Source organism: Clostridium folliculivorans, from assembly GCF_024341905.1.
GTDB lineage: Bacteria > Bacillota > Clostridia > Clostridiales > Clostridiaceae > Clostridium_AR > Clostridium_AR folliculivorans.
In genome coordinates this window covers 692,056-806,705 of record NZ_BQXY01000002.1, presented here as the reverse complement: position 1 = coordinate 806,705, position 114,650 = coordinate 692,056, and the positions used below count along the sequence as shown (strand labels likewise).

The window sequence follows — 114,650 nt, the reverse complement described above, 5'->3', positions numbered from 1 at the left end:
AGCGTAAGCTAGTAAGACCCCTCGAAGAACACGAGGTTGATAGGTCGGAGGTGTAAGCATGGTAACATGTTCAGCTGACCGATACTAATAGGTCGAGGGCTTGACCAATAAATATTATTACAAAGTTAACTTAAGTGCAATTTTGAAAGAATAATCTTTCAAAGATCTAGTAATGATGCGTCTAAGGGTTACACCCGTACCCATACCGAACACGAAGGTTAAGACTTAGACGGCTGATGGTACTGCATGGGCGACTGTGTGGGAGAGTAGGTGGTTGCTAGGTAATTAGTATCTGATGATACGGAAAAGACTTCACGATAAGTGAAGTCTTTTTTTATTGTTCTTTATAAAAGTTAAACATTAAGTATAGCTTAATACTATATATTTTATATCCATAGTATTGGTATCAATTTAGTAAATTTTTAATATTATAGTACTGAACAATTGATGGAGGTATCCAAATTGATGGAAGGAAAGTGGAAGACTCTAGTAGTAATATTGGTTGGTTCCTTTATGACTACTTTGGATATTAATATAGTTAATGTAGCATTACCAAAGATGGCATCCTCACTATCTGTAGATTTAGGAACAATACAATGGGTAGTAACCAGCTATCTTTTAGTTATTTCGACTCTTGTACTTATGTTTGGAAGACTTGCTGATATGAAAGGCAAGAAAAATATATATCAAAATGGATTTCTTATATTTTCACTAGGATCACTGCTGTGTGTGTTTTCGAAGACGATGATTTTTCTAATTTTTGCTAGAATGATACAAGGCCTTGGAGCTGCTATGATGATGGCCTGTAACTTTGGCATTATTACAATGGTATTTCCACTGAAGGAAAGAGGAAGGGCAACAGGAATTTTAGGAACTGTAGTTGCCATAGGAACAATGACTGGACCTCCTTTAGGTGGATTTCTTGTTGGAACCTTTAACTGGCAGTCAATATTCTTAATCAACATCCCAATTGGTATAATTGCATATCTAGCTGGTGTAAGATATGTACCAAAAGAAGAATTTAAGAATAATGAACAAATCTTTGACTTTAAAGGTATGATAACTTTTGTAGTTACTGTAGCAGCACTATTCCTATCACTTTTAAATGGTGAATCATTTGGGTGGAGTAGTTTTCCAATAGTTTTAGGATTTATAGTATGTGTATTAAGTTTTGTAGCTTTTTGCTATATAGAAATAAATACAAAGGTTCCTATGCTAGATTTTACTCTTTTTAAAAATAATCTTTTTAGTGCAGGGATATTTTGTGCCTTTATTTCCTACTGTGTAATATATTTTACAAATATAATACAACCATTTTATTTGCAGCATATATTAAGTTTTTCTCCTCAAAAAGCAGGGATTATAATGATGGTTTACCCTGTGACTGCAGCTGTAATGGCACCACTAAGCGGAATCTTATGTGATAAAATAGGTTATAAAATTCCTACCTTTATAGGACTTGCGTTTACTTGTGTTGGAATATTTACAATGTCTTTTTTACGATTAGATTCGTCTTATTTTGCTATAATGGTAAGCATGACTATACTAGGTTGTGGTTATGGGCTATTTCAGTCTCCAAATAATGCAGGAGTCATGTCTTCAGTTCCTAAAGATAAACTTGGTATATCAGGAAGTATGAATTCCCTTATAAGAAATTTAGGAATGACCAGTGGAATTTCTATTTCAGTAGCTATATTCTATAGTCATATGAGCTCAAAGCTTGGAAGTCATGTATCAGCTCTTTCTTCTGGTAATCCTGAGCTTTTCATAGGTTCAATGAGTTTCACCTATAAGATTGGAGCAGTAATTGCAATAGCAGGTATTGTGGTTGCACTTTTGAGGCTTGTGAAGGCACCTGATATAAGTGAATAGAAAAGAAAACTTGTAGATAAAAGTAAATTATGAAAGACTTCAAAAACTTGGAGTCTTTTTTGCTTTCAACAAAAGAGTGAAAATTATATGCTAACTAAAGCTAAAGTTTTTAATTGATTAACTAACATGTTTTTATCTTAGTAGAGTTCAATGCGGACTGATGTATATTTGAAAGTGATTTAAGCAATAAATTTAGTATTATTATAAAAAATGTATATTCTTAAAATAAAAAAATCTTACTATTGAGGACTTGTGAGTTAATATGTCATATGAAAATAGTTGAAAAATGTAAAAAACATGTAATACAATAGTTTGTATAAAAGGTTACATTTACAAGCAACAAAATAAAAGGGGTAACTAATTTAATAAAAGGGGGAAAAATATGAAACAGAAAATTAGCAGAAACATAAGAAAAGTTGTTAAAAACACATTGGTATTACTTTTATTGTTCACATTCGTACTTAGCAATTGTGCTACTTCTATAGCATACGCTGATACTAATAGTGAGGATAGCGCAAACCAACAATATTCATCTTACAATACTAATGAAGCACCAAAAGATATTAATTTAAATGATTCAAAAGTTAGAGTAAGAAGTTTTATGCAGAGTAATGCTGCGGCAGCTGCAGATGTACTCCTAATACAATCAACTAGACCTTGGAATACTGACACAAATGAAGTAGTACTTAACAAACTTCAGATGGCATACACAAAGGTTGACATTGATACAGCTAAAAATCTAGATTTTAAGAATTATAAATTAATAATAGTTGCAAACGATCAAAATGATCAATTTTATAGAGGTCTATCTGATATAAGAACTAAATTAGAGCAATATGTAATTGCAGGTGGATCCTTGCTATATGGAGTATGTGATGGAGGATGGGCAATTGGGTATAGTGACTTGCTGATTCCTGGTGATGTAAAGTTATTGCCAACTGCCTATAGAAATAATAATTATATAGGTGATCCTACTCATCCAGTTGTAACTGGAGCTCTCACTAAGAGCCAACCGCTAAAAGATTCAGATTTGTATTCTAACTACGCAAGCCACAGAATTTTTGATAAAAATTCACTACCATATGACACAAAAATAATATTAAATGCTAGCAATAATAGTGAGCCGACATTAATAGAGTACCCAATAGGAGATGGTAAGGTTATTGCATCAACTCTAACTTGGGAGCACAACTATGTCTATCACACTGGTAATGATGGATATGGAACTTTTTCATTAAAGGCTTATGATGATTTAATTTCATACGTATATTTACAATCAATATTTAAAAATATCACAAGTGTAGAATCCTTAGGAACCAATGATATAGATTCCGGTACTTCTCAAGCAGTAGGGGATCCAGTAAATGTAGTTACAGGAAACTATATATATAAGTACGAGGATTTAAAGATTGAGGGTCTAAATGCATTAAACTTTACAAGAGTATACAACTCATTTGGTAATGATAAAGGTGTTTTAGGAAATAAGTGGGTAAGTAATTATTCTGTAAAATTGAAAAAGGTGAGTAGTAGAAGATATAGAATCACATTTGAAGATGGTCATACAGAAGATTTTATTTATGGCGATGATAAGAAGTGGTTTTCATCTAAGGATTATAAAGTTATTGATGTGAAAGATGAAAATAAGTTTTTCATAGAAAACAAATTTGGAGTTTCTTATTTATTCGATGAAAATGGAAACTTAATATCTAAAACAGATGATCATGGAAAAACTTTAAGTTTTAAGTATGAAAACGGTAAGCTAGTAACTGTAACTAATGGCGTAAACACATTAAGTTTTGCATACAAGGATGATAATTTAAGTGAAATAACAGATAATGCAGATAGAAAAGTGTTGTTTACTTATGAAAATAACAATTTGGTTAAGTCGACGGATGTTAATGGACAAGCTTATCAGTATAAATATGATGACAAAAATAGGATCGTTAGTATAACTAATCCTTTAGGAATTACAACAATAACCAATACTTATGATGATAATAATAGAATAATTAAGCAAGTATATGCAGATGGAAGTACTAATGAATATGTATATGATGATAATCAAACTCAATTTAAAGAGAAGAATGGTCAAATAGTTTTATACAAGAAGGATTCACAAGGAAGAATCAATGAAAGAGTGTACAAAAGAGGCAGTGAGTACACAACCTTTAATGATAAGAACCAAGTGATTTCTTTTAAGGACAAGAAAGGAAACACTTATAAATATGAGTATGACGACAAGGGAAATATCTCAAAAGAGATCGATCCTTTAGGGCAAGTCAATGAATTTGTTTATAATGAAAACAATAGGATCGACCAAATGAAAAGGCCTGATGGAAGTGTTTATAAGTATAGTTATGATGAAAAAGGAAATGTAATTTCTGCTGAAGATCCATTAAGTAGAGTTATAAAGATGGAGTATAACGATAAAGGACAGGTTATTAAAAATGTTCTGCCTAATGGAGCTACTTATTCCTATGAATATGATGATAATGGCAATAAGATAGCTGAAGTAGATGGTGATGGCAACAAGACAACCTACACTTATGACAATTTAAATAGAGTAAGTTCTGTAGTGGATGCCAAAGGCAATAAGACAGAATATGAGTATAACAATAGTGGAAAGGTTACAAAGATAAGCTATACTGACGGCTCTGTCAAAGAGTATTTGTACGATGGCAATGGTAATTTAATAAGTGAAGTAAATGAAAATGGTGACAAAACATCATATTCATATAATGCTATGGGGAAATTGCAAGAGCAAGTTGACCCTGAAGGAGCAGCCACTAAGTATAACTACGATCCAATGGGTAATATAAATAACATTATAAAAGCAGATGGTAGTTCAAAATCATTTGTATATAATGATCTAAATAAATTACAAGAGGCTATTGATGAGGAAAATAACAAATTAACTTATGAATATGATAGTAATGGAAATGTAGTTTCTGTTACTGATAAGAATTCTAATGTGACTAAATACTCTTATGATGCCCTTAATAGAGTCACTAGTGTGATAGATGCAAAGGGTAACGAAACTAAATATGAATACAGATATGATGGAAAAATCTCTAAGGTTACAGATGCTAAAAATGGAGAGGTTTCATATTCATACGATTCAGTTGGACAGCTTATATCCATTAAAAATCAAGTTGGTGCTGAGAAAAAGATTGAATATAATCTGAATGGGTTACCTGTAAAGATAACTGATTTCAATGGGACTGAGACAAAATATGAGTACAATAACATTGATAAAGTATCCAAGGTAATAAATGCAGATGGTTCAACAGAAGAATTACAATATGATGCTAATGGAAATCTATTAACAGATAAAAATGCAAAGGGCGATACTATAAAATATATCTATGACAGCAGAAATAGATTGATAGAAGTAGATAATGCTCTTGGATCAAAAAAGAAGTTTGAGTACTATAACGATGGAAAAGTAAAGACCTTGATTGATGAGAAGGGCAACCGTACTTCCTATAAATATGATGGTAACGGTAAGATAAGAGAAGTTATTGATGCAAACGGAAATTCTACAAAGTATCAATATGATAATGTAGGAAACTTGATTCAAACAAATCAAAATAAAGGACTTTCTTCTAAAGATACTGACAATCTCAAGGAAATAATTACTAAATATAAATATGATAAGAGAGGGCTATTAATTGAAGAACTAAATCCATTAAATCAAGTTACTTCTTATAGCTATGATAAAAACGGTAAATTAATATTAAAGACTAATAATGATGGTACAAATGTAAAATATGAATTTGATGCTTTGAATAATCTTACCTCAGAAATTTATTCAGATGGTAAGACTGTCAGCTACGAATATAATAACCTAGGCCAATTAGTTAAGATGAAGGATTGGAATGGGGAAACTAATTATACTTTAGATCCTTTAGGTAGAATAATTAAGACAATTGATCCAAAAGGTAAGGAAGTTTCATATGATTGGAACAATGCAGATAAGTTAAATTCATTAAAATACTCTGATGGAACAAGTGTAAACTACCAATATGACTTAATGAATAGACTTACAAAGGTTACTGATTCACAAAACAAAGAAACACAATATAAATATGACGCAGTAGGAAATGTAATCGAAGAGGCATTACCAAATGGAATAACTACAACTAATGTATATGATCCTTTAAATAGAGTTACTAAATCAAAATCATTAGATCCTAAGAGCAAGTTAGTTGAACAGTTTTCTTACACATATGATGAAGTAGGAAATAAACTGTCAGAAATAAAAGAAGGAAAGAATATATTAGGCTTCAATGGCTATAACGAAGGTGAAACTAAGTACAAGTACGATAATTTAAACCAATTGATTGAAGCAGATAATCCAGATAAAACTTCTGAAAAATATATTTATGATACATTAGGAAATAGAGTAAAGAAAGAAAACTATATTGTTGGAAAATATGTTAGTTCTATAGACTACAAATATGATGAAGCAAATAAGGTTACAGAACTAAGTGGTAGTGTAAAAGGAATATTGGAGAATCAATCAAATAATCCAATTCAATTTTCCTATGATGGAAGAGGTAACTTAGTTGATATTAAGGCTTCTAATTTGAGCTTACAATCAAACAAGTTTGATGTTAGTAATAAGTTGCAAAGTACAAAAAATGTTTTAGGTGTAACTACAAGCTATACTTACGATGGTGCCGGAAGAAAATTAGGAAGTAAGGAAGAAGCACCTAACTTATTAGGAAAATTGAAAAATATGCTTGGGGATGACTTTAAGGTAAATAGCAATAACCAAAGCTGCGTGACTAACGAAGAAAGTTATACCATAGACTACTCTTCACCAGTAAATAGGGTTTTAGAAACTTATAATACTAATAATTCAAGCAAATTTACCTATGGTATTGATCTAATAAGTGAAAGCAATAAGAATAACTATAACTTGGATATTACAAATAGCTTTTTCCTACAAGATTCCATGGGCAGTACAACTAGAGTTCTAGATGATAAAGGAAAAACTAAGGCCGCATATGATTATGATGCATTTGGTAACATCCAGCTTAATTCAAATTCATTAATCAATCTATTTACAGGAAAAGACTTCTATGGATATGCAGGATATGAAAATGATGCTAATGGACTTTTGTTTGCTCAAGCAAGATATTACATGCCAATCATAGGAAGATTTATTAGTGAGGATACGTACAAAGGCACTATCTCCAAAACAGCTACTTTAAATCGATATATTTATGGACTGAATAATCCTTTAAAGTACATTGATCCAACTGGACATATTCCAGAGTCTACAAATCCTCTTGATAATTTATATGATAATCCATGTCTAAGCGGAGTAGGTGGTTTAGGTGGATATAATGGTATAGATCCTTCTAATTTTGAGATGGGAAGAGAGGTTCACAGAATAGTTGAAAGCTACTTCTTAACACAGAGTCCTATGAATAGATCTGTAGAAGTAACTATTCCAAGTGGTGTATATATCAATGCCAGTGGTACAGGAAGAGCAGATATGGTTCAGTATAATGGTTATAGCACTGAAGTATTTGAGCTAAAGCATATCTCATCTTTCACAAGTCCAGAATATAATCTAATGGCCAATAATCAAATAAATGCATATATAAATGGTCTTATGGATAACGGTACTGTTAATCCAATGAGGGGGACTAGCTGGAATCCAAGTGGCGTTACTTTGCCGTATACACTAGACCCTAGTAAGGAAATAGTACTCTTTACTAACTATTTTACGGAACCAGGCTTAGTATATTATTATTTAAGAAATAAAACTCCTGAGCCAGTACCAAGCACCCAAACAGAAGAAGAGCCTGCAACAGAAGATAACAAGGATTATGGAGCACTTGCAAGAACAGGACTTGTTATTGCTGGTGGAGCATTAATTGTTGGTACATTAGTAGAAGATGTGCTAACTGGAGGTGCCGGTGCAGCAGATGACGTACCTTCCCTAGGCTTTGGATGGGGCTTGATAACAAAAGCTTTTGCATGGTAATATTAAGTAAAAAAACAGTAATGAGGTAAATTTGATATGTTATTAAAAAATATTAAGAATATAATGTCTCCATTTTTAAAACAGTATGGGTACTGCTATAAGGCAAGCAATTTACAAGGCGTATACCAATATGAAAAAGAAGAAGAGGGTGTGACTAAATATATAGTTGTAGATAAGGTCAGAATAGGAAATACCATAAGGCTTCTTTTTAGAACATCTTTAATGGCTCCAATGAGAGATTATCAGCTTTACCTTATAGATGAAAAATTTAATAATAAATATTTCTGGAACTATAATAGCGAAAGTGAACTTCAAGATATTCTTAAAGAATTTTGTGAACACATAAAAAAATATGGTTTAGAAACCCTAGAAATTTTATCAAAGAAATATTTAAAGCCAGATAAATCAATGTTTGATGCTTTATCAGAAGAAACAAAATCTAAATCAGAAAGCTTTGCAAGAAGATTTGATTTAGTTTTTGAAAATCCAAAAGAACAATTAGGCAAACTTATTAAAATAATAGAAGCTGAAAAAGCTAAGTCCTCTGAACCTAGCAGTAATTTTATAATTGATGCAGCAGCTTATTATGGTGAGTTAATCATTAATAATCTAGGTGGAAGTTGGCAGCTTGATAACTATAAGGGTGAAGACTATATAGTTTCACGAGTTGGAGGAAAGAATATTGATGTATCACCAATTGATGATATAAATGCTTATTGGTTCAAAGGAACACTGTATTGTCATGAATTGAAGGTGGTTTATGAATCTATAGAGAGTACAGTTAGAAATCCTGAAATGCAGTAGGATTAACTGATAAGTAGATAAAGTTTAATTGTAGATTGGCATTGCTGTAAAAAGGTATTAATATCAGTCAGTAGCATCTTATTTCTATTAGAAATGGTGTTACTGACTGTTTTTTTATTCTTTAGAAAATTATATGTTCAAGACTATTGTTGAAATTAAGTAGCTATTTAGGAGATGGGATGAGAAACCACTTAATTCCAACCTAATGCTTTAACTTTATAGAATAAGCTGGTTGAATAATATATCAGCTATGATGAAAGTAAAATACCATTAGCTAAAATGGTATTTTATTTTTTGTCATACTCACTGCCTAAATCCATGAGACCTTTAACAAAAATACGATTATGTTCCTTATCATCCTTAAATTCACTTACCCAAAATGGCCAGATATAGTCAGTTAAAGTCCTCTTTTTATATATAGCAATACCTATTGCTTTTCCAACATTTTTCTCATCAAAAGAAGAGATTGAATCATTGCGGACATAAACATTTTCCTTATAAGTTATTGTATTATCATTCATTTTATATTGTGGCAAACAGAACCTAGTATAGATGAAACTTGCTGGAATATATAAGATTATTAGAATAATGATAATTAAAAAGATCTTTTTAAATTTCATTGTAATCCTCCAGATATCTAAAATTTAAGTAAAAATACTCCATTTTCAAAATTGATCTTTTAAATTTATTCTTACGAAAATCAATAGTGATATCACTTGTTTTGTTCCTTACTGGATTATAACCGAGGCTTATGGCATATTCAGCCAATTGTAAAAACACTCCACTATATTTTAAATCTATAGTAGATAACAATTCGTTTAAAATAGATCTATGCTTTTCGTTCATATTGTTTAAACTACCTCCGTTTAATTGTATTTTAAATGATTATGAATTAAATTAAGTACAGTTACATCAAGTGTTATATATTTATTCAATTAATTTACTAGTTATTTACAATTATACCGTTATTTTAATGATTTTTAAATACAACATAACAATTTGTTTAAGGAGTTCCTATATAGAAACTTAATTTATAATTATACGAGAGTACCGGATTCTGGGGATTTCTGGGCATGTTTAAATTATTGGTTGAGTTAGGAACTATATATCAATGAGCTTTAGCACAAAAACGTTACATCTTTAAAGGTAAAAAGAAAATAATTTATAATTATACGGTTAAATGACTTAAAATTTTAAATATACAACTATATAACTATATAAAAATTTAACTATATAACTATATAACAATTTATAGGAAATATGCGGGTTTAAGCATGATAATATAAAAAATGCATTCTTATTTAGCTGGAATATTCTTGTTTAATTCAGTACAATATTTATAAACAGGCGATAAAGGGGGATTTTATTATGAGAAGAAAATGGACAAAGGAAGAGATTAAAGATTATAGAGAGCTACATGGTTCTTTATTTTATTTCAATACAGAAGATTCAAATTTTTTTATACCCAAAGCATATGGATATGGTTGGACGATGAACTGGGCTAACCCAATCTCATGGCTTATAGTTGCATTGATAATTATAATGATTGTAGTGCGTAAAGTTTTGTAGAAAAATAAAAATAAAGAAATAGTTATAATACTTTAGTAATCAATTTGATAGATCAAAGTTTTATGAAGAGGGGGACCTAGGAAGGTTCCCCTTAAAGCGTTAACAATAAAAATGTAACTTCTACTCATCAAACTACTTTTTAATTTCTAAGAAGATGAAAAAATATTTTTAAGCATGTGACCATATTGTATTTTCATTCGTGTTATAGGCGAAAGGAGTGAGGATTGTGCAGAATCCATCTAAACAGTTAACTGATAATTTCTCACAAAAGTATAAAATTTATAGCGATATGCTATTTAAAATTTGCATGATTTATCTTGGAAATAAAGAGGATGCAGAAGAAGCTGTTCAGGAGTCCTTCTTAAAGTTAATATACAAAAGTCCACAGTTTAATAGTAACGAACATGAAAAAGCATGGCTGATTAGAGTGACTATCAATGTATGCAAAGATATTTTGAGAAGTATATGGCGTAAACGAGTTATAAATACTGAGGATATTGAAAGATATTATGATAGTTCAAAAGAATTAGAAATAATGGAGGAAATTATAAGATTGCCTTCTAAATATAAAGACGTTATTTATCTCTATTACTTTGAAGATTACTCAATTAAAGATATATCGAAGATACTTAAGGTTACTGAATCGGCAGTTAAAATGCGATTAAAACGGGGACGTGACACCTTAAAAATAAAGTTGGAAGGAGAAGAGTTATGAATAGACATGACATTAAAAGTGCTATTGGAAAGCTAGTGTCAGACAACGAAATTGAACAAAAAGTTTTAGATAAAATATCAAAGAAACAAAATAATAAATTCTCAATTAAAAGAATGGCTGTAATAGCGGCAAGTGTTATAATGGTTGTCTCAATTGGGATAGTTGCTAAAAATCTTGTAGCTATAAAAGTTACCAAAAACCCTAATACTATAAGCTCTGGAGATGGCATATCTATACCGAAAATGAAATTAGAAAAAAATGCAGGAAAAAACGCTAAAATGGTAGCTCTCATTGTTTATCAGGGAAAAATATATACTCATTCAAGCACCAAGATAACTCCTGAAAATGCTGAAAAATTAATTGATAAAAAAATTGGAACAACTAAGGAAAGCTTAGATGAGTGGAGTAATCAGAAGGATTATGCAGTAGAGCTTGCATCAACCATTGGAATCGCAGATGTTTACACTGTTAAAAATTACGATAAAAACTTTAGAATAATGACATATGGTAAACAAGAAGGAACCATATATGCAGAGTTTTATGAATGCTTTAATGGGATTACTGTAAAAAACGGAGAAGATGTATTTGGTAAGTTAAAAATAGAGAATAATATCAGCTCTGCCAGAATGCAAAGGTTCGAAAGCTGGAATAACAACAAGCAGGAATATAAGGAACTAAAGAATCTAGACACGTTAAATAGCTTTGTGAAGGAATTGAAAAATTCTACTCCATATGAGCAAGAAAGTTTAACAGATCTTTTTACTAAAGGAGGAGAAGAAAATCAGAAGTTTATATATTTAACTTTAAAGGATGGTAGTGAGGTTGAACTGAGACTTTTCAAAGATGGGTATGTATTTTATAATAGTTCTTATATTTTCTTCAAAATGGAGGATAAAGTCTTTCAAAAACTTTGGAATGAATTAGAGTAGGATGATAGATAACTTTTTATTGTTATAAAGATGAGGTTTTTAGGGAGCTCCTTTTGGGGCTTCTTTTTTAAGTCTATATTATACTAATTAATGGTTTTAATAATATATAAAAATATTTCAAGGAAGAAGGAGGGATACAAATTTACAAAGGTTCTTAAAGTATAGAATTGATGATGAAGCTCATACCTATCATATTGATACAAAACTAAAAAAAAATTAGATCAAGAGAAGCAATCTATGCACAAGCCATGTAAAATATTTGTAAAATTACAATTATATAATGTATAATTACATAAATAAAGAATTGCATTTTACGGCGAAATAGTTGGGATTCAATTTTAGAGAGGAAAATGTAAATATGGATAGACACTTTACTGTTTCGGTATTTATTGTTCATAAAGATAAAGTATTATTGCACTTACACAAAAAGGCTAAAAAGATACTTCCTTTGGGCGGGCATATAGAAGTTAATGAATTACCCGAAGAAGCATGTATCCGTGAAGCACAGGAAGAATCAGGCTTGGAAATAAGTCTATACAATCCAGTAAATGAAGAACTAAAGAAATCATGTGAATTAGCAGGAGAAAAATTATTAATAAATCCTATGTACACAATTTTTGGTGAAATAACTCAAGAGCACTGTCATATAGACTTTGTTTATTATGCAACCTCTAAATCTTATGAAACAAGCCCAGCCGATGGAGAATCTAATTTGCTCAACTGGTACACTAAAGAAGAGCTGAAAAGTGCTGATAATATTCAAAAAAATATTTTAACAATGGCTAATGAAGCGTTAGAATTAGTAGGTGAAAGATAATACTCCTTGAATGATATAGATAAACTGCTTCATAATTAAATCTATCAAAATAAAGATTCGTAGAACCATCGAAATCTTTATTTTGAGTTTAACGACTGAAGCAGTTTATCTGTTCAGCGGAATAGATACTCCAGTTCTAGTCTACAAAACTTAGTTACTGATTCTACTAACTATTAATGAAAATTAAATTGCTTAGTTAGATTTTATTTGGAACTGATCTATCTATAATTAAGGGAACTTATTAAAAAGTTCCCTTAACTTAAATTTAAAGAATGTTGTACATTTTAAAAATTTAATCTTAAACTTTGAATTATCTTAAAATAAATTTAATGTAAATAATATAGTTGATATTGTATTTCTTATGCAGTGGATCCAGAAAACCACCCAAAATGCGGAATAGCTCTTTTCTTTATAAGTTAAATATGAATATGCCAGTATCAAACCTATTATGAAGGTATAAAAAACATATAAAAAGCTATAAGTATGTCCAATTGCAAACAGAAATGCTGAAATAATAGCGATAATGATCTTTTTTTCTTTAAAAATCTCAATGCAATTTAAGATTTCAATAACTGCACACTGAGAGATGAGTGTTTCGAATAAAGGAGCTATGATTGAAGCAAATATAATTTGTGTCACCAAAGATGACGCTTTTAAGCTAGATGATCCCCCCATCGGTCCTATATACTTTTCATAAAGATTATATAATGGAATAAATGGCAATTGAACTAAATATGTAGCTAATACCATAGCAACAGTAAACTTAAAGGTAGATAGCCGCTTTAAATAATTATTAATTCTTTTACAGATTGTCCTCATTATTAGTACCCCCAAAAATCTTTATCATTTAGTTCATATATTAAGATACAACTCTGCAAGTAGACTTATAGAATTGTACCTGAACATCCATAGTAAAAATCATATTTAAACAAAAATAAAAGAATCTACGCATAAAATGGTCAGTATAAATATCAAAAAGTTTATCCATGACATATTTATACGATTGAATAATTTTATAGGATTTTGTTTTTCATAAGCTATTAATGTATATACTATCGCCCAGAAGCCCATAACAAATAAAGCTTCATAAATCACACCATATTGGAATGGGGATAGAACATGCTGTACTGCACATAGTATAAAGCCTAAAGTAATACTAATAATTATATTTTGTAATATTTTAAGCACAAAATCTACTGTATCCATAAGTAGTCCTCCTAAATATTATTTGCAAATTAACAGTGTTTTTACCTGACAGTAAGTAATTGTCTATTAAATTATATACTATATAACTACATATATTCAAATATATTACATAAGCCAATATAATTTGTTTTTGATTAAATCTAGAGCTTTTTACTTAATGTTAAAATCAATGAAAGTATAAGATAATTTAAATAGAAAACTTTAATCATAGAGAATTGAAGTTTGATTGAACGAAGAATTTATAAATAGGGTAGATGAGGACTCCATATAATGTGATTTCAATAGTGATCTTAAGTATAATTACTGAAATGCTGGTATCTCAAGCATTGTAACCAGTGTGTATATATTTTTATACTATTAGCTTCTGTATTAAATAAATGTTGGTAGTTTATGGCTTGTCCTCTTATATTTCAGTAACAACATTTATTTAATACATAATATAAGGCTTTTTAAATAGTAATATCTAGTGCATACCTTCGATCTAATTTTATGCAAACCTTGAAGTAGATTAAGGATCTAGATAAGCTTTTTATCTTACTTTGAAACTAATCACAATTAGCTTCTTAATTTAATGATAATATTTAAGTAGTTTTTAAGCGCTATTTATACACACTTTATTGAATCTTGAAGTAATCATTAAGTACAGTCATTTTACTAGAATACTGTTCCTCAGATAAATATCCAATCTCTTTCAATTCTTTTAAAGCACTTGAATAATTTTCATATTGCTCATAATTTTTATTTTTTAGGTCATTCTTTTGATAAAGCTCTAGTATTTCTTGTAGCTCAGAATCACTAAGTACGTCCATATCACGTAACTTAACTAAATCATCACTTTCTTTATAAGGTTCATATTGTTTATCAATCAAGGGACTAATTGCTAATCTAACAGCTCCCCAAATTATAAAAAAGAGCATAACAGCCCAAGTAATCATATTAATATCCATCTAAAGACCTCCTGGCAAATTTATTTCATGTTGTTAGTAAAATCATAATTAGGTTCCTTTTTTAAAAGAAAGTGTAGGAATATAGCGGCTACAGCTAACTTATACTTTTTCTCAAAAGAGATTGAAGAAGTATCCTTCATAAAGTTTTCAACATCACTTAAGCTAATACTTGAATATAAAGCAATACTCTCATAGCTCATATCATAATCCATAGTTAATAAATCTATAATTGCTTTAACTCTACTATCTTCACTTATGGTATCTATGCCATCGTATAACATAGAGATAACATGTGAAAATCATAGGGGGTTAGGGGTATGCAGACTATTATCAGTATCTTTATAATTCTCACTTAAATGCATTTTATTGAAAAAGTGAATATTTAAGTGAACTTTTCTATCCATAAAATCTTTTAGCCAGGTATAATCCACTCCTAGCATTTTGCTTAAAGTGTTAAGCTCAATTTTATAGTTCTTAGCTAAACCTTGTATGTTCTCTCTTAATATATCATCTGCATAATGTAAATTGCTAAATACCATCGAATCACCTCAAATTAGTCGTAGTTTATAAGTTAAAAAGTCTAGTTCAATAAAATTTATTATACCATTTTTTGTATAATGTGTTAACTAAACATCAATTGATTTGTGCTGTTAATGTTACAAAAACAACATATTCTTAAAAGTTTTTTACATTTTGCAAGATATCAACATAGATGTAAAATAATTGGATATAATGAAGGAAGTTTAACAAATAAAACGTTTTATTTAAAATTAGATGATATTTCAGCAATATTTTTTAAGATAGTCTAAGCTTAATAATTATTAATAAAATTTTTGGAGGATAAAGATGAAGTATGTAGTTATGGGTTTTGATCAAGCTAATCTAATTGATTTTGGGCTTGATATGAAAGATGCAGTTATACTAAGATATTTTATTGATTTTAAAGGTACGAATAGAATGAGGAAGGAAATCATAGATGACGAAATCTACTATTGGGTTAAGTATGAAGGAATCTGTGAAGAGTATCCTATCTTAAATCTTAATAATGAAGATAGTATTTATAGAAGATTAAGAAAGCTTGTGAAAGCTAATATATTGAAGCATAAGACAATAAAAAATTGTGGGACTTATTCATATTATACCTTGGGAGAAAATTATATTAATCTTATATCAGGCTATGAAAAAGAAGCTGATAATGCAGTGAAAAATAACGAAAACAATTCTAATATTGAAGCAAACAGCCTAGATAATTCTAATAACCTATCGGATGAAAACCAGTCTATTGTCGGATACAAATCCTTAGAGGGTACGGATAATTATCCTGAGGCTACAGGATGTAAATCCGTACCAAATAATCCTTCTACTATAAATCCTTCTATTAAAAATAATCAAGATACAAAGAAAAATGAGGAAAATATGAGAAAAGAGAATCTTACGAAGGAGATTATAGATTACCTTAACTCAAAGGCAAATACTAGCTTTCGGCATACTACTGCTTTGACTATTAAAAATATTAAGGCGAGGATTAAAGAAGGTTTTGAATTAAAAGATTTTTATAAAGTTATAGACAATAAGGTTTTGCATTGGAAAGATACCGATATGGAAAGATTTTTAAGACCTGAAACTTTGTTTGGAAATAAGTTTGAAGGGTACCTAAATGAAAATATACGCACTAATAAAGAAAAGCTTATTAATTCGAGGGTTGAGCAGATAAGCACAGGCAACGCTGGAATGTATAGATTGCTTGATTAGGAGGAGTAAAGATGGATATTTTAAAAGCTATGCCAAGCTCTAAAGAAGCTGAACAAGCAGTGCTTGGCTGTATATTAGAAAGTGGTAATATGGACGAGTTGATAGGACTGTTAGATAAAAATGATTTCTATATCCCATGTCACAAAGCCATATTTTCTTGTCTAACTTCAATGTACAAAAGGGATAAGAGTATAGATATCATAACTGCTATAGAAAACCTGAAAGCAATGGATATGCTAGCTTCAGCTGGAGGAGCAAGCTACTTGGTTGAACTTAAAGGTGGGATATTAAACACTAGAAATTTAATTCATTATGCTGAAATAGTAAAAGATAAATCTTCAAAGAGAAAGTTTATATTATCTGCTCAGGAAATGTTAAAAGAGGCTTATGAGGATAAGGTAGACGTTAAAGACATTATTAATAAAGCAGAGGAGTCTATGTTTAATATAGCTAGTAATAAATCTAAAGACTTTGTATCTATAGGAGAATGTATTGAAGTTGCTTTGAAAAATATTGAGAAAAACTACCTGAAAGGTGGTGGAATTGTGGGGATTTCAACAGGTTTTAAGAATCTAGATAGATGCACCGACGGGCTTAAAAGATCGGATTTTATTGTAATAGCAGCAAGACCATCTATGGGCAAAACTGCTTTTGCAATAAACCTAGCTAACAATATTGGGAATGATGCAAAGGTAGCCATATTCAGCTTAGAGATGAGTGAACAACAATTGTCTTATAGGCTTCAGGCATCAGAAGCTCTACTTGAGTTTTCTAAAGTAAATAAGGGAGCAATGAATGACGACGAATGGGTAGAACTAACAAAGGCCTCGGCTAGACTTGCTGGGAAGAATATAAAAATAAACGATTCTGGAGAATTAGACGTAAGCGAAATAAAGGCAAAATGTAAAAGGCTGAAGCTAAAGCAGGGGTTAGATGTAGTAATAATCGATTATCTTCAATGCATTAAGCTAAGTGAAAAAGTATATCTTAGAGAGCAGGAGGTTAGTAAGATTTCTGCAGCCCTTAAAAATATGGCAAAGGAACTGGATATAACAGTAATTGCCTTATCCCAGCTTTCTAGAGCACCAGAAAAAAGGGCAGATCATAGACCACAATTAGGGGATTTAAGAGATTCGGGATCAATAGAACAGGATGCAGATATAATCATGCTTTTATACAGAGATGAATACTATTACCCAGATACAGAAGACAGACAAAAACATAACGGAAGTAATTATAGGCAAAAACAGAAATGGACAAGTAGGTACCACAAAACTAGTATGGTTAGGACAATATCAGAAGTTCGCGGAATTGAATGTGGGAGAGAAGAATATAAGGAGTAGAGGAAATAATAATAGTGGTAAATGGGTAAATTGAGGTTTGAGATTGGGTATATGGATGTACCACTTGTAATTAAAATTAAGTATTTAATGGTAGTTTTGGTTTATATTTATCAGTATATAATAATAGGATAGGATGTATGAAATCTATAAATAATGGGGGAGAAAAATTATGGCAGATTACGTTATCGAAGAAAGTACAAGGGAACAGTGTGGATTAGTTGATGATGGCATAGTTGAATACAATAATTCCAAAGTTGTTTTTACTCAAGAACCATCGTTTATTCCAATTAATAGAGTAATAAAAGCATCAAATGGAGAGGTAATGGCAGGAATAAATAGTGTGTTATATTGCTGGAATTGTCTTTATGTAGATGTTTTATGGGTTAAAGCAGAGTATAGAAAAGAAGGGTATGGTTCTGTACTTTTGAAGGAAGTTGAAAACATAGCAAAAGAAAAGGGGTGTAAATTGAGCCACTTAGATACCTTTGATTTTCAAGCAAAAGATTTTTACCTAAAGCATGGATATGAAGTTTTTGGTGTACTAGATGATTGCCCAGTTGAACATAAACGTTATTATCTGAAAAAGAATTTATAATATAACATTTCTTAATATTAAGCATAGATGAACCACTTCATACTCAAACTTGTATTAAAAAAAATTCCTCTAAAACCTAGAGGCGTTTTTTAAAATAGATTTTAGAGTGAAGTGGTTCATCTTTATTAACTGGTAGTCTAATTAGATTAGATGGTTCACTTTAGTGATTAATTTGTGAACTATTTTTAGTATATAATATGGTGGAGCAAAGTTTGATTATTAATTTCTAAACGACATAGGGTTAGTTCTTTAAGAAAAATATGAAGTAAAACAACATCCGATTATACTTTTTTACAGGAGTTAGAGGAACTTATTCATTGATGTATAATTTGATACCCGAAATCCAAGATTTTTATATAATGGTTTTCCTTTTTCAGTGGCCATTAAATCAACTGCGGCAACTCCTAATAGCTTTGCTTCTGATAAAAGTTCAGTCATAACTTTCGTCGCAATTCCTTTTCCTCTATGTTGAGGGTATGTAAAAACATTGTATACCGTACCGACAAGATATGATGAAAACGCTATTAAGGGAGGTCTTTCCACGATTGACATAAATGCAGTTGCTAATACTTCATTTTCATTTTCGGCAATGATAGCAATAAATCCCTTGTTAAGATGCTTAGTAAAATATTCTTCTAACTTCGTTCTAATATCTTGCACCTCTTCCGAAGAAGATACACCTTTTTCTGCAAACAGGTATTCCATACGAATCTTTATGAGTAGGTCTATATCCTCTTTAACAGTTTTTCTTACTTTCATGTTTTACACCACCTTATATTTGTAGTCCTCAATTCGCACTTTTTTACAATTGCAAACTATTATGTGTTATGACATATGTTGCTTTATTAGCATTTATGTTGAAGCAAATTAGCCTTAAAGAATATCATTATCATCTTTAAGTTTCTTATTTTCTTCCTATAAATAAGCCATGCTCGCTTGTTCCAAGTATAGTTCTGTTTTCACATATACTTAAATGCATTCTCACATATCTGGCAAAAGTATCTTCTGGCATTTTATTAAGAGTATCTCGCATGCAAAACAATGGCCCATCAGAAGCAACATTATATAATTGCTTAAGTTTAAAATTTCTCATTTCATTTTCAACCATTTCTGGTGATGAAGCATAAAAAAGATTAGAGTTTTCTAAATGCCCGTTATGCATATAATACTCAAACATATCAAAGTTTAACAACATTTCTTCGGCATGTCCGTAAAAATTAGCATACCTATTGATATATGCTAATGCATAAATTCCACCCTTCTTCAGCACTCTCAAACTTTCGGATATACTTTCCTTACGTTTCATATCATCACATATATGATAATAAGACCCAAAATTCAGTACAACATCGAAGCTTTCATCTTTAAAACGTGATAAGTCTAAAATATTGCCTTCATAAATATCATTAAGCAATGGCGTGTCCTTCTGTTGTTCACGGATCATATTAACATTAACATCAACTAAATCTCCTGCCACAATACTGTGTCCTTCTTTAGCAAGTGCAAATGCATATTTGCCAGACCCAGCACATGCATCCAAAACGCTGCTATTTTTGGGGATAACTTTATTCAAATAAGTCATTGTAGTAATGTATTCCACTCTACCAGAATTTGATTTTAAACGTTCACTTTCATTATTAAACTCATGATAAAACCTTAGGATTTCATTTTCCATTTTTATTCCCCCAATTATTTAATCTCCTTTTTAATAAGCTTCACAAGACCATTGTATCTTTTAATTAATAACATATAGTGTATGTTACCTTGATAATCTACTGTGCAAAGTAAAAATCAAAAGAAGCATTATCAGCATTCATACCATTAAACAGTATTTTACAACTATGTCGTTATTTGATTATATATTATATAATTATGGATATTCAAATATTTAATGTGATTTGCACATAAATTGCTTGTCTTATTCTAAAATCCTTCAGTTTAGTGTCGGTATAAGATTGTACTATTAGATTTGTGCGCTTTATTGCACCTAATATTTTATGGCTCCAATAGGATGATGTAGCCAAGATTATTTTAAACTTCTTCGGCATATTTTCTTATGAAATATCCATTTGCTCAGCTATGTTTCCAATTACAATGTTTTGTAATATTATGGTACAATTATTATGTGTTTAACAAATAATGTTGGAAAATAACTTATTTAATTTTAATGATAAATCACGGATTTTACTCAGGTAGGTTATTTTTCTGAAGAAGAACTCAAAACTAAAGAGTAAAACAAACTTTTTTGAAATATTAAAGGAGATACAACATAGATGATCACTTATAGAGAAATTGATGAATCTTATTTTGAAGAATATGATAAAATCCCCATGCTTGTTCACGTAGAAAGTATATTGAGATTAGAAAAGGTTGATAACGGATTAGGCGGAATTTTGCTAAAAGAAGTTCCAGTTAAAGAACATATCAAAGATTTAGGAAAATATGAAAAGGCTACAGAATATACTAAGGATTTTGATATCACAAACTGGGCATTTTTCATGGCTTTTGATTATGAATTACCTATAGGTGCAGCTACCATTGCTTCAAAAACAGAGAATGTTAATATGCTTGATGGCAGAGCTGATATGACTGTGTTATGGGATATAAGAGTTGATGATAGATATAAAAAGCAGGGGATAGGAACAGAGCTATTTACAAAAGCTGTTAGCTGGTCTAAATCAAAGGGTTTCAAACAAATGAAGATAGAATGCCAAAATAACAATGTACCAGCTTGTAGATTTTATCATAAACATGGAGCGGTATTAGGAAAGTTAGACGAATATGCCTACTATAAAGCTATGGATATTAGAGATGAAGTTCAGCTTATATGGTATTTGGATTTGTAGGATGGAAGAAGATATATGTTTCGAATGTACATAACTATTTGAAATTAATAAAGTAGTTCTTAAAACCAAAAAATAGATATGGTTAACATTGGTTAACTGTGAGGGGCTGATTTTATGCAGAAAAAGTATCCATTTATATTACCGTTATTCAGAAGCATCTTATTTATTATAGTTGGAGTGTTATTTGCAATAGTAACCAATAAATCATTAGAACAAGCAAGTAAGTGGTGGTCAGTAATATGTACAGTTTGCAATATTATTACTATTGTTGTATTAGTTGCAATTTGCAAAAGTGAAGGATATTCATATAGAAAATTAATTGGGTATCAAAAGGGTCAAAACGATCTAAAGTATACATTGTTGATTGTAATGATAATGCTTATATTAGGAATGGGTGGAATGTATGGATTCGGATTTATGATTTATGGTTATGTTCCAGTAACAATGGTACAACCTGTTCCTGTTTGGATTGCTATAATAAACGTTATACTTTTGCCGTTAACAGTAGTGTTTGCTGAACTACCTTTATATTTTGGGTATGCATTAAATGGGATTGAAAAAGTTACAGGTAATAAAATATTAGCAATTGTGTATCCAATGTTTTTCTATGCACTTCAGCATAGTTTTATACCTTTACTATTTGATTGGAAACATATCATGTTTAGATTTTTGTCATTTTTGCCTTTAATGTCCGTATTGGGAATCATTTATTATAAAAAGAGAAAACTCCAACCGTTGATGATAGGTCACGCAGTTTTAGATTTAGCAACAGGTATTCAGATTTTAATGACTTCTATATCTCCTGCATTATTTGAAATGATGAAGGTGATGAGTATTCATTGATTATGTTTTGTGGAGAAAATATTTATGTAATAAATAAAGGAGAGGGATTTAATTATGTTTTGGAAAACTAAGAAAAATAAAAAGGATGAAGACACTTTACCAGATTGTTTTGCACGTACATATGGTGTTGAAATTTTTACGGAAAAGGAACCACAAATACCAGTTGACGAAATACTGCGCAAGTTAAGGTGGCGCTGTGGTAACGTTGAATTAGTAGCAAATGAAGATAAATTAATATTATTTACTTTTAAAGATCATGTAGTTCAATACTCAGATGGACAAGGGCCAGCACAGATAGCAGTAATGATAACTGACAAAAAGATAGATATGGAAAACCTAGAAATGTCATTTTATCAGTCTTGGGGCTGGAAGGATGCTAGATCTGCTGTACAAAAGACTGCTTATACAATTCTTGTTACAGATATGATGGCATCAGGCTTAGACTATACTATTAGATTAGAATTATTTCAGAAGACTCTATATTCATTATTGGAGGTTGTACCTTGTTTAGCTATTAACTGGCACTTAACACAACAAATCATAGATCCTGAGAATTATAAAGAAAATGCTCCAGAAAATGAAGATTATAATTTGATGTTTGGAGCCCTTAATGTGAGATTATTTAACATTGAAGGTACTGAGAATGAAACTTTAATGGATACTATTGGGTTAGGTGCACTGGGGTTACCTGATTTACAATGTCATTTTAAAAATATTGATGTAAATAAAATTGCTAACATACTATATACATATGGTGATTATATTTTCAAAAATGGTGATGTTATAAATGATGGTGAGACTATTGAGGGACTTACAGTTAACGATAAATGGAGATGTCAACACGAAATTTCTTTGCTTGAGCCCAAAAGAGTAGTTATAGATATAAATCCTGGAGAAGAGTTCTCAGCAGGAAATAGATAGTTATATAGCTATAAAGTTGTGTTGTTATAGGAGGATTATTTTTGTTTTATAAATATATATCGTTAAATGCTTTTGAACATATTGCACTTCATGATTGTGTAATAGATGAAGGCATACTACTAAACGATAAAGTGAAATTAAAGTTCGATAATATTAATGTTCTTTTTTCTCATCCACTAAACTATTTTAATAGGTCAAAGCGTACAGGTAAAGCAGCAATAATTTTCGAAAAGTGTACTGTACAAAAGTCTTTTGCATCTGATGGTTCTAATGTTAATGAAAAGAAAGTGACTAATGTTTCAGATGATGGGATTATAATGGAATCTGAATTCAATACGCTAACTAAAGATATGGAAATTCTTCAAGTAAAAATAGATACATCGATTGAAAATATGCTTCAATATAAATTTATTGGGTTGAATTATGATGGTAGTGGTGTACAGTTTGTATTAAAGTTTGAGAAACTTATTATATGTTGGAATAGATTTGAAGAAGATGCATGGCCCGCAAGTTGGGGGAGATAACTTGATAAAAAACTATAGGGCAAGTTATTTTATACCAGAAATTTAAGTTAAAAGCAAAAGATGAGGATTGCAAAAAAAGAACCAGGGGATTATTTATGGACATACTATAGTTTATTTGAAAAAGATTTATATAAGGAAGTGAATTAATGCGTAGATTTTTATTAAGCAGCACTCTTAATACCCGTGACTTAGGTGGGTATCCAATAGATTACGGAAGAGCAACAGCATACAAGACTTTTATTCGTAGTGATGTGCCACATAAGTTGTCAGATGAAGATATACAGATGTTATTATCAAATAATATAACAACAATTGTTGATCTAAGAAGTGATGAGGAGACTGAAAATAAACCTTGTGCTTTGAGAGATCATAATGATTTTGAGTACTATCATTCAAAAATCTATGGTGATGGATATTTACCTAAATGTGTAGAAGAAGTTCCTCTTTCTTACTTTGAAATTGTGGACGAGCAAAACACTATATTAAATACCATGAGATTATTTTCAAAAGCTAAAGGTGGCATTCTTTATCATTGTACCGCTGGCAAAGATAGAACAGGAGTGGTTTCAGCTTTATTACTGCTCTTAGCAGGAGTTTCTAAAACGGATATTTTGGCTGATTATCAGATTTCACAAGTATACTTAAATTCTATGTTACAGCAGTACTGTAAAAGCAATAAGAATGTAGATATAAATATTATTACTCCTAAAATGGAGCATATGGAAAAGTTTTTGGACATGTTCCTTGAAAAATATAATTCAGTGGAGGAGTACTTTTCTAAGATTGGGTTAAAGGATTGTGAAGTAATGAAGTTAAAGAAGAAGTTGGTGGGGGCCTAATATAGTCTGGTTGCACTATTATAAAGAAATTGAAGAATAGACAACCAATATTTGTCTAAACTTTATTACGAAGTGGTTCATCCATACAAATACAAACTATTGAATGATAGCAGTTTATGACGAGTTAGTGGCTATTGACCAGAGTAATATTATCTAACATTAATGATAGCTTAAGTATCGAATAGACAAAATGGGGGGGGGGTAAATGGGGTTGTTATCGGATTTTCGACTTTCTGTAATTGAAAAAAATTTGGGGGTATATGGCATTCATATTTATCAAAGCGGAAAAACGCTGGATGAATATCGATTCCGAAGTAATGATAGAGAAAATCTTTATTCCGCATCAAAAACCTTCGCTTCTGTCGGAATTGGCATAGCAGAAAACGAAGGTCGTTTACGATTGTCAGATTATGTGCTGGATTTTTTTCCAGAATACAAGGATATCGCCTATTCAGGTTCTGAAAAAATTACTATTAGACATTTGTTGCAGATGAGCTCTGGACATATGATTGAGGATTTTAGTCAATATAATTCTAAAGATAGAGCTGAGCTTTTCTTTATCGCTGAGATGAAAAAAGAAGCTGGCTCTGATTTCTATTATGAGGATTTATGTTCTTACATGCTTGGTCGGCTTGTAGAAAAAGTGAGCGGTAAAATAATGCTGGAGTATTTAAAGCCTCGCATGTTTGATATGTTGGAAATTGTAAATCCTCAATGGAATACCTGCCAACATGGACATACATCTTGCTCAGGAGGTTTGTATCTGACAACTGAAGAGTTTTCTCGCATTGGAATAACGTTACTACAAAATGGCATATATAAGGATAAACAAATCGTTCCTGCTCATTATGTAAACCTCATGCATTCTGATTGGGTGGATACTACATCCAAAAATGATGCTGAAACAAGAGGCGGTTATGGATATCAGGTTTGGAAATGTACACCACCGAACACTTATCGAGCAGACGGCATGTATGGTCAATTGTGTGTGGTTTTAACTGATTACAATGCAGTTATTACTGTTACATCCCATAATGAAATCAACCATAAGGATATCCTGCGTGCAATGTGGAGTGATATTCTTCCAAAGCTTTAAGATAAAAGGAATAAAGCATCATATTAAGTTGTGTCATATGAGCAAAAAGATGCTAACTACAAGCTATTTTATACCTGTACAATAGGAGGGATATATTTGTTGAATGAGTTAATTACTGAATTAAATAAACGTGGTATTAATTTTATAAAGACTGTTGATATATCAATGCTCTCATCAAAAGAAAATATGGGATACGGGGTTGCTATTTTGATAGGAATAAATCTAAGTCCAGGTTATATTTTTCGGCTATCAAAAGAGAATATATCGGATCACTCTGAGTTTGGAGTGAAGGAACACCTTGCTGATGAACTTGCAGAATGGACTGCTGATTTTATTATTGCAAAAGGATACAAAGCCTTTGCACAATCGGAAAGAAATCTTATACATGGATTTTTTGATGAAACTACGAAAACTACTTCACTTCCACATAAAAAAATTGCCATGTTAGCTGGATTAGGATGGATTGGGAAAAGCAATTTATTAGTTACCAAAGAATACGGAAGTGCATTGTGCATGTGTACCGTATTAACAAATGCGCCCATACCTATTGAAAATCAGTCAATAATAATGCCTAAATGTGGTGAATGTACTGTATGCAAGGATATATGTCCTACAGGTGTTATCCATGGCTCTACTTGGAAACCAGGTATGAATAGGGATTTGATAGTTGATGTTTACCATTGTGATGGCTGTTTAAAATGTTTGATAAATTGTCCTTGGACTCAGAAATATATGCAAAATAATATTACTAAATAAAATGAGGAGGATGTAGGGTTGTGGAGATTTAGATGTTAAGAAGAATTATTAGAAACTTAAGCTTAAAAGATTGAACATATGGGATGAATGGTTAGCACATTTAGTTTTACAAAAAAAGTTAATACAAGGTGAATGTGATCATAAGGGGGAAATGTATATGGATATTAAAAAAAGAGTATTGAGTTTTTGGGAAGCTGTTATTGAACAGAATGATATAAAACTTCAAACATATTTCGAGTCAAATGCAATAATCAATTGGCATAATACAAACGAAAGTTTTACTCCTGAAGAATATATAATTACAAACTGTGAATACCCTAGTAAGTGGTTTGGAGAGGTTGAGAGAATTGAAATAATAAATGATTTGGCTATTTCAGTTACAAAATTGTGGCTTTCAGATAAAAGTATATCGGTTCATGCTACTTCTTTTATTAGGTTTTGTGGAGAAAAGATAGTGAGTTTAGATGAATATTGGGGTGATGATGGAACTGCTCCTCAGTGGAGACAAGATAAGAAAATTGGAAAATCAATAAAGTAATAATATTATTTCCACCAAAAAACTTTAAATTGACTTCTATATGTGTAGGAATATATTTTATAATAATTTTAACTTCTACATTTATTGGTAACTTTCCAGTCCCCTTAATGGGCTATGGAATTTCACCAATAATAGGGTATTTTATACCAATAACTTGGTATGCAAAATCTAAAGCTAATTCGTAATTCTCTTGTATTGCGACGTAAAAACACTGCAAAACACGATTATGAATAATGCAGTGTTTTAATTTATCATTTGTTTTTATTTATGTGACGTAAAATTAGAAAATTACGAATTAATAATATATTATTTTAACTTTATACTTAATTCTTTTTATAAAAGCGAATAGACTTCAAATTCCTTATCAAAATGGTAACCCAATTTTTCCGACAAATTTACTGAATCCATATTTGCGGCCTCCCATTCAGGGTAAATACCTCTCTCAAGACAAGTCAAAATTAAGCTAGCAGCACAGGCTGCAGCAAGTCCCATTCTTCTATGTTCTTCCAAGGTTCCTATCGTTATTCCAATGGTACTTTTGTATGTAATATACGAGGATGCAATGCAAACAAGTTGTCTATCCTTGTATATAACATACCCCAGACCATTTTTCTTGAAATCCTCATATGACCTAAAAAAACAGCATCCATCAGCAGCCCAACCTATACTTAGAACTTCCTTGTATATAACATCATCAATTTGCTTAATTTCATATACTGGATTAACTTTCTTAATTAATTGTTTTAAATTATTCTTATCAAAAACATTGGGCTCATGCTTTATTGCATACCTCTTGTAGCAGCGAACTTTATCGGGTAGGTGTTCATTCAAATATTTAACCCACTGCAGTCCACATGGAATAATAATCTTATATAGAGCATTCTCCTTTAATGTCTGTTCAATTTCATCAAGGTGTTTTACCTCACCCAGAAGGTAGCAAAAATCTGCTGCAATAATAACAGCTTCTTCTGGATGTACTACATCGTCCACCCATGCATCACAGTAGGGATTGCCTTCAAGAAACCATAACAACATAATATCATCTTTCCTGCAGGAACAAAGTTTCTTTAAATAATGTCTGTTGGAATCATCAATTTTTATCATAACGCACCTCTTCTCTATTAATTATTTTATGAATTGAATAGTATCTTTCATTACTTCTCAATTTTTTACAAATCTGTCTTAATTATCATTTATTATACCATATTACACCAATTAACTCTAAGAAAACTGTAGACCTTAGAGTATTAGAGTATTTTAAAATATTTTTTTCAAAGCATTATTCAATTCTCAAAGAACATTATTCATATTTTAAATTTCACAAGTTACGTCGTCTTATTTTCACATTCTAACTTAATTATTTAAAATTACATAATTAACTATATAGAACTCTAGGTGAATATAGATACCAAGATATAGTTGTATCATTTTAATTTTTGGCTATGTTTAAGAATATTGTTGAAATTGATTGGTTATACAGGAGACGCTATATGAGCGAGCAACTAGAATTAAGTGTTTTTTTCAGATGGAATGGCGTTAAAAAACTGTACTGTTCGAACGTAGTGAGTTTACAGTTTTAGCCATGGAATATGACAAAATCATATTAATTCTCTGCGTAAGCTCATTAAAGCGTCGGATGATTAACCAATCAATTTCAACACGGTGCTTTAACAGCGCCTAATTTTTAAATCCAGTATGCTCCAATTAGAGTAAATGAAATAAATCTAATTACTCAAATGATGATATCTTAGAGGTTGTAACCTGTGTGTATATTTTTATCATATTAGCTTATGTATTAAATAAATGTTGGCATTTTATAGATTGTCCTTTTATGTGGCAGTAACAACATTTATTTAATACATAATATAAGGCTTTTTTTATAGTAATATCTAGTGCGCACCTTCAGCTTAATTTTCTGCAAGCTTCCACATTGGAACCATTTAAATCAAATAAAATACAATTAGTGATAAAAATGTTTTTAACACGTTTACATTCATGGAACTGGAATATCTATATAAACATTAAATTGATATGATTATCAATGAAATTAATATTTGAATTAATATAATTAATGTTTAAATTGATATAATTAATATAAAAATAAAAATATATAAAATAAATTAATAAATATATTGAAATTATCAATAATGGTAGTATAATGAAACTATGGAGAGTGATTTGTATGGCTTATAAAGTATTAACTCGATGCCCTGTATGCAGTTCAAAGCTTACGGTTACAAAGTTAAAGTGTAAAAAATGCAATACTGTTATTGAAAATGATTTTGAACTTTCTAAGTTTTCTTACCTTACTACGGAACAGTTAACATTTGCAGAAGTTTTTATAAAATGTAGAGGTAATATTAAAGATGTTGAAAAGGAACTTGGAATATCTTATCCTACAGTTCGAAGTAAAATTGAAGATTTAATTGTTTCACTAGGTTATGCACCTATTAAAGAGAAGGAAGATAATAGTTCTGAAGTGATTGATAAACTTGAAAAAGGAGAAATTACAGCAGAACAAGCGATAAATTTATTGAAAAAATAATTTTAAAGGGGATTGTACAAAATGAATGATGAGATTATGAAAGTTTTAAAGATGCTTGAAGAAGGAAAAATTGATGCACAGAAAGCAGGAGAGTTAATAGATGTTTTATATGCTTCCAAAAGTACTGTTCCTGCAATAATTAACGCTGATAAAATGCTGAAGATAAGAGTTAATTCACAACATGGAGATAACGTAAATATAAATGTACCAGTTAAGTTTATAAGAACTATAGGTGGCGCTATTAAGAGAATACCTAAAATAGAAGGTGTAGAAGGTATGGAGGATATAGATATTCAGGCTATTCTTCAGGCTGTAAGTGATGGACTAGATGGTAAAATTGTAGATGTAAAAAGCGAAAAAGGGGACAGCGTTGAGATAAGTGTTGAATAGAAGCATTAAATGCACAGGTATTAGTAGTTTTTCTGTGCAGAAAAAAGAATGCAGAAGGGAATCGATGTGATGAGAATTTATATTAGAGAAAAACATGGTAGAAAATTTTTTATTCCCGTACCCTTAAGTATCGCAAGTTTCGGTTGTAGGATAGCGTCTTATGCTATAGAAAAGTCTGGAAAGCATCTTAATCAGCAGCAAAGGGACATAATTGATTGTATAGATTTTGATGAGCTTGCAAAGAGCATAAAATATCTAAGAGGTTATAGAGGGTTAAAACTGGTTGAAGTTACATCAGCAGATGGAGATGAAGTAACCATAACTCTGTAAACAAAAAATTATAATATAAAAATCTAGAAGGTAGCTTTATGTAGAACTTAATATATAAAGCTGCCTTTTGTTATTTGTTTTGACGTAACTGATTATAAATCTAGTATAGATTTCATTATCTGATGAAGAATTGTGATGAATGATCAACTATGGCGCCTTAATATTTACTTTCAAAAATATAAACAACATAGAGATTGGTAAGCTTTTACCTTGCGATAGCTATAATAGAGGTGATTTTGTGAGATATAAGGTTGAAGGCAATATGCATCTTTGGGGATGGACTGATTTTAAAGAAGAGATTAATGGCAAGATCATTGATTATAAAACTGATAGAAATGTAATCTGTTGGATGGAGTTTGAAAGCAATGAAGATTTTAAGTATATAGATAGCGTGCTAGAGGATTATGGTTTGAGTGTAGTGGAGATATAAAGATACGAAAGCTCTACAATAGATATGTTTAAAATAGAAATTTGTTCCTTTCCATTTTTATTCCTGCCCAAATAAATAATTCAAGGTTTTCCCAAGCGTCTTACAAAGCAATGTTTGAAACTTACAATTGAATATTTGTAAACGAAATGCAGCTTTTGTACTCGAAAAACCAGTGTTAAAATACAAAATAACATAAAGTCAATGATTGTGACAACCAAAATGTGGAATATCACAAACACAAAGTTTTAATTCAATTTAAAATAGTTTCTAAAAATTTTTCCTGTATGTAAGCTTTTGTAGAATACATTGAGTTTTAAACAAGTATGGTGTTATATTTCTTATAGACATAAGTTAGTACATATCAAATTTTTGATTTATTTATTGATGTTTGTCGTAAAAATAAAATTAATTAAAGATGTACCGTTTCAATTTGAAAATATGAATGGGTGCATTAATATAACAGTATAGAGAGTGAGCAACATGGAAGGAATTAAATTGGTTGATAGTGTTATACAGATACTATCTAGGGATGAAAGTTTGTTAGAAAGATATGACTCAGATATAGCTGGGTTTAAGCAAAGCAGAGAGAAATGGGGATCAGATAAAATACGTGTTGGTGTAATAGGTGTTACTAGTAGTGGGAAATCTACTATGATTAATTCAATATTAGGGGACAAACTTTTGTCTATGGCAGTGAGACCATCCTCTAGTCAACTGGTAACCTGTTTAAGAAGTGACGAAAAGAAAGCAACGGTATTTTTTAAAGGCAAAGAAAAAAAGAAAATTGTTTTATCAAATCAATTACTGACACCAGAAAATATAAAAAGATACAGTGATGAGAATTATAACAGTGAAAATAAGGAGCAGGTAGAGCAACTAGAACTATCAACTCCGACTTTTGATTTGGGAAGTGATGTTCTTTTGGTTGATAGCCCAGGGCTAGATGCCTATGGATTACAAAATCATGAACAACTAACATTAGAGGTGCTATTACCTAATATAGACGTTTGCATTTTTGTGACTACGTTAAAAACAAATAGTGATGAGAAGATGAAGTCAGTGTTAGATGTAATAGCTAAGTATAAATGCCCACTAATAATAGTTCAAAATATGCTTGATTCGCTAAAGCCAAGTATTGATGGTACAAAAAATGTTCAGCAAGTTGCAACTGAACATAAGAAAAGAGTACAAAGGATTGTGAACAATTCTAAGATTGAAAATAAGGGCAGTGTTAGGATAGTTCAAATCTCAGCAGCTCAAGCTTTGAGGGCTAGATGTGAGGAAGCAAAAGGAAAGGAAGAACAGGAGAAGCTTCTACAAAGTTCAAATTATAATATTTTTATACAAGAAGTTTTGGACACTATACAAATAGAAAGACCAAATATAGAATACGCAAGGATTAATTCTATAGTTGAGAGGACAAAAAAGCTTATATCAGACGCAGAAGAAGATCTTAGTGGAGAAATTTCCTTGGTTGATACTAAGTTTGAATACGAAGGTCTCGATGACGAGGTCATAAGAAAAGCTAATGAAACAGAAAGTCGTCTTTCTGGATTGCTAAATTTATTGGATAGTAAGCCAAATAAGCTAGCTTTGATAAAGAATGATTTTATGAATATGGTTCAATTTAGTCAAAAAGAGCAGTTTTCAGAATCTGATATTACTAAAATAAAAGAATTGGTAAAAAACTGTGAAAAACAGATGCTTAATGAAATATCTAAATTCAATTTTTATTTAAAGGAAATATCAGAAAAACTAAATATACCGTCACGTGACATTATAAGTCTCAATGGGCTTCCAAGCATGCCTCAATTGGATTTAAAGAAAAGAACAGATGTTACTTATAGAAAAGTTCCAAAGAGTAGCTTTGGTTCAGGAGTGAAGCGCTTATTTGGAAAGCTTTTTGATAAGGATTGGGGATATGAATATATTCCGGATACTGTAACAGTTATTGATCATGCCGGAACAAAGAAAGAGATCGAGGCATATATATTACGTGCTAAGAAAAGTTACATTAAAGAAATAAGTTCATGGACGAAAAAAACTAAGGTCCCTATAGATAATATATTGGAGATCATAGAAAATAGGCGAAGAGCTTTCGAGCAAAGAAAGCACACTGCCATAAAAGAAGAAAAACTTAGAGAAGCAACATTTAGTCTTGGAAAATTATTAGATCTTATTAGAGATAATAACAAAGGTAGTGACAAGAAAAAGATGAAGGTATCTGATGCTGAGATTAGTATTTCTCTTGAAAAAGCAGCATTTAATAAGAGTGCATACAATATTGCAAAGCTTGCTGAGAAAGTTTCGAATTCTATATTTATAAGTACTACATCGCTACTATTAGATAAGCATAATGCATTAGATAGGGATTCTTATATCTTTGGATGGGATTTGAGCTGCATGACAGCTTTCGCAAAGAGATTTTTAGGTATAAGTATAACACAAAGGCAAATCACTATGATTGCAAATAGGCGATTTATTAAAGTAGATAGGTATAATTTTTACTTCAATCCTTCTGAAGATGATGTTGAAAATGTAATGAAGGAGGAGCAGGAGAAGAATGTTTACATACTAACTAATACAACTCAGTATGGTTCTGCTCAGACCCAAATACATAGAAGTGGAATATGTAATAGTCTATCAAACAAGGATTTTCTTGTTTTTGTAATACAAGATTTTACGGAAATTATCAATGGTGGAGGTATACCTGAGGCTATAGGTAATATGATGTTGCTTACGAAGAACCTCAATATACAGCATCCTTCTATGATATTTATAAATCATGAAAACCCTATTTATAATCTTGCCATTATTGAAGCTCAAAGTGGGCAGAACAATATAATGATAGAAGAAACAGAGATACTTAAGAAGATTCAAGGTAACTTTAGCTATTTGAGAGATGAAGTTATTGATAAGCAAATAGCAAATATAATAAGAGCCGCTAACTAATTGGAGGAAGAAAATGAGTGAAACTAATAGAGGATTAACTGATAAAAAAACTAATAAAGATAGAGCTTACAATAATAAAGTTAAGAATAGTGTGAAGGGGTCTGAAAAATCAATTCTTCTTCAGGTAGATGAGGCAACAAAGGGAATCATGAAGGAAATTCAATCTGGTATTACTGATGATATTATAAATACAGTTTCTGAACATAGCCGTCTTTTAAGAGAGCTAAACGAAAAGATAGATGAGACATATGATCTTGCAAAGGAAAATAATAAACTGCTAAAGCAGATACTTAAAAATCAAAAAAGAACTGAAGAGTAAGGTGGGAATTTAATGGATATTAAGACTATTACTGAAAATAGTAAGCTGCTTTCGATTCTTAATAAATACTCAGGTGAGCAGCAAATGGGCGATACTTTAGAAAATATATCAAAAAATCTAAATTTAAGAGAAGTAATCATTCCTGTGTTAGGTATGCAGGGGATGGGGAAGAGTACCCTTATAAACTCAATATTAGCAGAAAATATTTTGCCTAATGAGGCAGATGAAACTACCTGTGTTCCTGTTGAAGTAAAGTATGGTAAAGAAGAAAAGGCTATTGTATATTTCAAAGATTCATCTTCTGAGGTTGAAATATATACTAGGGATGATTTAAATAAATACGTTGACAATGAGTACAATCCTGGTAATGAAAAAAATGTTTCTCATATTGTTTTATATCGCAACGTTGACTTGTTAAAAGGTGGGATAACTATAGTTGACTTGCCAGGTGTAGGAAGTCTTACTGCTGCAAATCAAGACACTACTATGAGATATATCAAAAATCTATGCACAGCTATATTTGTTATACCTACCACTCCAACAATAAGACGTTCAGAAGAGATATTTATTAAAGGCGTGTGGAGACAATTTGCGTCAGCTATATTTGTGCAGAACAATTTTGGCGAGAGCAAGCGTGAAGTACGTGAATCAGTTGAATTTAACACAAAGGTTTTGAGAGAAATAGCAAAGTCTATCAATGCTCCATTTAATGATGAAATAATTGTTGTTAATGCATATGATGCAATTTCTGGAATGGTAAATAAGGATGATACATTAGTAGGGAATTCTAATATTTTTCAACTTATTGAGAGACTGGATCATACAGTAAAAAATTGGAAGGAAAATGAAAGCAAAAACTTAAAGTCCAAGGTAGCTTTAATGATTAATTCTTGTAAAAGAGATATTGATAATAACCTTAGAGAAGCAAGTTTTACTGAGGAAGAATTAAGAAATGCTTGTGATAAGGAAGAAGAAGACTTTAAAGTAAATACTAAAAAGTTACAGGCTCAAATCGAAGAAATTGAAGATTTCTTAGATGAAAAGGAAGATGAGGTCAGCACCTTCGTAAAGAAGCAAGCTAAAAAATGTGTGGAAAACATAAGAAGTGAGGTTTTTAGAGTTGTAGATAGTGGTGTTGTAGATGGTCAACTGTTAACTGACACTTTTACTGATTATCAACAGCAGTACTTTTCTGAAGTGTTAAATGATTATTTTGATTTTACACAAAACATTATTTATGAGATTTCAGAGTTATTAGAGGAAATATCTAATATTGTAAAGTTAGAAAATGATATGTCAATTAATGCATTAAACTTTAATAACGGACAAGCTTTCAAGTTTGAGAAGGGAATAAAAGCCGGCTTTGACATAGCAGGAGCAATTGCTGGTGGAGCGATTTTTGTTGCAATACAAGAGGGTGCCTTACTTGGAACACTTGGAGGTCCTCTAGGAACTGCTATAGGAGCTTTAGCAGGTGCTGTTGTAGGCGTAGTGTTTACTTTGGTAGGAAATAAATCAAAGAAAGCTATAACGGCTAAAAGAGCGTCAAATACAAAGCTTCAACTTGAACAGGTTATTGATGAAGTTGGTAAGCTTATAAAAGAAGAACTAATAAATTCCTTTGAGAATATTTCAAGTCAAGTTAAAGAAAGCCTAGATAATTATCTTACTGATCGTAAGAAGGCTTTTGAAGAAATTAAGCTTAAGAATATTGAAAAATGTAAAGACACATTTAAATCAAATTATAGTATTGAAGAATTAAGTACAGATAAAGAGTACATTGAAGAAATGGAGATATTATTAAATGAATAATACCATAATGGAGAAGTATCAATTAGTAAATTCTCTTGTTGAAAAGCTTCAAGATGAAAAGTTGAGTATATTATCAAGGTTTCTAAAAAATAGAATAACTAATATAGATAGCTATGTTATGATGCTTGGAGAAACTAGTAGCGGTAAGTCTACACTTATAAATGGGCTTATACAAGAAAATGTTTTATATGTAAGTTCTGCGCCGTCCACTGGTGTTATAACTGAGGTAGAATTTAAGGCAGGCATTGAAGAAAACCAGTTTTATGCAATAAATAAAGATGCCACCATTGAAAGAATAGATCAGGACTTATTTAATGATTTACTAAAAGAGCCTGATAGCGAGCTTGAGAGGGTTAAATTGGTTACTAAATCAACTCAATTCAATCTTGAAAACATGCGCCTTTTTGATACACCAGGTTATGGATCTATTATAAAAGAACATGAGGAAATACTTAAAGAATTTATACCTAATAGTGATGTTATTATTTATACCGTTAATTTTAGAATCGGAATACAGGAGAATGATTATGCCTTTCTAGGATTCTTAAAAGAACTTATTAGAGATGATGTGGAGATTATTTTATTAATCAATCGTTGTCCTAGAAACATAAGTAAAGCTGATAGAAGAATAGTTGAAATTATAAATTATACTAAGGATATCTTACATCAAGATATTCCAGCTTTTTTAGTAGAGACAGAGAGTGTAGAAAACGAAGAGGATTATCCAATGCCAGGAGCTACGGAGCTTTGGAACTATGTAGAAAAATCAATTAACTCAATTGAAAGACAGAAAGCCCTTGATAGTGCCTTTAATGGTTTCATTTTGGATCTGTTCTATAAGTGCCAATGTGAGGTGGAAAAGCGATATGAAAATATTAAGCTATCAAAATCCGTTAAAGATCAAATAAGAAATAGTTCCAAGCAATTTGCTGAAAACGTACTAAAGTTAATACCAGAGTTAGTTATTCCAACATTTGATAAACTTAAAGAGAATGTTGAAAAAGAATTCTTAAAATCCAGAGATTGCGCTGAAAATAATATATATAATTCAATAGAATCTGTAGGTAAAATGAGCATGGAAGAGATGATTCCTTATGTTAATAATCACCTTCTTCCCTTTTCTGTTCAGCAGGAAACTCTTGGGGTAAAAAGGTATCTAGAAATAGAATTAAATGATTTAAATGAAAAGATAAATGATTATCTCAATACACAAATTATAGAGTTTGATAAGGAAGTATCAATATGTTTTTCCACTGCAGCAGACCTTGCAAAAAGAGGATTTGGGAAAAAAGTAGGGAATAGAATAGTTGAAGGCGGACTGTTAAGATATTTTGCTAATTTTGGTGGAGCAGGAGGAGCTGGTGCAGGAGTTGCTAATGCAGCTTCCCATACTTTAAAAGTTGTTGGTGACATCTTTGGAAAGACCTTTAAACGTGAAACTCACAATGCTTTAAAACGAACTTTAAGCAAAATAGGAGCAACATCCTTAAAGGCAATAACATCAGCGGCTATGGTAATTATTGAACTTGCCACTATTATAATTGATTATAATACTTGGAAAGGCAAGCTTAAATCAAAGATAAAGAAGGCTTTAGATCAATGGTGTAACGAAACAGTTCTGAGCGTTCAAATAGATTTAGAAAAGCTTAAAGAAGAAAATATTAAGACATTGACTTATATAGTAGATGAAGAAATAAAAAGGTATGCCTATGATGAGGAGACTACTGATGAAAAGGAAACCTTAGAGTTATTAGAGCTCGCAAGTAAAATAGAACAAATGTTAGGAGTGTAGTATTTATGAGTGATAATGGATTTGAATTTGTTGAAAGCCGTAGGATGAAAAAAGTTTCAAATAATGATAATGGTCCTGTTGTGGTTGAAAGAGGTAATAAAGTAGTAGATAAGGTCGTAGATAACTTTGAGAATATCCTAAGCTTGGCAGGAGATATTGTTGAGATTAAAAAAATGCAAGTACAGTCAGATGCTATCCTTGCAAAGATGAAAGAGGATAGAGAAAATTTATTAGCTGAAGCAAAAGCATATGCTGAGAGAAAAAATGCTGATACAAATTCTGTTGTTGAAAAAATGAAAGTTATCCAATCTATGATGAAAGAGTTTTATCAATTTAATAACTCAAATATGTCAGGTGAAGACTTTTCAAGAGTAATAAGTGAGATAGTTACTCAGATGGGAAGAATTGACTAATGGAATATAATACCGATGATTTAACTGAGATAATAAAAATTTTTTCCGCTATTAAAAAAGATAGTGTGAGAGAAAAAATCATTGAGAATATTAAGGCTGCCAATATGGAACTTCTTAAGGTAGAGGCTGATAGTAGACGTAGTAAGAGTACTGAAATTATAAAACAGATGTTTAGGCTTGATATGGCTATAAAAGAGTTTGAGATTAATTATACTCTTTTAAAGAGTACTTCAGATATAGATAACATTAAAGCTATTGATGACTATATTGCGAGTATCAAAAAACGTAGAAGAGACCTATCAAGTGAAAAAAGAAGGTTATAATATCCGAATGTTATTTTAATAATGCAGTTTAGGTCAAGAAGTTGTGTTGATATTTGAATAGTATAGAATAAAGAAAAATCACTGGTTGGAAGAGACCAGTGATTTTTAAACTTTATACTTTTCTAGACAGTAAAAATAATGCATTAAACATCACTATTACGATATAAGTCTAACCCCTTCATTACATATGTACGAGCAATATCTAATAGTAAATCAGGTCTTTCATTTTCACCTTCTTTAAGCCAAGTATAAGCAGCACTGTAGATAGCTGAGCATGTCATGGCTGAAATAATTTTTATATTAATGGTATCTCTCATTGAGAAGGTAGCATCTTTCGAAAATATAGTTTCTATCATTTGCTGAAGCATTTTTCTAATCTTTTCATCAACAATGGTAGCAATAGACTTTGAATCCATTCTGCAAGTCTTATAAAAGGATACAATATAATCGTAGGTCATTAAGATTAATTGGTTGCAGGTTTCACCATTAAACTCCTCAGCATGTAGCACTTGTTCTGGAATCATATTGTTAAAAGCCACTTCTGTGATATCCTCAAGTAAAGCATATTTGTCTTCATAATGTGAATAAAAGGTAGCGCGATTGATAGCAGCTTTTTCTGCAATATCTTTTATAGTAATTGAATCAAAGCCTTTCTTTTGTAATAAGATTCTGAATGAGTCCTTTATTAATTGGCGTGTACGCAGAACTCTTGGATCTTCTTGATTTACCATATATATCTTCCTTTCTAAAACATCAAATATTGAAATCTGTTGCCTAAGCAACTTTTCATTCAATCTGATTATTGTACTCATATGAATGTCGTACTATTATACTATCATACAGATGTTGCTTAAACAACATGTGAAGATGAATAGCTTCAATCCAAAACCTATTATTAAAGATATCACGGGTTCTGGTGAAAGAATTAAAAAACATACGAAGTGGTTCATCAATAATTTTCTGAAGGGAAGGATAGTAATGAACATAAAAGAAAAAAGAATTTTGGTATTTGGTGCAGGTGTAGTAGGCAGTATATATGCACTTAGATTTGCACAGTCTGGACTAGATATAACATTGCTTGCTAGAGGAAAGAGACTGGAAGCACTTAAGAAAGATGGGCTAGTTTATAACGATAATGGCACCATAAAAAACATAGCAATTAGCACAATAGAGAAGCTTGAAGATGACGATATCTATGATTTTATATTTGTTCCAGTGCGTTATGATCAGGCGGAAGCAGCATTGTCTGCAATTAAGAATAACAAGAGCAAAAATATTATTACCTTGACCAACACCATGGGATATGATCGTTGGCTTGAAATAGTAGGGGATAGATTGCTTCCTGGATTTCCTGGTGCTGGTGGAGATCTTAAAGACGGTATACTATATGCACAGTTTGGTTCTGAAAAGCATCAAGGAACTATTTTTGGTGAAATTAATGGACAGGTTACCGAAAGAGTTAAAGAGCTTGCACAAATATTTGAAGCATCTGCTTTGCATTATGAAATACAAAAAGATATTAAAGCCTTCCATATTTCCCATACTGCCACAGCAATAGTTATCAAAAATTTTTATACCAATGATGGCATGATGGATATAAACACAGCAAAGAGCGAAAGCACTTTACTTAAGATTGCCACAGAGCTAAAAGAAAACTTACAAAAGGTAGAGCAAGCAGGGATTCCAGTAATTCCACCAGAAACTAAGTCCATGGGAGAGGTACCTGAAAGTAATATTATTGAAATGTATCGTAAGATGCTGAGCAACGATTTTACTATTGATGTGTTGCTTGGAAATCATGCAATAAGCGCAAAAAGAGAAATCATGATGCTAGATGATATGTTTCATAAACAGATACCTTAAAGAAGCAAAAGTTCTTCAAACCCGCATTTCATGAGTAAATAGTTAAATATTTAAAAAGTTATGAAGTTATAAATTTAAAAAGTTTACATTTTGACATGAAAACTTTAAAAATATTAGGCGGATTAAAGCTGTAAATAATCAAAGAAAAAGCACTAATCTTTGCGGGATGAAGTGCTTTTTTATTGTGCTGGCAGAAATTTTATTGGGCTTTATGGTTGCCATACTGCTACCCTCCACATTCATGAATAGTTGTTTTTACTGGCTATTAGAGCATCAATTAATCTTTATTGCTATACCGATATAAATATCACAATAAGCATTTCTAATTAATTATTGCAATGAAGAATTTACCTTTTCATTTTACAAAAGAATTTTAAAAAAATCTATTGACTTGGAGTTAACACCAAGGAGTACTGTTGATGTATGGGCAAGAAATAAGGTTGTACAAACTAGAATTACAAGCAATTTTTAAAATCTGAATTGCTTCTGGTGAGGAAATTTGGAAATATAAGATTTATCAATAAAGAGACAGCTATAGTACTCTATAATGATGGGAGAGGTTAAGATGAAAAAACGTATTTTAGGCAAAGGTTTAGAAGTATCAGAAATGGGACTTGGATGTATGGGAATGACTCATGGATTTGGCGAAGTTTCAGACGAAGCAGAAATGATTGAGGTTATCCGAGGGGCAGTAAAGGCTGGAATTACAATGTTTGATACAGCAGAATGCTATCAGAACGATGACGGAACTATTTACAATGAAACCTTAGTTGGTAAGGCATTAAAACCGTATCGTGATCAGGTGGTAATAGCTACAAAATGTGGGATTAAGGTTGTTAATGGGACACAAGTATTAGATGCTAGACCTGAGGTAATAAGAGCTTCTTTAGAGGGTTCCTTAAAGAGACTTCAGACAGAGTATGTAGACTTATATTATTTGCATAGGGTAGATCCTAATACTCCAATCGAGGTAGTGGCAGAGACTATGAAGGAATTAATGGAAGAAGGAAAAATCAAACATTGGGGACTTTCTGAGGCTGGAATTGAAACCATCAAGAAAGCTCATGCTATTTGCCCTTTAACTGTTGTAGAAAGTGAATACTCTATGATTTGGAGAGAACCTGAAAAAGAACTATTGCCTTTGCTTGAAGAACTTGGAATTGGTTTTATACCATTTGCACCTCTTGGAAAGGGCTTTTTGACAGCTACTATTGATGTAAATCAAACTTTTGCGGAAAATGATACAAGAAGTAGACAACCACGTTTTAGAAAAGAAAACATGGAAGCAAATCAGGTATTAGTAGAATTGATTAAAACAATTGCAGATGAAAAAGGTGCTACCCCAGCTCAGGTTGCCTTAGCATGGGTAATGGATCAAAAGCCATTTATAGTACCAATTCCGGGAAGCAGAAGACTAAGCAGAATTGAAGAAAACATTAAAGCCACTGATATAGAGTTAAGTGATTTGGAATTAGCAAACATAAAAGACGTATTGGATAACTTAGAATTAAAAGCAGATCGCTGGGATCCTAATTCTGCAAACGCAAAAAGAATTGGAAAATAGAGATTTGACTGATATACAGTTTAATAGGATGTATTTTATAAGAGTCTATAATTTAGGCTCTTATTTTATTACCCCAATTAAAGGCTTTAAACTGAAATAATCTAAAGCTTCGTTCACTGTATCTATATCATATATTTTTTTCTCTAAACAGAACTGAATCACAAGATCAAAGGTATCGCTGTCAGATAAAGAATAACCTGCAGTGCTTAATAGCTTGTCTGCTTCTTCCGTATTTAATTCAAGTGCTAAGACAAGAGCTATGGCTGTGTTCTTCCCTGGTCTATAATCAGAATTAGATCGGATTTTTGAGAAGTGTCTGCGGTCAATCATAGCTTTTTTATAGATGTCTAGTTCATTTGAAGCCTTAGCGTCAATGAGCTTAAATAGAACTTGTTGAAAGGTTGGCATACGATTCTTATTAATGAAGTCTTCTAATTCAATGCTGGGTAGTTCTTCACATAGGTTATTCTCATAATAAATTTCAGATTGGCATACATCAAACATTACTATATTTAAATGAGTATCTATGTATTCTTGTATTTCAATTAAAAGCTTATTATCAAGCATTTTAGTCCCTCCTAAATGTCGCTTGTTAGGCGACCAAGTGATCAATAAATTTAGTTAATATTATATCATAAGGAAGAGGAAAGGATGATTAACATGAATAATAATCTAACAGAAATTATATTTTTACTTGATAGGAGCGGCTCAATGAGTGGGCTTGAAATGGATACCATCAGTGGATTTAATACATTTATAGAAAAGCAGAGACATCTAGAAGGCGAAACCATTGTAACAACTGTATTATTTGATAATAAGTATGAAATATTATGGAATGGGATTGAAGCAAGTAAGGTGAGACTAACGGGGAAGGATTACTTTGTACGTGGAACTACAGCTCTATTAGATGCGGTGGGCAAGACTATACTTGATGTTGGATATAGACTGTCAAATGCAAGTGATGAAGAAAGACCTAGTAAGGTTATTTTTGTAATAACAACAGACGGCATGGAGAATGCTAGCAAGGAATTTACTTATGAAAAGGTGAAAGAACTTATAACACACCAGAGTGAAAAATATAATTGGAAGTTTATATTTCTTGGAGCTAATATTGATGCTGCAAAGGAAGCTAACAACATTGGAATAATAGAAGATAATGCATTTAATTTTGAAGCCTCAAAAACTGGTGTTGAAAGTATGTATAGTATTGTTTGCTCTCAGATATCAGAGATGAGAAAAAGATAAAAAGTTTATTATGTAAATAAATGGCTTTGGCTTTGTGCACAAAGCTATTTGTTTTGTTTGGGCTTAAGACCTCAACTATATAGTGCTATATAGTTAATAATCCCAGGAAGATGAAGTTATAAAATGTCCATATAATGCTATTCTTAGTCCTAATAATTAAGGAACTTATTAACTTTTTATATTATTATAATATCATTAAAACCTTTGCAAAAGATATCCAGTTACAAAGATGTATCAATTTAAGCCTATAGATATTTTCAAAACTTTTCTTGCTTATGAGAGGGGAATTGGAAGAGGTTAATTCAATTATGAATTGAGATATATTTAGAATATAGATTTACATAATATAATAGCTGAAGCGTAGAACAATAAAAAGCATTAGCAACGATTTTAGCATTAAGTAGACAGAAATACACCTAATATCAAATATAACTGGTTTATCTATAAACAAGCATTTTAAACAATAATTGGAGGTATGAAAATGAAGTATAATAACCCTATCATAAAAGGCTTTTATCCGGATCCCAGCGTTTGCAAGGTAGATGATACCTATTATCTTGTGTGTAGTTCCTTTCAGTACTTTCCTGGAGTTCCTCTTTTCGAAAGTAAGGATCTTATTAACTGGAAGCAGATAGGTCACTGTCTCACAAGAAAGGATCAAGTTCAGCTTGAAAAGGTAAATAGTTCTGGTGGAGTTTTTGCTCCAACCATAAGATATAATGATGGCCGTTTCTACATGACTACCACTAACAATACAACAAATCAAAATTTCTATGTTTGGACAGATAATATCTATGGAGAATGGTCTGAACCAATTTTTGTAGATCAAGGTGGGATAGACCCTTCTTTGTATTTTGAAGATGAAAAAACATATTTTATGAGTACTAAAGCCGATGATAACGGAGTTAATGGTATATATCAGTGTGAAATTGATATTGAAACTGGCAGAAGACTCACAGAAAGTCAGGTAATCTGGCAGGGCTCAGGCGGTCGTTATCTTGAAAGTCCTCATCTATATAAGATAAATGGATACTATTACCTCATGGTAGCAGAGGGAGGGACAGAATATGGGCATATGATAACCTATGCACGTAGTAATTCTCCTTATGGTGTTTTTGAAGCGTATCCTCATAACCCAGTGTTAACAAATCGTAATCTAGGCGGCTATGAAATACAAGGAATAGGACATGGAGATCTTATTCAAGATAACAATGGAAATTGGTGGCTGCTTCATCTAGGTTTCCGTCAAATAGATAAGTGGGCAATGTATCATCACTTAGGACGTGAAGTTTTTATTACTGAAGTTACCTTTCATGAGGATGGCTGGTTTAAGGCAGGGCATAATGGTACAACCTTGAAGACCATTGATACTGATCGCATAAGTGATGAAGTGGTACAGATGGACAAGAAATCTTATACCTTTGAGAACACAGAATGGGACAGGGATTGGTGTTATCTACGACATCCTCACAATGAAAATTATAGTTTTGAGAAAAGTGCATTAAAGCTAAAGGGAACAGAAACAACTCTTGATGAGGCAGCTTCTCCAACCTTTATAGGAATTCGTCAGAAGGATTTCAATGCAGTAATTTCCTGTGATGTATCAATTTCAGATGGTGAGACAGGCATTACGTTATACATGGATGAAGATCATCATTATGATCTAGCTATACGTAAAGTTGATAAGGGTTATGAGGTCATCGAAAGATTAAATATAGGCGATGTTAAGTCAGTAGTAAACACTGCAGCTTTGGAAAATAATAATGCCTCATTGGTTATTCATGCAAATAATAATTACTACAGCTTTTATCTCAGATCAGAAGAGAAAGAAATTCTTCTAGGAACAGCAAAAACTAGATACCTATCCACTGAAGTTGCAAGTGGCTTTACTGGTGTTATCATAGGTTTATATGCATACGGAGCAAACTCAAGCGATTATGCTCAGTTTACGAATTTTAAATGCGAATATAAGTGATGATGTTCAAAATCAAATTTTTTCTGCTTAAACTGTCATTGCAAATAACAGTGTTCTTGAAAATGAGATACTTAAGTACGATGGAAATATAGTTCAGAGGTATTGGATATTGATGAAAGATGAGTAACTAAACTATGGGTTTCAATTAAAGGGAGTTAGGTATAACTTCCTTTAATTGTTTATTGTTCTTTATCAAAAACTCTTACTAAAATTCTTTTGATTGATAATAGTAAAATAAGGAATTTTCCTTATAATTACAATTTTCATATTGTTGAATTTGACAAATATTGAGGATTTGATATTATATGTATATGCATATAATATTTTGGAGGTAGATAATAATGGTAAAGTCTTTATTTGATGAAACTAATTTAGCTGGTATTCCAGTAAAAAATCGATTGGTGAGATCAGCCACTTATGAAGGGATGGCAGATGCAGAAGGACATCTTACAGATAAATTATTCAAACTTTATGAGGATTTAGCCAAAGGTGAAGTTGGTACAATCATAACAAGCCTTGCAGCTGTAAGCTCAAGAGAAAAATGGATTCCTTGGCAGCTTGGAATCGACAAGGATTTATATATTGAGGAATATAAGAGACTAACTGATATGATTCACTCCTATGGCTCGAAGGTTATCATGCAGCTTGCAGCAGTGGGCTCTCAAACTAAGGCTGAAAATCAACCTGAAAGACCAATGTGGGGACCTAGTGCTATTAAAGATATTGGATATGGTAACATGCCAGAAGAAATCAGTGAAAAAGAGATTCTTATCCTTGAAGATGAATTTGCTGAGGCTGCACTTAGAGCTAAGAAGGCAGGTTTTGATGGAATACAGCTGCATGCGGCACATGGGTATCTTATAAGTAAATTCCTTACTCCTTACTATAATTTAAGAACTGACCAATATGGTGGAGGAATAGAAAATAGAAGCAGATTTTTAGTTGAGATCTTCAAGAAGGTTAGAGAAAAAGTAGGGGCTGAATATCCAGTACTTATAAAGATAAACTCAGAAGATTTTATGGAAGGTGGAATGACTTTTGAGGAATGTAAATATGTATGCCAGAAGCTTAAGTCAATTGGATTAACTGCAGTAGAGGTAAGTGGTGGAAGTCGTTCTTCTAACAGTGGCGAAGGTTATTCACGTACAAATTCACGCAATCAATCCTATTTCTTTTCCTATGCTGAAGAATTACAAAAAGAATATGAGATACCTGTAATCGCTATAGGAGGTAATAGGGATTTGAGTAAGGTTACTGAACTTCTTAATCAAGGTGAAATTGAGTTATTTTCATTTGCACGTCCATTGATTCGTGAAAGGGATCTTTTTAGTAGATGGAAATCAGGGGATACAACTCCAGCAAGATGCATTTCTTGCAATAAGTGCTCTATGTTTGGAAACAATCACTGTATTTTTGTAAATGAGTAATATTTTATACTAATATATATGTATATACATATATAGATTGGTAGTTGAATTAGGTCGATAGATAAATTTCAAGTTTTCTTTCCTAAGATAGAAGGAGCTTAGAGAACTTGACACAAATAACAAAGCAGGCTTATTATATGTATGTACATATGATAGGAGGTGTTTTACATATGTTCACTGAAGAGAATAAAAAGAAAATAAAAGATTGCGCTTGTAGAAATTTAAGAATGACAACTAGAGTAACAACTCTCTATTATGATAAAGCATTTCAACCAATTGGATTAAAGTCAACACAATTTGCCTTATTAGCGGATATCGCTTCTCGTGAGTCTAGTACGATAGGTGAATTGTCAGAAATATTATTAATGGATCAGACAACGGTAACTCGTAGCATAGAGGTTTTAAGAAAGAATGGATTCATAGAAGTAAGAGCAGCAGAGGATGATGCGAGAAAGAGATGTATATCTATAACGAAAAGTGGAACAGATAAACTGAGGGAAGCAATTCCTTTATGGCAAGAAGCTCAAAATAAGATTGTACAGTCAATAGGTGAGGAAAAATATAATGATTTCTTAGACACCTTGGCCCTAATACAAAGCTTTGTATAAAAACTATTAATATTTTAGAAACAAAAAGATTGGATACTTAATAGATCCAATCTTTTTTAATACAGATTATAAAATCTTAATCCTAACTAAAGCTAGTAGTTTCAAGTGTTTAACATAGTTTTTAAGTTTATTTTTCATAGAAAGTTGCGTCAAGGTTATTTCTAGTTGTTAATCTATTAAATGAATGCTTAGGGTGACCTACCATAACAACTCCAGTGATTTTCTTTCCTTCTGGAACCTTAAAGAGTTCTAGAAGAGGAGAATCATCGTTTAAGGCACAACATTCAAATACTCCAGCCCAGCATGATCCAAGACCGAGTGAAGGGGCAAACAGTTCAAGGTATGTTAAAGACAATATGGAGTTTTCTCTTCCTTTAAAAAAGTTTTTATCTGATATAGCTAGTATAAGACTTGGTGTATCTCTCAAAATAGTATCTGTGCCAGTTTGATTAAATTCATTTAGCATACCAGAAAACATTTTACTATATATAGGGTGGTTTTGAAGCCAGTTAACAGAAGTCTTTACAGCATTCTTTATTGCCTCCTTATCATCTACAATTATAAAGGACACTCCTTGGAGATTACTTGCAGTTGGAGCGTAGTGTGCGATATCAACTAGTTTCAATAAATTCTCTCTAGATACACTTTTATCATTAAAGCTGCGGATAGATCTACGAGATCTTATAAAGTTTTCAGCTTCCTCTGCAGATAGCTTTGGAGCATCTTTTATGCTAATTTGCTCTGAAAGTGGTGTTTTCTTATTATCAATAGCTTCCTTAGGACAAACAGCAACACAATGGCCGCAGGCTAGACATGCATCTGGGTTAATTTCCACAGGACCGTTATCTCCCATTTTTATTACGTTTGTAGGGCATTCCTTCACACACATTCCACATTTAATACATTTCTCTTCATTTAAAGTTATTAGACTCATTGTAATATACTCCTCACTTATTATAAATTTATATAAAAATTTTCTTAACAAACATTGATGTGTAACTTAGTAATGGACCTTGAAATTTTACTATCCTTTCACCATAACTCGGTATATGAGGTTGCGAAAGGTTTTACTACACTTGTACGTTATGCTCTACCAACAGCCCCCAAGAAAGAATAGTTATATTTTTTACATCCTCATATAGTTTTGAAAATAGATTTTGGGTAGAAATAGTTTATCTTTACATATTTAAAAGCTACAGTTTTTAAAGTATATGTATATGCATATATATGAGTAAAAATATGCTATGAATAGCTTGTTTTAATTAGGTATTGCGTATTTACTTAAAAATAAGATTGGCAAAGTATAAAAATGAAATCCTAGATTTAAGCTTTGTAAGATTAAAATATATATGCATATACATATATTAATATACAAACATTATTTTGTCAATAAAATGAAAATTTATAAAAGTAGCAAATATACAATCTAATAATTTACAAACTTAATAATAGCGCTTTTTATATGCAAGTTATTGTATTTAATGGTGTAATTTACGTATTAATTAGTCCGAAACAGTAAAATTTATGAATTATTTAAAGGGGAGCCAGTATGATATATTTAGCAAACCACAATATCAATTAGCTAATTTTGTGAATTTTGCTATTTCATTCCCTTACATGGCTTCATTTATTATTGGGAAAGTTATCTTGAGTTTTAGAAAATATAAAGGATTGGTAAATGGTACAATATAATAGTCTTATCTGACTGTTTAAGTGAAGGGACCTACGGGTTCCTTTTATATTTATGTTAGAAGATCTCTTCAATGCTATAACAATTGTAAAGAAATTAATAGATCTAATATATTCTAGTGCATAACACAATATCATTAGTAAATACAAAGATTGAAAACAGTAATGTGAGGATACTTATATTTTCACACACTAGTTTGTAAATAAATGAAATTATAGTACAATATGGGCATGATGCGATGTATGATATAGAGATGAGAGGTTAAAAACATGAATGATAGGATTCCAACCATTATAAGTTCATTATTATTCGAATATGCATCAAAACTAATAAATGCATCTGGTAATAAAATATATTGAGTCTATCTATATAATTTCGTTGCATTAGGTGCATTTGACATAAATAAAAGTGATATTGATTTTGTAACTATATTAAATAAAGATTAAATGATGTTAAAAGGTTTATGAAATATGTAATACAGGATTGCAATGAGAAATATAATTTTCTCTCAGCTTGAAAAATTATATTAAACTGCAATAGATAAGAAAAAAGCCTGCAAACCCGTATTATATGGGTAAATATTTAACTAGTTAAAAAGTTATAATTTTTTATTTTTAAAAGTTTTTAATGTTAAATTTTTTAAAAGTTGCTATCTGCAAAGGAGATTTATTATGAATTCAATTGGAGATTTGATTCCTTATTTATGTTTTGGTGTAATATTACTTATTGTAGGAATAGTTTTTAGGTGGGTAAAGATTAAGAAGATTAATGGATGGATTGGTTACAGAACAGCCAGCTCAAAGTCTAACCAGGAGAATTGGGATAAAGCAAATAAATATTTTCCGAGAGCAATGATAAAAGCTGGAAGTTTAAGTACGATTTTGGGGATAATACTATACTTAAGGTTTAAATCTTCAGTAACAGTTTATATGACATATATGATAATAAATCCAGTTGTAGCATTAGTGTACATGTTCCTTTCAACTGAGAAATACTTAAAAAACAATTAATGAAAATTGGTTCAAAATAATGTAGAGTGCTTGAGCTGGGATACCCATATAAAATCCTTTCTTCATGTTGAATCCTCTTTTCAAATCAAGAGTAAATTAGTTTTTGTTTTAATATACTAAAGATTAATCTAAACAATAATCATAAGGAATGGGCAAACTTTTTTATGAAAACAGAATTTACCAATCCAACTGTAGCAACAGTAAAGCCTATTCCAATACAAAAACTACTAAAAACAATAACTTTTAGCAGTGAAAGTGAAGAAAGTATACTACAGGCTATTCCGAAGCAAACATATATCTTTTGATTATATTTTATAAAGCCTTTGTTGTCTTTTATTACATAGTTCTTACCGTTTAATTTGATTATATCAAGTTTGAATAGTTTTGTAGGCTTCATAATGCCTAAATATATACTTGCAATACCTATCGACAATATGATTAAAACCAAAATATTTAATATAATAACTTTCATATACAAAGACACCTTTCTTTTTTATGTAATTAATATTATGAAATTAGTTTAATATACCATACTTAAAGATGAACCACTTCGATCCGAAATCTATTTTTAAAACTCTCACGGGTTCCGGTGAGAGGATTTAAAAATATAAATTATATTACGAAGTGGTTCATTTATATTTAGCTGAGTTGTACTTTAGAAATTTATATATAATCATACCTGCATTTACAAGAAGACAGGTAACAATAATTGTATTTATAAATTGAATAAATCCATATTGAGAGAAGAAGTGTAAAGCAATAACATCAATAAATAAGGCAAGCATTGTGAATTGACAAAAACGTATTTGTTTTGCGCCAATTCTGCGTATAATCTCATCTGAATCTAATAGTAGCATGTTTGAAACCTCCCAAAATATAAGAAATCCTACTTGTAATACCACATATTTGCGGTATAAAGCTTGTAATATATACTAATTATAACATAAAGTTCAAGGCAATCTACTTATACTAACGCAATTGATAAGATTTTAAGAAAATGATTATTAAAAATATAAATTCTATTATCAAGTGGTACATCCATAGTTAAAGCCATAAAGGCGAAAAATCCTTAATTATGAGTATGAATAATAGGGTATTAAATGTGAGAACCTCACTTACAGTAGTTACTTAGAACTGTAAGTGAGGTTTTTTATTATATGCTTTTATTACTTCTTTTTCTCTTCCTTAAAGTAGTTAATAAATTCTTCAAATGGCTTAATTAGTTTGGTGTTATTAAGGCAGTAATAAGAGCGATTGTCTGCTCTATTAAAAGTTACTACGCCTGTTCTTTGTAAAAATGACATATGATAAGAAATAGTAGCTGGAGTTATATTTAGTTTTTCTGCCAGTTCTTGGCCGAACCATGGTCTTTGTGATAATAGTTTTAATATTTCTATTCTATTTGGATCTGATATTGCTTTGAAAAAATTAGATAACCTCTCAGCTGATAAATCTTCATCAAATAATAAATCAGAATAAATACCTAGTATAAACCAATCAGCAAATCCCTCAGAATATATTGAGTAGTGGTGACAGCTAATATATTTAAAAAAGCTTAAGTGAATTGATATTTCAATATCATTAATTGAATCTAAGTTTAAATATTGTTCAACGAATTTTTGTGGATTTTCCTTTAATAAGAGCTCATATTTTTCCTTGTTAGCTGAAATCAAATTTATGATATCTGATTCAATAGGACTAAAACATCGACTATAAAACTGTGATAATAAAAGATAAAATCTCTGCTTTGTTTCTTCAGGGTTTTCAAGAGCTTCTATTACTCTATCACGTCTTTTACTATCTTGAAATTTAACCAGCTTAGCAAGCTTTAGCATTTCATTAGTATTACACTTTAAATTTTCATATTCTTCAGTATTTTCTTTAGGCATATTGTTTTTGCCTACACTTTTTATAATGTTAAAAGCTAAATCAGTGGCTTCAGAATTATTGAATACCTGTAAAAGCTGTGGAACCTCTGTTAAACCTGGATTTTGTAAGATATATTTGTATAAAATATAGCCTAAACCAGGTAAATCAAAAAAGTACTCTAATTCTTGCTCCATATAACGAGATAACTTTTTTCTCATCTCAGTGATATTTTTTATTATCGTATCATTTGGTTCCAAATCAAACTCACGTATCATTGTATAAAAATGTTTGTTAGTTCCTACTGCAAACATAGAATATAGAAATTCTAAAGGAGCATGAACTGTAAGAACCATATTTTTTGAATTAACCATATATACTCTCCTAACCATATACCTAGTTAGATGTTTATCTAATTAGAGTGTTATCTAAGTCATTATATAGCAACGAAATGATGAAGTCAATTTATACATACCAGAAAATACTAGAAGCGTTGAACTTCGAAAGTGTATAAATTTTTCATATCGAAATTCTTTATATAATGAGTAGCTTTAAGTTTAAGTTATACTCAAAGTAAAAGCCTTGCAAGATCTATTGTTAGCAAAGCTCATAACTTAAATTTTGATCTTGTAACTTTTTGTTTTGCAAATATCAAATAGAAATTTACATTAGATATTTATATAATAACTATTGATTCAAATATAATTTGGAAATATAATTGAGTTAGATATATATCTAAGTGGGGTGTAATTAAATGAATATTAAACAACTATTATTAAAACGTCTAGCAGAAATAGCTGAATCTTTAAGCAAAACACCTAATGCTTTAGCTTTGTTAGGAGTAGGTTCCATAGGGATAGAGTTAGATAGAATGGATGGATATTCGGACTTGGACTTCTTTGTTATTTGCAAGGAAGGATTTAAAGAAAGATTTATAGAAGATTTAGATTGGTTAGAAAGCATTTGCTCTGTTTCATACAAATTTAGAAATACTGAAGATGGATATAAACTTATGTTTCAAGATGGAGTTTTTTGTGAATTTGCTGTATTTGAACCACAAGAGCTCAAAAATATATCTTTTTCAGGTGGAAGAATAGTTTGGCAATCGGAAGAATTCAATATGAAAATAGGTGTTTCTGCAAACTTACCTATTGATAAAGCAGTAGATATAGATTTTAGTATAGGAGAAGCACTTACAAATTTATATGTAGGTTTATGCAGATATCAGAGAGGAGAAAAGCTTTCTGCCTATAGCTTCATTCAAGTCTATGCGAAAGACAGAGTGTTAGAATTGATTACAACAATTGAAAAACCGCAAGATATCAAGAAAGATGTATTTAATATAACTAGGAGATTTGAGTATAGATATCCAAATAAATCATCAATACTTTCTAAAATCTTAGTTGGTTATGATAATATACCTAAATCAGCTGAGGCTATTTTAGAATTTTTAGATTCAAACTTTTCTATTAATACAGAGATGAAGAATAAGATATTAGAACTTTGTCATATATAAAAAAATATAATTATTAGGACTATTAAAGCACTATATTGAAATTAATTGATCATTAATCCTATGCTTTAACTCTAATGGATCGCTCATATAATAGCTCCTGTAAGACCAATTAATTTTAACAATATTATTAAAATATAGAAAGGTGACGTTATAAGTGAAAAAAGTATTAGTACTAGGGGGAACCACTTTTGATTCAATAATTTACTTGGAAAGCTTACCAAAGACAGAGCCACAAACTATACATTATGCTCCTATGAATGAAACCATGGGATCTACAGGCGCTGGGAAGGCTTTGAATTTAGCTAAGCTTAATGTTGAAACTGTTCTTCATTCAATAATAGGAGAAGATCTTTATGGTGAGAAAATAATAAAAGCTCTTGAAGCATCAGGAGTTAACTTTATATATGATATAGACCCTAAAGGAACTGAGAGACATGTAAACCTAATGGATCAAAAAGGAAATAGGATATCAATTTTTGTTACTCAATCATCGTCTGATTTACAGTTAGATATGTCAAAAATAGAAGAAATTATAAGACAATGCGATATTGTGGTTCTAAATATAATAGGATATACGAAACAACTAATACATCTTATTAGAAAATACAAAAAGCCTGTTTGGACAGATCTCCATGATTATAACTTGGGAAATCCATATCATGAGGACTATATAAAAGCAGCAGATTATATATTTGTAAGTTCAGACAATATGCCAGACTATAGAAATACTATGAAGAAGTGGATGGACAGTGGAAAAGAACTTGTAGTTTGCACTCATGGAAAGAATGGAGCTACAGCTCTTACAAAGGAAGGAAAGTGGATTGAAATTCCAATTATTGAAGACTATAAGTTTAAGGATGCCAATGGCGCTGGGGATAGCTTTTTTTCTGGATTTCTATATGGTAACTTAAAGGGTAAAACTATTGAGGAATGCTTGAGATTTGGAACCATATGTGCAGGACTTTGTATTACTTCTCCAGAACTTTCATTTGAAAATTTAAGTGAAAAACTAATAAATTCAGAATATGAAAGATATTTTAAGTAACTTTTAAATAAGTTGCAAATTTAGAATGATATTAGGCAACCTAAATGTGTGTTTTTGAATAGCAGGTGGAATTTTGGCCTCATTCTTATTTATAAAATAAGAATGAGGTTTTATGCAGTGTTTAGAGCTGATAAAATATATTTAGAAAAAAGATTGGAGGAATTTTTTATGATGATAGATATTTTTAATGCATAGCAGAGGCTGTTGCATTATTAGTTGAAAATACAGTGAAATAGCCTTTGTAAATCCAATAAATAAATAAATAACTTGGAGGAGCAAAATGAGCTGTTTAAATAAATATCAATGGGAACTAGTCCCTCAAAACTTACCTATAGTAAAAAGAAGTTGTCCTAAATGCAATGAAAAAACAAATTATATAAATAGTGAAAAATTTAGAATAAATGCAAATAAAAATAGCATTGATATATGGTTAATTTATAAATGTGAAAAATGTAAATCAACTTGGAATATGACTATATATGAAAGAATAAAGCCTTGTAATGTTAGTAAACATGAGTATAATAGATTTCTTTCGAACGACAGAGAGTTAGCCAGAGAATATGCCTTTAATTCAAGTATATATAGCAAGAATAAAGCTGAAGTTTTCTTAGATAATATAAGTTATAGATTAGTTCAAAGAAAATTAGATACATACTATATAAAAGAAAATGAACTTGTTATTGAGATTATTTGCAAGTATCCAATAGACCTAAGAGTTGATAAACTTTTAAGTGATATACTTGGAATTTCAAGGAGCAAAATAAAAGGCATGATTGAAAAAGGGATAGTCTTTGTTAATGATAATAAAAATTCATCAAATATAAAGGTACGGTGTGGAATGGAGATACATGTTTTACAAGCAGTAAAGAATATAGAATTCTTAAAGGGTATAATATGATACTCTATATTATTGGCTGTAAGCATCTGTTGAAATCATGAAGCGGTTTTGGTAAAATCTGTGTAAGGGTAGTTAAGAAGGGAGCATTGTTTTATGAGAAGATATATTTTGTGTGCATAGCAGAGGCTATTGCATAAAGATGGTTAAATAATAAATTGTAAAAAGTAGCCTTTGCTAATCCTAAAGTAAAATTATATTTAGGAGGAGCATCAAATGAGCTATTCAAACGCAAGGGATATTTTTCCTAGTGAAATATTAGAGATAATTCAAAACTATGTGGATGGTGAATTTATTTATATACCGAAGAAAGAAGAAAATAAAATTGCTTGGGGTAAACTTACCAATAGCAAAAGTGAACTTTCCAAAAGGAATGCAAATATATATGAAGATTATTTAAAGGGAATGTGCACACAATCCCTTTCAGAGAAATATTATTTGTCAACTAAAACTATACAAAGGATTATATTAGAAAAGAGAAAATACCATAATATAGAATGTGCTACCTAATTTGTTTAGGTAGCACATTTTCACTGATAAAAAGATTAAAATTACCTTTATATATTGATTTTAAGATAATTGTAATTTATTTATTAACTGATAACGTTCATTTATAGGCAATTCATATCCAAACCAATCATAAATGGTAAGCATAAACCCAATCCTTTCTTACTTTAGCCATAAGAAAATTCTATATAGTATATACGATGCTCCTGATAAATCTATTTGTGATTTTCAAATATCAAAATTAATAATATCACAGTAAATGATTTTAACTTTGAGCCTATAAAACTAAAGATAAGTGCTTACAGTTTTTGTATAGTAGGTGGGACTTTAACATAGAAAAAATAAAGAAATAAAAAAAATAAAAAAAATTTAAAAAATGTATTGAAATGAATAAAGAATGATGTTATTATGGAAACGTACTCAAGAGAGAAACATTTAGATATGGCTTCTAAGTAGAGTACAATAAAAATTAATATTCGACATGTTACTGATTCGATTAGGCATGAGCGTAGTTAAATAAAATTATTTAATATTGGTTATTTATAATCATATAGTTTATACAATTTATAAAGTTATTATTTATTTTTTTAATGATTAAATTGTATGTATAAACAGTGTGACGAAAATCCAACCTATATTATAGATTTTATTTTGATGCTCATGCTTTTTGTATTTGTAACAAATATATAATTAGGAGGTATAAAAAAATGGTAGGAATTATTCTTGCTAGTCACGGTGAATTTGCTCAAGGCATATTACAATCTGGTTCAATGATTTTCGGAGAACAAGAAAACGTTAAAGCTATTGCATTAATGCCAAGCCAAGGACCCGATGATCTTAAAGCAAAAATGAAAGAAGCAATCGCATCCTTTGATAACCAAGATGAGGTTTTATTCTTAGTTGATCTTTGGGGCGGTACACCATTCAATCAAGCAAATGCTTTATTTGAAGAACATAAAGACAAATGGGCAATTGTAGCTGGTTTAAATCTACCAATGCTGATTGAAGCTTATGGTGCACGTCTATCAATGGAAACTGCACATGAAATTGCGACTTTCATCTTAACATCAGCTAAAGAAGGAATCAAGGTTAAGCCTGAAGCGTTAGAACCAGTAGATACTGCTAAAACTGCTTCTGCTCAACAATCTAACGCAGGTGCACCAGGAAAATTCGAGTATGTTCTAGCTAGAATTGACTCACGTTTACTTCATGGTCAAGTAGCAACTGCTTGGACAAAGGCTATGAATCCTACAAGAATTATTGTAGTTTCAGATGATGTAGCTAGAGATACTCTTCGTAAGAACTTAATAACACAAGCTGCTCCTCCAGGAGTAAAGGCTCATGTTATTCCAGTGGATCACATGATCAAACTTGCAAAAGATGACCAACATTTTGGAGGTCAACGTGCAATGTTACTGTTCGAAAATCCACAAGATGTTCTTAGAGCAGTAGAAGCTGGAGTGCCTTTGAAGACAATCAACGTTGGTTCAATGGCTCACTCTATAGGTAAAGTTCAACCAAGTAAAGTGCTTGCTTTCAATCAGCAAGATATTGATACATTCAATAAACTTAAAAAAGCTGGACTAAATTTCGATGTTCGTAAAGTACCAAATGATTCAAAGGGAAATATGGATGAAATACTTAAAAAAGCACAAGACGAGTTAGCTAAAGTTAAATAATTTAATTATTTAAGTAGTCTAATTTATTTAGAAAAAAGGAGGTTTAATAATCGTGACTTTAAATATAATTCAAGTAATATTAGTCATTATTGTAGCATTTCTAGCTGGTGTAGAAGGTATATTGGATGAATTCCAATTCCATCAACCATTAGTTGCTTGTACATTGATCGGATTAGTTACTGGTAATTTATTACCTTGCTTAATTCTAGGTGGTACTCTTCAAATGATAGCCTTAGGTTGGGCAAACATAGGTGCTGCCGTAGCACCAGATGCTGCATTAGCATCTGTTGCATCTGCAATAATTCTTGTTCTTGGTGGTCAAGGAACTGATGGAGTTGCTTCAGCAATCGCTATTGCTGTTCCTCTAGCAGTTGCAGGTTTATTATTAACAATTATTTGTCGTACTATTGCTACAGCATTCGTACACTTCATGGATTCAGCTGCTAAAGAAGGAAATCTTAGAGCTATTGAAATGTGGCAAATTGCTGCTATCTGTTTACAAGGTGTACGTATTGCAATACCTGCAGGTTTAATATTAGCAATTGGTGCTGATCCAATACGTTCATTACTTGCTGCTATGCCTGGTTGGTTAACTGGCGGATTAGCAATTGGTGGTGGAATGGTTGTTGCTGTTGGTTATGCAATGGTAATAAACATGATGGCTACAAAAGAAGTATGGCCATTCTTTGCAATCGGTTTTGTATTAGCTACAGTTTCACAAATTACACTTATCGGTTTAGGTGCATTAGGTGTAGCTTTAGCTCTTGTTTACCTAGCACTTGGTAAACAAGGTGGATCAAGTAATGGTGGTAGTTCAAATACTGGAGATCCAGTAGGCGATCTTATCGATAGATACTAAGAAGGGGGAGAGTACGAAAATGGCAAAAGAATTAAAATTAAGTAAAAGCGATCGTATTTCTGTTTGGTTCCGTTCATTTTTCCTTCAAGGTTCTTGGAACTATGAAAGAATGCAAAACGGTGGATGGGCATTCGCAATGATTCCTGCAATTAAAAGATTATATACAACTAAAGAAGAGAGAGCAGCTGCATTAGAGCGTCACTTAGAGTTCTTTAACACTCACCCATATGTAGCTTCACCAGTTATTGGTGTAACTCTAGCTTTAGAAGAAGAACGTGCAAATGGTGCACCAATAGATGATGTAACTATTCAAGGTGTTAAGATAGGTATGATGGGACCTTTAGCAGGTATTGGAGATCCAGTTTTCTGGTTCACTGTAAGACCAATATTAGGAGCATTAGGTGCTTCACTTGCTATGAGTGGTAACGTACTTGGACCAATAATATTCTTCTTCGCATGGAATATTATCCGTATGGCATTTATGTGGTATACACAAGAATTTGGTTTCAAAGCTGGATCTCGTATCAGCGACGATTTAACAGGTGGTTTATTACAAGATATTACAAAGGGAGCATCTATCCTTGGTATGTTCATACTAGGATCATTAGTTAACAGATGGGTATCTGTTAGATTTGCACCAGTAGTATCATCTGTTAAATTAAGCCCAGGTGCTTTCATAGATTGGAGTAAACTTCCTGCTGGAGGTCAAGGCATTCAACAAGCTTTATTACAACAATCATCTGGTATGGCATTAACTGATACTAAAGTAACAACATTACAAGGTAACTTAGATTCATTAATCCCAGGACTTGCTGGATTATTAATCACACTTATCTGTATGTGGTTACTTAAGAAGAAAGTATCTCCAATCGTTATAATCCTTGGATTATTCGCAATTGGTATAGTTGCACACTTAATCGGTTTAATGTAATATTTTTAACTTGGCCTAGGCTTTTTAGCCTGGGCTTTTGTTAACATATAAAGCAGAAATGAGGTAGATCAGATGGTTCAATCACTTAATACAAAGGTGGATTTAGTAATCGATGCAACAGCTTTTACCGGCTTTTCAGATTATGGTAGAATCATGATTGGCGATAAAGGTTTTGAGTTTTACAATACTCGAGATCCTCACAAATTTATTCAAATTCCTTGGGAGGAAGTTGATTACGTAATTGCCTCAATTATGTTCAAAGGAAAGTGGATTCCACGATATGCAATAAAGACAAAGAGAAATGGCACATATACTTTTGCTTCTAAAGATGCAAAAAAAGTACTTCGTGCTATTCGAGTTTATGTTGATCCAAGTCATATAGTTTCTTCGTTAAGCTTTTTTGATGTGGTGAAAAGATCAGTGAAATCAATTTTTAAAAAAGACTAGATTAATATTATTATTAATCTAGTCTTTTGGTTATGTGTAATTGCTAAAAAATTAAAGATGAGTTAGGATTTGCTCTATCAATGAACCCTTGACTGAAATATCGAAGGTTCATTGATAGAGCACTTTTCATCATTGTATGAGCTAATTTAATTACGATAAATTATGCTTACTATTATATTAGTAGTTTCTGAAGTTCTGCTAGAAAGCATAAATTCATGATTATAGCCTGAATCTACACAGTTAATTAAAATTAAATCATTTTTAACAGTTTCAAAAATTGTATCATTTATAGTAGAGATAAAGCCGCCATTTACAGTGTAAAAACAAATTGCTACTAAATCTTTCTTTAATGGGACTTTATATTCGAATTTAAGCTGTTTATTAGGGCTAATATTAAGGTGAACTAAATCGCCATTATAATTTTCTCTTGTCATTAAATTAAAAACAGAAGCTTTACCGTAAGTTTTAGTTTTCCAATCTGCAATAAAATCGTCTTGTTCAAAGGTATTAAGTAATTTACTGTACTTATCTTCGTGGTCAAGAGTTATCTTTCCCTCTATAGTCATTAATTTACGCAAAACTTTCGGCAGATTGCTAAAAGTAGATTCTGGTATATCAATTTTAGCAACTCCTAATCTCCATAAAAAGTTTTGACTGGCATAATCAGAATTTGGCGGATATGTTGTAAGTTCTGTAGCCATGCCTCCAGACCAAAAGGTTGGTTTATAATTTTCTTGTCTTAGTAATTCTACATTATATTTCATATATTAAGTACACCTCTAAATATTCATATCTTTTATGTCCATTATATTGAAAGATATATAGATAATCAATTATATCTAGGAAGCTTCCTGATTTTAATGAAATGTATTTGAAGAAATTTGTGGTATTATAAAAATTTACTCATGATAATGCTATAATTTCGTAATGAAAACATAAAAAATAAATTAATTGAGACTGTTTTAATATTTGAGTGATATGTAAATGTAACCGAAATAGAATATAGTATAATTAACTAAAATAAGAGATGAGAAGAAATATTGAATAATAGTATAATAAACTTGTAGGAGATTAGGTTGAAAATATTTTTAAACAATATATAGGTTGTTAGGGAGAATTATATGAGTGATAAGAAGATAGTTGTGATATTTCCAGGTGTAAATTATAGCGCAGATTGTCCATTACTATATTATGCTGTGTTTAAGTTTGAAACTCGTGGATATGAAAAAGTGGCTATTAATTATGGTGATTTGACTAATAAATATGACTCGTTAGCACAGTTGATTCAAGGGATTAAGAGTGATGTGCTATTAAGATTGAAAGATATTGATTTATCTCAATATGACGATATAGTATTTGTTTCGAAAAGCATGGGCACAGCAGTTGCAGGGTGGATTGAGGAAAAGTTATGTATTAAAGCAAGACACATATATTTGACGCCTTTGAATGAAACATTACCTTATATTAAGAAGGATAAAAATATTATTACTGTAATTGCTGGCACAAAAGATAAATTTTTAGATACTGAAACTCTTAAGGAACACTGTAAGAAAGAAAATATTTATTTGAAATTAATAGAAGGAGCTGGTCACAGGTTAGAAGTGAGGGGGGATATGAATAAAAATATTGAATTATTAAAAGAGATAGTATCAACTTATTAAAAGTATAAATTTATAGATAAACTACTTCATGTTAGAATTTATCCAAATAATGATTCGTAGAATAACCGTAATTATTATTTGAGTTTAAGGATTGAAGTAGTTTATCTATTCCTAAGACTTTATTCTATTTGTTGGAGATAGCACTAACGATTTGTGCAAGTCCTTCGCTGATTGGTGTTGCTTTACGACCGATAAGTTTTTCAAAATCGTTACTCTTTATATCTAGTGCTCCATCTCTAATAGCTTTTTGTATGTCCACAAGCATAGGGACTACAAAATCAGGTACTCCAGCACCTCTCATTGCATTAGCATAAACGGCATCATCTACTTGATGAACTGCTACTTCTTTACCTAATACAGATCCAAGGGAAGCAGCTAATTGTTCTTGAGTCATTGATTCTCCTGAAAGCTCAAAGATTGTATTGTCAAACCCGTCTCCGGATAGTACTGCTGCAGCGGCCTCTGCATAATCCTGCTGTAATGCCCAGCCTACCTTACCTGACCCTGCAGATGTTAACCAAGGTGCACCTGCCAATACTCCTTGAATACTTCCAATTTCATTTTCTAGGTACCAGTTATTTCTTAGGAAACAGTAAGGAATACCAGTTTTTAAGATAGCTTCTTCTGTAGAACGATGTACTGGAGCCAGGAATAAGGAACTTTCACTTGCATTTCCTACGCTAGTATATGCAATGAATTTAACGTTAGCCTTTTTTGCTGCAGCTACTGCATTTGAGTGCTGTCTTATTCTTGTTTCGTTATCACCGTCAGCTGAAATGATAAGTAATCTGTCAACTCCAGCAAAAGCTGTAGTTAGTGTTTCAGGATGATCAAAGTCGCCTTGTCTAACTTCAACACCTCTATTTTTTAAGCCTTCTGCCTTCTCAGGATTACGAACACTAACAACAAGATCACTTGCCGGTACAGCCTTCAATAATATTTCCACAACCTTTGAACCTAATTTTCCTGTAGCACCTGTTACTAATATCTTCATATTTTATTCCTCCATATAGGTTTTATTTGTTTATCAAAAATTTCAGTGATATAATTAACTATACACAAATTATATTTGCTTACATTAAATTAAACAAGTACAATCATTTTTAATACATAGTATCTAAAAAGATACTAAAGATATACCACTTTGATCCTAAATCTATTTTAAAAACTCCTCTGGGTTTTGAGAGGAGAATTTGAAAATATAAATTTTATTACGAAGTGGTACATCCATATAAGGAGGATATATGTTAACACAGGAAGAACTATTTGGAAAATGCCCATATGCTACTGCTCAAAAGATATTATCAGGAAAATGGGCGGTGATTATTCTACATCATTTAAGCGAAAGAAAGTTTAGGTTTAACGAACTACAAAGACTTTTGCCAGAGATAACACAAGCTACACTAACTAAGCAATTACGTGCTTTAGAAGAGTATGGCGTGGTTAATAGAACAGTTTATGCTCAGATTCCTCCAAAGGTTGAATATGATTTAAGCGATATTGGAAAGGAATTTATAGAAGTTTTGGATAGTCTTAAAGTGTGGAGTGACAAGTATATAGCTTTTTGCAATTCGAAAGATAAATAGAGATGTTCGAGTTATAGTAAAATTTAAATCTAAACTCAATCTTGCTTATAAAAGTAGGTTGATACGGATGAACCAAAGTGCCTCATCTTGCATCAACCCATTATAATTGTTAAGCTATATCCTTTTTAAAAAATATTAATTCCCCGAAAGTAAGACCAAAAGAAGCAATTATAGAACTCAAGATTTTATTAACTAGTATTAATTCACCTTTTGTTAAGTAAGTAAATAAAACGTTGCAAGCCCAAAAGGCAAAAGAGATAATAATAAACTTTATCAGTATCTTTCTCATTGTACGCCAGTTTAGCTTCCTCATATTTAATAATATAGTTATTAAAGAATATAAGCCTACAAGTAGTAGACATATTACATAACTTACCACAAACTCATAGACAAAAGGAAATTCTACTTTTTTATATACAATAAATAATGCTATCACTGTCCATATTAATAATATGATATATAGGATTTTTTTAATATTATCACGCATGTTTTTATATTTTCTCCTTTAATTAGGGTTTTAAACTATAGTATTTAATTGTACAATATCTTACAATTGTAATTAAGATGTAATTCCAATTATAACATTAATTTTTAAATAATGTATATCCATATGCGTAATAGCCTACTTTTTAAAAATATAACTATTTCTCATAAGCATGATATACAGTATCTTAAGTCAGTATACCTTTTTCTTTTAGTGTTTTCTGACTTGCTTATCATTTTAAATTCTTATATCGAAAACAATAGATCTGCTAATTCCACTAAATTACTTAAACAATGAGCTGTCCATGAAAATAATATATTAGATCTAGAAAAAATTACTCCATATATTATACTATCTATAAACACACCTAACTATCTTCAGGTTTAGAAACTCTTGATGCAGCCAAAGAGATATTGTAAAAAAACATAAAAATCTTTGCTCAAGATGAGGAAGATAGTTTAAAATTAAGAGAAGCAGGTTTTCAAAATGCAGAAGTTTTAAAACAAAATACACAATTTGGAAACATTGAATTAAACAAAACACCAGGTCAACATGGAAGAGGCGAAGTTCTAAAACGTATGGGAAATGTCAGTGGTATTGTATTTAAACATTCCTCTGAAAAGAATTTATATGTTTCTGGAGATACTGTGTGGTATGAAGGAGTACGAAAAGTAATTGATACATATAAGCCAGAAATCATTATTGTAGATGGTGGGGACAATCAATTGTTTGGTATGGGTTCTTTAGTAATGGGAAAAGATGATATCTATGAAGTCCATAAGGCAGAGCCTAATTCAATGATTATTCCTAGCCATATGGAGGCCATGATCACTGGACCTTATACAGGGAAGAATTAAAAAACTTCATTAATGAAAAGCAAATAGCTTCTAAGGTTTTAGTGCCAGAGGATGGACAAGAATATCTGTTTTAAGAGAGTTACAATTTGATTAATTGGTTATGAGGGGAGAGCGCAGAATGAATAACAATATATTAATAGAAGAGGCTCGAAAAGAAGAGTACGATGAGCTAAGAGAAATCTTTTTAAAATCAAGACAAGAAAACTTTAAATGGATGGATTATGATAGCATAAAATTAGAGGATTTCGATAGTAGTACAGAAGGCGAAATAATATTAACAGCAAAAATAAATGATGATATCGCTGGATTCGTTTCAATTTGGGAAGAAGATAAATTTATTCACAATTTATTTGTTTCATCAGAATTTAAAGGCTGTGGAATAGGGAAGGCATTAATAAAAGAATCTATAAAAGCAGTTGGTCTGCCTCTAACCTTAAAGTGTGTAAAGGAGAATACAAATGCTTTTAAATTTTATTCTTCTCAAGGTTGGAGGGTAGTTGAAGAATCTAAAGGAGCAGAGCCTTATTACTTAATGAAATATGAAGGCTAAAACCATCATGATTCTTATATATTTATATAATTATTTAAATATATAAATTTAAAATGCTAGCTACCTATTTGGTGGACTTCAGTTCCTGTTATTCTAAAGAGATATGTATATAGAGTATTTTTCTATTGCTTCGCTTATGTGTATGTAGATGGAGTTCCGAATAGCTTGTCGAAAGGTAAAAAGGAGTATCAGAGATAAAATTCTTTGATACTTCTCTTCTTTACATATTCCATTAAAGTCATCCCTTGGTTAATATTAAACACCCTTGAAAAATGAAAGGTAGAGCAACCGCACTGATTAGCTATTATTTCTGGTGTTAATTCATTTTTTATATTTCTCTCAATAAAATCGATACATAGTACTATTGCATCACTATAATCCAAATTCTCACCGACCTTTCCCCACGTGGTAATTATAGTATAACATTGTAGTTTTGGTAAAACTGTTCCTAATTTGCTAAAATTAAACTGAAAGGAATTAGTCAATTAAAATTAATCAGTATATTTTAATTGACTTTAGCCTAAGGCGAAAGTTTAGAATAACAGTAGGATAAGTACTAAGGGGGCTACGATATGAGCAAAGGCTATAACATCAGTGAAATAGCTGAAATGTTTAATATTACTACAAATAAGATTAGATTTTATGAGAAAAAGGGATTGCTAGCACCGACAAGGGAATATGATAATCAATATAGAAGGTTTAGTGAAGAAGATATTGTAAGATTACAATCTGTATTAACTTATAGGTCAATAGGTTTGAGCGTTGATTCTATTAAAAACATATTAAAAAATAACGGAAAAGAAAATTATTTAACTCATTTTAATAATCAATGGCAGTTGGTCAATGATGAAATTCATAGACTTAATACTATAAGAAAGTCTTTGGAGCAGGTGATGGATAAAATCTATGAAGAAACTGATGATTTTAATGTGAAAGATAATTTATTAGAGATAATAAGTGAAAGCAACAAACTGAATGATATAAAAAATCAGTGGAAGGATAAGTGGAACTTTAATAACTGGGCAAGATCCTATGATAAAGATGTTAAAAAGGATATAGGAGAACTAAAAATATATAAGAATTACGATTTGATTCTACAGAAGGTATATGATTTAGTAGAAGCTTTGGGTAGAAGTGACCTTAGAATACTTGAGATAGGTGTAGGAACTGGAAACTTAGCAGGGAAGTTTTTAAACAGTGGCTATAATATCATAGGAATAGATCAGTCTAGAGAAATGCTGTCAGTAGCAAAGGAAAAACATCCTAAGCTCAAGGTGAGGTTAGGGGAATTCTTAAAAATCCCTTATGAGAATAAATCTTTTGATGTAATTATTTCAACCTATGCCTTTCATCATCTAAATGAAACTGAAAAATACATCGCCATAGAAGAAATTATGAGAGTGTTGAAGGATAATGGAGTAATTATTATGGGGGATTTAATGTTTGAAAGTAAAGCTTCTGAAGAGGAAATCTTAAAAGTTTTGCCACAGTCTCTGGTAGAGGAGATAAAAGACGAGTACTACTCTTATATTGATCTGCTGAAAGCTGCATTTGAAAAATACAATAAGAAATTTGAGCATTATAGAGTGGATAAGCTTAACTATATAATAGTGGTACATGAACAAATGGATTTCCACAGAAAATAGTGGATACATTGAGCCTTGCTGGCAAAACATAAGCTAGTATAGGTTAGAAGACTTCCAATATAATACTAAGTTAAAATAACATGTAAGTGTAGATTGATATATTGAAGTTAACACCATATAATGGATATATTAACAAAATGAAATCATTGAATAAGCATAATTTAGGGATAAGGAGAAGAGAATTTATGGGGCTATTTGGACCAAGTAAAAAAGAAATATGGCAGCAGCTTGCATTGGAAATTAATGCTGATTATATAAATAACGGAGTTTGGAAAGGTGATAGAGTCGAGGCACATGTAGATAATTGGACCGTTGTGCTTGATACCTATACAGTTTCTACAGGAAAGTCATCAATAACTTATACAAGAATGAGAGCACCTTTTGTAAATACTGATAACTTTTACTTTAGAATATATAGAAGCGGTGTATTCAGTGGTCTTGGAAAGATGTTCGGTATGGAAGATATTAACGTTGGGTATCCACAGTTTGATGAAGCTTTTATAATAAAAGCTAACAGTGAAAGCAAAGTAAAACAATTATTTGCAAATGACAATATAAGAAAATTAATACAATATCAGCCTAGTATAAGTCTTGAGATTAAAGACGATGAAGGTTATTTTAAGTCACATTTCCCTGATGGAGTTGATGAACTTTACTTTAATGTGGTTGGTGTTATAAAGGATGTAGAAAGACTCAAGGAGTTGTACGAGCTTTTTGCAGAAGTGCTAAAGGAATTGTGCGACATAGGATCTGCTAGTACTGAAAAGCCTGGAGTAGTTATATAAAATTCATAAAATTATAGATAGTGGAGAATTTATGAAAAAGTATGATAAAGATAAACAAAGAGAACAGTGGACTAAGTATGAAGCTATGGGAAAAGGTAAATATTTAGCATTTATGACAACAATTTTTACTGGAAGTGTACTTATACCATTGATTATATTGTATCTAATTATAAGGAGTATATTTGGTGATTTAATAGATTTTAGTAATTCAGCATTACTTTTAAAGCTTTCAATTTATATAATCGCTATGGTGTTTTTTTCTGTAAGGATGGGTTCAAAAACCTGGGATAAAAAGATGAGAGAACTTCATGGATATGAAGTGGCTGAGCTTGAGGACGCTGAATTAAAGAAGCATATTTTAGATGGAGAAAAGATTAAAGCTGTTAAAAGATATAGGGATATAACAGGAGCAAAGCTAAAAGATGCAATAGAATATATTGATTTATTAAGCGAGAAGTATTTATAAAATCTGAAGCAGTATGCTTTGTAAATTCATCCATAGAATAATGCATTATAATATAAACGAGTATTAAGAAAATATCACAAATGCCTAATTGGTATTTGTGATATTTTTGGGTTTAGGCTATATTAAATTATTATCAAATATTTGGAAAAGCTACATATAAATTGCCTTGAGGTTAATAAATGTTATGAGGTAATTTATGTTTCTTGTTATAAAAGAATAGAATAATCCTTTTTAAGTGTAGTTTCATTAAGGTTTTAGTAAACCAAGTGAATTTACATAAAATAAGTATGATATTATAAAAGTAGATAAAGATGTCCGATTTTAATCCAAAAAGCTATTTTTAAAACTCCTCTAAAATTAAAGGGGAGAATTAAAAATAATAAGTTTTATTACGAAGTGGTACATCCATATAACATAGGAGGAATAACAACATGGAGTTTGATATTTATAAGCTTGCTGATAATTATAAATTGACTGAAGTAGAGAGACAGGTACTTGAATACATAATAAATAATATAGATTTAGTGTTAAATAAAGGCGTTAGAGAAGTTGCTAATATAAATTATACTTCTGCAGCTACAATAATTAAGGTATCGAAAAAACTTGGGTATACTGGGTATACGGATATGATATATCGTTTAAACTTTATAATAAAAAATCAGAAGAAGAATCAAGATAGGACCTCTGATATTACTAGCTTTATTGAAGAAATAGATAAAGTTAAGATTGATAATTTTGTGGCAACAATTATTAAGCATAGACAAAATATTATTTTTATTACTGCCACTGGTTTTTCTGGACCTATAGCTGAATTTTTTTGTAGGAAAATGCTTGTGTTAGGCTTTAAGTGCATTCAGACCAATTCCTATGGAGTGTATGATAGTAATCAAATTGGTGGTTCTTTAGTTATAGGAATATCTAAAAGTGGGGAGACGGAGAGCGTGACAAAGGTTATAGATTATGCTTCTAAAAATAACTTAGATATCATCACTTTTACTGGTAATCAATCAAGCTACATGGCAAAGAAATCAACGATTCATTTTTCTGTCTTAGATGATAAAGAGCTGGATGATAGAAATATTACTGCTAATTATTTTTATGCAAGAATAATGATAGTAATGGAATATTTACTTGATAAGGTTATGAACAGTTTGAAAGAATAGATAATCCATTATACTAATCAGAAACTACCAAGATTCATATTAACTATTAATTATATTTTATTTGAAAGTGGTACATTCCTATATAGCTAGTTATAGAATTTCCTCACAAATGTATATTTAAGAGCATATACTGTGGGGAATGTTAGTCTATTACCGTAAAAATAAACTATAGGATTTCTAACTCAATTATTAAGGTATACATATAAAGATGAAACACTTCAAACCGAAATCTATTTTCAAAACTCCTCTGGATTCTGAGAGGAGAATTTGAAAATATAAATTTAATTATGAAGTGGTACATCCATAAGAAACTTATTTTAAATTAATATGGAAGAGGTGTGGTAACTGGTGATTACAAATACTATGGAAAACGAAATAGAGGTTTCTCCTACTGAGGATCTGATGAGAGAGCACGGAGTTTTACGTCGTATTCTATTAATTTATAATGATGCCTTAAGATATTTGAAAGGAGAAAAATTAAGTAATCAGATAAACATTTATGCTGTTATCTATAATTCAGCTTCAATAGCACATGAATTTATTGAAAATTATCATCAAAAATTAGAAGAACAATATGTTTTTCCTAAGTTTTCACAAAGTCCTAAGTATATTGAACTTATAAATACCCTTCGTAGGCAGCATGATGCAGCTTCTAATTTAACAGAAAACATACTATATTTTTCATCAATAAAAAATAGCTATCAGTTTGAAAATACTATTCAACTAATTCACCTATTAACGCTCTATATAAATATGTATGAACCTCATTCTGCTCGTGAAGATACAGTTGTCTTTCCAGCACTTCATGAATTGGTAACCCCAGAAGAATTTAAAGAATTAGGAGAGCGTTTTGAGGAAATAGAAGAACAGAAATTTGGTAAAGACGGATTTGAACATATAGTAAATGAAATTGCTCAAATAGAGAAAGTATTAGGTATATATAATCTAGCACAATTTACCCCAATTCAAAATCCGATGTAAAATCCAATATTTACATGATTGAAGTGGTTCATCTTTAGCAAAGGCTATCTTGAGTTTTTATCAGGGTAGCCTTTTTTGTATCCTAATTTTAGATTTGTTTAAGCCAACTGTTGAAATTAATTGGATATACAGGAGATGCTATAGATAAACTACTTCATATTAGAATTTATCCTAGGAGTTTAATGACTAAAGTAGTTTATCATTCAGCGGAATAGATAATCCAGTTCAATCTAATAAAACCAAGTGACATTTCATTTAACTATTAATAACAATAGGATTAGCAAATATATATTTTATTTGGAACTAGTTTATCTATATATGCGAAAGCTAATAGAATTAAAGCATCGGATGACTAAACACTTAATTTAAGCAGCGTATTAATTTTTTATGTAAAGGTAAACATGTTCACTTTTTGGTCAACATGTTACTGAAAGGGCCAAAGCTATTAACATTGATTATTAAACATGTTATTCTAGGTTCAGGTAATTACCAAAGGCAATTTATTAAATAGTAGAGGGGTATATTAAATGAAAGATAAGATTATAAATAGTATGCAAAAGTTTGCCAAAGCTATGATTGGACCGGTCTTATTTTTGCCAATAGTAGGTATGTCTATTGCATTAACTGCAGTTTTTACAAATACAGCTTTTGTTACTGAAAAAGGTGTAATCTGGACCATAGGTAAGTTTTTCAATGGTATGTTGTCACCTATCATGGGGAACTTAAGTATTTTATTCTGTGTTGGAATAGCCATGGGGATGGCTAAAAAGAAAAAAGCAGAAGCAGCGTTTGTTTCTATAATGTCCTATATTTTGTTTTTAGGTGCTAACAGCAAATGGTTAGAACTATCAGGCAAAATTGTAAAGGGAGACACAGCAGGAGCATTATATGGAACTGGCCAAACGATACAGCTAGGTTTCCATGTAACTGATATGGGGGTATTTCTAGGAATGATTTTAGGTGTCCTAGTTGCCGTAGTTCACAATAAATATGTGACTAAAGAATTTAAAGGTGCCATGGCTCCTTATGGCAATAGCAAGCTTGTATTCGTTGTAATGATTCCAATAATTGCTGTGTTTAGTATTGTTATCACTTATGTTTGGCCAACTATTGCAGGTGGAATTTCAGCATTAACAGGCTTTATGAATACTGCTGGACCAATCGGAGTATTTGTTTACGGATTCTTAAATAGATTTTTAGTACCAACTGGATTACATCACTTAATATGGTCACCATTCTTATATTCATCCGTTGGAGATCAGATGATGATAGGCGGCCAAAATGTTATTGGTGCAAAGCCTGTATTCCTAGCTTTACTAGGTGATCCTAGTGTAACGATGATGAGAGATTCAGCAAGATTCTTAACTTATGGATTAGTTAAAACCTTTGGTGTAATTGGTGTAGCTTTAGCATTTTATTTCACAGCTAAAAAGAGTAAACGTAATAACTTAAAAGCTCAACTTATCCCATCAACTTTAACAGCTGTTATCGCAGGTATTACTGAACCTTTAGAATTTACCTTCATATTTGCAGCACCATTATTATGGTTTGTGTATTCAGTTATTGATGGATTGTTCCAAATGTTTGTGTACTTATTAAACGTAAGAGTTTGTGCAACAAATGGTATTTTAGATTTCCTTGTTATTAATCTACCAGCTGGAATTTCTAAAACTCATTGGCCTTTATATGTTTTAGTTGGTCTTGTTGAGATAGTTGTATTATTCTTTGTATTTAAAATTATGATTGAAAAGTTAGATTTAAAGACTCCTGGAAGAGAAGATGATGATACTGATATGGCTGTGGACTTAACTGAAAATGCAGCAGCAGTTAAAATGCAAATGAAGTCAGCGAGTAAGAATGATGAAGAAGCTGAAGATAGAGAAAAGGCTTTAACAATTATAAAGGCTTTAGGTGGTAAAAATAATATTTTAACTGTAGATAACTGCTTCTCAAGACTTAGAGTTGAAGTTGCAGATAATACTTTAATTGATGAAAAAACCTTAAAGGCAACTGGAGCATCTGGAGTTGTGAGAAAAGGCAATAATATTCAAGTGGTTTATGGCCTTACAATAAATAAAATAAGAACTATTGTAGATGAAGCTTTAGAAACTATGGAAACATTAAAGTAAATTTAAATTAGGGAGGAAGCATTAATATGAAAACATTTAAACTAGTAATCGTAGGCGGTGGAAGCACATACACACCAGGAATCGTAAAAAGTTTGCTTTCAAGAAAAGAAGATTTTAAGATATCGGAATTAAGATTATATGATATAAATGAAGAACGTCAAAACAAGGTTGGAGTAATAGTTAAAAAAGTTGTTGAGATGTTTGATCCAGAAGTTAAACTTATATTTACAACAGATCCTGAAGAAGGTTTTAAAGATGCTGACTTTGTATTTGCCCAAATGCGTGTAGGTCTATACAAATTAAGAGAGCAGGATGAAAAGATACCACTAAAATATGATGTTGTAGGACAAGAAACCTGTGGACCAGGAGGGCTTGCTTATGGTTTAAGAACTATATATCCTATGGTTGAGATGATAGACTTTTGTGAAAAATACGCTAGTCCAAATTATTGGATTGTAAACTATTCTAACCCTGCTGCAATAGTTGCTAAAGCTATGCACAAATTAAGACCGAATGCTAGAATTCTTAATATATGTGATATGCCAGTAGCTATAATGAGAAATATGGCTAATATCTTAGATTGTGATAGACATGATATTGAAACAGATTACTTTGGGTTAAATCACTTTGGCTGGTTTACAAAGATTAGAGTAAAGGGAGAAGATAAAACTGAAGAATTAAAAGCTTATGTAGCTGAACATGGGTATATTCCTCCAGATTCAAGAAGTGAAGTAAGGCATAATGATGCTTCTTGGCTTCATACTTTCGATAATGCTAAATATATAATGAGGATGTTCCCTAAATATCTTCCAAACACTTATATGCAATATTATCTATTAGGAGACAGCATAGTTAAAGATGCAGATAAGAACCACACTAGAGCTAATGAAGTAATGGAAGGAAGAGAAAAGAAGATATTTGATGCAGTAGACCAGTACAATACAACTGGTGAAATAGATCTTACTCAGTTCTTCACAGGGGTACATGGAGAATTTATTGTTGAAGTAGCCATGAGCTTAGCTTTTGACATGAGAAAAAGACATTTAGTTATGGTTGAAAATAATGGTGCCATTAAAAACTTACCAGACGATGCTATGGTAGAAGTACCAGCTTACATCACGAAGGATGGTCCAGAACCAGTTAGAGTGGGTGAAATCCCAACCTTCTATAAAGGTCTAATTGAACAACAAGAAGCTTGTGAAAAATTAGTGGTAGAAGCTGCAATCGAAGGCTCCTATGAAAAAGCTCTTATGGCATTTACTATGAATAAACCAATACCTTCAGCTTTTGTAGCTAAGAAGATTTTAGATGAGATGATTGAAGCTAATAAAGAATACTGGCCAGAATTAAAATAGTAGAGGTGTATATGTTTAAAAATCTGTTTAAAAATCCAAATAAAAATAAAAAGGTTTTATATGCCTTCGCAAATGGTACAAGTATAGATTTAGCAGAGGTTAAGGATGAAGTTTTTTCACAGAAGATGATGGGGGAAGGAATTGCGATTTCTCCAGTAGATAATAAAGTATATTCTCCATGCGATGGAAAGATAATTATTGTTATGCAAGAAAGTAAGCATGCTGTTGGCATAGAAACAGAGGATGGAGTGGAAATCCTTATACATGTTGGAATTGATACAGTAAGCTTAAAAGGTGAAGGTTTTAACATACACTGTGAAGAAGGACAGAGAGTTAAAAAAGGAGATCTTCTAATAAGTTTTGACAAGAGTCTACTTAAGGATAAAGGACTAGATGATACAATAATGCTTATACTTGCAAACCAAAATAATCATGAGATTTTAAATTTTCATGTTGATAAAAATATGGTTGCAAAGGATAGTGTACTTTTGGAATATAAATAGTACAAAACAAGACAAGCTTCCATTTAAGTGGAAGCTTGTCTTTCTATATTAATAGCTATATTTTAGTATAGATAAACCAGTTCTAAATAAAGATCTCGATGGTTCTACGAATCTTTATTTGGGTAAGTTTCAATATGAAGTAGTTTATCTATATAGAGTTCCTAACTAAACTATTAATTTATACATGCCCAAAAGTCCTCAGAAATCGGGATTTTCGAACAGGTATAAATTAAGTTTCTATATAGGAACTCTTTAGAACGAAGTGTTAAACCTAAAGGTATCTATCTTAACTTTTAATGTTTCAGACAGCTCATGGATCACTCCAGTAGCACCCTCTATGATCTCTAATCCTGCTAGTTGTTCTTCAGAAGAACTAGCTACATTTTGATATCTATCAGGAAAATACAGGGGTGTTGAGTTTGTAGGGTTACACTTAAAATATAGGAAAAATTTATGCACCATATATTGACTTGCGAACAGATGTTCTTATATAATAATATTGATAAGATTTTGAGGTGAGGAAAATGGTGTTAAACAAGAATATAGAAATGGTTGCTGCCTTTAATAAAGACGGAAAGGTAGTTCCTGTGAGATTCAGAATATTTTCAGAGGATGAGAGCTACAGCGTATTTACTATAAAGAAGATCTTGAAGGTTGATGAAATAAAAGTTGATAGAGTAGAGAGCATCATATTTAACTGTATAAGTACTATTAATAATGTAGATAAAAACATAGAGCTTAAATATATTAAGGACACTTGTAAGTGGTATCTTTATAAAATGAGTTCCTAAGGTATATGATTAATATATGGAAGTTTAATTCATGCTTGTTCGAAAATCATGGCTTCCGACGATTTTCTGGCATGTATAAATTAATAATTGATGTTAAAATTCTATATAAATTTATAGCCTGACATCAGCGGTGTGATGGCAGGCTATTTTCTTTATAATATATTTTAATTATTACTACTATGATTAAGCATCTAGTGAGTGACGATCACCAACTTGGAATTCATCAGCTGCATTTACTGAACCTCCAGAAGGATATGAAGAAAAGATAAAAAGATTACCTACATTACCTATACAACTTATAGCTACAGATATTTTTGATATAGAATCAGTAGAAGATTTGGAGAAGTATTTATAAGAAACATATAATTAAAAAGAGTATGGAAACACTAGTTCGTAGAGCGCTAGTGTTTTTCTTGTTTTTATGGTAAAATATACGTATGAGAAAGGCTATGTTTAAAGATTTCTTATATCGAAACTTAATATGATTTTTTAAGTGTACGTCCATAATATATGAAACACAGCTTAAGTAAAATATATAAAACAGGTGAAGCAATGTATAATCATATAATAGCTTATTTAAAAACATATAAGAATAAAACTATAGATTTAGATAAATTAATAGACAATACACCGAAGGGCGTTGAGTATGAGGCTTTTGCTGAAGTTATTAGAAAGCTTATGTCTGATAATATTCTTACAGCAAAAAATCCTGAAAATAATAATGGTAAAAAATATTCTCTTCCTAATAAATTTAATATAAATAAGTATGAACTTAGAAAAGGAATTATTGAAAGGGTTCAAGAATATAGCTTTAACTTAAGCTGTGAATTAAATCTACAGGCATATTATAAAATGTCTGAGGATAAGTTCGAAGAAGATCTTCCTTACATAAATAAAGTGAATGAATATATAATTTCTAATGGTCTGCCTAAGGAAACTGCAACCTCTCAAGAGAGGTCTTTTCATATAATTGGCGACGAAAAGTGGATAGATAAAAAGAGTGGGAAAGCACTGCTTGAGAGAATAAAAGTATATGATAAACTTAAGATACATAATGGTTCTGATCCACTGATGATTGCGGTGAATCATTTTGCTTTTGAAAAGATGGAGCATAAGCATTTAATCGTGGAGAATAAGGCTACCTTTATAGCACTTTTAGAAGCTTTGCCTGAAACAGAGTTCTGTTCTTTGATTTTTGGTAGCGGGTGGAAGATAACAGGTAATATTAATATGCTGGAAAAGCAGACAGGTTTAAAGGAAAATAATATAATATATTATTTTGGAGATATAGATAATGAAGGTTTAGCTATATATAATTCCTTAGGTGAAAGAGCTACAGTGAAGCTGGCTACAGAGTTTTATAGAGCTTTACTTAAGAAGGATTATAAGGAAGGTAAGAAAAATCAAGAAAAGAAACCTTCTGCTTTAAAGAATTTTTCAAAGAACTTTGATTTAGAAGAACAGAAGCTTATACTGGAAAAGCTAGAGACTGGTTATTATTGGCCTCAGGAGGGGTTAAATAGAACAGAACTTCAGCACATATGGAGGAACAGCGCATGGAAATAAACATAGGAAATGTAGTGGAGAACTACAGAGAAAGAATTCAAAGACTGGCTCTATTTGATCCTTTATATGCATTGTCAAGAAAAGGAATGAAGGATGACAAAGGAAAAGAGGTTGATTATTTTAGTTTTGGCCTTTTAACTTTACTGTTCTTTTTTGAGAATATGCTTATAAGAAATAAGAAAACAGGGGTAAAGGAGCTGGCTGCATTTTTGCAGGAGCTAAGTAAAGATGAAATAACTATGGATATTATAGGTTTTGAGAGGGTTGCAAGAACAATTATTGATACTTTTAGACCTCCTACAGGAAAAAGAAATTCAAAGACTTTTTTCAATTGGGAGACTAAGAAGCAGGAAACAGTTCAGTACTCAGTGCTTAAGGCTGCAAAGGCGGATCTTGAAACCAACACTCAGTATTATACTCTTGACGAGCAGGGGCTTGAGCTTATCTTTGCCACAAAAGAGTATTTTAATGAATTCCAGCTTTCTATAAATCAGCTGGTACTTAGAAAACAGCTTGAGAAGGGTGAGTTTTCTGGAGCCTTAAGGCAGATAGATGAAATGAATCTGGATGTTAAGAACCTGCAGGATAGAATAGTTAGGATTAAGCATGAAGTCAATAGAAATATTGTATCCAATGAAACCTATGAAAGATATAAAAATATAATTGAAGACATAAATAATAGATTGCAAATGGAAGATGAAGAGTTTGAAGAATTAAAAACCTTCGTTACAGAAACTAGAGAAAAGATAGCCAGTGACTTAAGTAAAAGTGAAGATAGAAAGGCTTATGAGCTTATCATACAGATAGATAAAGAACTAGGAGAGGTTCATTATAACCATAGATTACTCTTTAAAGATAGCATTATTCTTAAGACTTCGGCACTTCAAGCAGCTCAGGAATCCTTATATTATGTAGGGATAGACTCTTTCAATTTCAATCAAGAAATAACCAGCAGAGTATTTTCATCACCTATTCCACTGGGCGAAACAAGAACTCTTATTGAACCTTTTCTGTATTTAGAAAAAAGCAAAGTATGGTCTCCTTTAACAGTATTTTCTAATCAAAAGATAGAAAAGCTTGATAAAGAAGAAAGAATACAGGACTTTTTGGCTGTGACTAGTGATGATGAGGCAAAGCTTGATCTTAAGCTTCAAAGCAACAATTATAAGGTTATTGCGTCTATAATACTTATGGCAATGAAGGCTGAAAATGAAATAACTCTTGAAAAAATAGTTGAGTTTATGAAAAATAATGCTTACGCTGAGATATTAAATCACCGTAGTTTTTATGATTTCTTTATTATATTGCATCAAAAATCTCCTGTAGTTATGGAAATCCAGGAGGACCAAGAAGAAGGTATATTTGGACAAGTTTACAAGTTGTTAATTAAAAAGGGCAAGAAACTTTATGTAGAAGAACTTGACACTATACTAGAGGTTACAGAGAGATTTGAGATTAAGAATATGAGCTTTAGATTGGAGGAATATTAATGGCACTTTATAGCAATGAGCAAGTAATGCAAAGCTTCAAGCTATATTCTACACTAGCTATGAAGGGATACGGAGAAAAAGAGGATTTAAAGCTTTATACCTCAGACGATGTTACACGGGGACTAGTAGATCAGTTTGCTAGAGAAGTAGATTGTACTATCTTTTCTTCTGGGGAAGTAATCTATATGATTCCTATAGCAAAAGAGTCTATTTTCCATGTTTCAAATGAAGCTATAAGAAAAGCATATCTTCCAAGTAAAGCTGTAAATTTGGATTTATATCTTATGTATTTATCAATTATCGTTTTATTTGGCGATTTTTATGATAGTTATCAAACTAACGAAGCAACTAGAGATTTTATTACAATAACTGATTGGCTAGATAGTTTGAATCAGAGGATTTTTATATTAACTGAGCATGAAGAGGAAAAGCTTAAAGCTCTAGATCAGGAGTTTGAGTATAATTGGTCTGCTATAATTCAAAAGTGGACTGACATGGATGAAATTAAGGAAAAAGTAAAGGCTCAGGATGGTAGAACCATAAGCAGAAAGAGCTTTTTAAATACTGTTAAAAAGTTTCTTGAGGACCAGGAGCTTATTAAGGATATTGGAAATGAAGAGCTTGAGCTTACGGAAAAGGCTAAGACCATCATTCAGAGATATTACATGGAGTATGATTACAACAGAGGAATACTAGATTTTCTGTACAACATTGACAAGATGAAGGGGGACGAAAAGTAATGCCGGCGATTTCAAAAATTCGTTTTACTAATGTGGTGTATGAAAATGGTGAAAAAAGATACAATGATGATATTTTTGAGTTTGACAGCTATAACGGAGCTATATTACTTGAAAATGGCGGAGGAAAAACTGTTTTTGTTCAAACAGCGTTGCAAGCAATACTTCCCAATATTGAAGTGGCAGATAGAAAGGTAAAGAACACCTTAGCTCTGCAAAATACCTCAGCACATATTGCCATAGAGTGGATATTAAATGAAAGACCTAGAAGATATGCGGTTACAGCAGTGACCTTATTTATGAATAAAGAGTACATAGATTCTCATAAGTATGTTTATGAATACATAGAAAATGATGATAATTCCATCGAAAAGATACCTTTTGTAAGAGAAAGCATCAATGGAAGCATGAGACCATCCACTAAGGAAGAGATGTCTGAATACTATACTTATATGAGCCAAAACAGAATGAATGCTAAAACCTTTAAGAGCATAAGAGAATACCATACTTACATAGAAGATAATTTTAAGATAATACCTTCAGAGTGGAGGAAAATCGCTTTAATAAATGGAGCAGAAGGTGGAGTTGAAGCCTTTTTTGATGCTTGCAAGACCACTGGTCAGCTAGTAGATAATCTACTCATACCTACAGTAGAAGAAGCTTTGGCTGGAGAAGGTACTAAGGATTTTGTAGAGATTTTTGAAAGACAAAGAGAGCACTTTAAAAAATATAGACAGCTTAATGCAAGAATTGAAGAAAGCAAAAAAGTTGAAGAGCAGATAGAGTTATATTCAAGAGTTTTTGAAGAGTATGATATAGCTAAAGCTGAAGAGATAAAGGCAAAAGAAGCACTAAAAGCTTTGGACAATTACATAAAGATAGAAGCATCAGACATAAAGGGTAAGCTTGAAAAAAATAATAAGGAAACCCTTGCGTTATCTGAGGAAGAAGAGCTTTGGAAACAGAAAAACTTATCTTATGATATAAAGAACTATGAAAATAACATGGTTAAGGAAGAAAAAGACTACAAACAAGTCCTTGAAAGCTATGACAAACTTAAAAATGCAAAGTCAGAAAAAGAGATAAAGTATTCAGGACTTCAAATCTCAAAGTATAAAAAAGACATAAAGGTAGAAGCAGAAAGTATCGAACTGATAAATAAGCAGCTAGAAGCTTTAGATAAGGATGAGGCTGTTGAAGATATAAAAGACAAACTAGAAGAAAATAGTAAAAGAATAAGAGGTTACTATTTAGATAAGGAAGAAAGCTTAGAAAAAGAAAAGAATTTATTAGAAGGCCAGATCAATAATGTTGTAGAGCAGCTTAAGTCTAGTGAGATGGAACTTAAGGCCATAAGGGCTAAAGAGAAGAATTTACTGGATAATAAGAGTAATCTTCAAGGTATAATTTCTTATTTAACTACTGATATAAATAAAATCAATAAAGCAATTTTGGACAATCCTAATGAAGGCAATATAAAAGATGAAGTCTCAATATGGAAGAATAGAATAAATGAGCTTGAACATAAAATCTTTGAAGCTAACAACCAGAAAAGAAGTCTTATTGAAGAAAAGCAAAGCCTCAAGGAAGCTCTAGTTAAGTTTAGAAAAGAATTAGAAGATATTAATGAAGAGAGACATGCTTTAACTAGCGAGATTAAGAACATAGATGATAACAAATTTGAGTTATTAAATAAAATAAGAGAATTTAGAAGCAGCTGGCTAAGCTTTGAAGCAGATTCTATATATTCAAAGCAAAGTACCATACTGACTCAGGTAGAAAATAAGCTTCATAAATTAAAGGAAGAAAAAGAAAAAGCTATCTTTGATGAAAGACTAGCTCATAGATATGCTGATGAGTACAAGGAAAGCGAATATTATACAGCAGATCCTGCCTTAGAGAAGAGTATAGACCAATGGAGAAGTGGCTTTAATTACCTAGAAAGCGGTACAAAGTATATTCAAAGAATATGCAGAAAAGAAGGAAAGTCGGAACAAGAGCTTTTTAAAAATTATCCTTATTGGACCTTGAGTTTAATAACTTCAGACGAGGAAGTAGAGAAGGTTAAAGATAAGGTTAGTAAAAGTGTAAAAGACATTTTACATCCTATTATAATACTTAGCGAAAATGAAGCTAAGGCTAAAGCTTTAGGAGAAAATGGTGTAATAAAGGAAAACATAATATATCCTTCTATTTGGTCTAATAACATAAATCAAACATATTTTGAAAATTGGCAAAAAGATATTGTGCATAAGGCTGACGAAACTACAAAGCTTCGTGAAGAAAAAGAAGCAGAACTAAGTCAGTGCCAAGATTTACATAGAGATATAACCATATTTTATAACAAATATCCATATGACCATTACAATGAACTTCTAAAAGTTGAAAAGAGCCTTAAGGAAAAAGCAGAAGAAGTCTCTAATTCAATAAAAAGTAGTGAAGCTAGACTAAGTGAAATAGATATCGAAGTGAAAAAGATAGACAGCGATGTTAAAGAATTTAGTACGGAGCAGAGAAATCTAGATGATAAGGTAGTTAAGGGACAAGAGTCCATAAGTAAGACCAGTGAAAAAGAAGAAAATGAAGTTAAGATAAGCCTTATTAACAAAGAGATAGAGTTAATAGAAGTAGAAACTTTAAAAGCTGAGAAAACTTTGAAGGAAAATGAAGAAGTAAAAACTGAGCTAAATAGAGATTTAAATAATGTAAAAAACAATATAAGCTCTTTAAAAGCTGAAAAACTATATGAAGAAGCAAAAGCTTTATCTCCAATGTTTTCTGATTTAAGCAAAGAAGTATTGGAAGAGGAGAGAAAAATCCTTAAAGATCAGCTTGATAATAAGCAACAAAATAGAGGACAGTTTGAAGAGAGGTTAAAAGGCTCAGTAAGTTTAAAGAAAAATCATGAAAAGCAGCTACTGGACTTTATGAAAAAGCTAGAGGTTACTGTAGATGAAAACCTAGAATTCCCTCTTAACGGTGATATGGAAATATCCAATTTACTTGATGAAATAAAGGAACTAAAAGAGCCTTTAGGAAAATTAAAAGGTGAAGCTGATGAAGCTAAAACAAGATTTGAAAAGAGTAAAACTCTTTACGAAGTTAAAAAAGAAGATTATCTAAAATACTACAAGGAAATAATCAATTTCAATTTGGAACTAGAGCTTATAAAGCCACAGTTATCAAAAGAAAAGGATGTTTTAAAGAAAAAGAGAGCTTATTTATCCAGTGAAAAAGAAAGATTAGATAACGAAGAAAAGAGTATTTTGAATATCTTAAGAAATCTAGAACTTTTCAATGCAAGCTATGCTTATTTAAGTGAAGAGATTCAGTTATGTAAACTTCCAGAGGATTTAGCACAGAATATTCCTTATAATAGAAAAGGAATTGTTGAGGCTGCAAAGAAGAAATTAGAAGAGGCAAAGAAGATCTTAGATAAAAAGAGCATAGAAACAGAAGCACAAAAAGATGTGTTTGTAAAATTTTGCGAAAGCGAAATCCTTGATGTAAAGCTTAAAGAAATGGCTACTTCAGGTGTTAGATTTAAAAACACCTATAAGGATATCATCGAGTGGCAAAAGATGATGAATGAAAGAATATCACGCACCATAGACATTGCTCAAAATGATATTCGTGAACATGATAAAGAAGTGCAGCAGTTCATTAATCAATTACATTCTTACCTAATTACAATGGTACAAGAACTTAAAGCTATTCCTAAAAAGACAAGAATAAAGGTTGAAGAGGAATGGAAGGAAGTATTCATATTCAATGTTCCAGAGTGGGATGAAAAATCAGGAAAAGAAGAGCTGGCAAAGCATATTGATTGGATGCTGAACCAACTTGAAGGCGATAAATTTAAAGATGAAAATGGAGTGGAACTAGCAGACCAGGCAAAGAAAGAAATAGAAAAATGGCTTAAGTCCAAGCAATTATTACAAATAGTAATGAAGCAAGATACTATAAAAGTTAAATGTAGAAAAGTAACCAATGACGGTAAGATGAGAAGTGCTCCTTTCTCTTGGGAAGTATCTAACTCTTGGTCAGGAGGAGAGAAGTGGAGTAAGAATATGTCTTTATTCTTAGGCATATTAAACTACTTAGCTGAAAAAAGAAAGCAGATAATGCCAACTAACAGGCACTACAGAACAGTAATTGTGGACAATCCGTTTGGTAAAGCTTCCAGTGACCACGTGCTTGATCCGGTTTTCTTCATAGCAGAGCAATTAGGTTTCCAAATAATAGCCCTTACAGCTCATGCAGAAGGAAAGTTCATAAGAACCTATTTCCCTATTGTTTACAGTTTAAGACTTAGAAGTTCTAAGGACAATAGTACTCAAATAATGACTAAGGAAAGAGAAATAAAGCATACATACTTTAGAGACAATGATCCTGATGCTTTAATAAGACTTGGTGAAGCTAAACAATTAGGTTTTGATCTTGAGAGTTTGTTTAAGAGTAACGAAGTTTAATAAAATTAGAAAATTGTAGCCTGGCATCTGTTAATTGTTGATGCCAGGCTGATTTTCATATTCTTAATTTAGATTATTTCACAACTTTATTTTTTGACACTAAAATTATCGTATCTATTACATCTAGAACAAAACATAGTTGTAGTAGCATGTGCAATACTAGTTTCCCAGTCTTAATCCTTTTTTCTTTATATAAGATTAAGGAAAAACCTATTCCATAACTTGATGTAAATATCACTGTAAGGTATGCGAAAAAAACAGGAATTAAAAATAATAATGGTATAGGTGTGAAGACAATAAGTCCTCTGGATGCAGCGAAAAATAGTAAAAACAATAAAGCATATATAATAAAATTAATGACAAAGTAAGGAATTACTCCAAATTTAAGTGCTTTCATATTCTTTCGCATTGAGTTATAGTCACTATTTTTTAAAAGAATAAAAGAATTTACAGCGTTTATTCCTGCAAAAACTATGTTGAAAGTTTCTGAAACAATAAGTGCAAATACGAATATCCACTTCAACCAGGCATACATATTACTATGTGTTAGTCCTCTTAATAGAAAAAGTAATGATAAAATTACAATAAAGAGGTTGAAGTATAGCCCTATCAGTGTGTTCTTAACATTTTTCATTTATCTACTCCTACTTAAAGTTCATAATATATTATAATGTGCAGTTAATGTGGTCATATTAGTAATTGTTACTTTATCGCTTTGATTAACGAAGCCCTAGCCCATCTTTTCTCCACTGAAATATTACTGAAACCTACATCAGAAAGGAGAGTGAGCTCAGTATCTAACGCAAGAGGAACATCAATGTGAATAGCTCCAAATGGAACTTGCTGCTTTTGATATATCTCTTCTGCATTTTTAAGTAGGTTAATTTCAGCGTCTTTATCTTTACAAACAGTGTCACCGTTTATGAAATGGGCACTAGTTTTTAAGCAATAATGTATTTTTTTATAGAGTCTAGTTTTTTGATTTATATTAAAATGATGTAGAGAATAAGTTGAAAGCACAAGGTCAAAGCTGTTTTCTGCGAATGGAACATCAAAATATGAACCGCAAATTGTATTTAATGTTAACTTTGGATGCAAGTCCTTTTTCTGCAGCTGTTCTAGCATACCGGGAGAAATATCAATGGCAGTAACTGTAGCAGAATGCCTAATTCTTTCTATTTCTAACCCTGTACCACAGCCGAGAACTAAAATGTTTTTAGGTTCTCCACAGATATTGAACTGCTTTTCAATTTCATCATAGAACTCACCCATACCAAGATCTTCATAAAAGTTTCTGTCATAATCTGAAGCACATTTATTAAAATGTGCATCCATATTTTCCACTTTAAACATAGCTATCTACCTCCTTTAGTTATGTGAAGTTTTGTGTTAGAATATTTTCCAATCGTCTAATTACCTAATTATATATTAAGTAATTGAGTAAATTCAAATATTTTACAAAAAGGTTATGGGGTAATTTAAAAGAATGTACATTTTAACAATATTATTAACTACTCAAATCAACATTCTTGTCTAATTTAACATAGAAATCTTTGGATTTTATTAGAATATAAATAGCAAAAAATCTAATTAACAAACTACCTATAGCCGCTATATCTCCAAGAAAAATTGCAATAATGCAACCCAAAGCATTAATACAAAGTGTTATTATAGCAAATCTTATTCCGTTACCTTTCTTAGTTAATAACAATATAGCCGATATTATTTCAAGTATAGCCATGAAAATTCCATAAACAACTGCATAGATAGGAATATGTTCATTTGTAAATGTGCTGCCCATTCCAAATAAATAACGAAAATTAAACCATTCCATATGAGGCACTAATCCCTTTATAATTCCCATAATCCCACCTATAAGCAAGGCGTATATTAAAATGTAAAATAAAATCTTGATTATTTTCATATAATGATCTCCTCTTTAAATATTTCAAGAATTGATTATACCATTAAGTTCCAATTAATCGCAATATATAATATAGTTAGCTAAAATGTTTCTTATTACTTTTTAATGGATTATTTAATTTAAAAGAGTATGATTATATTTTAATTACATCGTCTTATTTTTAAATTTTCACTTAATTATTTATAATTATATAAATAACCCTATACAACTTTTTGTGAAAATGGATGTGAAGAGATAGCGGCACTGCTTCAATCATTAAACTCCATGTAGTGCAATTCCTATATTAATCTAAATATAACTACCTAAATGCTGCTACCTTATATAATGCACTTGTGTATATATATTTTTTATACCCTTAGCTTCTGTATTAAATAAATGTTGGTATTTTATAGCTTGTCCTTTGGGGCTCCAGTAACAACATTTATTTAATACATAATAGAAGGCTTTTTTATAGTAATATCTAGTGCTTACCCCTTTAGCATAATTTTCTTCAAAACTCGAAGTAAATTAAGGTCCTAGATAATTTTTAGAGCGATTCTTTAACATAACATAAATTTTATATTTCTTAATTCCAAATCTAAATAAGCTTTGAAAATTTGCTATGATGTATAAGCTACATCATAGAATACGATTTGAGTTCGCATGTAAATACAATTGTGGTATCATATGGATAAGTGTTAAAAAGTTATAGTGTAATTTATTATGGTTTCATAATAGGAAGGTGAAGAAATTGATTATTAGAGAAAATAAATTTGATAATATAGAAAGTTTCATTGAGAATCTAAAGAAAAATGAAAATATAATAGGCATTGTTGAATATGGAGGAAGAACGTATAAAGATATGGCTACTGGTGGAGATTACGATTTAACTGTAATTTTTGATAAACCAGTATCTAAAAATTTTTCAGGGGTACATTTCCGTATTAAAGATATTCCTGTTGATTGCATGCTTTTATCTAAAGAGGATTTCATGGCAGATATGCCTATAGATGAATTTATGTTGGTTCATCTTAATTGCAAGATATTATATGATAAGGACAATATAATTTCAGAGTTATTAAAAAGTGTTCAAACTAAATGGACTGTTCCTAGAGAGTTGTCAGACTTTGAAAAGATGCTGTTTAGATTTTCTTTTAGACATGTACTTGATAAACTAGAACACAGATTGCATGACAATGAAATATATGCAAAATACTTTATTTACTCATCAATGGATTGGTTCTTATCCTGTTATGCTCGTATAAAAGGATGGGAAGTAGGAAAACCAAAATTACACTTAAAATTTATCGAAAGACAAGAACCTAGATTATTCGATATAATTTCAAATTTATATTCAGAAAATTGTTTAGAAAAACAGTTTGAGTTAATTAGTCAATGTGCAGAGTATATGCTTGATTCTATTGGCGGACTGTGGAAGGAAAAGGAGATTATATTTCACCTTCTGCCAGATGGGGAAAATGATGAAGTTGAGCAAAATGAATTTTTGGATATTTTGATGAACTAATAAGTTAAGTGCGCTAAATATATAATGTAATAAAATACTGTGTTTAAATTAAGTGGTTAGGAATCTCCAGCATAACTATTTAATTTGAAAAGTATTCTTTAGCAAAGCATGGAGCAAATATACGTACCCATAGTAAGAAGCTTACATGATTCTGGAAATCAATTTGTTAGCAAAAGGAGAGATATTATGGAAATTAATAAAGTAGTTGAAAATAAAGTAGAAATAGCTGTTGTAAAAAGCAGTGAAGTGCTGATAACAGATGTTCAATCTGCCTTAGATCTAATAGCAACTGTGAGTTATGAGACAGGTTGCGATGCGATGGTTTTGGATAAGTCATCAATAGTAGAAGAATTCTTTGATTTAAAAACAAAATTAGCAGGAGAAGTGCTTCAAAAATTTATAAACTATCGTATGAAGCTTGCAATAGTTGGAGATTTTTCAGGCTATACAAGTAAGAGCCTTAGAGATTTTATTTATGAAAGCAATAATGGGAAAAATATATTCTTTTTAAGTAGTGAAAAAGAAGCTTTAGAAAAGTTAGGAGTTTTATAGTTCAGTGCAATGTAACACATGCTTATAGAAAATTATATGCTTTATAGAGAAATCAGAAGTAGATACATTATTTTAAAATTTGTGCTGTAATTAGAGTATAAATTAACTAAATTTATTAAACAATTGCATAATATGACGAATTGATTAACTAAATATAGCAGATACTTTATTTGGGTGATTTATTTGGGAAAAGAACATATATTAGGTGAGGTTTATAAAGTAGTTGCAGATAATAATAGACATTTGCAACAGCTATGGATTGGCCATATTATTTTTACATGGCGTTGGTGGTTGGGAGTAGCTTTAACTATTATTCCTTGGATTATTTGGATAAAGGCTAGAAATAAAAAAGAAACAATACGTCTACTCTTTACAGGGTTAGTTGTTGCGATAGTGACTAATGTCTTGGATCTAATTGGTATATGTTATGGGCTTTGGTACTATGATTACAAAGTAACTCCTATGACTGTAATATATGTTCCTTGGGACTTTGCATTATTTCCTGTAGCAATAATGCTTTTACTACAATTAAAACCAAAAGTAAATGTATTTATAAAAGCAATAGGATTTGCAATGATATGTGCGTTTGTATTTGAGCCTCTATTTGCTTGGTTGGACATATATGTATATGTAAAATGGAAACATTGGTATTCATTTATAATTTATATTCCGCTGTACTTAATATTTAATAAGATATATAATAGTAAACTTTTAAAGCAGTGAAAAAATGAATAATGCTAATAAAAAGATTAAGGGAGGTCATTTTTTGACATCCCTTAAAAATTGTGGTATTTTCAATACATCTCTTAAAGATAGCTTAATCCAAGGTTATCCAGTATCTTTGAGGAATTCTATTTACTTCTAAGACTTCATTTTCAAAATTTCTTTAAAAATTGCATTTGACTTTTTATTTATAAACCAAGTTGAGTCTTCATTCATTAACACACCTTGTACATTTATACCTTCATCCACCCACAGCATATAAGCTTCAGAGGAAGTATCTTTAAAATTCATAGTTACAGAATAATCACATGATCGTATATCAATCTTTGCATTAGTTTTCTTCTTATCATTTAGTGCCTTTGCAAATTTATCTATAGTACTCTTATCTGAAAGTGTCCATTTTGTCTTGTCTGACTGCCTAATTATTTCAATTGAACTGATTTCTTTACTATTACCTAAAGAGTTATTGATATACAGTACAAATAATACAGCTGCAAAAGTGAAAATTAGCAAGACTAGAGTGATTTTTCGCATTAATAAATCCTCCTAATTGCATTGAAGTAATACTCATATTTTGAATTTATTGGATGTGGTATGAATTTATTATCCTATAAAGTTTCTATATATACAAGTGATTCCAATTAGGGTATCCTAAAAATAATATTTCAGGGCAATAGTGCAGATTGAGAAGTGATTCAACTTTATAAACACTAGATATTTATAGAATTTTTATTGTAATATGACAGTATGATGACGTATTAAGTGTGTTATCTTATAGATATGGATGTACTACTTCGTAATAAAGTTTATTATTTTTAAATTCTCTCACCAGAACCCGTAAGAGTTATGAAAATAGATTTAGGTTCGAAATGGTACATCTATAGAGCGATTTCAAATAGATTTTATAAATCAAGATAAATACCATTATTAGTTAATATGTTTTCTAGTGTACTCTAAATTCATGGAATTAGAGTAGCTATATATTAAAAACAAGATAAAAAGGAGAGTAATTGTGAAATACGAGTGGAAAAAGCAAGAAAAAAATTTATATTTACCGAAAGAGAAGCCAGATTTAATTATAGTACCAAAGCAAAAGTTCTTTATGATAAAAGGAAAAGGAAATCCTAACGATGAAGACTTCGCTGAAAGAATAGGTGCATTATATTCGTTAGCCTATGCTGTTAGAATGATGCCAAAGCAAGGTTACACACCAGAAGGGTATTTTGAATATACTGTTTATCCACTTGAGGGAGTATGGGACCTTACAGAAGAGGGGAGAAAGCTTGATACCTTAAATAAGGATGAATTGCTATATACTATAATGATTAGACAACCTGATTTTGTGACTGAGGAAGTGGTAAGTAAAGCATTTGAAAATATTAGAAAGAAAAAGCCCAATCCTTTATTAGAGGAGGTAACTTTCGAAACTATGGAGGATGGGCTATCAGTTCAGATGATGCATATTGGATCTTATGATGATGAAGCGCAAAGCTTTGAACAAATGAAAAGATTTATAAAGGAAAATGATCTTGAAATAACCACTCTAGTACATAGGGAGATATATATTTCAGATGCAAGAAGAACAGAAAAATCCAAACTAAAAACCATTTTAAGGTATAGGGTTCACCATAGATAATAAACCGTGAAATATAGGAACATCAATATAAATATTCTTAAAGTGCAAAGTAATGTAACTCTCAAAAAAGGGTGCTATTGCTTTGCATTTTGTTATCAATAGTATTATTAGATATAGCTTAAATAAAAGACTTTTAACATAAATTTTCTTAGGAAATGTAAAGCTTACACCTGTAGCAAAATAAAATTCTCAGCATATAGTAATATTAGATTACTTAATAATAGAGGGGAATTATGGCGAGTTTTAACAGAGTTATAGTAGATAAGAAATTCCTAAGAAGAAATTTAGTTGAAGAAGAGGACATATCTAAATCACTAAGCAGGTTTATAGACAACTCCATAAATGCTAGAAGAGAAGTGACAACTAGTAAAAACCCTTGTAAAATTACCATAAATATAACTAAGGATTCCATAGAAATTAGTGATAACAGCGGAGGAATCCAAAGTAAGATTACAGACAAAGATATCTTTAGAATAGGCTTCGAAAACGGAGATAATATTTCTGGATTAGGTATAAAAAAGTCCTTTTTTAAGCTGGGAAATAAAATAGAGATATTTTCAAACAAGAAAAGGTGCTCTAGAAAGTTTTCTTTAGATCTTAATTCGAATAGTGATGAGCTTGAATCTCAAACTGAAAACTTAGCTTATAATTCAAAAATAGTTGAAGGCACTACTATAATAATCAGTGACTTAGAGAAGAGCTTAAAAAAAGAATTAGACAATGGCTACTCAATGGAGAAAATTTTAATAAGCCTTGGAAGACTATATTGTAAATTTATAGAAAAGGGTGAGCTCATAATTTTCGTCAATGATAAAGAAGTGACTGCAAAAGGAATTAAGGCTAAAAAGCTAAATTCCTGCAGGATATTAGGTGGCTATGAAGTTACCTTGTATAAAGGCTCTAAGGAAGATCATTCAGGAATTGATATATTTATAAATGACTTTATGGAATATGAAAGAGTAAAAAATAAAGAGGTTAAGTGGAATCTATTAAATGAACCAAAGCACACTTATTCTGATTGTATTGTTGAAATAAGCTATCATGGAGATAGAGATAAATTCTTCCAAGAGAAAGAACTGCTATTTTCAGAAGTTATAAAATTTATTAAGGATAATAAAATGTACTTCCTAAGCAGCACTATAATCATTCAATATGATATGCCTATAGGGAAAGTAGAGGATCTTAAAGAATATTACGATGAAAGTACTGCAAAGGCTATAGGCATAAAAGGCTTCGATAAGTTATATGAGGAGTATGTTCAGAGTAAGATGAAGGATAACTAAATAGAAAAGAGCAGTGTTTTACTGCTCTTTTCTATTGCCATAAATCTTCGACTAACTTATCAATCCTTTGTTTACTAGAGTTATTATGTATTTTATGCAATAAAATATAATATACAGAGTAGCTACTGAAATAGTAAATCTCCATACTGAAACAATAAGTGCGCTATTTTTGAACAACTATAAATTAAGTATATGTATTACTGACGTACACAAACGTTACAAGGATCAGATTTTCCTAATCTTATAACATCTGATAATTTGCCTGATAAAACGGTTTTACTTCTTTTTAAAGTAGCACAGTTTCTATTATAGTGAAAGCTTTTTCCTCCTGGGGTATAGTATACAGTTCTTTCACTTTTTTGCTGTTCTGCTGTAGGAGCAGTCGTTACATCCTCATGTTTTATACTACTAAATCCAGAAGAATTACTGCTATTATTCTTACTACTTGAAGTAGAAACACTACTTGGTGAGCTTGTACCGTTTGTGCTATTGTTGCTAATATTCGAAGTACTTACTTGGTTCGTAGAATTATCTACAGGTGTGCTATTATTATTATTTTCAACTGACTCTTTTACAGCAGTATTAGTTGCTTTGGATGTAGTTGTGGAATTACTATTTAAATTATTATCAGAAATTTTCTCGCTAGCAACTGTTGTTGCATTATCTGTAGGATTAATTCTAAAATTAATACCATGTGAAGCAAGAAAAGAGTTTGCAAATAGCAATGATATAGATATTAAAATTCCAAAATAATATTTCTTCGACCTATCTTTATTTTTTAGCCCGGTTACTAAAATCAATGTGATACAAGAACCAAAAACTAAAAATCCTACTAAAAGTAAAAATGCAGTTAAGTCTGATGACATTATGAAGAGCGATATTAAAGCTGAAAACACCATGCCATTAATATACTTTTTTCTTTTGCTTTTTAGTACTTTGGTAGAAGACCAAAGTTTAAAAAGACATATTAGAAAAATTAAAACTGAACAATAAAAAAGTAATGCAATCATTATTAAACCTCCTAGAAATTTATGCCTTGATAATTATAACATAATATTATAGTTAAAATTTGTCGTGGTATAAATTACCAGGTGGCTGGTTATATTTAAAAGAAATGCATATGAGTTCGTTTTGATTAATAAAGTACTAATCTATACTAGAATTAAAATTATATTTATTTGATGATTATTAGCTTTGTAATTTCATTTCCATTCTAAATCTTAGGATTAGAGGATTATACGTAATTTACGGATAATTACATCGGTGTCGACGACTTTTGGAGTATTTCGGACAAAAGGTATTCTTACACTGATGTCAAAGAGGTTAATGTTAGTGTAACAGATAAAAGTTCTAAGGATAAATGTGGATTTTCCTATGCAATCATCTTCAATGATTATAAATTTCAAGTTATTCTTAAATATAAATCCAATGAAATTAAAAGAGCAGATCATATATTAAAGTCTAAGAGAGTAAAAATTAATCTTTCTAAAATATCGAAGTTTAAGCTTGAATATATTAAAGAGAACTATAGTGAAGACTTCTTTGAAACAGTAAGAAATATTTATGATGTAGATTGAGGATTACTATGACTACAGAAGACTTATATACAATTAAGGGAAATCGATTTATTAAAAAAGCTTAAAGGGATACTCTGCATTAGCACTAATTTGTTGAAGCAAACAAATCAGTGCTAATGCAGAGTATTTTATTATAATTGTTTATATTATTTATCGGGGGTGCACTAAATTTATAATATCTTATATGACCTGAAATAAATTTAAATGGACAGTTTTTACTAATAAATTGCCTTGAATTTAATTGCAAAAACCCCTCAAACCCTGATTTTATGCATAAATTGTTAAATAGTTATATTTTTAAAAAGATAACTTTTTATAATTATATAATTTTTTATAGGGAAAATCTTTTGTATTTATCTATTAGATACCACCGCTATATAAATACTTTCATACTTAGAATTGTTCGGCCTTAAAGAAATCCTAAGAGACATATCTAAAAGTCACAATGAGCAGAGAAGATCATACATGTGAGCTTGAGTCTTCGTAATGACATGATTCAATAAAATTTATACAAAGAGCATTTTAGTACTTAGAGGATAATAAACAATAGCTGTGGGATTAAATGGAATATAGTGATATAATTTCAAATAGTAGTGTTAAAATTGTATACTGTAGAAAATTATTTTAAATTACTGAGAAGATATTATAGTCGACAAGGGCCTTAGGAAGATTAAGAAATTAAGTGATTAAAAGGAGAGGAAAATGCTACAACATAAAAATTTAAAAGCAATTTTATTTGATTCTGGACGAGTTCTTAATGATCCACGAACAGGAAATTGGTTCGTGCCTCCAAATTTTCATAGTTATGTTGATAAAAATAAATTTGAATTGTTAGATGAAAAGCTGGTACAAGTTGCTTTTTACAAGGCTATGAAGTTTTTAGACGCAAAGAGTATTATTTTAACAGAGGAAGAGGAGTTTGAACTCTTTATAGAATTTTATAAGGTATTATCAAATGAACTTTCAGGTTTAGAGCTAAATGAAACCCATATCGTTGAGATAGCTAGAGATACAGTGTTTAACGATGAAAAGTTTCTATTTTACGAGGATGTGTTTGAGGTCATACCTAAGTTAAGTAAAAGCTATAAGCTTGGAGTAGTTTCAGATACCTGGCCTTCACTAGAGAGAGTATTCAAGAATGCTGGATTAAGAGAATATTTTTCAACCTTTGTTATGTCATCAAAAATAGGAGTTATAAAGCCAAATGAGTTAATGTTTAATACTGCTTTATCTGAGTTAAATATAAATCCAGAGGAGGCAATCTTTATTGATGATAATATAAAGAATGTTGAAGGTGCAGCTAAATTGGGGATGCAAGGTATCTTGATGATAAGAGATGAAAATTTAAAGGTCGACACAGAGTATAAAACCATTAGAAATTTAAAGGAACTTCTAAGTTTATTAGAATAGATAAATAACTATAGTTTAGCAGGAGGAAAATTATTATGAGTGCTTATTATTTGTTTAGTGATTTTGATATAGACAAAGGATTTACAGCTGATGTAAGAAATAATTTACTTATTGATATAAAGAGTGATCTAAAGATAGTTTTCATAGCTTCTAGTCCTGATTGTTTTGAGGTTACTGATAAATATGCTAAGAGATATTTAGGATGGTTTTCAGATATTGGGATTAACTTTAAATCTAGTAAAGTAATTGATAATAGAATGAAGAAAAATGAAATGTTAGAACACATAAGAGATACTTCAGTGATTTTTCTTATGGGAGGGCCTACGCTGATTCAATTTGATTTTCTTAGAAAAAATGAACTTCTTAAAGCCTTAAAGGAATATGAAGGCTGTGTTTTAGGTCTAAGTGCTGGAGCAATAAATATGGCGAAGGTAGCAATTTGTACTGCAGAAGGTGATCAAGATAAAACAGAGATATATGGGGGACTTAACCTAGTTGACATATCCATTGAACCACATTTTAAAGGTAGAGGAGATGAAACTAACCTTAATGAATTGTTAAAAATCTCAGAGGAACATGATATATATGCAATGTGTGATAATGGAGCCATTTTATGCAGGGGCAATAAAGCTTTCTTTTATGGAGATATTTACCTTATTACAAAGCGTAATATCGAAAAAGTTGCATACAAGTATTGATGTTAAAGGGGAATTCTAATGGAAAATTTTATGATTGGAATGCATGGGAAGTTTGATACTAGGAAATTTCATAGAGATTTTAAAGATAGCTTTTACGGAATAGAGGCATGTCTTTTTGAAGATGAAAGGGATATAGAAAAACTAGTTAGTGTAACCGGAAAAAGTGGGACCAAGTTTGGAATACATTTTCCTTTAAGGTCAGGTATATCAGAGCTGAGAGATCCACAGTTTTTATCACTAGATGAAGCTATAAGGATAAATGCTTATAAATATATAGAAGAAGAGCTTGATTACATTAGAAATAAAGGAATTAAACCAGAGTATATTTTATTTCATTTTCCTAAGCCAGTAATCCTGAAGAAGTACTTTAATATAGATAACTGGAGATTTGCAGATAAAAGCGAATACACATATGAATCAGAGTATCCAATTGATGAATTCAAAAGGAATAGTGAAAATCTCTTTGCTTGGTTATCAGAAAAAGGTTTAGAATATAATTTTATTCCCGTATTAGAATTAGATGCATTAAACAAATATGTTTGTAAGGATAACTTTCTTGAAACATTATTAGAAAAGTATCAATCAGTTAAGATATGTTTAGATACAGGAAGACTTCATTTACAAAGCAAGATTGATCCGGATTTCAACGAAAGAGAGATTATCTTAAGATTTGCTAAGTATACTGAAGTAGTTCATTTATGGAATGTTAAGGTGGCTAGTAATTTAGAAAATAGTCATTTTCCTGCATTGCCAAGCTTAAAAGTAGATGATGGATGGGCGCCTATCGAAGATTATTTGAAGATCATCATAAAGGAAAATAAAAGTGTAAAAATAATGTTTGAGCATAGGTCAGATTTGATAAGTGATGAAGAATTAGATAGCTGTTATTCTTGGGTAAACTCAATATTGGGATAAGAAATTATTAAAACACCGCAAAATAAATCTTGCGGTGTTTTCACGTCACCATATAAAACAATTATGAAGATTGAAAATAGATATATAGATTACTTATAGGAGGTTAGTTTATTAATAGGGATCTATATTTAAGACAGTTTTTTCAGGATAAGGGCTGGTTTTAGACTTAACTGTAACCGTAAAGTCGTACCTCACACCTAACGCTTGACTTGATGGTATTACTGCAACTATCTTTATAATTTTACTTGTACCAGGAGCTAAGCTTGACATTAAAGGTAAGTCAGCACTGTAAAGAGTATTTTTAAAAATATCAGCTATTTTGATATCGTCAATATAAAGAGTATAGGATATAGCCACCTTTTGTATAGTTAAAGTAAAGTCGTCGTAGCCACCACCAGTGTTTTTAAAATAGGTTAATATTTCTGCTATGCCACCAGGAGGTGTGACTATGAAAGAAGTTGATTGGTCTAGTGCATACAATGGATTTGGATTTAGAGAAACTCCAGGAGGTAAAATGCAGCTTAGTACATTGCTTTTTTCTCCGCTATATAACTTGGTAGGAGATATATTATTGTAGTAGGATACAGCAGTAGCTTGAGTGTTAATTGTGGTACCAGCTTTTAAGTCTGCTTTTGGAAGCAGTGTGAAAGTAACATAGCCAGATAGTGCAGACGCCAAAGCAGATATAGTTATAACAATCTTTTTTGAAGACGAATTATAGGTTGCGTTACATAATACTGATGCATCAATTGAGGAAAATAAAAAATTATTAGATATTGGAATTTCTATAGTACCATTTACTAAACTGATAGCACTATTGTTTTGAAAGATTAATTTAAACTGCATTATAGCGTTGGTATTTATATTTGCAGTTTCATTATATACAGTAGAAGTTGTCTTGTCAGTTGCGCTTAAATTCATAACAAGATTTGGATGATTAATTATTATAGCAAAACTCTTACTTAGGATAGTAAATGAGCCTTCATGGATTTTTTGATACCAACATTGGAGTGTAGTAATTTGAAGTGAAGTTATGTCATTAAGACTCTTATTTGCATTGATTATTTTACAGGTAAAGATATAAGTTATTGTTAAAGCTTCAAGCCTGGCATCCAAAGTGCTTTCAATAGGAAAAGTTATAACATTGGAAGAGACAACAGGGGCAATATTAGCTCCATTTTTATAGGAAGGACCTAAATATATTTGTCCATCAGTTGGCAGAGTAGTCTTTAAATAAAATCCATAAGCTATTGTTCCTTGAGGTACAGTGACTGTTACGACATAGGTTATAGGCGAACCTACCATAAAAGTATCATTGTAATTAGTAATTGTAAACTTTATTGGCAAAGAAGCTACAGTTACTGAGGCACTTTTATTTAAACCAGAGTACTGAAAGTTAGTAGAAAGAGGATTGTAAACTTGTGAATAAGGATTAGTATTGGTTGCTGTAGTTGTTATACTGACTCCAGAAGCAAGTACTGAGCTTATGGTAACTTTATAGGTTAGAGTTATATAACTGCCTGGAGATAAATTATTTATATAAACAGAAATATTGGTTCCTTGTACAATTGGAGCATTATAGCTGCCAGAACCACTTACTTTTATACTATTTAAATCAATATTAAACCAATTTGACAGGGTATCATTTAGCGTAAAGTCAAAGGCATCGGTTTCAGTTCCTAAATTGTTGGAGTTGCTAATTGTAATAGTATAAGTGTAAATTTCATTTGCTTTTATGGCGTTTTTATTTGTACCTGCTATAGATTTAGTCAAAGTTAAGTTTGGAGTTCCTATATTGAAGTTAACTTGAGCTCTACTGCTATAGGCATACCCATAAGTGTTTAGTCCTTTAAGCTTCATTAGATTTTCATTTTCTGAAGAAGAACCAAGCAATGTTACTGGTACCTTAAAGTTAATGGTGCTAGATGACAATCCAGATATATCTCCATAATAGAAATCAACTCCATGAGGACTTATGAGCTTTGGAGAAGATAAAGGCTCAACTCCAGAGTACTCATAAGAAAGATTATCTATGGGACCAGCTGATAAAGGAAAGAAATCATCTATATAGACTTCCTTTTGAATAGCTTTCAATGAAGAGGCATTATAAGTTAACTTGTATTCAGCAATGTCTCCAGGAGCTAAAGAACTTATCCTCTTCTGAGTTCCATCCTTATAGTATCCTTTAATAAAGCTTTTGGTTATTTCTCCAATACCTATAGAACAGCGAACATTAGAGCTATCTGAAACTTGATTTAAGATTGGAATAAGTGCTCCAGTGATATCTGCATCAGCTAAAAAGGTATCTGATGCAACTACAGGTAGATTCATTGTTTGACTATTAAATTTATATCTATAATAGCTGTCAACCTTAGTGACTATGGTAACGCTCTTACTAGAGTTCTGTGTTGCCAGTGGAAAATTATACGTTAAATAATACCCTTGCAAGGTATGGCTGTCTACAACTGAAGTCGGAGTTACTGAACTTGATATATAGTAAATACCATCAGGTAAAAAATAGTGAACAAGTATATTTTCAATATTGTAGTACTGTCCCACTTTATATACATAGGCATAGTTTACATTATTCTGTACATCAACAATTGGTTTATTTAAAGAAGAAGTTATGATCAAATCCATGGCTGAAAAGCTGGTGCTGCTATAAGAACTTGAAATGATAAGTGGATCAGCTGAGGCCATGTTAATAGACATATTAAGCACAGTGCCGTGAGCTATAAAGCCTCCCGTATTATTATTATACTGATTCCAAACAGCGTAACTAAAGATTAAGGTAGTGCTGCTGTTTATTGATAGATTGATATTACCAAAATACAACTCGGTATAAAGTTTTCCGTTCTTACTAATAATCCTTGCAGTAGGTGAGGTTAACTTAGAGGCATCTGTACCTGAAGCTGATAGATTTCCTAAATATCTTATACCATCATCTAAAATTATAGTTATATTCACTAAAGAATAACTTAGAGAATTATTAGTGAACTTACAAGTGGCTGTGGCAACTTGAGTATAGTCATTTAAAGAAGCAGAAGTTCCAGCTCCTTTCAAAACCTTTTCTGCTGTAGTTATAGTACCTGAAAATCTAATGGTAGTATAAGTCATTAAGAGGCTTTGTTTAATAACTTCATTATTTATATCATAAATTCCCCTTGGCATTGTGTCAGCTTGGCAACCCAAATTTATATCGGAAAAAGTATAGCCAAAAGGGATAGTAGTTCCATTTTTAAACTTTGTATTGCATTTTACTGTAATACTGAACTTGAAGCTTAATTCCATTGGTGCTAGATCTTTAAGATTTACCCAAAGATATGTGGTACTATTGTCTAAATTTGAAGTTGTTGAAGTTTGGTTGAAAGTAGCTGTTGAAAGCACCATTCCATCTGGCAAAGTGAGGGCAAGTCCTAAATTATATAGCCTTTGGGTAGTACTAATATTTTTAATGCTTATATTAAAAGCAGAAGTATTTCCTACTATTATTGGTACATTTTGAGTTTTATCAACACTCATAGTAAGCATACTAGAAGGCATAATGATATCACTCCTTATAAGTTTTATGTTTCATTATATTCATTTTTATAACTATTGCTTAATGATGGACAAACCTAAATCTAAAACTATTTTCGTAGTCAGGCAATGTGTTGGTTAGATGTTGTAAGAAGGTGAGTTGAATTTTAAAAATAAATTACTGTAACTTATCTTTTTATCAAAAATATTATATAAGGAGGCTTTTTATAAATAGATTATTTGAAATCTGCTTTGAGCAAATAATCTGTATATATGTTCTTCAATTTTATGACTAAGAGGAGATAAACAAATGTCGACTTTGGAAAGATTTTCATCAATTGACAAGTGTCAATTGATAACCACAGGAAACTCTTTAGTTGTATGTGGAAGCACTACAGCTCCAGATGTAAATACATCTGATCTTATCAAACCAGATGGAACAACTACTAGAGATTGGACTAAATCAGGAAGTACAGCAAGCTTAAACATTTTAGCTAAAAGCACAGTAAGATATGCAGAACTTGTATGGTATTCTACAGTGTTTAGCAATGTATCTGGCGCTTTAGATCTTAGAAGTGTGCAAGATACTCCCGTAAGTTTTACCACTCCTAAGGGAACTTACGCAGTAACTCCAACTTATACAGATAGTTATACTTCAATTTCCGGAACCACAGATAGGTTTAGGGCTGCAGATGTAACTTCTTTAGTTAAGGATGCATTGTCAGGAAGCTATTCAGTAGCTGGAGTACCTATAAGTGTGCCTAGTTCAGGACTTAGCAACTCAAGAGGTGGTTGGGCATTAGTTGTAATATATAGAAATGATGTCTTTAAGCCACAAAAGGTAATTTATAGTTCAGGTATATCAGTTGCAACTCCAAGTACTCCATTACAGGCCACAGTTACTGGTTTTACCACTGGTTCAGATAACACAATTTTAAAGGGTAATATATCATTAGTGTGTGCTAATGGCGGACCACTTAATGGAAATGAAATAGTATCAATAGGACCATCTTTTGCCCAATTAACGAATGTAGGTAATACAGTAAATAGACCAAATCCTAATCCTGGAACAGCTCCAAATAATCCAGGAAATAGCTTCTTTTCAGGAGTAATTAATGTTGCAGATCCACTAAGTGATAGTAATGGTCTTCTAAATATATTAGGTACAAATGGCGGAAACAATCATGATGGATTTGTTCCAACTCAAAAATTAAATGGAAGAAATAAGTGGGATATAGCAAATGTTGATATATCTAAAACCTTAGTTCCTAACCAAACCTTGTTAGCAGGGCAGATAACAGAAGGAGAAGAAGGGGATGGAGTACAGCTTGTAGTAGTAGGGACACAAGTGCTTTCAAAAGCTCCGGATATAATTGCAACCTTAGATTTATACGACATTGACGGTGATGGACAATATAATGTAGAAGTTGGGGAATCTTTGGTTTATGCAATGCGTATAAGAAATGACGGAGACTTAGCCGCAAATAATGTGATAATATCAGCAGTAATCGATTCAGCTACTTCATATATTCCAGGGTCAGTTACTATAAATGGAGTAGCATATCCTTCAGCGAATATTTTAAATGGAATAAATCTTGGAACAATAAGTTCTAGAGGAATTATAAATGTACTTTTCTCTGCTAGGACTAATTCAATTCCAGCTAGTGGAATGCTTCATCAAAACGTAAATTACAGCTATCAATTTACTTCAGGTATAGATAGTATCACTAACTATGGAAACACAAATACTGTTGAAGTAGTAGTTCAGGATGGATTATTATCAATAACAAAAGCTTCTTCAAAAACTAATATAACAATTGGTGAAACTGTAATTTATACAATGAATATACAGAATGTGGGGACTGAGCTTGCAACAAAAATGTTCTTTCAAGATAAATTAGATGCTGCTTCGTCTTTTGTAGAAGGTACAGTATTAATTAATGGAGAACCGTATGTAAACTACAATCCAGTAACAGGGTTTAGTTTGCCAAACTTAGCTGTGGGAAATAGCACTCAAATAGCATTCCAAGCAAAGGTTAATTCTTTGCCACCTTCAACTAAGATAAGTAATATAAGCCTAATAACCTTTGGATATGTGTTTAACCAATATGATTATTTAAGAGAAAAGACCTTGTTTAGCAATTCAGTTTCTATACAAGTTCATTATGTAGAAGTCATAGGGGAAAGATGTAATGACAATAATTATCCTAAGGTTGGAGACTCAGTTATATATACACTAAGCTTAACCAACGTAGGAAATCAACCTGCAAATAATGTTCAAATCTTAGAACCTCAAATTCCAGGGGCATCTTTTGTAAGTGGAAGTGTCTTGATTAATGGAAGCCAAAAACCTGATCTTAACCCATTTACAGGGTTCACATTGGTAGATGCAATAAATCCAGGACAAACTACGGATGTGAAGTACAAGGTACTAATAAATAGCATGAATCCTGCAGATTTGATTGAGAATATTGCAAGGGTTCCTTTCAAATACCAAATAAGCTCTAGTGGAACTGTGGTTGATGCAGAAAAAGCTTCAAATAAAGTTGATACAGTAGCTAATTTTGTGTGTATGAATGTAAATAAGAGTGTAGATAAAGCGTATGCAGAAATAGGAGATATTTTATACTACAAAATCAATGTAACCAATGGCGGTAATATCAATGCATTTAATACTGTGTTTTTAGATAGTATTCAAGCAGAAGCCTCTTTCGTCAATGGTTCAGTAGCTATTAACGGTATATCATATCCTTCCTATGACCCAACTAGGGGTTTTACTATAGGAATTGTATGTCCAGATGATGTTGTGGAAGTAACCTTCCAAGCAAAGGTAATTTCTCTTCCGAATCCAAATATAATTTATGATCAAGCTAGTTTAGTATATAGCTACAAGCCAGATCCCAATGGAAATGTTTTATCCGGTACAATTATAAGTAATAGGGTTCAAACCACAATCAATAAAGCACGGTATACAATAGTTAAAAGTGTAGACAAAGCATATGCTCAGGTTGGAGATGCACTAGTATATACAATATCTATAAATAATACAGGAACAGTTCCTTTAACTAACTTGAAGTTTGCAGACTTTCTTGGAGTATATCTTAATTTTTACCCTGAAAGTCTTTATATAAATGGAGTTAATTACCCTGAGCTTGATCCAAGTAGCCAATTTTCAATAGGAAATATGTATCCAGGAGATACTGCAACAATAGCATTTGGAGCAATTATTGCAAGTAATCCGCCTGTAGGATATATTTCTAATATATCTGAAGTAACATTATCTTATAAACAAAATCCAGACAGCCCAGAAGTAACAAATACAGAGTATTCAAATCCAGCAAAAACCTATGTTCCTTTTGCTACAGTTGCACTTATTAAAGCAGTAGATAAATCCTATGCAGTAGTAGGTGATACTTTGACTTATAGGTTTACATCTACTAATACTGGTAATACCAATATAATAAATACTTTATTCTCAGATACTATTCAAGCAGAAGCTTCCTTCGTTTCAGGTTCAGTTCTTGTAAATGGAGTCAACAAGCCCGATTATGATCCACAGGTTGGATTTACTTTAGGAACACTTACAGCTGGTCAAGTGGTTGATGTAGAGTTTAAGGTTGTAGTAAATAGCTTGCCAACACCAAACACCGTGAAGAATAGTGCAACAACGTCTTTTAGTTATTATATTGATCCAACTCAGCAGCCAGTAAGTAAAACCAGCAAGAGTAATACAGTAACTACTATTATAAGTTCCTATTCAGCCACTTTAACTAAAGAGGTAGACAAAGCTTATGCAACAATAGGTGATGTTTTAACCTACACCATAACTGCAAATAATACCGGCACAGTAACTTTAACAAGCGTTAGTATATTGGACGCTTTTACAAATGGAGCTACCTTCCTGGAAGGTTCAGTAGTTGTCGATGGAGTTAGTAAACCTAGTGCAAATCCTATAAACGGCTTTACTATCAATAATATATTGCCTGGTGGAAGTTCAGTTATATCATTTAAGGCAACTGTGACAAGTCTTCCTACACCACCGCAGATTAAAAATACTGCTTATCTTGCTTTCAAATATCAAGTTAGTCCAACATCACCATTTGTAGATGGAAGTTTAACAAGTAATACTGTAACAACAAATATAACTTCTATGTCAGTGAGCAACACAAAGAGTGTAAGTAAAACTTATGCAACAGTAGGAGATACTTTAACTTATACTTCAGAGATAACTAATAATGGTAATACAAGCATTACTAATACCACTTTTATAGATAGTGTTCCAGAGCATACAAGCTTTGTTATTGGCTCTGTTAAGATAAATGGAGTTCCATATTCAGGATATGATCCTAATAGTGGGTTTACTTTGGGAACCATAAATCCAGGAAATACTATATCAGTTACTTTTGCGGTAACAGTAAGTAGTGTTCCACCAAGTGGATATGTAAATAATTCTTCTATTTTAAACTATCAATATAAGATAGATCCAAGCGGAGCATTTTTACCAGCAAGTGCCACAAGCAATACAGTCACAACCTATATTAATTTAGGAAATATAACTGTAACAAAGGAAGCTGATAGAAGTATAGTAAGACTTAGCAATGCAATAACCTATAGATTTGTTTTAACAAACACTGGTAATACTTTGCTTAGAAATGTATTTTTTAAGGATATTATTCAAGCTGAATCATCATTTAATACTGGATCAGTTTATGTAAATGGAGTAAATAGACCTAGTTTCAATCCAAACACTGGCTTTGCATTAAATGATATTCCTGTAGGACAGCAAATTGCAGTAAGCTTTACAGTAACTGCAAACTCAATACCACAAAATAATACTTTACTAAATAAAGCTGATGTGACTTATTCTTATTACGTTGATCCTAATGGAACCATAACAACAAAGACAAAATCCTCAAATACAACTACGGTTTATGTTTATGATACTATAGTATCTGCTAATAAATCTGTAGATAAGGCAATAGCTAAGCTCGGAGATACTTTAAACTTTACTATAACCATAAAAAATGAAGGAAATGTTCCAGCTCAGCATATATTCTTCCAGGATATTTTAGATTCACAGGTATCCTTTGTAGCAGACTCAGTTTATATAGATGGAGTACAAAAGCCGGGATATAATCCAAACAATGGTTTTAATTTAAGTGATATTGCAGCAGGAGTAACTACAACGGTAAAGTTCGCTGTAACAGTAATAAGCAGATCAACAGATAACTTAATATTAAACTTTGCTACTATTAACTACGACTACACTGTGGGTACAGAAGTTATTGCAGCTATGATAAATACAAATATTACCCAAACTTATGTAGCCCTTGGAGAGTTAACCCTTACAAAATCAGTTGACAAGGACTATGCAACACTAGGAGACGACTTAGCATATACAGTAATTGTTAGGAACACTGGTTCAGTGAATGCCACTAATATATTCTTCCAAGATGTAATTGCTTCTTCAGCATCTTTTAACGGTGGAACTGTAGTAGTAGATGGAACTTCACAGCCAACTTACGATCCTAATTTTGGTTTTAGCTTAACAGACTTAGCACCAAATGGGTACCATATAATAAACTTTAGTGTAAATGTTAAGACTTTATCGCAAAGTGGAAGGATAAACAATACTGCTGAAGCAACCTTCACTTATAGACTTACCCAAGCTGATGATCCAGTTACCATAACAACACATGCAAATAATGTTACTACCTATATTAAGGTTGGCAATCTAACAGCAACAAAAGAAGTAGATAAAGCTTATGCAACAATAGGAGATACTCTTAACTATACAGTGACAATAAACAATACTGGAAATACTAATTGTTTCAATGTATTTTTTAAGGATATAATCCAAACTAATGCAAGCTTTGTAAATGGATCTGTTAAAGTAAATGGAGTAACTCATGCAGACTACAACCCAAGCACTGGGTTTAATTTAGATGATATACCGGGTTATGGAAGTACTGTTATTACCTTTGCAGTAAATGTGAACTCTTTACCACAAAACTATATTATTTATAACAATGCTACAATTGATTATAAATATTACGTTAATCCTGCAAATCCGCCTATAGTTCTAGAGGCAACTAGTAATACAGTATCAACAGTTATAAATGTTGGATCATTGACTGCTACTAAGGCAGTAAGTAAAGCTTATGCTACACTAGAGGATTTAGTAAGCTATACAGTTACTATAGTAAATACAGGAAATACTATAGCAAAGAATGTAAACTTCAGAGATGTAATACCATCTGGTTTGAATTTTGTGACAGGTTCAGTGAAAATAAATGATGTAGCTTACCCAAGCTTAAACCCATATTCCAGCTTTACCTTAGGTAATATAAATGCTGGTGATACTGTGGTTGTTAAGTTTGATACTATTGTAACCTCACTGCCAACACCATCGCTAGTTAGTAACACTGCCAATATCACCTTCTCTTATAGAATAAATCCAAGTGGTTCAGATATACCTGTAATAGTTAATTCAAATACAGTAACCACTCAGATAAACCTAGGATCAATATCTCTTAATAAAACAGTAGATAAAGCTTTCTCCACTATGGGATATGTATTAACTTATACAATAGTGGTTACAAACAATGGAAATGTAAGAGCTGATAATTTTATATTTACAGATAATCTTCAGAGTGATATAGCCTTTAACCAAGGTTCAGTAAATATTAACGGTACCACAATGCCAGATTATGATCCAAATTCAGGTTTTACTTTAGGAAATATTGCTCCTTTGAGTCAGATTACAGTAGTATTTACAGCAAATGTGATAGATTCACCTACTCATGATGCAGTACTGAATGTAGCATTTGGAACCTTCTCCTATAAGATAGATCCAAATGGTCAATATTACAGTAAATCCACTGAATCAAATACAGTGTCAACAATTATAGTAAAACCTAGTCTCACAGCTACAAAAGTGGTAAACAAGTCTTATGCAACCTTACAGGATATTTTAAACTATAGCATATTAGTTAAAAACACAGGAAATACACCTATTGCACAATTATTCTTTGGTGATTTCTTATCAAATGGAGCAGTCTTTAAATCAGGAACAGTTGTTATTGATGGAATAAGCTATCCAGCTTATGATCCGACAGTAGGGTTTAACCTACCAAACAATCTTCTAGCTGGCTCAACTTCTTTAGTTGAATTCCAAAGTACAGTAACAACATTACCATTACCTCCAGTTGTAACAAACTATGCTGTATCAAATGGGTTATATCATGTGGATCCAAGTGGACCTACCTATCCTATAAGTGCAACCTCAAATACTGTAGCTACAAATATTAATATTGGAAGTCTTTCAAATACTAAGACCGTAGATAAGCTTTATGCAAAGGTTAATGATACTGTAACCTATACTTCAACTATAACAAACACTGGTAATGTATATGATACTAATATATTCTTCTCTGATTTATTGCAAAATGAATTAAGCTTTATATCTGGAACAGTAACTATTAATGGTGTGGTATACCCAACTTTAAATCCACAAACAGGCTTTGCTTTAGCTGATTTAGCACCAGGTCAATCTATAACTGTAGCCTTCACTGCAAAGGTGACCGCTCTTCCAGCAACTGCCTATGTGGTAAATAGCTCACTTATTAATTTCAGTTATAAGGTTGATCCAAGTGGAACTTCTGTAACTAAGAATCAGCAGAGTAATACTGTCACAACTAATGTGGTGTTAGGCAATATGACTGCAGTTAAAGTTGTAGATAAGCCAATTGCAACTATTGGAGATACACTAACCTATACTATTACTTTAACTAATGTTGGAAATGTTATAGATAGTGAAGTGTTCTTCCAAGATAATCCTTCTCAAGGTGTAAGCTTCGTAGCAGGATCAGTAAAAGTAAATAACGTAAGCCAGCCAAGTTATGATCCAACAGTAGGCTTTAGCCTAGGAGATATTGGTATTGGTAATGTTGTGACAGTACAATTTAAGGTGAATGTAGTAGCCGTTCCTTCAACAAATCAAGTAACCAATCAGGCTGCTATACCATTTAAGTATGTTGTAGATCCAAAACAACCTCCGTTCAGTGATACTGCTTATTCAAATACAGTAACTACTAATATCGCTTATGGTAATCTAAATGTAACTAAGGCTGTAAATAAACAGTATGCAACTATAGGAGAGCAGCTAACTTATACAATAGTAATCGTAAATACTGGTAATATAGATGCTACAAACGTTGTATTTGTGGATCCAACTCCTCACAACTCAATGTTTGTAATTGGCTCAGTAACTGTAAATGGAGTAGCCTACCCAAGCTACAATCCATCAGCAGGCTTCAACCTTAACACAATGACCCCAGGACAGATAATTACAGTAGTTTATAAGGTAGAAGTGGTGAATTTATGCTAAAATCTTAAGATAAATTAATAGAAGATGTACAATTTCAATCTGAAAAATAATAATTGTAAATGAAGTTGTACATCCACACAATAATAAAAGCAGCCTGTTCAAAGCGTATAAAAATGGATCCTATTGTAAGGTCAATTTATATTGGAACAGGCTGTTTATCTTTTTGAAATTTATATTTAAGATATATTTTAGATATACTTGTGGATAATTGAATACAGAAAAATCACTGAAAAAGGCTTCAGTGATTTTTTAAAATTTAATATATCTTTAGCAAAATTAAGGTTTGAATTAGTAATCTGTTATTTTCCAAAATAACCTTTTGAAAGTTTTCTATATGGAAGTTTATATTTTCTATTTCCTCTAGGTTCAATAAATTCATACTCTCCGGTACTAAAGTAGATATTACAAAACTATCAGTAAAGTCATCAGAATAAACAGTTATTGTGGAATTTATAGTAGGTTTATCAATTATGCCAAACAAAGTGTAGTTTATAGTTCCGATTAGAATTAATCTTAAACACTTTGTCAAAGGAGCAGAAGCTACAGATATTATAGGAGTGGAAACTAACTTTTTCATGGACAAGTGAATATCTTCTGTAATGTCGATGTCTTCTATGAGTTGAGTATCTTCAAAGGGTAGATTTAGTATGCTTAAAATATCAAACTGTTTGAGAAGCGCTCTAACATAGGTGGCTGCAAAATCGCTCTTTAATATTATTCTTGCTGGAAGAAGTTCTATATTAAAAAGATAATCGTATGCAATCTCAAAATAATTATATACATATTTAGAAGAAGAATTTTTATCAATAAGCATTTGAAAACTTACTATTATTTCATCACAAGGCTGCAAATCACCAAGATATAAGCCTTCCTCAGGAGAGCGGCAGGTAATATTTTTGTTGTTCACAAACAAAGTGTTTACTACAAAACTAGTTAGAAAAGATTTATGATCTATGAAAGTTATATTTTCAATCAGCTTATCCGATATGTTTTTTATAGTCACTGTGTAAGTTACAATGTCAAATACAACTGCCTCAGATTTGTTGACACATATCTTTAAATCCAAAACCTTGTCGATGATTTTAGTTGAAACCACATTGCTAACCACAGTGTTTTTTATCCTATGTCCTCTTGGCGATAATTTGTAATCAAAGTTTGCTCTGCAGACATTTACCACTTCCATGAAGTACCTACCTATAATTGTTCAAGTATATATTCATTTTCATATTTTAATAAAAGTGAAACGGCCACAAATATCTTGCCTTTTACAAGCACTGCCACAGTTATGTCCTCAATATAGTAACTTAAGTTAATAGTGGCATCAATGCAAATGTCTAAAGGAACTACTATAAAAGTGCTGAAGGGTAACTTTTTATTTATAGTGAAACATTTTTTATGATTATTAGAATAGTGGCAGAAAATTTTACTTTCAAAATGCCCGATAATAATAAGCTTTTTACCGGTAAGATTTTGTCCTTCAAAAGAATTCTCGCATATAGAATCTACAAAACTAGCACCGTCTATGATTAAATCTAATTTATTTCCATCAATACATTTGTTATTAAAACTATCAAATGGCGCCGATATACTATCTGATACAGTAAACTGTGAGAAACAAGTCTTTTTTGTGCAAGGGATTGAGCCAGTGAAATTAGAAGATAATTTCTTTAAGATGACATTAGGCATTTTCTAAGACCTCCGAAGTACTTTTGTTCATCAAAATTATAAATAGGTATACTACTTTCATCTTTATAACTTTAATTGTATAAATATTAATACTTACAATATTATATGAAGCTGCAAAGGTATGTGTTAATTATAGATATCTTCTCAATTTATATTAGATAATTGAAAAGATAAAAGATGAAAATATAAGCATAAAGGATAATGATTAAGAGTTTCTACATAGAAATCTTTATTTGGAAGTGGTACATCCATATAATTAGAAATAATTCCAGTGGGATGAAATGGGATATAGTGATATAATTACAAGTAATTAGGTAAATGGTCTGGATTCATTAAACTAGCATTTACTAAAATGGAGTTTTCTTTAAAAGTGATAAAATCTTTAATAAATAATAAGAAAATAGAGATTTAAGATGATAAGAGGTAAAAACATGGTTAAATTCATATGCCCAGTTTGTAAAAATAAATTGGTGGATAAAGGATTAAGGAATGAATACGAATGTACAAATTGTAAGTCGAAGCTTGTAATATCTAAATTTTTTAAGGGGCTTTTGATTGGTATTCCAATATTTGCAGTAGCTATTTTTTCAATAATAGGAGCTATAATTACCCAACATGTATTTCATGATAAGGAAAATTTAATTAAATATATTATTAGTCCATTAATAGAAGGGTTACTTGCAGGTTGTGTAAGTTTTTTATTAATAAAAATATACCCAAATAAGCTAACTCAAGTAAAGGAGCTATAAAATGAGTAGAGATATTATATTTAAAACTGAGGAATATATCTTTAGTTATAGAGTTGCAGGGCTGCTTGTGCAAAATGGGAAAGTCTTATTGCAAAGGACAGTAGGAGATGCCGGCTATGCAATTCCTGGAGGACATGTTGCACTTGGTGAGACAAATGAAGAGACGTTAATTCGTGAATTTAAAGAAGAAATAGATTTAGACATTAAAGTAGACAAATTAAGATGGGTAGGAGAGATATTCTTTCCATGGGGAGACAAACCTTGTCATCAAATATGTCTATTTTATGAGGTTTCTTTAACTGACAATATTAACATACCTCTTGATGGAAGCTTCTTTGGAACTGAACAATTAGAGGGAGAATCTTTTAAGTTAGAGTTTTCCTGGGTTGATACTAAGGATATAAAAAATATAGAATTATATCCTATGGAAGCAAAACAGTATCTCTATGAGGGCTTAGATGAAGTAAAGCATTTTGTATATAAAGAGCATTTAAATTAAAAACAATGGAAGGGGATACTCATGAAAACACCTATATTGGAAACAGATAGATTAGTCTTAAGACCATTTTGTATGGAAGATGCACAGAATGTATTTGACTGTTGGGAAAGGGATCCTAATGTAGCTAAGTACATGTTTTGGGAAAGTCATAACGACGTAAATAAAACTATTGATTGGGTAAAGAAAGAATTAAGTAAAGTATCTGCTGATGATTGGTATAGGTGGGCAATTTTGTTGAAGGAAACTGGAGAGTTACTAGGAACTGGATTGATATATGTGGATGAAGAATATGAAAAATTTGAGATAGCATATAATCTCGGAAAAAAAGCCTGGGGATTTGGATATACAGTAGAGGCAATGCTGGAGGTTATAAAATTTGCTAAAGAAGAATTAAGGATAAAGGAAATAATGGGAAGGCATGCAAAAGAGAATGTTGCTTCCGGAATAGTATTAGAAAAGTTAGGTTTTAGATATATTAAAGACATACAATATGAATGTAATGGACGAAAAAATATATATGATGGAAGAGAGTATGTTTTAGAGTTGTAGAAGATTATAAAAACATAAATTTGAAATGGATGGAGCCACATTAATGAAGATAAGACAAGCAGTTGGTGCAGTAGTGTTTCAAAAAAACGAATATTTACTAGTACATAAGATTAAGAATATAGATAGCGAAACAGACATTATTGGACACTGGGATTTCCCTAAAGGAGGAGTAGAAAAATCGGATAAAGATATAGAAAATGCGATCTTAAGAGAATTAAGAGAAGAAACAGGTTCTGATAATTATAGAATTATTAAAAGATTTGATAACGAGATTTGTTTTACATTTCCAAAGGGATATAAATATGATATGCAAGAGACAGTAATGTTCTACGTGGAATATCAAGGAGATAGAGAAGACTTAGCTTCACAAGATGAAGAAATTGATGATGTGAAATTCTTTAGTAAGGATGTATTGATGAAAACTTTATTTCTTGAAGAGACCCGTGAGTTCTTATATGAAATCAAACTATAAAATATAATTACAGTTAAACAGCACTAATACTAATATGTTGTAGGGAAAATTGAGAGCTATGTGGGAATTATTTTATTTCTTATTGTGAGTGCTATTACATATTTCATTATCAAATTTGCGGTGAAAAATACAGTATATGAAAGTTTAGATGATATAAGAGGTAAAATAAAAAAAGCCTTCTAGTATGTATTAAATAAATGTTGTTAGTGCCATTAAAAGGACAAGCTATAAAATACCAACATTTATTTAATACAGAAGCTAAGGGTATAAAATTATATATACATACGGGTTTCGTTATATGAGGTATTAGTACAGGAGTAATTATATAAGATCAAAATAGAAATTGTCTTATATAGAGTTTAAGGATTAAAGTAGTAGCTTAGCTATATATTGAAATTCATATCCACCTAAAGTTGCATATGGCAAATTATATAATCGTAAATGATTAAGTGAGAATTGTAGAAAATTACGCCACTGTATGTTAATCATAAAATCAGTAGTTACGTTAAAAGAAAGGAAGAATATCTAAATGAGAATAAACAAAGTTATAAGGGCTATACTTTTAATGCTTTTATCTATTTACTTCATTATACAAGGATTAAAACAGCAAATTATAATTAGTCAATTTGCATATTTTTTATGTTCAATAGGTTTTATTATTGGAGCATTAGGATATCTCTATGAGGGATTAAAGAAAACTAAAGTGAAAAATTGATATGTACTTATTCTAAGCCGTTGAAAATAAATGCACCAAAAATTTTTTTGAAATTCAATAGTTCGCTGATAATGTATAGGAATAAGCCACTATATAGAAAAGCTATGTAATTATATCATTTTTATTGGCGTCTATACCTATCATATATGTTATTATACAAACTATTATGGATTTGTCTGCACCGATAAATACAGGCTTCAATAAGAGTCAGGCTATATCATATATTATTATGAATTTTATGTTTGCGATATCTTTTGTTAGTTTTGTACTTGGTATTATTGCAATTACTAAAAAAGGTTATAAGAAAAAATTGCCAGTATGTGCACTTATAATAAGTGGATTGATTTTATCAGTACCATTTCTTGGTTCGATAATAAACATAATTAAGATATTAAATATGTAAATTATTTAATCATAAAAGTTGAAATCTTTACATACTTTTCTTCGATATAAGGCAAACAGACAAAAATATATTAGAGAAATAAAGCTATTCAACATTGTGATTTTGAGCTTATATTAAGAAGATTAAGGAATAATGGGAAAATACATATATCTAAATTTTTATATATTAGAATATTCATATATATAAAGTTAAAGATTTTTAGGACAAATTGTTCAGTTTGAGTACAATAAAGTCAAATACTCAAAGTTAATTAAGTTATTACGTATAATTGAGTAAATTAAAAATTGTTGGTTTACTTGAAGCATCGCAGTATTCTAAATGAATTTTGCGGTGTTTTTTGCGTTGCAATTCAAGGATAATTCAGATTAATAAAATAAGTTTAAAATAAGTGAATGTTATTTATACATTGAATAATTATATGAAAGTACTGTGAAATAATTCGTTTTCTATAGATATCATAGTAATAAGTGTAATATAATTACAATTGTAAAATAAATACATGTAAGGATATTATATACTTGTGCGTTAGGAGAAATTATGAATAAACGAATAGGAATGTATTCAGCAATAGTAACATTAATTGGAGTGGTTGGATTTGCAGTGTCAATGCTTTTAGGAAGTGATGCAGGAGGTTACCTTTTTAGTCTTTTTATTTCATGGGGCTTTGTTCCTATGATTTGTTCTTTTTCTGCAATTACTACTAAAGAAAATAAGGCTTCGGCTTACACAGCAATTGCCTTTTCTTCCGTATATGCAGTGCTAGTTGGATTGGTTTATTTTGCACAGTTAACAACTATTAGATTAACTAAATTGAATGAACAAGCTCTTGCAATATTAAACTATAAGAACCTTGGCAGCTTGTTTTTCAACTACGATTTATTTGGTTATGCTTTCATGGCTCTATCAACATTTTTTATAGCTTTTTCCATAGAAGCTAAGAACAAAAAGGACAAATGCTTAAAAATACTTCTGTTAGTTCATGGAGTTTTTGCAGTGTCCTGTGTGGTAATGCCAATACTTGGCGTATTTAATGGAGGTACTGAATCTGGAAATACCAGTGGAGTTATAGCTTTAGAATTTTGGTGTGCTTATTTTATTCCTATATGTATCTTGTCTTATCAATATTTCAAGAAGAAGGAAAAGAGGTAATTATTTTTATCTAAAAGGAGTTTAATATGTTAAAGAAGGATAGTACTCTTAAAATTAAATCTACTAGAACTAATATATTTAAAGTAAGTTTTGATGAAGAAGTAAAAGACTTTCGGTCCAAAGATGGGATAGCAGCTATAGCCTATTTCTTTTATAATATGTTGATTCTTTATCTATTTGGGTTGCTGATATTTAAAACGAGGATCTATTCGGAGTTTAGAACTTATTCTAATATAAGTAACGATATTATATATAGGTTCATTTTCTATATACCTATAGTAATCTTGCAGTTAGCTCCAGTTTTTATTTTTGCTAAGGCAAGAAAGCAAGGTTTGAGAAGTTTAGGATTAAAAAAAGACAAAATTTTAAAATCAATATTCCTTGGAATTATATTTTCAATACCTTTTAATCTACCAGTAATAATAGGAGCAATTAACCAAGAAGGAAAGATACTAAGTTTAACTAATTTGTTTTTTACATTTATGTACTTTTTTATAGAGATTGCACTAGTTGAGGAAATTAGTTTTCGTGGCTTTATTCAAACAAGAATTCAAGGTCTAATAAAAAACAAATGGTTAAGTATTCTGGTTGTAGGGATTATGTTTGCTCTAATGCATATACCTTTTCAGATTATTAGAGCAAGGATGCCTTTAGGTGATTTTATAGTACAAGATTCATTTCATTTAATATTTACTTTTGTAATTCACTTATATTTAGTTTATATATACACTCGAGATAATAACATCATTTCTTCGTCAATTACCCACACTTTAATTGATTTCATACCGTCAATATTTATTTAGTATATGATTTTACATTAAGATTATGTTTAAGAATAATATTGAAATTAAATATATAAAGAGAGGTTAATACAATGGCAGTCTTAATTAAGCCCTGCTTTATTTATGACCTATTATGTTATGCTGGACAAAGATTTTTCGAGCTTGGGGAATATTACTTAGAAGATCAAAAAGACTTAATTTATAAAACTAATAAAGAGTTAGAAAAGTATAACATAGATGACTTCAATCTAAGTGGTCCTAGCATGTCTTCAATGTGCATGGTACTTAGTTGTTTTACTGATAATGAAGATATAGATAAGTTAACCATAAAAGACCTTATAGCGATTCTAAAACATCCTAAAAATTTATACCCAGTGGTAAATGAACGATTAAAGAATGATGATTTCTTACTTAATGATGCTAATTATACGATTAAATGGCTTCAAGATGGAGGAACTGATGGGTATATTAAGTTCCTAGAAGCCTTGGAAAATATAAAATTTTATAAAACCTGGGTTGATGAGGCATTACCTATAATTGAAGAAGAATGTGTGAAACTGAGAGGTAAAATTAGCCAATACAATTTGGATAATCTTTTTGGAGACATAATAAAATTAAGGAATGAAGATAGAATTGATGACGTTAATATATTTGTATCTTTCTTCAGTCATCCAGTATGCTTCAGTCTTTATAATAAAAGCTTTTTAAGCAGCTGTTTATCAGACTTTGTAGATGGTAAAATGTTTGTTCAGATTATTGTACATGAATTAATGCACGGCTTTTCAAATAATGAAACAATTAATATCTTAAATGAACTTGTTAGTAAAGATGATTTTCTTAAGAAAACTTACAATACCTTAGTTGAAAAATATTCTGGAGCTGAAGAGGAGCAATTTGTAGTAGCAGCAGAGTATTATTTAGCTGTAGTAAACGGATTAGCTACATGTG

Annotated in this window: 104 protein-coding genes, 2 rRNA genes and 2 pseudogenes (1 of these 108 running past the window's edge); 81 read left to right on the top strand and 27 right to left on the bottom strand. The window is 31.0% G+C overall.

Annotation, left to right across the window (positions count from 1 at the left end):
- The 5 genes from OCU55_RS10170 to OCU55_RS10150 form a co-directional block, all read left to right on the top strand.
- Nucleotides 1–108: ribosomal RNA gene (locus tag OCU55_RS10170) — 23S ribosomal RNA — on the top strand; the annotation flags it as partial.
- Between the two features lie 57 nt (nt 109–165).
- Nucleotides 166–283: ribosomal RNA gene (gene rrf, locus OCU55_RS10165) — 5S ribosomal RNA — on the top strand.
- 182 nt (nt 284–465) lie between these two features.
- Entirely contained in the window at nt 466–1,872 is a 1,407-nt protein-coding gene (locus OCU55_RS10160) for an MFS transporter (protein WP_261852193.1), read from the top strand.
- Between the two features lie 382 nt (nt 1,873–2,254).
- Nucleotides 2,255–7,873 carry a DUF6531 domain-containing protein gene (locus OCU55_RS10155; protein WP_261852192.1) on the top strand — a complete coding sequence of 1,873 codons (5,619 nt, stop codon included), beginning with the start codon at nt 2,255–2,257 and terminating at the stop codon, nt 7,871–7,873.
- Nucleotides 7,874–7,909: 36 nt separating this feature from the next.
- A complete protein-coding gene (locus tag OCU55_RS10150) occupies nt 7,910–8,677 on the top strand; it encodes a hypothetical protein (RefSeq protein WP_261852191.1) in 768 nt (255 codons plus the stop codon).
- A gap of 287 nt (nt 8,678–8,964) precedes the next feature.
- Here the strand turns inward: OCU55_RS10150 and OCU55_RS10145 are convergent, their stop codons facing one another.
- Both OCU55_RS10145 and OCU55_RS10140 read right to left on the bottom strand, forming a co-directional pair.
- On the bottom strand, nt 8,965–9,297 hold the full coding sequence (locus OCU55_RS10145) for a hypothetical protein (RefSeq protein WP_261852190.1): 333 nt from the start codon (nt 9,295–9,297) through the stop codon (nt 8,965–8,967).
- Complete coding sequence (locus tag OCU55_RS10140; protein WP_261852189.1) at nt 9,287–9,523, bottom strand: hypothetical protein; 237 nt, start codon at nt 9,521–9,523, stop codon at nt 9,287–9,289. The genes OCU55_RS10145 and OCU55_RS10140 overlap by 11 nt, the downstream gene beginning before the upstream one ends.
- A 522-nt stretch (nt 9,524–10,045) precedes the next feature.
- Here OCU55_RS10140 and OCU55_RS10135 point away from each other — a divergent pair.
- The 4 genes from OCU55_RS10135 (at nt 10,046) to OCU55_RS10120 (ending at nt 12,707) form a co-directional block, all read left to right on the top strand.
- Nucleotides 10,046–10,246, top strand: coding sequence for a DUF5808 domain-containing protein (locus OCU55_RS10135; protein WP_261852188.1), 201 nt, complete (start codon nt 10,046–10,048; stop codon nt 10,244–10,246).
- 226 nt (nt 10,247–10,472) lie between these two features.
- A complete protein-coding gene (locus OCU55_RS10130; protein ID WP_261852187.1) occupies nt 10,473–10,961 on the top strand; it encodes an RNA polymerase sigma factor in 489 nt (162 codons plus the stop codon).
- Complete coding sequence (locus tag OCU55_RS10125) at nt 10,958–11,890, top strand: hypothetical protein (RefSeq protein ID WP_261852186.1); 933 nt, start codon at nt 10,958–10,960, stop codon at nt 11,888–11,890. The genes OCU55_RS10130 and OCU55_RS10125 overlap by 4 nt, the downstream gene beginning before the upstream one ends.
- Nucleotides 11,891–12,248: 358 nt before the next feature.
- Nucleotides 12,249–12,707, top strand: a complete 459-nt coding sequence (locus OCU55_RS10120; protein WP_261852185.1) for an NUDIX hydrolase — start codon at nt 12,249–12,251, stop codon at nt 12,705–12,707.
- Nucleotides 12,708–13,022: 315 nt separating this feature from the next.
- Here OCU55_RS10120 and OCU55_RS10115 read toward each other — a convergent pair whose 3' ends face one another.
- The 4 genes and pseudogenes from OCU55_RS10115 to OCU55_RS23980 all read right to left on the bottom strand — a co-directional run bounded on the left by OCU55_RS10115 (nt 13,023) and on the right by OCU55_RS23980 (nt 15,399).
- Nucleotides 13,023–13,526: a CPBP family glutamic-type intramembrane protease gene (locus OCU55_RS10115; protein ID WP_261852184.1), complete on the bottom strand. Its 504-nt coding sequence runs from the start codon at nt 13,524–13,526 to the stop codon at nt 13,023–13,025.
- 105 nt (nt 13,527–13,631) lie between these two features.
- Nucleotides 13,632–13,913 (bottom strand): hypothetical protein, encoded by a 282-nt coding sequence (locus OCU55_RS10110; RefSeq protein ID WP_261852183.1) that lies wholly within the window; start codon nt 13,911–13,913, stop codon nt 13,632–13,634.
- A gap of 614 nt (nt 13,914–14,527) precedes the next feature.
- Nucleotides 14,528–14,860 carry a hypothetical protein gene (locus OCU55_RS10105; protein ID WP_261852182.1) on the bottom strand — a complete coding sequence of 111 codons (333 nt, stop codon included), beginning with the start codon at nt 14,858–14,860 and terminating at the stop codon, nt 14,528–14,530.
- 20 nt (nt 14,861–14,880) lie between these two features.
- A pseudogene (locus tag OCU55_RS23980) lies at nt 14,881–15,399 on the bottom strand (HTH domain-containing protein).
- Nucleotides 15,400–15,706: 307 nt separating this feature from the next.
- Here OCU55_RS23980 and OCU55_RS10090 point away from each other — a divergent pair.
- The 4 genes and pseudogenes from OCU55_RS10090 to OCU55_RS10080 all read left to right on the top strand — a co-directional run bounded on the left by OCU55_RS10090 (nt 15,707) and on the right by OCU55_RS10080 (nt 18,550).
- The gene (locus OCU55_RS10090) at nt 15,707–16,612 is read left to right on the top strand and encodes a conserved phage C-terminal domain-containing protein (RefSeq protein WP_261852179.1); all 906 of its coding nucleotides are present in this window, start codon (nt 15,707–15,709) and stop codon (nt 16,610–16,612) included.
- A gap of 11 nt (nt 16,613–16,623) precedes the next feature.
- A pseudogene (gene dnaB / locus OCU55_RS10085) lies at nt 16,624–17,772 on the top strand (replicative DNA helicase); the annotation flags it as partial.
- 22 nt (nt 17,773–17,794) lie between these two features.
- Complete coding sequence (locus OCU55_RS23975) at nt 17,795–17,989, top strand: DnaB-like helicase C-terminal domain-containing protein (protein WP_345795590.1); 195 nt, start codon at nt 17,795–17,797, stop codon at nt 17,987–17,989.
- Nucleotides 17,990–18,124: 135 nt separating this feature from the next.
- Nucleotides 18,125–18,550, top strand: a complete 426-nt coding sequence (locus OCU55_RS10080; protein ID WP_261852177.1) for a GNAT family N-acetyltransferase — start codon at nt 18,125–18,127, stop codon at nt 18,548–18,550.
- Nucleotides 18,551–18,850: 300 nt separating this feature from the next.
- Here OCU55_RS10080 and OCU55_RS10075 read toward each other — a convergent pair whose 3' ends face one another.
- Together OCU55_RS10075 and OCU55_RS10070 are read right to left on the bottom strand one after the other, a co-directional pair.
- Entirely contained in the window at nt 18,851–19,309 is a 459-nt protein-coding gene (locus OCU55_RS10075; RefSeq protein ID WP_261852176.1) for a GNAT family N-acetyltransferase, read from the bottom strand.
- A gap of 145 nt (nt 19,310–19,454) precedes the next feature.
- Nucleotides 19,455–20,225, bottom strand: coding sequence for a class I SAM-dependent methyltransferase (locus OCU55_RS10070; RefSeq protein WP_261852175.1), 771 nt, complete (start codon nt 20,223–20,225; stop codon nt 19,455–19,457).
- Between the two features lie 598 nt (nt 20,226–20,823).
- On the opposite strand from OCU55_RS10070, the gene OCU55_RS10065 reads away from it, so the two are divergent.
- The 8 genes from OCU55_RS10065 to OCU55_RS10030 all read left to right on the top strand — a co-directional run bounded on the left by OCU55_RS10065 (nt 20,824) and on the right by OCU55_RS10030 (nt 26,913).
- Entirely contained in the window at nt 20,824–21,396 is a 573-nt protein-coding gene (locus OCU55_RS10065; protein ID WP_261852174.1) for a GNAT family N-acetyltransferase, read from the top strand.
- A gap of 114 nt (nt 21,397–21,510) precedes the next feature.
- A complete protein-coding gene (locus OCU55_RS10060) occupies nt 21,511–22,239 on the top strand; it encodes a CPBP family glutamic-type intramembrane protease (protein ID WP_261852173.1) in 729 nt (242 codons plus the stop codon).
- Nucleotides 22,240–22,293: 54 nt separating this feature from the next.
- Nucleotides 22,294–23,160, top strand: a complete 867-nt coding sequence (locus OCU55_RS10055; RefSeq protein WP_261852172.1) for a DUF4261 domain-containing protein — start codon at nt 22,294–22,296, stop codon at nt 23,158–23,160.
- A 41-nt stretch (nt 23,161–23,201) separates the two neighbouring features.
- Complete coding sequence (locus OCU55_RS10050) at nt 23,202–23,684, top strand: hypothetical protein (protein WP_261852171.1); 483 nt, start codon at nt 23,202–23,204, stop codon at nt 23,682–23,684.
- A 146-nt stretch (nt 23,685–23,830) separates the two neighbouring features.
- Nucleotides 23,831–24,523: a tyrosine-protein phosphatase gene (locus OCU55_RS10045; RefSeq protein ID WP_261852170.1), complete on the top strand. Its 693-nt coding sequence runs from the start codon at nt 23,831–23,833 to the stop codon at nt 24,521–24,523.
- A 205-nt stretch (nt 24,524–24,728) separates the two neighbouring features.
- Nucleotides 24,729–25,619 carry a serine hydrolase domain-containing protein gene (locus OCU55_RS10040; RefSeq protein ID WP_261852169.1) on the top strand — a complete coding sequence of 297 codons (891 nt, stop codon included), beginning with the start codon at nt 24,729–24,731 and terminating at the stop codon, nt 25,617–25,619.
- Between the two features lie 96 nt (nt 25,620–25,715).
- On the top strand, nt 25,716–26,375 hold the full coding sequence (locus OCU55_RS10035) for an epoxyqueuosine reductase (protein ID WP_261852168.1): 660 nt from the start codon (nt 25,716–25,718) through the stop codon (nt 26,373–26,375).
- A gap of 157 nt (nt 26,376–26,532) precedes the next feature.
- Nucleotides 26,533–26,913 (top strand): nuclear transport factor 2 family protein, encoded by a 381-nt coding sequence (locus OCU55_RS10030; protein WP_261852167.1) that lies wholly within the window; start codon nt 26,533–26,535, stop codon nt 26,911–26,913.
- A 333-nt stretch (nt 26,914–27,246) separates the two neighbouring features.
- Here OCU55_RS10030 and OCU55_RS10020 read toward each other — a convergent pair whose 3' ends face one another.
- Nucleotides 27,247–28,017: a GNAT family N-acetyltransferase gene (locus OCU55_RS10020; protein ID WP_261852166.1), complete on the bottom strand. Its 771-nt coding sequence runs from the start codon at nt 28,015–28,017 to the stop codon at nt 27,247–27,249.
- A gap of 1,078 nt (nt 28,018–29,095) precedes the next feature.
- Between OCU55_RS10020 and OCU55_RS10015 the strand changes: the two genes are divergently transcribed.
- The 10 genes from OCU55_RS10015 (at nt 29,096) to OCU55_RS09970 (ending at nt 38,219) form a co-directional block, all read left to right on the top strand.
- The gene (locus OCU55_RS10015; RefSeq protein ID WP_261852165.1) at nt 29,096–29,458 is read left to right on the top strand and encodes a DUF2089 domain-containing protein; all 363 of its coding nucleotides are present in this window, start codon (nt 29,096–29,098) and stop codon (nt 29,456–29,458) included.
- A gap of 21 nt (nt 29,459–29,479) precedes the next feature.
- Nucleotides 29,480–29,848, top strand: coding sequence for an SHOCT-like domain-containing protein (locus OCU55_RS10010; protein WP_261852164.1), 369 nt, complete (start codon nt 29,480–29,482; stop codon nt 29,846–29,848).
- Nucleotides 29,849–29,914: 66 nt separating this feature from the next.
- Nucleotides 29,915–30,178 carry a hypothetical protein gene (locus OCU55_RS10005; RefSeq protein WP_261852163.1) on the top strand — a complete coding sequence of 88 codons (264 nt, stop codon included), beginning with the start codon at nt 29,915–29,917 and terminating at the stop codon, nt 30,176–30,178.
- Between the two features lie 139 nt (nt 30,179–30,317).
- The gene (locus OCU55_RS10000; protein ID WP_261852162.1) at nt 30,318–30,608 is read left to right on the top strand and encodes a hypothetical protein; all 291 of its coding nucleotides are present in this window, start codon (nt 30,318–30,320) and stop codon (nt 30,606–30,608) included.
- A gap of 480 nt (nt 30,609–31,088) precedes the next feature.
- Nucleotides 31,089–33,560 (top strand): dynamin family protein, encoded by a 2,472-nt coding sequence (locus tag OCU55_RS09995; protein WP_261852161.1) that lies wholly within the window; start codon nt 31,089–31,091, stop codon nt 33,558–33,560.
- A gap of 13 nt (nt 33,561–33,573) precedes the next feature.
- On the top strand, nt 33,574–33,879 hold the full coding sequence (locus tag OCU55_RS09990; RefSeq protein ID WP_261852160.1) for a hypothetical protein: 306 nt from the start codon (nt 33,574–33,576) through the stop codon (nt 33,877–33,879).
- A gap of 12 nt (nt 33,880–33,891) precedes the next feature.
- Complete coding sequence (locus tag OCU55_RS09985) at nt 33,892–35,691, top strand: dynamin family protein (RefSeq protein WP_261852159.1); 1,800 nt, start codon at nt 33,892–33,894, stop codon at nt 35,689–35,691.
- The gene (locus OCU55_RS09980; protein ID WP_261852158.1) at nt 35,684–37,483 is read left to right on the top strand and encodes a dynamin family protein; all 1,800 of its coding nucleotides are present in this window, start codon (nt 35,684–35,686) and stop codon (nt 37,481–37,483) included. The genes OCU55_RS09985 and OCU55_RS09980 overlap by 8 nt, the downstream gene beginning before the upstream one ends.
- Nucleotides 37,484–37,488: 5 nt before the next feature.
- Entirely contained in the window at nt 37,489–37,896 is a 408-nt protein-coding gene (locus tag OCU55_RS09975) for a hypothetical protein (protein ID WP_261852157.1), read from the top strand.
- Nucleotides 37,896–38,219, top strand: coding sequence for a hypothetical protein (locus tag OCU55_RS09970; RefSeq protein WP_261852156.1), 324 nt, complete (start codon nt 37,896–37,898; stop codon nt 38,217–38,219). Before OCU55_RS09975 ends, OCU55_RS09970 begins: the two co-directional genes overlap by 1 nt.
- Before the next feature lie 143 nt (nt 38,220–38,362).
- Here OCU55_RS09970 and OCU55_RS09965 read toward each other — a convergent pair whose 3' ends face one another.
- A complete protein-coding gene (locus OCU55_RS09965) occupies nt 38,363–39,031 on the bottom strand; it encodes a TetR/AcrR family transcriptional regulator (RefSeq protein WP_261852155.1) in 669 nt (222 codons plus the stop codon).
- A gap of 166 nt (nt 39,032–39,197) precedes the next feature.
- Between OCU55_RS09965 and OCU55_RS09960 the strand changes: the two genes are divergently transcribed.
- Together OCU55_RS09960 and OCU55_RS09955 are read left to right on the top strand one after the other, a co-directional pair.
- The gene (locus OCU55_RS09960) at nt 39,198–40,082 is read left to right on the top strand and encodes a ketopantoate reductase family protein (RefSeq protein ID WP_261852154.1); all 885 of its coding nucleotides are present in this window, start codon (nt 39,198–39,200) and stop codon (nt 40,080–40,082) included.
- Between the two features lie 565 nt (nt 40,083–40,647).
- Entirely contained in the window at nt 40,648–41,646 is a 999-nt protein-coding gene (locus OCU55_RS09955) for an aldo/keto reductase (protein WP_261852153.1), read from the top strand.
- Nucleotides 41,647–41,706: 60 nt separating this feature from the next.
- Here the strand turns inward: OCU55_RS09955 and OCU55_RS09950 are convergent, their stop codons facing one another.
- Nucleotides 41,707–42,213, bottom strand: a complete 507-nt coding sequence (locus tag OCU55_RS09950) for a hypothetical protein (protein WP_261852152.1) — start codon at nt 42,211–42,213, stop codon at nt 41,707–41,709.
- A 93-nt stretch (nt 42,214–42,306) separates the two neighbouring features.
- Between OCU55_RS09950 and OCU55_RS09945 the strand changes: the two genes are divergently transcribed.
- The 4 genes from OCU55_RS09945 to OCU55_RS09930 all read left to right on the top strand — a co-directional run bounded on the left by OCU55_RS09945 (nt 42,307) and on the right by OCU55_RS09930 (nt 46,901).
- Nucleotides 42,307–42,891 (top strand): vWA domain-containing protein, encoded by a 585-nt coding sequence (locus OCU55_RS09945; RefSeq protein ID WP_261852151.1) that lies wholly within the window; start codon nt 42,307–42,309, stop codon nt 42,889–42,891.
- Nucleotides 42,892–43,372: 481 nt separating this feature from the next.
- Entirely contained in the window at nt 43,373–44,866 is a 1,494-nt protein-coding gene (locus tag OCU55_RS09940) for a glycoside hydrolase family 43 protein (protein ID WP_261852150.1), read from the top strand.
- A 341-nt stretch (nt 44,867–45,207) separates the two neighbouring features.
- Entirely contained in the window at nt 45,208–46,293 is a 1,086-nt protein-coding gene (locus OCU55_RS09935; RefSeq protein ID WP_261852149.1) for an NADH:flavin oxidoreductase, read from the top strand.
- Between the two features lie 170 nt (nt 46,294–46,463).
- Nucleotides 46,464–46,901: a MarR family winged helix-turn-helix transcriptional regulator gene (locus tag OCU55_RS09930; protein ID WP_261852148.1), complete on the top strand. Its 438-nt coding sequence runs from the start codon at nt 46,464–46,466 to the stop codon at nt 46,899–46,901.
- 127 nt (nt 46,902–47,028) lie between these two features.
- On the opposite strand, the gene OCU55_RS09925 is transcribed toward OCU55_RS09930, so the two are convergent.
- The gene (locus tag OCU55_RS09925; protein ID WP_261852147.1) at nt 47,029–47,835 is read right to left on the bottom strand and encodes a nitroreductase family protein; all 807 of its coding nucleotides are present in this window, start codon (nt 47,833–47,835) and stop codon (nt 47,029–47,031) included.
- Between the two features lie 1,427 nt (nt 47,836–49,262).
- Here OCU55_RS09925 and OCU55_RS09920 point away from each other — a divergent pair.
- Entirely contained in the window at nt 49,263–49,601 is a 339-nt protein-coding gene (locus tag OCU55_RS09920; protein WP_261852146.1) for an SdpI family protein, read from the top strand.
- A 139-nt stretch (nt 49,602–49,740) separates the two neighbouring features.
- Here OCU55_RS09920 and OCU55_RS09915 read toward each other — a convergent pair whose 3' ends face one another.
- From OCU55_RS09915 to OCU55_RS09905, 3 genes are all read right to left on the bottom strand, one after another.
- On the bottom strand, nt 49,741–50,073 hold the full coding sequence (locus OCU55_RS09915) for a hypothetical protein (protein ID WP_261852145.1): 333 nt from the start codon (nt 50,071–50,073) through the stop codon (nt 49,741–49,743).
- 157 nt (nt 50,074–50,230) lie between these two features.
- The gene (locus tag OCU55_RS09910) at nt 50,231–50,458 is read right to left on the bottom strand and encodes a hypothetical protein (RefSeq protein ID WP_261852144.1); all 228 of its coding nucleotides are present in this window, start codon (nt 50,456–50,458) and stop codon (nt 50,231–50,233) included.
- A gap of 309 nt (nt 50,459–50,767) precedes the next feature.
- On the bottom strand, nt 50,768–51,841 hold the full coding sequence (locus OCU55_RS09905) for an ArsR/SmtB family transcription factor (protein ID WP_261852143.1): 1,074 nt from the start codon (nt 51,839–51,841) through the stop codon (nt 50,768–50,770).
- A gap of 380 nt (nt 51,842–52,221) precedes the next feature.
- Between OCU55_RS09905 and OCU55_RS09900 the strand changes: the two genes are divergently transcribed.
- The 8 genes from OCU55_RS09900 to OCU55_RS09865 all read left to right on the top strand — a co-directional run bounded on the left by OCU55_RS09900 (nt 52,222) and on the right by OCU55_RS09865 (nt 59,346).
- Nucleotides 52,222–52,983 (top strand): hypothetical protein, encoded by a 762-nt coding sequence (locus OCU55_RS09900; protein ID WP_261852142.1) that lies wholly within the window; start codon nt 52,222–52,224, stop codon nt 52,981–52,983.
- Nucleotides 52,984–53,137: 154 nt separating this feature from the next.
- Nucleotides 53,138–54,028, top strand: coding sequence for a carbohydrate kinase family protein (locus tag OCU55_RS09895; RefSeq protein WP_261852141.1), 891 nt, complete (start codon nt 53,138–53,140; stop codon nt 54,026–54,028).
- Nucleotides 54,029–54,308: 280 nt separating this feature from the next.
- On the top strand, nt 54,309–54,926 hold the full coding sequence (locus tag OCU55_RS09890) for a DUF1062 domain-containing protein (protein WP_261852140.1): 618 nt from the start codon (nt 54,309–54,311) through the stop codon (nt 54,924–54,926).
- 213 nt (nt 54,927–55,139) lie between these two features.
- Nucleotides 55,140–55,433, top strand: coding sequence for a CD3324 family protein (locus OCU55_RS09885; RefSeq protein ID WP_261852139.1), 294 nt, complete (start codon nt 55,140–55,142; stop codon nt 55,431–55,433).
- A 704-nt stretch (nt 55,434–56,137) separates the two neighbouring features.
- Entirely contained in the window at nt 56,138–57,109 is a 972-nt protein-coding gene (locus OCU55_RS09880; RefSeq protein ID WP_261852138.1) for a mannose/fructose/sorbose PTS transporter subunit IIA, read from the top strand.
- Nucleotides 57,110–57,161: 52 nt separating this feature from the next.
- Nucleotides 57,162–57,968 (top strand): PTS mannose/fructose/sorbose transporter subunit IIC, encoded by an 807-nt coding sequence (locus tag OCU55_RS09875; RefSeq protein WP_261852137.1) that lies wholly within the window; start codon nt 57,162–57,164, stop codon nt 57,966–57,968.
- A gap of 19 nt (nt 57,969–57,987) precedes the next feature.
- On the top strand, nt 57,988–58,899 hold the full coding sequence (locus OCU55_RS09870) for a PTS system mannose/fructose/sorbose family transporter subunit IID (RefSeq protein WP_261852136.1): 912 nt from the start codon (nt 57,988–57,990) through the stop codon (nt 58,897–58,899).
- A 72-nt stretch (nt 58,900–58,971) separates the two neighbouring features.
- The gene (locus OCU55_RS09865; RefSeq protein ID WP_261852135.1) at nt 58,972–59,346 is read left to right on the top strand and encodes a DUF956 family protein; all 375 of its coding nucleotides are present in this window, start codon (nt 58,972–58,974) and stop codon (nt 59,344–59,346) included.
- Between the two features lie 146 nt (nt 59,347–59,492).
- Here OCU55_RS09865 and OCU55_RS09860 read toward each other — a convergent pair whose 3' ends face one another.
- The gene (locus OCU55_RS09860) at nt 59,493–60,110 is read right to left on the bottom strand and encodes a HutD family protein (protein ID WP_261852134.1); all 618 of its coding nucleotides are present in this window, start codon (nt 60,108–60,110) and stop codon (nt 59,493–59,495) included.
- Between the two features lie 357 nt (nt 60,111–60,467).
- Here OCU55_RS09860 and OCU55_RS09855 point away from each other — a divergent pair, with 357 nt between their 5' ends.
- Nucleotides 60,468–61,007, top strand: coding sequence for a hypothetical protein (locus OCU55_RS09855; protein ID WP_261852133.1), 540 nt, complete (start codon nt 60,468–60,470; stop codon nt 61,005–61,007).
- A 124-nt stretch (nt 61,008–61,131) separates the two neighbouring features.
- Here OCU55_RS09855 and OCU55_RS09850 read toward each other — a convergent pair whose 3' ends face one another.
- Nucleotides 61,132–62,001: an SDR family oxidoreductase gene (locus OCU55_RS09850; RefSeq protein WP_261852132.1), complete on the bottom strand. Its 870-nt coding sequence runs from the start codon at nt 61,999–62,001 to the stop codon at nt 61,132–61,134.
- A gap of 250 nt (nt 62,002–62,251) precedes the next feature.
- On the opposite strand from OCU55_RS09850, the gene OCU55_RS09845 reads away from it, so the two are divergent.
- The gene (locus tag OCU55_RS09845) at nt 62,252–62,593 is read left to right on the top strand and encodes a winged helix-turn-helix transcriptional regulator (protein ID WP_261852131.1); all 342 of its coding nucleotides are present in this window, start codon (nt 62,252–62,254) and stop codon (nt 62,591–62,593) included.
- Between the two features lie 109 nt (nt 62,594–62,702).
- On the opposite strand, the gene OCU55_RS09840 is transcribed toward OCU55_RS09845, so the two are convergent.
- Nucleotides 62,703–63,080: a hypothetical protein gene (locus tag OCU55_RS09840; protein ID WP_261852130.1), complete on the bottom strand. Its 378-nt coding sequence runs from the start codon at nt 63,078–63,080 to the stop codon at nt 62,703–62,705.
- Between the two features lie 575 nt (nt 63,081–63,655).
- On the opposite strand from OCU55_RS09840, the gene OCU55_RS09835 reads away from it, so the two are divergent.
- Together OCU55_RS09835 and OCU55_RS09830 are read left to right on the top strand one after the other, a co-directional pair.
- Nucleotides 63,656–63,934 (top strand): MBL fold metallo-hydrolase, encoded by a 279-nt coding sequence (locus OCU55_RS09835; protein ID WP_261852129.1) that lies wholly within the window; start codon nt 63,656–63,658, stop codon nt 63,932–63,934.
- Nucleotides 63,935–64,052: 118 nt separating this feature from the next.
- A complete protein-coding gene (locus tag OCU55_RS09830) occupies nt 64,053–64,484 on the top strand; it encodes a GNAT family N-acetyltransferase (RefSeq protein WP_261852128.1) in 432 nt (143 codons plus the stop codon).
- Nucleotides 64,485–64,672: 188 nt separating this feature from the next.
- Here the strand turns inward: OCU55_RS09830 and OCU55_RS09820 are convergent, their stop codons facing one another.
- The gene (locus OCU55_RS09820; RefSeq protein WP_261852127.1) at nt 64,673–64,867 is read right to left on the bottom strand and encodes an AraC family transcriptional regulator; all 195 of its coding nucleotides are present in this window, start codon (nt 64,865–64,867) and stop codon (nt 64,673–64,675) included.
- Nucleotides 64,868–65,056: 189 nt separating this feature from the next.
- Between OCU55_RS09820 and OCU55_RS09815 the strand changes: the two genes are divergently transcribed.
- The 13 genes from OCU55_RS09815 to OCU55_RS09755 all read left to right on the top strand — a co-directional run bounded on the left by OCU55_RS09815 (nt 65,057) and on the right by OCU55_RS09755 (nt 82,568).
- On the top strand, nt 65,057–66,130 hold the full coding sequence (locus OCU55_RS09815; RefSeq protein WP_261852126.1) for a MerR family transcriptional regulator: 1,074 nt from the start codon (nt 65,057–65,059) through the stop codon (nt 66,128–66,130).
- 185 nt (nt 66,131–66,315) lie between these two features.
- Nucleotides 66,316–66,915: a DUF3137 domain-containing protein gene (locus OCU55_RS09810; RefSeq protein WP_261852125.1), complete on the top strand. Its 600-nt coding sequence runs from the start codon at nt 66,316–66,318 to the stop codon at nt 66,913–66,915.
- Between the two features lie 31 nt (nt 66,916–66,946).
- On the top strand, nt 66,947–67,381 hold the full coding sequence (locus OCU55_RS09805; RefSeq protein WP_261852124.1) for a hypothetical protein: 435 nt from the start codon (nt 66,947–66,949) through the stop codon (nt 67,379–67,381).
- Nucleotides 67,382–67,812: 431 nt separating this feature from the next.
- Complete coding sequence (locus OCU55_RS09800) at nt 67,813–68,544, top strand: MurR/RpiR family transcriptional regulator (protein ID WP_261852123.1); 732 nt, start codon at nt 67,813–67,815, stop codon at nt 68,542–68,544.
- A 363-nt stretch (nt 68,545–68,907) separates the two neighbouring features.
- On the top strand, nt 68,908–69,525 hold the full coding sequence (locus tag OCU55_RS09795; RefSeq protein WP_261852122.1) for a hemerythrin domain-containing protein: 618 nt from the start codon (nt 68,908–68,910) through the stop codon (nt 69,523–69,525).
- Nucleotides 69,526–70,052: 527 nt separating this feature from the next.
- Nucleotides 70,053–71,654 carry a PTS transporter subunit EIIC gene (locus tag OCU55_RS09790; protein ID WP_261852121.1) on the top strand — a complete coding sequence of 534 codons (1,602 nt, stop codon included), beginning with the start codon at nt 70,053–70,055 and terminating at the stop codon, nt 71,652–71,654.
- 26 nt (nt 71,655–71,680) lie between these two features.
- Entirely contained in the window at nt 71,681–73,009 is a 1,329-nt protein-coding gene (locus tag OCU55_RS09785) for a 6-phospho-alpha-glucosidase (RefSeq protein WP_261852120.1), read from the top strand.
- Between the two features lie 11 nt (nt 73,010–73,020).
- On the top strand, nt 73,021–73,512 hold the full coding sequence (locus OCU55_RS09780; RefSeq protein WP_261852119.1) for a PTS sugar transporter subunit IIA: 492 nt from the start codon (nt 73,021–73,023) through the stop codon (nt 73,510–73,512).
- A 524-nt stretch (nt 73,513–74,036) separates the two neighbouring features.
- Nucleotides 74,037–74,303: a hypothetical protein gene (locus OCU55_RS09775; protein WP_261852118.1), complete on the top strand. Its 267-nt coding sequence runs from the start codon at nt 74,037–74,039 to the stop codon at nt 74,301–74,303.
- Between the two features lie 552 nt (nt 74,304–74,855).
- Nucleotides 74,856–75,869 (top strand): DUF2220 domain-containing protein, encoded by a 1,014-nt coding sequence (locus tag OCU55_RS09770; protein ID WP_261852117.1) that lies wholly within the window; start codon nt 74,856–74,858, stop codon nt 75,867–75,869.
- Entirely contained in the window at nt 75,860–77,359 is a 1,500-nt protein-coding gene (locus OCU55_RS09765) for a replicative DNA helicase (protein WP_261852116.1), read from the top strand. The genes OCU55_RS09770 and OCU55_RS09765 overlap by 10 nt, the downstream gene beginning before the upstream one ends.
- Nucleotides 77,359–78,099 carry a DUF6063 family protein gene (locus OCU55_RS09760; RefSeq protein ID WP_261852115.1) on the top strand — a complete coding sequence of 247 codons (741 nt, stop codon included), beginning with the start codon at nt 77,359–77,361 and terminating at the stop codon, nt 78,097–78,099. Before OCU55_RS09765 ends, OCU55_RS09760 begins: the two co-directional genes overlap by 1 nt.
- On the top strand, nt 78,099–82,568 hold the full coding sequence (locus OCU55_RS09755; protein ID WP_261852114.1) for a coiled-coil domain-containing protein: 4,470 nt from the start codon (nt 78,099–78,101) through the stop codon (nt 82,566–82,568). Before OCU55_RS09760 ends, OCU55_RS09755 begins: the two co-directional genes overlap by 1 nt.
- 73 nt (nt 82,569–82,641) lie before the next feature.
- Here the strand turns inward: OCU55_RS09755 and OCU55_RS09750 are convergent, their stop codons facing one another.
- The 3 genes from OCU55_RS09750 to OCU55_RS09740 form a co-directional block, all read right to left on the bottom strand.
- Nucleotides 82,642–83,202 (bottom strand): DUF6652 family protein, encoded by a 561-nt coding sequence (locus tag OCU55_RS09750; RefSeq protein ID WP_261852113.1) that lies wholly within the window; start codon nt 83,200–83,202, stop codon nt 82,642–82,644.
- 68 nt (nt 83,203–83,270) lie between these two features.
- Nucleotides 83,271–83,921, bottom strand: coding sequence for a class I SAM-dependent methyltransferase (locus OCU55_RS09745; RefSeq protein ID WP_261852112.1), 651 nt, complete (start codon nt 83,919–83,921; stop codon nt 83,271–83,273).
- Nucleotides 83,922–84,075: 154 nt separating this feature from the next.
- Nucleotides 84,076–84,492, bottom strand: a complete 417-nt coding sequence (locus OCU55_RS09740) for a hypothetical protein (protein ID WP_261852111.1) — start codon at nt 84,490–84,492, stop codon at nt 84,076–84,078.
- Between the two features lie 730 nt (nt 84,493–85,222).
- Here OCU55_RS09740 and OCU55_RS09735 point away from each other — a divergent pair.
- The 3 genes from OCU55_RS09735 to OCU55_RS09725 all read left to right on the top strand — a co-directional run bounded on the left by OCU55_RS09735 (nt 85,223) and on the right by OCU55_RS09725 (nt 87,271).
- Nucleotides 85,223–85,996 carry a hypothetical protein gene (locus tag OCU55_RS09735; RefSeq protein WP_261852110.1) on the top strand — a complete coding sequence of 258 codons (774 nt, stop codon included), beginning with the start codon at nt 85,223–85,225 and terminating at the stop codon, nt 85,994–85,996.
- 186 nt (nt 85,997–86,182) lie between these two features.
- Nucleotides 86,183–86,548 (top strand): DUF4180 domain-containing protein, encoded by a 366-nt coding sequence (locus OCU55_RS09730; RefSeq protein ID WP_261852109.1) that lies wholly within the window; start codon nt 86,183–86,185, stop codon nt 86,546–86,548.
- 183 nt (nt 86,549–86,731) lie between these two features.
- Nucleotides 86,732–87,271, top strand: a complete 540-nt coding sequence (locus OCU55_RS09725) for a CBO0543 family protein (RefSeq protein ID WP_261852108.1) — start codon at nt 86,732–86,734, stop codon at nt 87,269–87,271.
- Nucleotides 87,272–87,409: 138 nt separating this feature from the next.
- Here the strand turns inward: OCU55_RS09725 and OCU55_RS09720 are convergent, their stop codons facing one another.
- The gene (locus OCU55_RS09720; protein WP_261852107.1) at nt 87,410–87,805 is read right to left on the bottom strand and encodes a DUF5301 domain-containing protein; all 396 of its coding nucleotides are present in this window, start codon (nt 87,803–87,805) and stop codon (nt 87,410–87,412) included.
- 478 nt (nt 87,806–88,283) lie between these two features.
- Between OCU55_RS09720 and OCU55_RS09715 the strand changes: the two genes are divergently transcribed.
- Together OCU55_RS09715 and OCU55_RS09710 are read left to right on the top strand one after the other, a co-directional pair.
- Nucleotides 88,284–88,907, top strand: a complete 624-nt coding sequence (locus OCU55_RS09715; protein ID WP_261852106.1) for a GyrI-like domain-containing protein — start codon at nt 88,284–88,286, stop codon at nt 88,905–88,907.
- 233 nt (nt 88,908–89,140) lie between these two features.
- Entirely contained in the window at nt 89,141–90,190 is a 1,050-nt protein-coding gene (locus OCU55_RS09710; protein WP_261852105.1) for an ATP-binding protein, read from the top strand.
- Nucleotides 90,191–90,387: 197 nt separating this feature from the next.
- Here OCU55_RS09710 and OCU55_RS09705 read toward each other — a convergent pair whose 3' ends face one another.
- Entirely contained in the window at nt 90,388–91,200 is an 813-nt protein-coding gene (locus tag OCU55_RS09705; protein WP_261852104.1) for a hypothetical protein, read from the bottom strand.
- A 1,269-nt stretch (nt 91,201–92,469) separates the two neighbouring features.
- Here OCU55_RS09705 and OCU55_RS09700 point away from each other — a divergent pair.
- Genes OCU55_RS09700 through OCU55_RS09690 form a run of 3 tightly spaced genes read left to right on the top strand, consistent with a single transcriptional unit; the run spans nt 92,470 to nt 94,790 of the window.
- The gene (locus OCU55_RS09700) at nt 92,470–93,177 is read left to right on the top strand and encodes an HAD-IA family hydrolase (protein WP_261852103.1); all 708 of its coding nucleotides are present in this window, start codon (nt 92,470–92,472) and stop codon (nt 93,175–93,177) included.
- Between the two features lie 35 nt (nt 93,178–93,212).
- A complete protein-coding gene (locus tag OCU55_RS09695; protein ID WP_261852102.1) occupies nt 93,213–93,875 on the top strand; it encodes a Type 1 glutamine amidotransferase-like domain-containing protein in 663 nt (220 codons plus the stop codon).
- Nucleotides 93,876–93,893: 18 nt separating this feature from the next.
- Nucleotides 93,894–94,790: a sugar phosphate isomerase/epimerase gene (locus OCU55_RS09690; protein ID WP_261852101.1), complete on the top strand. Its 897-nt coding sequence runs from the start codon at nt 93,894–93,896 to the stop codon at nt 94,788–94,790.
- Between the two features lie 111 nt (nt 94,791–94,901).
- Here OCU55_RS09690 and OCU55_RS09685 read toward each other — a convergent pair whose 3' ends face one another.
- Nucleotides 94,902–98,333 carry an isopeptide-forming domain-containing fimbrial protein gene (locus tag OCU55_RS09685; protein ID WP_261852100.1) on the bottom strand — a complete coding sequence of 1,144 codons (3,432 nt, stop codon included), beginning with the start codon at nt 98,331–98,333 and terminating at the stop codon, nt 94,902–94,904.
- Between the two features lie 286 nt (nt 98,334–98,619).
- On the opposite strand from OCU55_RS09685, the gene OCU55_RS09680 reads away from it, so the two are divergent.
- Nucleotides 98,620–106,698: a DUF7507 domain-containing protein gene (locus tag OCU55_RS09680; RefSeq protein WP_261852099.1), complete on the top strand. Its 8,079-nt coding sequence runs from the start codon at nt 98,620–98,622 to the stop codon at nt 106,696–106,698.
- Nucleotides 106,699–106,954: 256 nt separating this feature from the next.
- Here the strand turns inward: OCU55_RS09680 and OCU55_RS09675 are convergent, their stop codons facing one another.
- Together OCU55_RS09675 and OCU55_RS09670 are read right to left on the bottom strand one after the other, a co-directional pair.
- Nucleotides 106,955–107,881, bottom strand: a complete 927-nt coding sequence (locus OCU55_RS09675; protein WP_261852098.1) for a hypothetical protein — start codon at nt 107,879–107,881, stop codon at nt 106,955–106,957.
- 11 nt (nt 107,882–107,892) lie between these two features.
- On the bottom strand, nt 107,893–108,384 hold the full coding sequence (locus OCU55_RS09670; RefSeq protein ID WP_261852097.1) for an SPOCS domain-containing protein: 492 nt from the start codon (nt 108,382–108,384) through the stop codon (nt 107,893–107,895).
- Nucleotides 108,385–108,815: 431 nt separating this feature from the next.
- Here OCU55_RS09670 and OCU55_RS09665 point away from each other — a divergent pair, with 431 nt between their 5' ends.
- The 9 genes from OCU55_RS09665 to OCU55_RS09630 form a co-directional block, all read left to right on the top strand.
- Nucleotides 108,816–109,133, top strand: coding sequence for a hypothetical protein (locus tag OCU55_RS09665; RefSeq protein ID WP_261852096.1), 318 nt, complete (start codon nt 108,816–108,818; stop codon nt 109,131–109,133).
- 1 nt (nt 109,134) lies between these two features.
- Complete coding sequence (locus OCU55_RS09660; RefSeq protein WP_261852095.1) at nt 109,135–109,632, top strand: NUDIX hydrolase; 498 nt, start codon at nt 109,135–109,137, stop codon at nt 109,630–109,632.
- A 21-nt stretch (nt 109,633–109,653) separates the two neighbouring features.
- Entirely contained in the window at nt 109,654–110,181 is a 528-nt protein-coding gene (locus OCU55_RS09655; RefSeq protein ID WP_261852094.1) for a GNAT family N-acetyltransferase, read from the top strand.
- A 43-nt stretch (nt 110,182–110,224) separates the two neighbouring features.
- Nucleotides 110,225–110,653, top strand: coding sequence for an NUDIX hydrolase (locus tag OCU55_RS09650; RefSeq protein ID WP_261852093.1), 429 nt, complete (start codon nt 110,225–110,227; stop codon nt 110,651–110,653).
- A 60-nt stretch (nt 110,654–110,713) separates the two neighbouring features.
- Nucleotides 110,714–110,836 (top strand): DUF6019 family protein, encoded by a 123-nt coding sequence (locus tag OCU55_RS24050; protein ID WP_427847048.1) that lies wholly within the window; start codon nt 110,714–110,716, stop codon nt 110,834–110,836.
- Between the two features lie 346 nt (nt 110,837–111,182).
- Nucleotides 111,183–111,368: a hypothetical protein gene (locus tag OCU55_RS09645; protein WP_261852092.1), complete on the top strand. Its 186-nt coding sequence runs from the start codon at nt 111,183–111,185 to the stop codon at nt 111,366–111,368.
- A 940-nt stretch (nt 111,369–112,308) separates the two neighbouring features.
- Nucleotides 112,309–112,920 carry a hypothetical protein gene (locus OCU55_RS09640; protein WP_261852091.1) on the top strand — a complete coding sequence of 204 codons (612 nt, stop codon included), beginning with the start codon at nt 112,309–112,311 and terminating at the stop codon, nt 112,918–112,920.
- A gap of 26 nt (nt 112,921–112,946) precedes the next feature.
- Nucleotides 112,947–113,723, top strand: a complete 777-nt coding sequence (locus OCU55_RS09635; protein WP_261852090.1) for a CPBP family intramembrane glutamic endopeptidase — start codon at nt 112,947–112,949, stop codon at nt 113,721–113,723.
- 71 nt (nt 113,724–113,794) lie between these two features.
- Nucleotides 113,795–114,650, top strand: the 5' portion of a protein-coding gene (locus OCU55_RS09630) for a hypothetical protein (protein WP_261852089.1). Its footprint extends 224 nt past the window's final position; the window shows 856 of its 1,080 coding nt (coding positions 1–856); the start codon lies at nt 113,795–113,797; its stop codon lies beyond the right edge, outside the window.

Bases quoted from the DNA above. Each gene is read 5' to 3' on its own strand.
- OCU55_RS09870 (WP_261852136.1), top strand. From the start codon at position 57,988: ATGGCAAAAGAATTAAAATTAAGTAAAAGCGATCGTATTTCTGTTTGG.
- OCU55_RS09955 (WP_261852153.1), top strand. From the start codon at position 40,648: ATGAAAAAACGTATTTTAGGCAAAGGTTTAGAAGTATCAGAAATGGGA.
- OCU55_RS09980 (WP_261852158.1), top strand. From the start codon at position 35,684: ATGAATAATACCATAATGGAGAAGTATCAATTAGTAAATTCTCTTGTT.
- OCU55_RS10105 (WP_261852182.1), bottom strand. From the start codon at position 14,860: ATGGATATTAATATGATTACTTGGGCTGTTATGCTCTTTTTTATAATT.
- OCU55_RS10015 (WP_261852165.1), top strand. From the start codon at position 29,096: ATGGCTTATAAAGTATTAACTCGATGCCCTGTATGCAGTTCAAAGCTT.
- OCU55_RS09915 (WP_261852145.1), bottom strand. From the start codon at position 50,073: ATGAAAGTTATTATATTAAATATTTTGGTTTTAATCATATTGTCGATA.
- OCU55_RS09745 (WP_261852112.1), bottom strand. From the start codon at position 83,921: ATGTTTAAAGTGGAAAATATGGATGCACATTTTAATAAATGTGCTTCA.
- OCU55_RS10115 (WP_261852184.1), bottom strand. From the start codon at position 13,526: ATGAGGACAATCTGTAAAAGAATTAATAATTATTTAAAGCGGCTATCT.
- OCU55_RS09705 (WP_261852104.1), bottom strand. From the start codon at position 91,200: ATGATTGCATTACTTTTTTATTGTTCAGTTTTAATTTTTCTAATATGT.
- OCU55_RS10000 (WP_261852162.1), top strand. From the start codon at position 30,318: ATGATCAACTATGGCGCCTTAATATTTACTTTCAAAAATATAAACAAC.
- OCU55_RS09695 (WP_261852102.1), top strand. From the start codon at position 93,213: ATGAGTGCTTATTATTTGTTTAGTGATTTTGATATAGACAAAGGATTT.
- OCU55_RS09835 (WP_261852129.1), top strand. From the start codon at position 63,656: ATGGGAAATGTCAGTGGTATTGTATTTAAACATTCCTCTGAAAAGAAT.
- OCU55_RS10070 (WP_261852175.1), bottom strand. From the start codon at position 20,225: ATGGAAAATGAAATCCTAAGGTTTTATCATGAGTTTAATAATGAAAGT.
- OCU55_RS09995 (WP_261852161.1), top strand. From the start codon at position 31,089: ATGGAAGGAATTAAATTGGTTGATAGTGTTATACAGATACTATCTAGG.
- OCU55_RS09950 (WP_261852152.1), bottom strand. From the start codon at position 42,213: ATGCTTGATAATAAGCTTTTAATTGAAATACAAGAATACATAGATACT.
- OCU55_RS09680 (WP_261852099.1), top strand. From the start codon at position 98,620: ATGTCGACTTTGGAAAGATTTTCATCAATTGACAAGTGTCAATTGATA.
- OCU55_RS09785 (WP_261852120.1), top strand. From the start codon at position 71,681: ATGAAAACATTTAAACTAGTAATCGTAGGCGGTGGAAGCACATACACA.
- OCU55_RS09865 (WP_261852135.1), top strand. From the start codon at position 58,972: ATGGTTCAATCACTTAATACAAAGGTGGATTTAGTAATCGATGCAACA.
- OCU55_RS10125 (WP_261852186.1), top strand. From the start codon at position 10,958: ATGAATAGACATGACATTAAAAGTGCTATTGGAAAGCTAGTGTCAGAC.
- OCU55_RS09665 (WP_261852096.1), top strand. From the start codon at position 108,816: ATGGTTAAATTCATATGCCCAGTTTGTAAAAATAAATTGGTGGATAAA.
- OCU55_RS09635 (WP_261852090.1), top strand. From the start codon at position 112,947: ATGTTAAAGAAGGATAGTACTCTTAAAATTAAATCTACTAGAACTAAT.
- OCU55_RS09760 (WP_261852115.1), top strand. From the start codon at position 77,359: ATGGCACTTTATAGCAATGAGCAAGTAATGCAAAGCTTCAAGCTATAT.
- OCU55_RS10160 (WP_261852193.1), top strand. From the start codon at position 466: ATGGAAGGAAAGTGGAAGACTCTAGTAGTAATATTGGTTGGTTCCTTT.
- OCU55_RS09685 (WP_261852100.1), bottom strand. From the start codon at position 98,333: ATGCCTTCTAGTATGCTTACTATGAGTGTTGATAAAACTCAAAATGTA.
- OCU55_RS10010 (WP_261852164.1), top strand. From the start codon at position 29,480: ATGAATGATGAGATTATGAAAGTTTTAAAGATGCTTGAAGAAGGAAAA.
- OCU55_RS09850 (WP_261852132.1), bottom strand. From the start codon at position 62,001: ATGAAGATATTAGTAACAGGTGCTACAGGAAAATTAGGTTCAAAGGTT.
- OCU55_RS09755 (WP_261852114.1), top strand. From the start codon at position 78,099: ATGCCGGCGATTTCAAAAATTCGTTTTACTAATGTGGTGTATGAAAAT.
- OCU55_RS10030 (WP_261852167.1), top strand. From the start codon at position 26,533: ATGGATATTAAAAAAAGAGTATTGAGTTTTTGGGAAGCTGTTATTGAA.
- OCU55_RS10145 (WP_261852190.1), bottom strand. From the start codon at position 9,297: ATGAAATTTAAAAAGATCTTTTTAATTATCATTATTCTAATAATCTTA.
- OCU55_RS09840 (WP_261852130.1), bottom strand. From the start codon at position 63,080: ATGCGTGATAATATTAAAAAAATCCTATATATCATATTATTAATATGG.
- OCU55_RS09710 (WP_261852105.1), top strand. From the start codon at position 89,141: ATGGCGAGTTTTAACAGAGTTATAGTAGATAAGAAATTCCTAAGAAGA.
- OCU55_RS09780 (WP_261852119.1), top strand. From the start codon at position 73,021: ATGTTTAAAAATCTGTTTAAAAATCCAAATAAAAATAAAAAGGTTTTA.
- OCU55_RS09940 (WP_261852150.1), top strand. From the start codon at position 43,373: ATGAAGTATAATAACCCTATCATAAAAGGCTTTTATCCGGATCCCAGC.
- OCU55_RS09970 (WP_261852156.1), top strand. From the start codon at position 37,896: ATGGAATATAATACCGATGATTTAACTGAGATAATAAAAATTTTTTCC.
- OCU55_RS10045 (WP_261852170.1), top strand. From the start codon at position 23,831: ATGCGTAGATTTTTATTAAGCAGCACTCTTAATACCCGTGACTTAGGT.
- OCU55_RS09890 (WP_261852140.1), top strand. From the start codon at position 54,309: ATGAGCTGTTTAAATAAATATCAATGGGAACTAGTCCCTCAAAACTTA.
- OCU55_RS09815 (WP_261852126.1), top strand. From the start codon at position 65,057: ATGAGCAAAGGCTATAACATCAGTGAAATAGCTGAAATGTTTAATATT.
- OCU55_RS10080 (WP_261852177.1), top strand. From the start codon at position 18,125: ATGGCAGATTACGTTATCGAAGAAAGTACAAGGGAACAGTGTGGATTA.
- OCU55_RS09855 (WP_261852133.1), top strand. From the start codon at position 60,468: ATGAGTGATAAGAAGATAGTTGTGATATTTCCAGGTGTAAATTATAGC.
- OCU55_RS09690 (WP_261852101.1), top strand. From the start codon at position 93,894: ATGGAAAATTTTATGATTGGAATGCATGGGAAGTTTGATACTAGGAAA.
- OCU55_RS09935 (WP_261852149.1), top strand. From the start codon at position 45,208: ATGGTAAAGTCTTTATTTGATGAAACTAATTTAGCTGGTATTCCAGTA.
- OCU55_RS09930 (WP_261852148.1), top strand. From the start codon at position 46,464: ATGTTCACTGAAGAGAATAAAAAGAAAATAAAAGATTGCGCTTGTAGA.
- OCU55_RS10065 (WP_261852174.1), top strand. From the start codon at position 20,824: ATGATCACTTATAGAGAAATTGATGAATCTTATTTTGAAGAATATGAT.
- OCU55_RS10040 (WP_261852169.1), top strand. From the start codon at position 24,729: ATGGGGTTGTTATCGGATTTTCGACTTTCTGTAATTGAAAAAAATTTG.
- OCU55_RS09675 (WP_261852098.1), bottom strand. From the start codon at position 107,881: ATGGAAGTGGTAAATGTCTGCAGAGCAAACTTTGATTACAAATTATCG.
- OCU55_RS09945 (WP_261852151.1), top strand. From the start codon at position 42,307: ATGAATAATAATCTAACAGAAATTATATTTTTACTTGATAGGAGCGGC.
- OCU55_RS09645 (WP_261852092.1), top strand. From the start codon at position 111,183: ATGAGAATAAACAAAGTTATAAGGGCTATACTTTTAATGCTTTTATCT.
- OCU55_RS10150 (WP_261852191.1), top strand. From the start codon at position 7,910: ATGTTATTAAAAAATATTAAGAATATAATGTCTCCATTTTTAAAACAG.
- OCU55_RS09655 (WP_261852094.1), top strand. From the start codon at position 109,654: ATGAAAACACCTATATTGGAAACAGATAGATTAGTCTTAAGACCATTT.
- OCU55_RS09805 (WP_261852124.1), top strand. From the start codon at position 66,947: ATGAAAAAGTATGATAAAGATAAACAAAGAGAACAGTGGACTAAGTAT.
- OCU55_RS09885 (WP_261852139.1), top strand. From the start codon at position 55,140: ATGAGCTATTCAAACGCAAGGGATATTTTTCCTAGTGAAATATTAGAG.
- OCU55_RS09975 (WP_261852157.1), top strand. From the start codon at position 37,489: ATGAGTGATAATGGATTTGAATTTGTTGAAAGCCGTAGGATGAAAAAA.
- OCU55_RS09965 (WP_261852155.1), bottom strand. From the start codon at position 39,031: ATGAGTACAATAATCAGATTGAATGAAAAGTTGCTTAGGCAACAGATT.
- OCU55_RS09910 (WP_261852144.1), bottom strand. From the start codon at position 50,458: ATGCTACTATTAGATTCAGATGAGATTATACGCAGAATTGGCGCAAAA.
- OCU55_RS10075 (WP_261852176.1), bottom strand. From the start codon at position 19,309: ATGAAAGTAAGAAAAACTGTTAAAGAGGATATAGACCTACTCATAAAG.
- OCU55_RS10055 (WP_261852172.1), top strand. From the start codon at position 22,294: ATGTTTTGGAAAACTAAGAAAAATAAAAAGGATGAAGACACTTTACCA.
- OCU55_RS10120 (WP_261852185.1), top strand. From the start codon at position 12,249: ATGGATAGACACTTTACTGTTTCGGTATTTATTGTTCATAAAGATAAA.
- OCU55_RS10155 (WP_261852192.1), top strand. From the start codon at position 2,255: ATGAAACAGAAAATTAGCAGAAACATAAGAAAAGTTGTTAAAAACACA.
- OCU55_RS09765 (WP_261852116.1), top strand. From the start codon at position 75,860: ATGGAAATAAACATAGGAAATGTAGTGGAGAACTACAGAGAAAGAATT.
- OCU55_RS09795 (WP_261852122.1), top strand. From the start codon at position 68,908: ATGGAAAACGAAATAGAGGTTTCTCCTACTGAGGATCTGATGAGAGAG.
- OCU55_RS10140 (WP_261852189.1), bottom strand. From the start codon at position 9,523: ATGAACGAAAAGCATAGATCTATTTTAAACGAATTGTTATCTACTATA.
- OCU55_RS09640 (WP_261852091.1), top strand. From the start codon at position 112,309: ATGAATAAACGAATAGGAATGTATTCAGCAATAGTAACATTAATTGGA.
- OCU55_RS09880 (WP_261852138.1), top strand. From the start codon at position 56,138: ATGGTAGGAATTATTCTTGCTAGTCACGGTGAATTTGCTCAAGGCATA.
- OCU55_RS10020 (WP_261852166.1), bottom strand. From the start codon at position 28,017: ATGATAAAAATTGATGATTCCAACAGACATTATTTAAAGAAACTTTGT.
- OCU55_RS09810 (WP_261852125.1), top strand. From the start codon at position 66,316: ATGGGGCTATTTGGACCAAGTAAAAAAGAAATATGGCAGCAGCTTGCA.
- OCU55_RS10090 (WP_261852179.1), top strand. From the start codon at position 15,707: ATGAAGTATGTAGTTATGGGTTTTGATCAAGCTAATCTAATTGATTTT.
- OCU55_RS09750 (WP_261852113.1), bottom strand. From the start codon at position 83,202: ATGAAAAATGTTAAGAACACACTGATAGGGCTATACTTCAACCTCTTT.
- OCU55_RS09650 (WP_261852093.1), top strand. From the start codon at position 110,225: ATGAAGATAAGACAAGCAGTTGGTGCAGTAGTGTTTCAAAAAAACGAA.
- OCU55_RS10110 (WP_261852183.1), bottom strand. From the start codon at position 13,913: ATGGATACAGTAGATTTTGTGCTTAAAATATTACAAAATATAATTATT.
- OCU55_RS10135 (WP_261852188.1), top strand. From the start codon at position 10,046: ATGAGAAGAAAATGGACAAAGGAAGAGATTAAAGATTATAGAGAGCTA.
- OCU55_RS10060 (WP_261852173.1), top strand. From the start codon at position 21,511: ATGCAGAAAAAGTATCCATTTATATTACCGTTATTCAGAAGCATCTTA.
- OCU55_RS09845 (WP_261852131.1), top strand. From the start codon at position 62,252: ATGTTAACACAGGAAGAACTATTTGGAAAATGCCCATATGCTACTGCT.
- OCU55_RS09990 (WP_261852160.1), top strand. From the start codon at position 33,574: ATGAGTGAAACTAATAGAGGATTAACTGATAAAAAAACTAATAAAGAT.
- OCU55_RS09790 (WP_261852121.1), top strand. From the start codon at position 70,053: ATGAAAGATAAGATTATAAATAGTATGCAAAAGTTTGCCAAAGCTATG.
- OCU55_RS09920 (WP_261852146.1), top strand. From the start codon at position 49,263: ATGAATTCAATTGGAGATTTGATTCCTTATTTATGTTTTGGTGTAATA.
- OCU55_RS09700 (WP_261852103.1), top strand. From the start codon at position 92,470: ATGCTACAACATAAAAATTTAAAAGCAATTTTATTTGATTCTGGACGA.
- OCU55_RS23975 (WP_345795590.1), top strand. From the start codon at position 17,795: ATGAATACTATTACCCAGATACAGAAGACAGACAAAAACATAACGGAA.
- OCU55_RS09720 (WP_261852107.1), bottom strand. From the start codon at position 87,805: ATGCGAAAAATCACTCTAGTCTTGCTAATTTTCACTTTTGCAGCTGTA.
- OCU55_RS09985 (WP_261852159.1), top strand. From the start codon at position 33,892: ATGGATATTAAGACTATTACTGAAAATAGTAAGCTGCTTTCGATTCTT.
- OCU55_RS09800 (WP_261852123.1), top strand. From the start codon at position 67,813: ATGGAGTTTGATATTTATAAGCTTGCTGATAATTATAAATTGACTGAA.
- OCU55_RS09860 (WP_261852134.1), bottom strand. From the start codon at position 60,110: ATGAAATATAATGTAGAATTACTAAGACAAGAAAATTATAAACCAACC.
- OCU55_RS09900 (WP_261852142.1), top strand. From the start codon at position 52,222: ATGAATATTAAACAACTATTATTAAAACGTCTAGCAGAAATAGCTGAA.
- OCU55_RS09660 (WP_261852095.1), top strand. From the start codon at position 109,135: ATGAGTAGAGATATTATATTTAAAACTGAGGAATATATCTTTAGTTAT.
- OCU55_RS09905 (WP_261852143.1), bottom strand. From the start codon at position 51,841: ATGGTTAATTCAAAAAATATGGTTCTTACAGTTCATGCTCCTTTAGAA.
- OCU55_RS09775 (WP_261852118.1), top strand. From the start codon at position 74,037: ATGGTGTTAAACAAGAATATAGAAATGGTTGCTGCCTTTAATAAAGAC.
- OCU55_RS09730 (WP_261852109.1), top strand. From the start codon at position 86,183: ATGGAAATTAATAAAGTAGTTGAAAATAAAGTAGAAATAGCTGTTGTA.
- OCU55_RS09770 (WP_261852117.1), top strand. From the start codon at position 74,856: ATGTATAATCATATAATAGCTTATTTAAAAACATATAAGAATAAAACT.
- OCU55_RS09960 (WP_261852154.1), top strand. From the start codon at position 39,198: ATGAACATAAAAGAAAAAAGAATTTTGGTATTTGGTGCAGGTGTAGTA.
- OCU55_RS09740 (WP_261852111.1), bottom strand. From the start codon at position 84,492: ATGAAAATAATCAAGATTTTATTTTACATTTTAATATACGCCTTGCTT.
- OCU55_RS09670 (WP_261852097.1), bottom strand. From the start codon at position 108,384: ATGCCTAATGTCATCTTAAAGAAATTATCTTCTAATTTCACTGGCTCA.
- OCU55_RS09925 (WP_261852147.1), bottom strand. From the start codon at position 47,835: ATGAGTCTAATAACTTTAAATGAAGAGAAATGTATTAAATGTGGAATG.
- OCU55_RS09830 (WP_261852128.1), top strand. From the start codon at position 64,053: ATGAATAACAATATATTAATAGAAGAGGCTCGAAAAGAAGAGTACGAT.